92 protein-coding genes and 1 tRNA gene (2 of these 93 cut by a window edge) are annotated in these 115,343 nt (G+C 53.5%); 31 read left to right on the top strand and 62 right to left on the bottom strand.

Annotated features, from left to right (window positions below; translation table 11 throughout):
* The 4 genes in view from ACTJIK_RS21965 to ACTJIK_RS21950 are tightly spaced (at most 28 nt apart) and all read right to left on the bottom strand, a layout consistent with a single transcriptional unit that may run on beyond the window.
* Positions 1-363 carry the 5' end (the start) of a DNA gyrase/topoisomerase IV subunit A gene (locus ACTJIK_RS21965; RefSeq protein ID WP_440649685.1) on the bottom strand. The gene continues 2,178 nt to the left of window position 1, outside the view, so only the first 363 of its 2,541 coding nucleotides appear in the window; the start codon lies at positions 361-363; its stop codon lies beyond the left edge, outside the window.
* 25 nt (positions 364-388) lie between these two features.
* A complete protein-coding gene (locus ACTJIK_RS21960; protein ID WP_440649684.1) occupies positions 389-790 on the bottom strand; it encodes a hypothetical protein in 402 nt (133 codons plus the stop codon).
* A gap of 1 nt (position 791) precedes the next feature.
* Positions 792-1,637: a DUF1835 domain-containing protein gene (locus ACTJIK_RS21955; protein WP_440649683.1), complete on the bottom strand. Its 846-nt coding sequence runs from the start codon at positions 1,635-1,637 to the stop codon at positions 792-794.
* A 28-nt stretch (positions 1,638-1,665) separates the two neighbouring features.
* Positions 1,666-3,570, bottom strand: a complete 1,905-nt coding sequence (locus ACTJIK_RS21950) for a DNA topoisomerase IV subunit B (RefSeq protein ID WP_440649682.1) — start codon at positions 3,568-3,570, stop codon at positions 1,666-1,668.
* A gap of 399 nt (positions 3,571-3,969) precedes the next feature.
* Between ACTJIK_RS21950 and ACTJIK_RS21945 the strand changes: the two genes are divergently transcribed.
* The 5 genes from ACTJIK_RS21945 (at position 3,970) to ACTJIK_RS21925 (ending at position 11,562) form a co-directional block, all read left to right on the top strand.
* Positions 3,970-4,125: a hypothetical protein gene (locus tag ACTJIK_RS21945; RefSeq protein ID WP_162946217.1), complete on the top strand. Its 156-nt coding sequence runs from the start codon at positions 3,970-3,972 to the stop codon at positions 4,123-4,125.
* A gap of 477 nt (positions 4,126-4,602) precedes the next feature.
* Positions 4,603-6,909, top strand: a complete 2,307-nt coding sequence (locus ACTJIK_RS21940; RefSeq protein ID WP_440649681.1) for a PSD1 and planctomycete cytochrome C domain-containing protein — start codon at positions 4,603-4,605, stop codon at positions 6,907-6,909.
* Between the two features lie 39 nt (positions 6,910-6,948).
* Entirely contained in the window at positions 6,949-8,406 is a 1,458-nt protein-coding gene (locus ACTJIK_RS21935; RefSeq protein ID WP_440649680.1) for a DUF1501 domain-containing protein, read from the top strand.
* A gap of 5 nt (positions 8,407-8,411) precedes the next feature.
* Positions 8,412-9,428, top strand: a complete 1,017-nt coding sequence (locus tag ACTJIK_RS21930) for a 6-bladed beta-propeller (protein ID WP_440649679.1) — start codon at positions 8,412-8,414, stop codon at positions 9,426-9,428.
* Between the two features lies 1 nt (position 9,429).
* The gene (locus ACTJIK_RS21925) at positions 9,430-11,562 is read left to right on the top strand and encodes a c-type cytochrome domain-containing protein (protein WP_440649678.1); all 2,133 of its coding nucleotides are present in this window, start codon (positions 9,430-9,432) and stop codon (positions 11,560-11,562) included.
* A gap of 77 nt (positions 11,563-11,639) precedes the next feature.
* Here ACTJIK_RS21925 and ACTJIK_RS21920 read toward each other — a convergent pair whose 3' ends face one another.
* The 4 genes from ACTJIK_RS21920 to ACTJIK_RS21905 all read right to left on the bottom strand — a co-directional run bounded on the left by ACTJIK_RS21920 (position 11,640) and on the right by ACTJIK_RS21905 (position 20,999).
* Positions 11,640-13,346: a RagB/SusD family nutrient uptake outer membrane protein gene (locus tag ACTJIK_RS21920; protein ID WP_440649677.1), complete on the bottom strand. Its 1,707-nt coding sequence runs from the start codon at positions 13,344-13,346 to the stop codon at positions 11,640-11,642.
* Between the two features lie 18 nt (positions 13,347-13,364).
* A complete protein-coding gene (locus tag ACTJIK_RS21915; RefSeq protein WP_440649676.1) occupies positions 13,365-16,487 on the bottom strand; it encodes a SusC/RagA family TonB-linked outer membrane protein in 3,123 nt (1,040 codons plus the stop codon).
* Between the two features lie 669 nt (positions 16,488-17,156).
* Positions 17,157-17,786: a response regulator transcription factor gene (locus ACTJIK_RS21910; RefSeq protein ID WP_346320203.1), complete on the bottom strand. Its 630-nt coding sequence runs from the start codon at positions 17,784-17,786 to the stop codon at positions 17,157-17,159.
* Positions 17,787-17,870: 84 nt separating this feature from the next.
* Complete coding sequence (locus ACTJIK_RS21905) at positions 17,871-20,999, bottom strand: ligand-binding sensor domain-containing protein (RefSeq protein ID WP_440649675.1); 3,129 nt, start codon at positions 20,997-20,999, stop codon at positions 17,871-17,873.
* A gap of 117 nt (positions 21,000-21,116) precedes the next feature.
* Between ACTJIK_RS21905 and ACTJIK_RS21900 the strand changes: the two genes are divergently transcribed.
* The 5 genes from ACTJIK_RS21900 (at position 21,117) to ACTJIK_RS21880 (ending at position 26,923) form a co-directional block, all read left to right on the top strand.
* Positions 21,117-22,160 carry a WD40/YVTN/BNR-like repeat-containing protein gene (locus tag ACTJIK_RS21900; RefSeq protein WP_440649674.1) on the top strand — a complete coding sequence of 348 codons (1,044 nt, stop codon included), beginning with the start codon at positions 21,117-21,119 and terminating at the stop codon, positions 22,158-22,160.
* Positions 22,161-22,502: 342 nt separating this feature from the next.
* Positions 22,503-24,896, top strand: coding sequence for a glycoside hydrolase family 31 protein (locus ACTJIK_RS21895; RefSeq protein WP_440649673.1), 2,394 nt, complete (start codon positions 22,503-22,505; stop codon positions 24,894-24,896).
* 145 nt (positions 24,897-25,041) lie between these two features.
* The gene (locus tag ACTJIK_RS21890) at positions 25,042-26,262 is read left to right on the top strand and encodes a sterol desaturase family protein (RefSeq protein ID WP_440649672.1); all 1,221 of its coding nucleotides are present in this window, start codon (positions 25,042-25,044) and stop codon (positions 26,260-26,262) included.
* An 11-nt stretch (positions 26,263-26,273) separates the two neighbouring features.
* Positions 26,274-26,348: transfer RNA gene (locus ACTJIK_RS21885), tRNA-Cys, on the top strand.
* Between the two features lie 98 nt (positions 26,349-26,446).
* Entirely contained in the window at positions 26,447-26,923 is a 477-nt protein-coding gene (locus ACTJIK_RS21880; RefSeq protein ID WP_440649671.1) for a CinA family protein, read from the top strand.
* Positions 26,924-27,012: 89 nt separating this feature from the next.
* Here ACTJIK_RS21880 and ACTJIK_RS21875 read toward each other — a convergent pair whose 3' ends face one another.
* Both ACTJIK_RS21875 and ACTJIK_RS21870 read right to left on the bottom strand, forming a co-directional pair.
* Complete coding sequence (locus ACTJIK_RS21875; protein WP_440649670.1) at positions 27,013-27,936, bottom strand: SDR family NAD(P)-dependent oxidoreductase; 924 nt, start codon at positions 27,934-27,936, stop codon at positions 27,013-27,015.
* Between the two features lies 1 nt (position 27,937).
* Positions 27,938-28,582, bottom strand: a complete 645-nt coding sequence (locus ACTJIK_RS21870) for a hypothetical protein (protein WP_440649669.1) — start codon at positions 28,580-28,582, stop codon at positions 27,938-27,940.
* Between the two features lie 119 nt (positions 28,583-28,701).
* Between ACTJIK_RS21870 and ACTJIK_RS21865 the strand changes: the two genes are divergently transcribed.
* From ACTJIK_RS21865 to ACTJIK_RS21855, 3 genes are read left to right on the top strand one after another with little or no spacing between them, the layout of a single operon-like run.
* Positions 28,702-30,930 carry a hypothetical protein gene (locus ACTJIK_RS21865; protein WP_440649668.1) on the top strand — a complete coding sequence of 743 codons (2,229 nt, stop codon included), beginning with the start codon at positions 28,702-28,704 and terminating at the stop codon, positions 30,928-30,930.
* Complete coding sequence (locus ACTJIK_RS21860) at positions 30,914-31,672, top strand: SDR family oxidoreductase (protein WP_440649667.1); 759 nt, start codon at positions 30,914-30,916, stop codon at positions 31,670-31,672. The genes ACTJIK_RS21865 and ACTJIK_RS21860 overlap by 17 nt, the downstream gene beginning before the upstream one ends.
* 10 nt (positions 31,673-31,682) lie before the next feature.
* A complete protein-coding gene (locus ACTJIK_RS21855; RefSeq protein WP_440649666.1) occupies positions 31,683-32,342 on the top strand; it encodes a DUF6766 family protein in 660 nt (219 codons plus the stop codon).
* Between the two features lie 16 nt (positions 32,343-32,358).
* Here ACTJIK_RS21855 and ACTJIK_RS21850 read toward each other — a convergent pair whose 3' ends face one another.
* From ACTJIK_RS21850 to ftsY, 8 genes are all read right to left on the bottom strand, one after another.
* Positions 32,359-34,287, bottom strand: coding sequence for an ATP-binding protein (locus tag ACTJIK_RS21850; RefSeq protein WP_440649665.1), 1,929 nt, complete (start codon positions 34,285-34,287; stop codon positions 32,359-32,361).
* A 200-nt stretch (positions 34,288-34,487) separates the two neighbouring features.
* Entirely contained in the window at positions 34,488-35,066 is a 579-nt protein-coding gene (locus tag ACTJIK_RS21845) for a toxin-antitoxin system YwqK family antitoxin (protein ID WP_440649664.1), read from the bottom strand.
* Between the two features lie 102 nt (positions 35,067-35,168).
* Positions 35,169-36,083, bottom strand: coding sequence for a DUF4382 domain-containing protein (locus tag ACTJIK_RS21840; RefSeq protein ID WP_440649663.1), 915 nt, complete (start codon positions 36,081-36,083; stop codon positions 35,169-35,171).
* A gap of 591 nt (positions 36,084-36,674) precedes the next feature.
* Positions 36,675-38,648: a 1,4-alpha-glucan branching protein GlgB gene (glgB, locus tag ACTJIK_RS21835; protein WP_440649662.1), complete on the bottom strand. Its 1,974-nt coding sequence runs from the start codon at positions 38,646-38,648 to the stop codon at positions 36,675-36,677.
* A gap of 85 nt (positions 38,649-38,733) precedes the next feature.
* Positions 38,734-40,500, bottom strand: coding sequence for a DEAD/DEAH box helicase (locus ACTJIK_RS21830; RefSeq protein ID WP_440649661.1), 1,767 nt, complete (start codon positions 40,498-40,500; stop codon positions 38,734-38,736).
* Positions 40,501-40,580: 80 nt separating this feature from the next.
* Complete coding sequence (gene rimO / locus ACTJIK_RS21825; RefSeq protein WP_346320219.1) at positions 40,581-41,888, bottom strand: 30S ribosomal protein S12 methylthiotransferase RimO; 1,308 nt, start codon at positions 41,886-41,888, stop codon at positions 40,581-40,583.
* 185 nt (positions 41,889-42,073) lie between these two features.
* On the bottom strand, positions 42,074-42,952 hold the full coding sequence (locus ACTJIK_RS21820; RefSeq protein WP_440649660.1) for a cupin-like domain-containing protein: 879 nt from the start codon (positions 42,950-42,952) through the stop codon (positions 42,074-42,076).
* Positions 42,953-43,121: 169 nt separating this feature from the next.
* A complete protein-coding gene (gene ftsY, locus ACTJIK_RS21815) occupies positions 43,122-44,084 on the bottom strand; it encodes a signal recognition particle-docking protein FtsY (protein ID WP_440649659.1) in 963 nt (320 codons plus the stop codon).
* Positions 44,085-44,290: 206 nt separating this feature from the next.
* Between ftsY and ACTJIK_RS21810 the strand changes: the two genes are divergently transcribed.
* Both ACTJIK_RS21810 and ACTJIK_RS21805 read left to right on the top strand, forming a co-directional pair.
* A complete protein-coding gene (locus tag ACTJIK_RS21810; protein ID WP_440649658.1) occupies positions 44,291-44,746 on the top strand; it encodes a DUF6934 family protein in 456 nt (151 codons plus the stop codon).
* A gap of 31 nt (positions 44,747-44,777) precedes the next feature.
* The gene (locus ACTJIK_RS21805; protein ID WP_440649657.1) at positions 44,778-44,990 is read left to right on the top strand and encodes a hypothetical protein; all 213 of its coding nucleotides are present in this window, start codon (positions 44,778-44,780) and stop codon (positions 44,988-44,990) included.
* Positions 44,991-45,134: 144 nt separating this feature from the next.
* Here ACTJIK_RS21805 and ACTJIK_RS21800 read toward each other — a convergent pair whose 3' ends face one another.
* The 10 genes from ACTJIK_RS21800 to ACTJIK_RS21755 all read right to left on the bottom strand — a co-directional run bounded on the left by ACTJIK_RS21800 (position 45,135) and on the right by ACTJIK_RS21755 (position 53,488).
* Entirely contained in the window at positions 45,135-45,308 is a 174-nt protein-coding gene (locus ACTJIK_RS21800) for a DUF4295 family protein (protein ID WP_440649656.1), read from the bottom strand.
* Positions 45,309-45,401: 93 nt separating this feature from the next.
* On the bottom strand, positions 45,402-45,584 hold the full coding sequence (rpmG, locus tag ACTJIK_RS21795) for a 50S ribosomal protein L33 (RefSeq protein ID WP_120514459.1): 183 nt from the start codon (positions 45,582-45,584) through the stop codon (positions 45,402-45,404).
* Between the two features lie 32 nt (positions 45,585-45,616).
* The gene (gene rpmB / locus ACTJIK_RS21790) at positions 45,617-45,856 is read right to left on the bottom strand and encodes a 50S ribosomal protein L28 (protein WP_119079658.1); all 240 of its coding nucleotides are present in this window, start codon (positions 45,854-45,856) and stop codon (positions 45,617-45,619) included.
* A gap of 116 nt (positions 45,857-45,972) precedes the next feature.
* Positions 45,973-46,560, bottom strand: coding sequence for a carboxymuconolactone decarboxylase family protein (locus ACTJIK_RS21785; protein WP_440649655.1), 588 nt, complete (start codon positions 46,558-46,560; stop codon positions 45,973-45,975).
* A gap of 71 nt (positions 46,561-46,631) precedes the next feature.
* Positions 46,632-47,186: a peroxiredoxin gene (locus ACTJIK_RS21780; protein WP_440649654.1), complete on the bottom strand. Its 555-nt coding sequence runs from the start codon at positions 47,184-47,186 to the stop codon at positions 46,632-46,634.
* A 762-nt stretch (positions 47,187-47,948) separates the two neighbouring features.
* Complete coding sequence (gene bshB1, locus ACTJIK_RS21775) at positions 47,949-48,680, bottom strand: bacillithiol biosynthesis deacetylase BshB1 (RefSeq protein ID WP_440649653.1); 732 nt, start codon at positions 48,678-48,680, stop codon at positions 47,949-47,951.
* 98 nt (positions 48,681-48,778) lie between these two features.
* Positions 48,779-49,378, bottom strand: a complete 600-nt coding sequence (locus tag ACTJIK_RS21770; RefSeq protein ID WP_440649652.1) for a DUF4294 domain-containing protein — start codon at positions 49,376-49,378, stop codon at positions 48,779-48,781.
* 45 nt (positions 49,379-49,423) lie between these two features.
* Entirely contained in the window at positions 49,424-50,419 is a 996-nt protein-coding gene (locus tag ACTJIK_RS21765) for an alpha/beta hydrolase (RefSeq protein ID WP_440649651.1), read from the bottom strand.
* A gap of 77 nt (positions 50,420-50,496) precedes the next feature.
* Positions 50,497-53,007, bottom strand: coding sequence for a cytochrome c biogenesis protein CcsA (gene ccsA, locus ACTJIK_RS21760; protein ID WP_440649650.1), 2,511 nt, complete (start codon positions 53,005-53,007; stop codon positions 50,497-50,499).
* A 79-nt stretch (positions 53,008-53,086) separates the two neighbouring features.
* Positions 53,087-53,488 (bottom strand): cytochrome c maturation protein CcmE domain-containing protein, encoded by a 402-nt coding sequence (locus ACTJIK_RS21755; protein ID WP_440649649.1) that lies wholly within the window; start codon positions 53,486-53,488, stop codon positions 53,087-53,089.
* A 135-nt stretch (positions 53,489-53,623) separates the two neighbouring features.
* On the opposite strand from ACTJIK_RS21755, the gene ACTJIK_RS21750 reads away from it, so the two are divergent.
* Genes ACTJIK_RS21750 through ACTJIK_RS21740 form a run of 3 tightly spaced genes read left to right on the top strand, consistent with a single transcriptional unit; the run spans position 53,624 to position 56,543 of the window.
* The gene (locus tag ACTJIK_RS21750; protein ID WP_440649648.1) at positions 53,624-54,658 is read left to right on the top strand and encodes an agmatinase family protein; all 1,035 of its coding nucleotides are present in this window, start codon (positions 53,624-53,626) and stop codon (positions 54,656-54,658) included.
* A gap of 2 nt (positions 54,659-54,660) precedes the next feature.
* A complete protein-coding gene (locus tag ACTJIK_RS21745; protein ID WP_440649647.1) occupies positions 54,661-55,251 on the top strand; it encodes a hypothetical protein in 591 nt (196 codons plus the stop codon).
* Positions 55,248-56,543 (top strand): radical SAM protein, encoded by a 1,296-nt coding sequence (locus tag ACTJIK_RS21740; protein ID WP_440649646.1) that lies wholly within the window; start codon positions 55,248-55,250, stop codon positions 56,541-56,543. Before ACTJIK_RS21745 ends, ACTJIK_RS21740 begins: the two co-directional genes overlap by 4 nt.
* A gap of 35 nt (positions 56,544-56,578) precedes the next feature.
* On the opposite strand, the gene ACTJIK_RS21735 is transcribed toward ACTJIK_RS21740, so the two are convergent.
* Complete coding sequence (locus ACTJIK_RS21735; RefSeq protein ID WP_440649645.1) at positions 56,579-57,841, bottom strand: MFS transporter; 1,263 nt, start codon at positions 57,839-57,841, stop codon at positions 56,579-56,581.
* A gap of 160 nt (positions 57,842-58,001) precedes the next feature.
* Between ACTJIK_RS21735 and ACTJIK_RS21730 the strand changes: the two genes are divergently transcribed.
* The 3 genes from ACTJIK_RS21730 to ACTJIK_RS21720 all read left to right on the top strand — a co-directional run bounded on the left by ACTJIK_RS21730 (position 58,002) and on the right by ACTJIK_RS21720 (position 61,769).
* Positions 58,002-58,889: a hypothetical protein gene (locus tag ACTJIK_RS21730; protein ID WP_440649644.1), complete on the top strand. Its 888-nt coding sequence runs from the start codon at positions 58,002-58,004 to the stop codon at positions 58,887-58,889.
* Between the two features lie 74 nt (positions 58,890-58,963).
* The gene (locus ACTJIK_RS21725; protein WP_440649643.1) at positions 58,964-60,454 is read left to right on the top strand and encodes a DUF5723 family protein; all 1,491 of its coding nucleotides are present in this window, start codon (positions 58,964-58,966) and stop codon (positions 60,452-60,454) included.
* 10 nt (positions 60,455-60,464) lie between these two features.
* Positions 60,465-61,769: a bifunctional folylpolyglutamate synthase/dihydrofolate synthase gene (locus ACTJIK_RS21720; RefSeq protein ID WP_440649642.1), complete on the top strand. Its 1,305-nt coding sequence runs from the start codon at positions 60,465-60,467 to the stop codon at positions 61,767-61,769.
* Position 61,770: 1 nt separating this feature from the next.
* On the opposite strand, the gene ACTJIK_RS21715 is transcribed toward ACTJIK_RS21720, so the two are convergent.
* From ACTJIK_RS21715 to fbp, 5 genes are all read right to left on the bottom strand, one after another.
* Entirely contained in the window at positions 61,771-62,322 is a 552-nt protein-coding gene (locus ACTJIK_RS21715; protein ID WP_440649641.1) for an NUDIX hydrolase, read from the bottom strand.
* Positions 62,323-62,351: 29 nt separating this feature from the next.
* Positions 62,352-62,879, bottom strand: a complete 528-nt coding sequence (locus tag ACTJIK_RS21710) for a YfiT family bacillithiol transferase (RefSeq protein ID WP_440649640.1) — start codon at positions 62,877-62,879, stop codon at positions 62,352-62,354.
* Between the two features lie 18 nt (positions 62,880-62,897).
* Entirely contained in the window at positions 62,898-63,662 is a 765-nt protein-coding gene (locus tag ACTJIK_RS21705; RefSeq protein ID WP_440649639.1) for an ABC transporter ATP-binding protein, read from the bottom strand.
* Positions 63,663-63,938: 276 nt separating this feature from the next.
* Entirely contained in the window at positions 63,939-64,466 is a 528-nt protein-coding gene (locus ACTJIK_RS21700; RefSeq protein ID WP_440649638.1) for a CAP domain-containing protein, read from the bottom strand.
* A gap of 125 nt (positions 64,467-64,591) precedes the next feature.
* Entirely contained in the window at positions 64,592-65,593 is a 1,002-nt protein-coding gene (fbp, locus tag ACTJIK_RS21695) for a class 1 fructose-bisphosphatase (protein WP_440649637.1), read from the bottom strand.
* A 153-nt stretch (positions 65,594-65,746) separates the two neighbouring features.
* On the opposite strand from fbp, the gene ACTJIK_RS21690 reads away from it, so the two are divergent.
* From ACTJIK_RS21690 to ACTJIK_RS21675, 4 genes are all read left to right on the top strand, one after another.
* Positions 65,747-67,012 (top strand): aspartate kinase, encoded by a 1,266-nt coding sequence (locus ACTJIK_RS21690; RefSeq protein ID WP_440649636.1) that lies wholly within the window; start codon positions 65,747-65,749, stop codon positions 67,010-67,012.
* Between the two features lie 85 nt (positions 67,013-67,097).
* Complete coding sequence (locus ACTJIK_RS21685) at positions 67,098-68,261, top strand: TlpA family protein disulfide reductase (RefSeq protein WP_440649635.1); 1,164 nt, start codon at positions 67,098-67,100, stop codon at positions 68,259-68,261.
* 522 nt (positions 68,262-68,783) lie between these two features.
* On the top strand, positions 68,784-72,053 hold the full coding sequence (locus ACTJIK_RS21680) for a SusC/RagA family TonB-linked outer membrane protein (RefSeq protein WP_440649634.1): 3,270 nt from the start codon (positions 68,784-68,786) through the stop codon (positions 72,051-72,053).
* Between the two features lie 18 nt (positions 72,054-72,071).
* Entirely contained in the window at positions 72,072-73,841 is a 1,770-nt protein-coding gene (locus tag ACTJIK_RS21675; protein ID WP_440649633.1) for a RagB/SusD family nutrient uptake outer membrane protein, read from the top strand.
* A gap of 77 nt (positions 73,842-73,918) precedes the next feature.
* Here ACTJIK_RS21675 and ACTJIK_RS21670 read toward each other — a convergent pair whose 3' ends face one another.
* The 19 genes from ACTJIK_RS21670 to ACTJIK_RS21580 all read right to left on the bottom strand — a co-directional run bounded on the left by ACTJIK_RS21670 (position 73,919) and on the right by ACTJIK_RS21580 (position 97,435).
* Entirely contained in the window at positions 73,919-77,173 is a 3,255-nt protein-coding gene (locus tag ACTJIK_RS21670) for a S41 family peptidase (protein WP_440649632.1), read from the bottom strand.
* A gap of 261 nt (positions 77,174-77,434) precedes the next feature.
* The gene (locus tag ACTJIK_RS21665) at positions 77,435-78,865 is read right to left on the bottom strand and encodes an NADH-quinone oxidoreductase subunit N (protein WP_440649631.1); all 1,431 of its coding nucleotides are present in this window, start codon (positions 78,863-78,865) and stop codon (positions 77,435-77,437) included.
* A 12-nt stretch (positions 78,866-78,877) separates the two neighbouring features.
* The gene (gene nuoM, locus ACTJIK_RS21660) at positions 78,878-80,356 is read right to left on the bottom strand and encodes an NADH-quinone oxidoreductase subunit M (RefSeq protein ID WP_440649630.1); all 1,479 of its coding nucleotides are present in this window, start codon (positions 80,354-80,356) and stop codon (positions 78,878-78,880) included.
* A gap of 21 nt (positions 80,357-80,377) precedes the next feature.
* A complete protein-coding gene (nuoL, locus tag ACTJIK_RS21655; RefSeq protein ID WP_440649629.1) occupies positions 80,378-82,240 on the bottom strand; it encodes an NADH-quinone oxidoreductase subunit L in 1,863 nt (620 codons plus the stop codon).
* A gap of 24 nt (positions 82,241-82,264) precedes the next feature.
* The gene (gene nuoK / locus ACTJIK_RS21650; RefSeq protein ID WP_440649628.1) at positions 82,265-82,567 is read right to left on the bottom strand and encodes an NADH-quinone oxidoreductase subunit NuoK; all 303 of its coding nucleotides are present in this window, start codon (positions 82,565-82,567) and stop codon (positions 82,265-82,267) included.
* Positions 82,564-83,091, bottom strand: a complete 528-nt coding sequence (nuoJ, locus tag ACTJIK_RS21645; RefSeq protein ID WP_440649627.1) for an NADH-quinone oxidoreductase subunit J — start codon at positions 83,089-83,091, stop codon at positions 82,564-82,566. The genes nuoK and nuoJ overlap by 4 nt, the downstream gene beginning before the upstream one ends.
* A gap of 12 nt (positions 83,092-83,103) precedes the next feature.
* Positions 83,104-83,619, bottom strand: a complete 516-nt coding sequence (gene nuoI / locus ACTJIK_RS21640) for an NADH-quinone oxidoreductase subunit NuoI (RefSeq protein WP_440649626.1) — start codon at positions 83,617-83,619, stop codon at positions 83,104-83,106.
* A 6-nt stretch (positions 83,620-83,625) separates the two neighbouring features.
* Positions 83,626-84,612, bottom strand: a complete 987-nt coding sequence (nuoH, locus tag ACTJIK_RS21635; RefSeq protein ID WP_440649625.1) for an NADH-quinone oxidoreductase subunit NuoH — start codon at positions 84,610-84,612, stop codon at positions 83,626-83,628.
* Between the two features lie 86 nt (positions 84,613-84,698).
* Entirely contained in the window at positions 84,699-87,422 is a 2,724-nt protein-coding gene (gene nuoG, locus ACTJIK_RS21630) for an NADH-quinone oxidoreductase subunit NuoG (RefSeq protein WP_440649624.1), read from the bottom strand.
* Entirely contained in the window at positions 87,406-88,719 is a 1,314-nt protein-coding gene (nuoF, locus tag ACTJIK_RS21625) for an NADH-quinone oxidoreductase subunit NuoF (protein ID WP_440649623.1), read from the bottom strand. Before nuoF ends, nuoG begins: the two co-directional genes overlap by 17 nt.
* 2 nt (positions 88,720-88,721) lie before the next feature.
* A complete protein-coding gene (gene nuoE / locus ACTJIK_RS21620; RefSeq protein ID WP_440649622.1) occupies positions 88,722-89,186 on the bottom strand; it encodes an NADH-quinone oxidoreductase subunit NuoE in 465 nt (154 codons plus the stop codon).
* A gap of 16 nt (positions 89,187-89,202) precedes the next feature.
* Positions 89,203-90,942 (bottom strand): NADH-quinone oxidoreductase subunit C/D, encoded by a 1,740-nt coding sequence (nuoC, locus tag ACTJIK_RS21615; RefSeq protein WP_440649621.1) that lies wholly within the window; start codon positions 90,940-90,942, stop codon positions 89,203-89,205.
* 116 nt (positions 90,943-91,058) lie between these two features.
* Positions 91,059-91,853, bottom strand: coding sequence for an MBL fold metallo-hydrolase (locus ACTJIK_RS21610; protein ID WP_440649620.1), 795 nt, complete (start codon positions 91,851-91,853; stop codon positions 91,059-91,061).
* Between the two features lie 89 nt (positions 91,854-91,942).
* A complete protein-coding gene (locus ACTJIK_RS21605) occupies positions 91,943-92,581 on the bottom strand; it encodes an NADH-quinone oxidoreductase subunit B (RefSeq protein ID WP_440649619.1) in 639 nt (212 codons plus the stop codon).
* Positions 92,562-93,011 (bottom strand): NADH-quinone oxidoreductase subunit A, encoded by a 450-nt coding sequence (locus tag ACTJIK_RS21600; RefSeq protein WP_440649618.1) that lies wholly within the window; start codon positions 93,009-93,011, stop codon positions 92,562-92,564. The genes ACTJIK_RS21605 and ACTJIK_RS21600 overlap by 20 nt, the downstream gene beginning before the upstream one ends.
* A 163-nt stretch (positions 93,012-93,174) precedes the next feature.
* On the bottom strand, positions 93,175-93,615 hold the full coding sequence (locus ACTJIK_RS21595) for a CBS domain-containing protein (RefSeq protein WP_440649617.1): 441 nt from the start codon (positions 93,613-93,615) through the stop codon (positions 93,175-93,177).
* 217 nt (positions 93,616-93,832) lie between these two features.
* Positions 93,833-94,816, bottom strand: coding sequence for a glycosyl hydrolase family 18 protein (locus ACTJIK_RS21590; protein WP_440649616.1), 984 nt, complete (start codon positions 94,814-94,816; stop codon positions 93,833-93,835).
* Between the two features lie 253 nt (positions 94,817-95,069).
* Positions 95,070-96,311 carry a thioredoxin fold domain-containing protein gene (locus ACTJIK_RS21585; RefSeq protein ID WP_440649615.1) on the bottom strand — a complete coding sequence of 414 codons (1,242 nt, stop codon included), beginning with the start codon at positions 96,309-96,311 and terminating at the stop codon, positions 95,070-95,072.
* Positions 96,312-96,568: 257 nt separating this feature from the next.
* On the bottom strand, positions 96,569-97,435 hold the full coding sequence (locus tag ACTJIK_RS21580) for a hypothetical protein (RefSeq protein WP_440649614.1): 867 nt from the start codon (positions 97,433-97,435) through the stop codon (positions 96,569-96,571).
* 160 nt (positions 97,436-97,595) lie between these two features.
* Between ACTJIK_RS21580 and ACTJIK_RS21575 the strand changes: the two genes are divergently transcribed.
* Positions 97,596-98,387, top strand: coding sequence for a DUF4394 domain-containing protein (locus ACTJIK_RS21575; RefSeq protein WP_440649613.1), 792 nt, complete (start codon positions 97,596-97,598; stop codon positions 98,385-98,387).
* Between the two features lie 111 nt (positions 98,388-98,498).
* Positions 98,499-99,617 (top strand): cyclopropane fatty acyl phospholipid synthase, encoded by a 1,119-nt coding sequence (gene cfa / locus ACTJIK_RS21570; RefSeq protein WP_440649612.1) that lies wholly within the window; start codon positions 98,499-98,501, stop codon positions 99,615-99,617.
* A gap of 8 nt (positions 99,618-99,625) precedes the next feature.
* Here cfa and ACTJIK_RS21565 read toward each other — a convergent pair whose 3' ends face one another.
* The 6 genes from ACTJIK_RS21565 to ACTJIK_RS21540 all read right to left on the bottom strand — a co-directional run bounded on the left by ACTJIK_RS21565 (position 99,626) and on the right by ACTJIK_RS21540 (position 105,770).
* The gene (locus ACTJIK_RS21565; RefSeq protein WP_440649611.1) at positions 99,626-100,300 is read right to left on the bottom strand and encodes a M24 family metallopeptidase; all 675 of its coding nucleotides are present in this window, start codon (positions 100,298-100,300) and stop codon (positions 99,626-99,628) included.
* 149 nt (positions 100,301-100,449) lie between these two features.
* Complete coding sequence (locus tag ACTJIK_RS21560) at positions 100,450-102,144, bottom strand: GMC oxidoreductase (protein WP_440649610.1); 1,695 nt, start codon at positions 102,142-102,144, stop codon at positions 100,450-100,452.
* A 134-nt stretch (positions 102,145-102,278) separates the two neighbouring features.
* Complete coding sequence (locus ACTJIK_RS21555) at positions 102,279-103,973, bottom strand: GMC oxidoreductase (protein ID WP_440649609.1); 1,695 nt, start codon at positions 103,971-103,973, stop codon at positions 102,279-102,281.
* Positions 103,974-104,005: 32 nt separating this feature from the next.
* Positions 104,006-104,578, bottom strand: coding sequence for a gluconate 2-dehydrogenase subunit 3 family protein (locus tag ACTJIK_RS21550; protein WP_440649608.1), 573 nt, complete (start codon positions 104,576-104,578; stop codon positions 104,006-104,008).
* A 170-nt stretch (positions 104,579-104,748) separates the two neighbouring features.
* Entirely contained in the window at positions 104,749-105,561 is an 813-nt protein-coding gene (locus tag ACTJIK_RS21545; protein WP_440649607.1) for a L,D-transpeptidase family protein, read from the bottom strand.
* A gap of 20 nt (positions 105,562-105,581) precedes the next feature.
* Positions 105,582-105,770: a hypothetical protein gene (locus ACTJIK_RS21540; protein ID WP_346320272.1), complete on the bottom strand. Its 189-nt coding sequence runs from the start codon at positions 105,768-105,770 to the stop codon at positions 105,582-105,584.
* 147 nt (positions 105,771-105,917) lie between these two features.
* Here ACTJIK_RS21540 and ACTJIK_RS21535 point away from each other — a divergent pair, with 147 nt between their 5' ends.
* Positions 105,918-106,733, top strand: a complete 816-nt coding sequence (locus ACTJIK_RS21535; RefSeq protein ID WP_440649606.1) for a glycoside hydrolase family 16 protein — start codon at positions 105,918-105,920, stop codon at positions 106,731-106,733.
* Between the two features lie 71 nt (positions 106,734-106,804).
* Here ACTJIK_RS21535 and hppD read toward each other — a convergent pair whose 3' ends face one another.
* From hppD to ACTJIK_RS21520, 3 genes are read right to left on the bottom strand one after another with little or no spacing between them, the layout of a single operon-like run.
* Positions 106,805-107,935, bottom strand: coding sequence for a 4-hydroxyphenylpyruvate dioxygenase (gene hppD, locus ACTJIK_RS21530; protein WP_440649605.1), 1,131 nt, complete (start codon positions 107,933-107,935; stop codon positions 106,805-106,807).
* Positions 107,936-107,989: 54 nt separating this feature from the next.
* Positions 107,990-108,982 (bottom strand): aldo/keto reductase, encoded by a 993-nt coding sequence (locus ACTJIK_RS21525; protein ID WP_440649604.1) that lies wholly within the window; start codon positions 108,980-108,982, stop codon positions 107,990-107,992.
* Positions 108,983-109,017: 35 nt separating this feature from the next.
* Complete coding sequence (locus ACTJIK_RS21520) at positions 109,018-110,175, bottom strand: homogentisate 1,2-dioxygenase (RefSeq protein WP_440649603.1); 1,158 nt, start codon at positions 110,173-110,175, stop codon at positions 109,018-109,020.
* Positions 110,176-110,935: 760 nt separating this feature from the next.
* Between ACTJIK_RS21520 and thrA the strand changes: the two genes are divergently transcribed.
* The 3 genes in view from thrA to thrC are tightly spaced (at most 8 nt apart) and all read left to right on the top strand, a layout consistent with a single transcriptional unit that may run on beyond the window.
* Positions 110,936-113,377 (top strand): bifunctional aspartate kinase/homoserine dehydrogenase I, encoded by a 2,442-nt coding sequence (thrA, locus tag ACTJIK_RS21515; protein ID WP_440649602.1) that lies wholly within the window; start codon positions 110,936-110,938, stop codon positions 113,375-113,377.
* 8 nt (positions 113,378-113,385) lie between these two features.
* On the top strand, positions 113,386-114,327 hold the full coding sequence (locus ACTJIK_RS21510; protein ID WP_440649601.1) for a homoserine kinase: 942 nt from the start codon (positions 113,386-113,388) through the stop codon (positions 114,325-114,327).
* A 4-nt stretch (positions 114,328-114,331) separates the two neighbouring features.
* Positions 114,332-115,343: the 5' portion of a threonine synthase gene (thrC, locus tag ACTJIK_RS21505; protein WP_440649600.1), read on the top strand. 284 nt of this gene lie beyond the right edge of the window; 1,012 of the gene's 1,296 nt are visible here — the first part of the coding sequence; its start codon is at positions 114,332-114,334; the stop codon falls past the right edge of the window.

Below are 115,343 nucleotides of genomic sequence, written 5' to 3'. Positions count from 1 at the left end.
GATGTAACGGGCAGCAGCCGCATCGTCGCCGGTACGCACATCGCCCCAGTTACCCTGTGTTTCGATCAGCAGGTCCTTCTGCCCCAGGTTCACGATCGCATCGCTGATGGATGCATCACCATGCGGGTGGTACTGCATGGTTTGACCGATCACGTTCGCCACTTTGTTGAAACGCCCGTCATCCATTTCCTTCATGGCGTGCAGGATGCGGCGCTGTACGGGTTTCAGCCCGTCTTCCACGCCCGGTACCGCACGCTCCAGGATCACGTAGGATGCGTAATCCAGGAACCAGTCTTTATACTTCTCATCTACGTGCGCAAGGCCATGCAGTGATTCGTCCGGTGTTTCGTTGATGTTGCTCATATGCTTAAATAGAAAAAATTAAATTTTACCGTTTCCCCGCCAGGAAATCGTCCCGCCAAACACGCACGGAATCTATCTTCACGTCATCCAGCGTGTTCAGCTCAATGAAAGAGCAATCGGTGACCGCTTCCAGCTCGTGCCAGATGCGCACGGGTATTTCCACTTTGGCCGGGGCTTCGATCAGGTCCGTTCTCAGCTCGCTTTCTTCCAGCGGGCACCAGTGAAGGTATGCTTTTCCGCTCAGCAGGTACATGATCTCGGGGTTCTTGTATTCGCTGTTGCCCTGATGGTAGTGCTGGCCGCTGCTGGAACCGGCGTTGCGGTAACAGAGAATGAAAGTCCCTGTTCTGAACGTTTGCCAGTCGAAGTTCTGCCCCCTGTTGTCTTCCCCCCGCAGTTCCAGCGGCGTAATAGTGATCTTTGGCATGTTATGCATTTTCCGCCGGCGCGGTATCGCTTCCGCCACCCGGCAATTTGATCTCGTAATCACGCATCGTTTTCAGCTCGCCCTTATATTCCAGCTTCTCCTCTTTGATCAGCTCTTTCAGCCGCCAGTTGAGGAACTGGTCCATTACCGGGTATTTGAACTTCCCTACTACCTGCGCGATCACTTTATTGGCTTTCTGAAATTCTTTGGTGGTTTGCTGCAGCAGTTCCTTGTCGAAAAAAGCGCCCGGCTCGCCGCGCAGCTTCTTCCCTCCTTCGAGGATGCGCACGCCCGCGTTCTCGTTCATCAGGCGGCGCCATTCGTCGCCGTCCAGCTCAAATTCCGCGAGCGACACTTCCCTGGCCAGCTTTTTCGCTTTCAGGAATTCCTTTGGCAATATCTGGCTGAGGTGCGTGGGGTAAAACACGCCGTTCTTTTCGTTCAGGAAAGGCAGGTTGTTGAGGTAAATGAGATGGATGCGGCCCGAAAAGCGGTCCAGCTGGCTGATGAGCCAGTAATACCCGCAAACGTCGGTCGCATTCTGCCCGGCCCAGATCCAGATCTCCAGCTCTTCTTCCTCGCGGAGGCGGGCTTTCAGCTCACGCACGGGGTCCGCCGGCGCCTCGGCCACTTCGCCTTCGGCGGGAACGGCCACTGCTACGTCCTGCACGGTGTTCCACCATTCACGTCTTGCCGCGCGCCCGTCCGGCGTATCCAAAATAAAGAGCGGCCCCACGGCGAGGTCGTCCCCGAAACTCATAATTTCTCCTTCCAGCAGCGGGTCCAGTTCCATGGCCGCTTTCAGGTTGGCCTCGGAGCTTTGCCCGAATACAATATGTAATATCATTTCAATGCTCTCAATAAACGGTTATACATTATACCTTTGCTTCTTCGGCCTCTTCCACGAGGTCTTTTTCGTAGCGGAGGTTGCTGATGATGAAATCCTGCCTGTGCTGGGTGTTCTTGCCCATGTAGTATTCCAGCATTTTCGGCACCGGCATGTCCTGTGAAGGAATGATAGGCGATTTACGCATGTCGTCGCCGATGAACTGGCCGAACTCTTCAGGCGAAATTTCACCCAAACCTTTGAATCGCGTGATCTCGGGCTTGCTGCCGAGCTTTCTCACCGCTTTCTGTTTTTCCTCCTCGCTGTAACAGTAAATGGTCTGCTGTTTGTTGCGCACGCGGAACAGCGGCGTTTCCAGGATGTATACATGCCCGTTCTTCACGAGATCGGGGAAGAATTGCAGGAAAAAAGTGAGCATCAGCAGGCGGATATGCATCCCGTCCACGTCCGCATCGGTAGCGATCACGATATTGTTGTACCGCAGCCCTTCCATGCCTTCTTCGATATTGAGGGCGTGTTGCAGCAGGTTGAATTCCTCGTTTTCGTACACGATCTTCTTGGTAAGACCGTAACAGTTCAGCGGCTTACCGCGAAGGCTGAACACAGCCTGCGTTTCCACGTTGCGGCTTTTGGTGATGGAACCGCTCGCGGAGTCGCCCTCGGTAATGAAGATGGTCGTTTCTTTCTGTTTGCTGGCCAGCTCATCCTTCTGTTTGCCCGTGTACTCCTCGTTCATATGCACCCGGCAGTCGCGCAGCTTTTTGTTATGGAGATTGGCCTTTTTGGCGCGTTCGTTCGCCAGCTTTTTGATGCCGGCCAGTTCTTTCCTTTCCCTTTCGCTCTGCTCGATCCTTCTCTTGAGCGCATCCGCCACGGCTGAATTACGGTGCAGGTAATCGTCCAGCTGTTTGCTGAGGAATTCCAGCACAAAAGCCTTCATGCTCTGCCCGCCTTCGGAAACGGCCAGGGAGCCCAGCTTTGTCTTGGTCTGGCTCTCAAACACCGGCTCCTGCACGCGCACGGCAATGGCGGCGCAAATGGAAGCGCGTATATCGGTAGCGTCGTAATCTTTTTTGTAGAAGTCGCGCACGGTTTTCACGAAGGCCTCGCGGAAAGCGGCCAGGTGCGTACCGCCCTGGGTGGTATGCTGGCCGTTTACGAAGGAATAATATTCTTCGCCGTACTGGTTCTCGTGGGTAATGGCCACTTCTATATCCTCGCCCTTCAGGTGGATGACAGGGTAACGCAGGTCGTCAGGGTTGGTCTTGCGTTGCAGCAGGTCCAGCAGCCCGTTCTTCGACAGGAATTTTTGCCCGTTGAAGCTGATGGTGAGCCCCGCGTTCAGGAAACAGTAGTTCCAGATCTGGTTCTCCAGGAAGTCAGGTATATAATGATAGTTCTTGAAAACAGTATCGTCGGGGCTGAAGGTCACCAGGGTGCCGTTAGGCTCGCTGGTGCTGGTTTCCTTATGCTCTTTCGTGAGCACGCCCCTTTCGAACTCCGCGGTTTTGGCCTTGCCTTCGCGGATGGAGGTAACTTTGAAATAGCTGCTCAGCGCGTTGACGGCTTTGGTACCCACGCCGTTCAGGCCCACGGATTTCTGGAAGGCCTTGCTGTCGTATTTCGCGCCGGTGTTGATCTTGCTTACCACATCCACTACCTTGCCCAGGGGAATGCCCCGGCCAAAGTCCCGCACGGTTACGCTATGCTCGGACACCTTAATGTCTATCTGCTTGCCGAAACCCATCATATGCTCGTCTATACAGTTATCCACCACCTCCTTGATGAGGATGTAGATACCATCGTCCATGCTGCTGCCGTCTCCCAGCTTGCCGATATACATACCGGGGCGGAGGCGGATGTGCTCCCGCCAGTCCAGCGAGCGGATGGATTCCTCCGTATAGGCATTGAACATGTCTTTATTTTCTGCCATAGTCTGTCTGTTAATCTCTTGATGTTGAAACCGTTGGGGTGAGGCTGGCCCCGGCCCCTTACTAAATCTTTTAGCAAAACCCGGTCGTTGGCAAAAATAAAGGATTGTCCGAATATCCCAAGTAGATTTTATGCACCATACCTATTTTGTTGGAATTGAAAGATTTGGGGCGATATTCACATTTCTCCTTCTTCCCTCCTCCCAAACCGCGCCCGGAAATCACACGTTCGTAGAATAACGTGTTATCAAAAAAATGCATATTTTTTTCAATAAGTGTTCAATACCGGGCTATCAAATAAATTTCTATTCAAATATTATTTTATATGATTAAATTATCTATATTTACATCCAGCTTCCGAAAGAAAACAGAAAACCTAGTAAAGAAATAAATGTATCCTGATGAAAACTGTCTTTTTTACGTTAGTTATTGCTGTATTGATCGTCGCACTCGTAGTGACATTCCTCGTGAGCCAGGAACAGCGGGATATGCACCGTTTTAAGAACGTGTTCATCCGCATGATGCAAAAGTTCGATTCCTGGCAGATGCTGCGCTGAGGTTATTCTTCCAGATTTCCATTTCCAGACAAGCTTTTTAACTTCTAATTCCTATACCTATGAAAACCGGCTTATTATTTAAACTGGCATGCCTGTGCATTGCCTCCGTGGTCCTGATCGCTCATTTTGCGCGCACCTACATGAGAAAAACGCGCCTGGCAAAGCTGCGCTCCGCCCACTAAGCCAAAACACAAGCCAAACCTGGTATATAAAGGCGTACCAGGCACAGTTGAGAACAAAATTGATCCGTTCCTTCCGGGGCGGGTCTTTTTTTATCTCTTTATGATACGATCCTCGCAAAAGTGCCTTAAAAATTTGCAAACCCCGGCAGGATTGAGTATATTGTCTTCACACACAGGATTATACACTACAGTTACAGCTTGCACTGAGGATACGGAAAACACCGTCTCCCGCTCATTAATTGATATTGCCGCAGGCGATACGCTACCATCGTCTACGGCCCATATTCCACCACCAATGAAAAGAAACCACATAGTGGCCATTGCTGCTGTAGGCTTGTTGTTCTTCCGCGCCTGTACTTCCTCTCCCGGCCCGCGCAACGCTGCTGCCGGAAAACTGCCGGATGAAGTGGATTATAACTTCCACATACGGCCTATCCTTTCCGACAAATGTTTTACCTGCCACGGTCCCGACGCCAACAAACGCGAAGCCGGCCTCCGGCTGGACATTGGCGATTCCGCTTTTAAAGCCCTGAAGGAAACGCCCGGCGCGTTCGCATTTATTCCCGGCAAGCCGCATGAATCCGAAGTGTACAGGCGGCTGGTCACGGAAGACACTTCCCTGCGCATGCCTCCTCCCAATTCCAACCTCCAGCTCACACAATATGAAATAAAGCTCATTGAAAAGTGGATCAAACAGGGCGCGAAATACAAACCGCACTGGGCCTTCGTTCCGCCTAAAGCCGCGAAGCCGCCCAAAGTGGAAGAGGAAGAATGGCCGCGCAACGACATAGACCGTTTTGTGCTCGAAGCCATGGAACGGAACGGCCTGGAACCCAATCCTGAAGCGGACCGTGAACGGCTGCTGAAACGCGCCTGCCTGGACATTACCGGCCTGCCGCCCTCCCTTGAAATGATGGACCGCTTCCTGGCCGACACCCGCCCGGATGCATACGAGCGCTGGGTAGACACCCTGCTGGCCATGCCGCAGTACGGCGAAAAAATGGCCGTTCACTGGATGGACGTAGCGAGGTATGCGGACAGCCATGGTTACCAGGACGATAACTACCGCTCCCAGTGGCCCTGGCGCGATTGGGTGATTCACGCATTCAACGTCAACCTGCCCTACAATACTTTTGTTACCTGGCAGCTGGCCGGCGACCTTTTACCTAATTCCAGCCGCGAACAGCTGCTTGCGTCCGGCTTCAACCGCAATCACAAGATCACCGAAGAAGGCGGCGTGATAGATGAGGAATACCGCGTGGAATATGTGCGGGACAGGACGAATACCCTTGGCAAAGCGTTCCTGGGCGTTACCATCGAATGCGCGCAATGCCACGACCATAAATACGATCCGTTCACACAAAAAGAATATTACCAGCTTTCCGCCTTCTTCAACAACGTACGTGAAGTAGGCCTGGAAGCCACCGTGGGCGGGCCGGAAACGTATGCCAAAACACCTTACATGGAGATATCGAATGCGGAAGTGAAAGACGTGCTTTCTTTCATCAACCGCACCGATACCAACCGCCTGATCGTATCCGTAATGGGCGACCAGGACACCGTAAGAACTACGTATATCCTTAACCGTGGGGTGTACGACGCGCACGGGCTTGAAGTAACTGCCGGCACGCCGCGTTCCATCATGAACTTCAGCGGCCAGCCCAACAGGCTGGGCCTTACGCAATGGCTCTTCAGCCGGCAGAACCCGCTCACTGCAAGGGTTTTCGTGAACCGCATGTGGCAGGAAGTATTCGGCAAAGGCATCGTCAAAACCTCCGGCGACTTCGGCATGCAGGGCGAGCTGCCCTCCCACCCCGAGCTGCTCGACTGGCTGGCGGTGGATTTTATGGACCATAACTGGGACATAAAAAGACTGATGAAACAGATGGTCACTTCCGCCACCTACCGCCAGTCCGCCGTGGTGCCAAAAGAAAAACTGCGGGCGGACCCTGATAACATCTGGCTTTCCCGCGCGCCGCGTTTCCGCCTGCCCGCAGAGGGCGTGCGCGACCTGGTGCTGGGCAGCAGCGGCCTGCTCGTGAAAAAGATCGGCGGGCCCAGCGTGAAACCTTATCAGCCGAAAGGCTTGTGGGAACTGGCCACCTCAGGCAGGGGCATACTGGCCACCTATAAGCAGGACCATGGTGAAAGTCTTTACCGGCGCGGGTTATACACCTTCATTAAAAGAACTGTTCCGCCTCCTTCGCTCATGATATTCGACGGCAGCAACCGCGACCAGTGCGAAGTGAAACGCTCCACCACCAATACACCGCTGCAGGCGCTCGTGATGCTCAACGATCCGCAGGTGCTGGAAGCCTCGCGCGTGCTGGCAGCAAAGCTGCTGCACGAAAAGAAAGAACCGGTGGAAACCGCTTTCAGGATGATCGTATGCCGCAGGCCGCAGGAAAAAGAACTGGCGATATTGCAGGAATACTACAAGGACCAGCAGGCGCATTTCCGCAGCCAGCCCGATATGGCGGACAAAGTGATCCGCGCGGGAGAGTACCCGCTGCCGGATAAAAAGCAAATACCGGAAGTAGCCGCGCTCATGCAGGTGATCACCGCTATTTACAATCTCGAAGAATCGACCAGCAAGAGCTGAGAAACAGCGCAGCATTTTCAACCACTAAACTCCTCACTGATGGATAAAGAACTCTTTGAACACGGGCTGAACATGAACCGCCGCCGCTTCCTGAGCCGCCTGAGCCTCGGGCTGGGCAGCGTTGCGCTCGGTTCGCTCCTCATCCCCGACCTTTTCAGCGGCGCTGCCGGCTCCGAAGAAATGGGCTTCCCGCCCGGCATCCCGCACTTTGCGCCGAAAGCCAAACGCGTGATATACCTCTTCCAGAACGGCGCTCCCTCGCAGCTGGAAACATTCGACTATAAGCCGAAGCTCCGCGAAATGATGGGCCAGGAGCTGCCCGCATCCATCCGCATGGGGCAAAGGCTCACGGGCATGACCTCCGGGCAGTCCTCCTTCCCGCTGGTGGGCTCCTTCTACGACTTCAAACAATACGGCCAGGCCCGCGCATGGATCAGCGACCTGTTCCCGCATACGGCCAAAGTGGTGGACGATATCTGCATCATCCGTTCCATGTTCACCGAAGCCATCAACCACGATCCCGCGCTTACCTTCTTCCAGACCGGCGCGCAGCAGGGCAACCGCCCCAGCATGGGCGCATGGCTCAGTTACGGGCTGGGCAGCGAGAACAAGAACCTTCCCGCGTTCTGTGTATTGCTCTCCCGCGGGAAAGGCAACGGGCAGGGCGTATATTCCAAGCTCTGGACCAACGGCTTCCTGGACAGCATTCACCAGGGCGTACAGTTCAGCAGCGGCGAAAGCCCCGTGCTCTACCTGAACAATCCCGCCGGCATGGATTCCACCGGCCGCCGTAAAATGCTGGACAAGCTCGCCGAGCTGAATCACCTTTCTTACAGCGAGTTTGGCGATCCGGAGATCAGCACCAAGATCCAGCAATACGAAATGGCGTACCGCATGCAAACCGCCGTGCCCGATATTACCGACCTCAGCAAAGAGCCTGACGATATCATCAAACTGTACGGCCCCAACTGCCTGGTGCCGGGCACTTTCGCGTCCAACTGCCTGCTGGCGCGGAAGCTCAGCGAAAACGGCGTGCGCTTCGTGCAGCTCTACCACCAGGGATGGGATGCGCACAGCAACCTGCCGAAAGAAATGGCCGGCCAGGCAATGGATGTGGACCAGGCTTCCGCCGCGCTCATTACAGACCTCAAGCAGCGCGGCATGCTCGATGAAACACTCGTGATCTGGGGCGGAGAATTTGGCCGCACCAATTACAGCCAGGGCAAAATGACCAAGGAAAATTACGGGCGCGATCACCATCCCCGCTGCTTCTCCATCTGGATGGCGGGCGGCGGCGTGAAACCGGGCATGGTGTATGGCGAAACGGACGACTTCGGTTACAACATCACCAAAGACCCCGTGCACGTGCACGACTTCCAGGCCACCGTTATGAACCTGCTGGGCCTCGACCATGAAAAACTCATCTTCAAACATCTCGGCCGCCGTTACCGCCTTACAGACGTGGCAGGCACCGTAATAAAAGACCTGATAGCATAAACCATATGAACAGAAGAAAATTCCTGCAATCCGCAGCCATCGCAGGCGGATCATTTTATATCAGCAACGGGTTATTTGCACGCGACAACGGCGCGGTGTACGGGCATAACAACATGAAGTACCGGCTGGACAACAAATGGGGAAACCTTGACCCCGCGCGCTTTCCCGTGAAGGACTGCCACGAGATGATACAGGACAAAAAAGGCCGCGTGTTCCTGCTCACCAATGAAACAAAGAACAACATCCTGATCTATAACAAAAGCGGAAAGCTGCTCAGCAGCTGGGGGCATGAGTTTCCCGGCGCGCATGGCCTCACGCTGTCGCCCGAAGGCACGCTTTTTATAACGGACACCGACCGTCACCAGGTGTTCAAAACCACGCTGGACGGGAAGATACTGCTCACCATCGATTACCCGGCGGACAGTGGTGTGTATCAGAAGAAAGAAGCCTTTGTGCCCACGGAAACCACCGTGGCGGACAACGGGGATTTTTTCATTGCGGACGGTTACGGTTCCCAATACATCCTTCATTACAACGCTTCCGGCAAACTGCTTGGTTTCTTCGGCGGAAAAGGAAAAGAAGACAAACATCTTGATAACGCGCACGGCATCACGATAGACAGGCGCAACGGCACGCCCACCCTGCTGGTAACGGACCGCACGCGCAACTGCTTCAAACGTTTCAGCATGAACGGCGAGCTGCAGGAAAAGATCATGCTGCCCGGCGCCTGCGTATGCCGCCCCGTGATCAAAGGCGATCACCTGTATGCAGCCGTGCTGCGCTCGCCGGACCTTGGCAGCGAAGGCAGCGGTTTTATAACCATCCTTGACAAAGAGAATAAAGTGGTGTCCAACCTCGGCGGCACTACGCCCGAATACGAAAACGGCCAGCTCAAACCCATGCGGCAGGCGGAAAAGATACTGCATCACCCGCACGATGTGATGGTGGACGATGAAGAGAATATTTACGTAGCACAATGGGCTTCCAACAAAGTATATCCCTATAAATTCAAACGCGTGTAGCATGCTGAAAAAGATTGCGGACAATGCGCTGATCGCGTGTAATATATTTATCCTTTTCCTGCTTGTTTTTTATCAGCAATTGCACATCCCCGCCTGGCTCCAGGTAGCGGGAAGGATGCACCCGCTGCTGCTGCACTTCCCGATCGTGCTGATCATACTCGCTGTGGCGCTGGATTTCATGAAGTTCAAAGACAGGTATCTGCTGAACGGCCTTTGGCTGGCTGGCACCTTAAGCGCTGCCCTTTCCGTGATCATGGGCATCATCCTTTCACGCGAAGAAGGTTACGGCGGCGACATGCTGGCCTGGCACAAATGGGCGGGCATTGCCGTGCTGTGGCTTGCCACGGCACTCTATTGGTATCGCAGCACCAAGGTCAGAACGGAAACGCCGCCTGCACGGAATAAATTCCTGAAACCCGGCGGAGCTTTGCTGCTCGTTGCCATCGCCGTTACGGGCCACTTCGGCGCCAACCTCACGCATGGCGACGATTTCCTTTTGGCGCCGGTAACACCCAAACCCAAAGCCGTACCGATAGACCAGGCCATGGTGTTCGACCACCTCGTGAAGCCGATACTGGAACAGAAATGTTTCAGCTGTCATAATTCCGCCAAAGCAAAAGGCGAACTGCTCATGCAAACCAGGGAACAGTTGCTGAAAGGCGGTAAGAACGGCGCGCTGTTCGTTGCCGGCAATCCAGCCGCCAGCCTGATGATGGAGCGCCTGCACCTGCCGCTGGAAGCAAAGGAGCATATGCCGCCCAAAGGCAAAACGCAGCTCACTCCCGATGAGATCGCCATCCTGCACCAATGGATCAGCCACGGCGCCGACTTTAAAACCAAAGTGGCCGAACTGGCGAAAGAAGATACGCTGTACCAGCTGGCCGCACAATTCCTGGCGCCGCCCGCGGAAGACGAATACACCTTCGCCGCGGCCAGCGAAGCCACCCTCAAAAAGCTGAACAACAACTACCGGGTGATCTATCCCATCGCGCGGAACAGTCCTGCCCTGGTAGCTAATTTTTATAATAAAACACAATACAGCAAAAAGGCGCTGGAAGAGCTGCTGCCACTGAAAGCCCAGCTGGTGGAGCTTCACCTGCAAAAGATGCCTGTGCAGGACGAAGACCTTGCCATCATCAAACAGTTCACGCAGCTGCGCAAGATCAATCTCGACTTCACGGCCATTAAAGGCACAGGGTTGAAAGAACTGGCCTCGCTGCCGAACCTGCGCAGCCTTGCCCTTTCCGGCACAGCCATTACCCTGGCGCATCTGCAGCCGCTGCTGCAAAACAAATCTCTGCGCGAGGTGTACTGCTGGAGCACCCCGCTCACCGCCGCAGACTGGCAGCAGCTGGCGAAACAAAAACAAGTGCGCTTCGAAAAAGGATATGCGGACGACGGCAGCAATCCTCTCAAGCTGAACCCGCCCGTGATCGAGAACGAACAGTCGATTTTCCTGAGCAGTCAAATGCTTGCGTTGCGCCACCCGATCAAAGGCGCCGAGATCAGGTACACGCTGAACGGAACGGAGCCGGACAGCCTGAGCTCGCCCGTGTATACAGACAGTCTCCGGCTGGACAGTTCCTTCACCGTAAAGGCCCGCGCGTTCAAACCCGGCTGGTACGGCAGCGAAACCGTGCAGGCGCGTTTCCTGAAAACCACTTTCCAGCCTGATAGTGCGGTGCTGCTGAAACCCGCCAATGAGAAATATCTTGGCGAAGGCCCCCGCACATTCCTGGACCACCAGACCGGGAATTTCGATTTTGGCAATGGTAAATGGCTGGGCTTCCGGTACAACAACATGGAGCTGCTGCTGCTGTTCCACAAGCCGGTGAATGTGAGCGCCGTTACTGTCAGCACCCTTCAGCGGAAAGACAGTTACATCTTTCCCCCGCAGCGCCTGGAAATATGGGGCGGGGCGGATCCGGAAAAGTTAACGCTGCTGAAAACCATCAACCCCGGCATGCCCGGCAAAGACACGCCGCCGGCCTATAACAGCCTGGTATGCAACTTCCCCGGCAAAGAAGTGACCTGCCTGAAAGTGGTGGCCGTGCCCGTGCCCAAGCTTCCTTCCTGGCACGAAGGCAAAGGACAGAAAGCATGGATATTCGTGGATGAAGTGCTGATCAACTAAAGCTTATTATTTCAATACACAAAAAGAGGCTGTCCCGGGTAGGGACAGCCTCTTTGCATTACGCGTTCGCGCGATGATCATTGCCACAGCGGGTGCTGCGGGTATTTGGCTCCTGTCGTTACAGCGTCTATCTGCGCCTGCGGGATGGGCCGCACAACGTGCCTTCCCTGGATGTTCTTCTGGCCGTCCGTGTTGTGCAGCACCACGCGGTTGATGAGCTGGCCGGTGCGCACCAGGTCGAACCAGCGGGTGAGCTCGCCGCACAGCTCGCGGGAACGTTCGTCCAGGATAAAATCTATGTTCAGGTCAGCCGCTGTAATATCCATCTGCTGCGGATTCGGATTGGGGTAAGCCGCTCTTCGCCGCACTGCGTTGATGTATTCCAGCGCTTCGCCGGGGCGGCCGTCTTTATACAGCGCTTCCGCGGCATTCAGGTAAGTTTCGGCAAGCCTCCATACGATCACGGGGCGGATAGATGGGTAGTTCATATCCGCGCGTTTGGTATCGTAATATTTGATCATGGCGGGAGACATGGACGTGTTGTATTTCCGCGGCGGTATCATCAGGTAAGGTGCGGCTGCGATCTCCGCATCTGTTTTGTTCACGCCGGGCATAAAGATGGCGGTATCTCCCACTTTGTATTTCGGGCCGCCGGCTACAGCGCCGGCGGGGGCTCCGGGAGGCAACGGGCTCGGCCATTTGGGAAGCTTGTCGGGATTATTGCTTAACCAGGCTACCTGGAAGGTCTTTTTGTAACGGGTATCGATCACTCTTTCTTTGAATACCGTATCCGTCAGCCAGCGGGTCGGCACTACGCGGATGTACGGGCGGCCGTATTTCACGTCGCGCTGCATGCCGTCCAGCTCATCGTACTTGGGTACCCAGAGGTGGTTCAGGATATTATCGTGCCCGCTGCTGTTGCCGGGGCCGTTGTAAGGCAGGTTGGAAGTGTGCTGCACGGTCCAGAGCACTTCTGAATTATCTTCGTTGCCTTCGGCGAACACGCGGCCGAAATCGTCCTGCAGGCGCAGGCCGGCGCCGGGCGCTACGTTTTTGATCAGGTCTACGGCCACTGCGGCGGCATTCCTGAAATCGTCCGGCTTGGCGTATTTGCCGCCGGCCCTGAACAGGTATACTTTCGAAAGCAGGTGCATTGCGGCGGCCTTGCTGGTTTTACCGGGCACCACTCCTTCCGTAAAAGGCCCGGCAGGCAGCGCGGGTATGGCTTCGGTAAGGTCTTTGACGATCTGGTCGAAAGCAACACTGCCGGCCTGTTTGTCCGCGGAAGTTTTAGCCTGTGTCTGGAATTCCGTTGAAACGGTGATGTCTTCAAACAGCTGCACCAGCACGAAGTAATAATTGGCGCGAAGAAATTTCACTTCTGCCACCATTCTCGCTTTTTTCTCCGGGTCAAAATCTTTCAGCTTATCAGCGGCGGCTATCACGCCGTTGCAGTTGTTGATGTACAGGTAACAGGGCCGCCATACATTGTTCATGGTGCCGGTAGTAGACGTATAGCCGCTGGCGTACTTGTTCATATCGTTGCTGCCGTCTTTACCGGAAATGAATTCATCGGTGCCGGGCACGGTCATGAAGAAATAATCCATAGTTCCCCATACCGTACGGCCGCCCGCATAAGAAGCGTCGTAGGCCATCTGGAAGCCCTGCGGGGTTTCCAGGAACTCCGGGGTAAGCGTGGAATGCGGATTTTCTTTCAGCTTATCCTGGCAGCCCGCTATCGTAAAAGCAACGGCCGCGCCGAAATAGAGCAATATCTTTTTCATACAAGCATTTTTTTTCAGTTAAAAAGTCACGTTCAAACCAAAGATCAGGGACCATGTCGGCGGGGTATCCACCGCCAGCGCTCCGGCTGATTCAGGGTCGAGGCCGCCAAAGTCGTTCACGTAGGGAGAGAAGAGGATAAAGGGATCTTCCACGGTGGAATAGATCCTTACGTTCTTCACGCCCAGCCTGCGCGTCGTTTCCGGCGCGAGATTGTACCCGAGCCCGATGCTCCTGATCTTCAGGTAAGAGCCGTCGAAATAGCTGAGGGTATTGGAGTTGGGACTGTTGGTATTGGCCGCATTGGGCTTGGGCCAGCGGTTCTCGTGATTGGTCGGCGTCCAGTAATTAACAGCGAGGTTGTTGTAATTGCTCTGGAAAGTATTGGTGAAAGAACCGCCGCTGCGGTGCATGTTGCTGATGAGCGTGCTGCCCATTCTTGCAAAGGCGGCAACGGTGAGGTCGAAGCCGCGGAAGGTGAAACGGTTGGTCATGCCGCCTTCCCAGTCGGGCTGGCCGGAACCGAGTATCACGCGGTCGTCTGACGTACTGAGCTTTTTATTGCCGTCCGCATCGTCGTAGCGGATGTTGCCTATCACGGAACCGGTACCGGTAAGGGTTTGGCCGTAAGCTCTCGCCGCGGCTGAGTCTTCGGGCGTGTTCTGCCAGATGCCGATCCTGCGCAGATCGTAAATGGAACCGATGGGATAACCCACGAACCAGTTGTTGGAAATGTCGCGGGTAATGCCGTCGGAGAGTTCGGTGATCTTGCCGCGGTTGATCATGAAGTTCAGATCGGTGGTCCAGCCGAAATCGTTGCGTGTTTTCGGAACAACGTTCACGGAGCTCAGCTGGAACTCGAAGCCGAAGTTCTCCGTCTTGCCCACGTTCAGCAGGATGGAGTTCTGGATACCGGAGGTGGGCGGAAGGTTCTTCGGCAGCAGCAGGTCGCTGGTAAACGCCTTGTACACCTCGATGGCGCCGGAAATGCGGTTGTTGAAGAGGCCGAAGTCCAGGCCGCCGTTCCAGGTAGCGGTGTATTCCCAGGTCAGGTCCTTGTTGGGAATGCTGGCGAGGAAAGCGCCGATCACCATGTTGTTGTCACCGTAGTTGTATTTCACGTCCTGGAGGCTTCCAAGCGTCTGGTAGGGATTGATGGCGGTGTTGCCGGTTCTGCCGTAGCTGGCGCGCAGGCGGAGGTTGGAGAAAGTGGGATTGTTCTTCAGGAATGTCTCGTTGGTAATATTCCAGGTCAAAGCCATGGACGGGAACATTTTGAAATAGTTGCCGGGCGCGAGGCGCGACGAACCGTCGGAACGCACGGTGAGCGTGAGCAGGTACCGGTCGTCGAACCCGTAATTCAGTCGGCCCATGTAGGAAATGATGGCCCATCTTTCCTGGTTGCCGTCCCCTGTAAGATTCGCGCCGTATTGCGGGCCGAAGTATTGCAGGAAGTCCGCCGGCAGGTTCTGGTTGTTGAAGGTGTTATCCTGGTAATTGGATTGCTGGTAGCTGTACATACCGGTGAGGTTCACGCGGTGTTTTTTCGCGAATATCTTGTCGTACGTGAGCAGGTTCTCCAGCGTGTAGTTGGAAGAGAAACGCGTGCGGTTGCTGGAGCGGGAAAGCGCGCCCAGGTTGTTCGTGGTGTTGCTGGCGTAGAAGTTGCCGTACACATCGGTGCGTATCTCGATACCGGAATTGAAGCGGTATTTCAGCCCGGGCAGGAACTCGTAATCCAGGTACAGGTTGGTGAAGGTGCCGAAACGTTTGCGCGTTTCAACGGCCGCGTCTTTCACGAAGTTGGCCAGCGGGTTCCATACCTGGCTAGCATTGGCTTCCACGAAACCAACGAGGTTGCCTGCGGAATCGTACGGCAGCGAAAGCGGGTTGGCTCTCAGCGCCTGGCCCATCGGGTTGGCGCCTTCCCCTTCGGTTACGCTGTAGGTGTTCAGCGAACTGAGCCCCACTTTTAAGCGTTCGTTGAAAGTCTGATCCACACTGGCTTTTACAGTATACCGCTCAAAGGACTGCCCGGGATAAATGCCCGTTTCCTTGAAATAACCGCCGGAGATCGCATACAGGGTGGATTCCGTACCGCCGGTAACGCTCACCTGGTGATTGGTGTTCATGCCGGTTTTATAGATGAGGTCCTGCCAGTCTGTACTGCGCCCCGTTCTGGCCGATTCGATCTCGGTGGCCGTGAACTCGTCGCCGGCAGTATTCAGGCGCGGATCGTCTATTCCGGTAAAAGGATCGGATGATGCGATCTCGCCCCAGTATTTCGCCCATTTTTTGAACGTGAAAAATTCTTCTCCGTTCATCACGGGGAACTTGCCGCGGTTCTTCACCATACCATAATAACCGGCATAATTCACCTGCGCTTTGCCGATGCGCCCGCGGCGGGTGGAAATGAGTATTACGCCATTGGCGCCGCGCGAGCCGTAAATAGCGGTGGCGGAAGCGTCTTTTAATACTTCCACGGAGGTCACATCATCCAGGTTCAGGTCGTTGATGTTGCCGTTGAAGGGAATACCGTCCACTACGAACAGCGGGTCGTTGGATGCGTTGAGCGAGCGGTTGCCGCGGATAAGGATCCTGGGAGTGGAACCGGGCTTGTTGTTGCCGCCGCTCTTCTGAACGTCCACGCCGGCGGCCTGCCCCTGCAAAGCCGCGCTGATATTGGGAACGGGCGTGTTCTTGAGCGATTGTTCGTTGATGGATACGATGGAGCCGGTAACGTCCGAACGTTTCTGTTTACCGTAGCCCACTACGATCACTTCGTTAAGGTCAGCGTTGTTGGGTGTCAGCTGGATAGTCAGGTTTGCCGGGGCCGTTGCGCCCAGCCTGATCTCTTGCGTTACATAACCGATGAAGGAAATGCGGATGGTGCTGCCGGAAGGCACTTCAATCGAAAAGGCGCCGTTGGCATCGGAAGCTACGCCTTTTGATGTGCCTTTCAGCGCCACTGCCGCGCCGGGCAGCTTTTCTCCTGATGGGCTCACGATCGTTCCTTTTACGGTGATCTGTTGCCCCTGTGCAAACAGGCGCGGCGGCAGCAATAAAGCCAGGAACAATAACAGCAGGGCTAACAACCCGCTGCGGCCCCGCCACAATGCATGGCAAGTAACATAATTCTTCATAACGGAATTTTTAAAAAGTAATAAGTGGGTGGAATGATGATCATGGGATTTCTGCTGAACACCCGCGGGGACGGGGCTCTGCTTCGGCAGGAATGATTCTTTATTTGTATAGTCGGCGTCATACAGTTTAGTTTAAATTGTTACTGCAATAGCAATGAAGCTGCACAAGGCAGGTCATTATCCATTCCAGATAATCAGTTACTGTAAACGCGGTGGGATAGGCCCTCTCAGGGCAGGAATGAAAACGGGAACATACATCGGATGAAGGCTGGTGATCTGGTTGGTGATGGCAATAACATGTACTCCCGGCTTTCAGGATGCCGTTCAACGTACAGGTACGTGCTCATCAGTATTTTTTCCGGATTAGTGCCCGGCGGAATGCGGGCGACAGTTAACTTTTTTCATACTCGTGGATTTAGAATGATGGGTTTCAGTCGCCAAACCAAGCGCAACTCTTCCCGGATGCCTTGCTGTTACTGGACGTACACCATTTTACGCAAACGTTTGCAGCAAAGTGGCAAAAAATAAGCGTGTGACGTACGCTTCAATGAATTCGAATATCGGTAAAAAATGAACAAGTAGGATGTTAGGGGTAATTTAGAGGAAGTATCGGGTAAAAAAAAGGAACCACCTGCGTGATTCCTTCTTCAAATATGTTGTGTTCCGCGCCTAGCGGTTGAAATATTTATTAACGGCGTCCGTACGGCTGCGCACGTGCAGCTTTTCGTAGATGTTGTGCACATGCCGGCGAACGGTCTCGATGCTGATGAACAGGTTGCCTGCGATCTCCTTATACAGGAAACCTTTGCTCAGCTGGTCGAGTATCTCTTTTTCGCGGGACGTAAGCGCCTCCAGGGCCGGGTTGGGTTTGGCCTGCTTCTGGAAATAGGCCACCACCCTCCTTGCGATCTGGCTGCTCATGGGGGAGCCGCCGTCGTGCAGGTCGCGGATAGCGTCCAGCAGTTCGCCGGGTGAGGTCTTTTTCAGGATGTACCCGCTGGCACCCGCTTCCAGGGCCATAAAGATCTTATCATCGTCCTCGTAAACGGTTAGCATCATGAATTGCATATCGGGGAATTCCGCTTTAAGGCGGGCGATGCATTCGATGCCATTCATACCAGGAAGGTTAAAATCCATCAGCACCACATTGGGTAACAACTGGGGTATCTTTTCCAACGCATTTTCTGCATTGTTGAAAGCGCCAATGCAAGCATATCCTTCAGAACCATTAATCAACAACTCCATGGCCGAACGGATATCATGATTGTCCTCAACAATAGCCACAGAGATGATATCCATGCTATTTTGTAGCTTTTTTTTCGAATATACCATCATTTAAGTTTAAAGTCATAACACCAAGATGTTATTAAAAGTAAATTTAGATTAATTTAATGGTATATCTAAGAAAACTGTCGTACCGTTCTGAGATATGATGTCTGCCTGCCCTCCCACCTGCTGCATCCGCTTCTCTATGTTCTTCAGCCCGTTGCCGAACAGGCGTACCTTTTCGGGGTCGAAGCCTTTCCCGTTATCCTTGAGCATGATGGTCATATTTTTGAAAACTTTTACCTCGATGATCACCTCGGAGGCCTGTGAATGTTTCACGACGTTGTGCAGCGACTCCTTTACGGCCAGGTAGATATGCCTGCGCGTGCCGCCGCTCAGCTTCACATTGGGTATGTTCTCGGGTATGATGAAGTGATGCTGGATGTGCGCATGCTCCAGGAAATCGGCCGCAAAGCTGCGCATATAAGCTATCAGGTTGGCCAGTGAGTCGTTGGAGGAGTTCATGGCCCAGATGATCTCGCTCATTTTGTCCACCAGCTCGCCAGCCGCCTCGGAAATTCGTTCTATCTCCTTGGTCTGCCCGGTATCCTTGATCTTGCGCTTGGCGATCTCGCTCAGCAGCCGGATGGTGGAAAGGCCTGAGCCCAGGTCGTCGTGCATGTCGCTGGAGATACGGGCCCGCTCCTGGTCCACCGCCTGCTCTTTCTCCAGCTTCAGCTTCTCATTCCTGATCTTGTAATCCAGGTACAGCGCGGAGAAATAATAAGCGATACCCAGCACCAGCAACAACAATAGGAACCTGAACCAGAGGCTTTGCCAGAACGGTATCCTGATCACGATCTGCAGCGTGGTAGGCTCTGTATTCCACACTTCGTCATTATTACAGGCTTTTACTTTGAATATATAGCTGCCGGGGCGCAGGTTGGTGTAACGGGCCATGCTCTGGTTGCCGGCCATCAGCCAGTCTTCGTCCGCGCCTTCGAGCATGTACTGCACCTTGTTTTTCAAAGGGTTGGTAAATTCGAGCGGCACATATTCTATGGCAATGGTATTCTGGTTGTATGGCAGCTCCACTTTATGCAGCAGCGATATCGCCGTGTCCGACTTAAACGGTTTGTCCAGCACTTCCAGGCGTTTGATGATCACCTTGGGCGTCCAGGGGTTGTTCTTGAAGTTGCGGGGATAAAAGCCGGTAACGCCGCGGATGCCCCCGAAGAACAGCTCGCCGTCCATGCTTTTGAAATACGCGCCGGTATTGAATTCGTTGCTTTGCAGCCCGTCCTCGAAATTGTAGGTCACCAGGTTGTCTCCATTCTGCCTGATCTGCGTAATACCTTTGTTATGACTGATCCAGATGCCGTCCTTATCGTCCAGCAGCACGGCGTACACGTAGTCGCTCACCATGCCCGTATAGTCATAGCTGTTATAGTGCTTCAGCTTCCTGTATTCTTCGTCCAGCACCAGCAGCCCTTTGTTGGTGGCCACCAGCAGGTGTTTATGAGCGTTTTTGTTGATGGATTTGATCTCGGTGTCTTTCAGCCCCAGGTTGATCTGTACCCATTTGCTCTCGTCGGTCTTGCGGCAATAAAGATTGGCCTTTGTGCCCACGTACTGGTTACCCCAGAAGTCTTCGAAGAAGCAGGTCAGCTGCTCGTCTGAAAACCGGTGCACAATGGCCGCAGCGAGCCCTTTATCGGAACTGTTGAATTTCAGCAGGTATTCGCCATAGTTAAAATAGGTTTCCCCGTTCGGCCGCTTGCTCACGAAAGGATAGACGTCATCCTGCTCGGGAAGGCCCAGCGCCTTTACTTTCGGGGTGAGGTCGCGGAAGGTCTCGGACTTGATGTCGAACAGGCCGATGTAGCCCTTCACAAAATGGAACCACAGCGTTTCATAGTCTTCGCGGCAGATAGCATGCAGGTTGTTCGCCGGGAAGGTGCCCGGCTTTTCTTCGTTGGAAATGCGTTTGAGGTATTTGCCGCCTTTCTCGTAAATATCCAGCCCGTCCTGCAGCAGCCCTACGTACAGCCGGCCGTCGTCGTGCTTGTACACGGCCTTCACGATGTTGTGCGAAATGCGCGGGGAGCGGTAAAGGGAGAAAACTTTTTTGTTGGGGGCGTATATTTTCAGCCCGTCCCCGTCTGTGCCCACCCACATATTATCACCGGCGTCGCGGTAAAGGGAAATGATCTTATTGAAGGAATTGGTTTCGAAGCCGTTGAAGCTGGTGATATGGTTCACGATCTCGTGGTTGGCGAAATTGAACACCAGCACACCGTTGTTCCCGCCGATCCAGGCATTGCCGCGGTCGTCCAGCTCGATGGCGGAGGGAAGGAAAGGCTCCTTCAGCTCGTTCACTTCGGTGTAGGGAAGGTCTGTATACTTGTTCCGCCGCGTGTCAAAAATGGTGATATGCCCGTTGCTGGCCAGCAGCAGGGAATCGGGATTCAGCACTTTGATGACGGGTTTGTCTGACAAGGTAGGCAGGCAATACGTGGTGAGCCGGGTGGTATGGATGTCCATCTTCACCAGCTGCTCTTTTTCGAATATCATCCAGATCGCATCGTCCTGCTTGGCCAGCGCCTCCGGGATCATCCTGCGTTTCATAAACGAAGGCGGGTACAGGATGATCTTTTTCAGCTCATAAGTGAGGTTGTCCAGCAGGTAAAGCCCCTTGGAAGGCCGCCACACCCAGAGGGTCTGGGTAGCCTGGTCTTCACCGAGTATCCTGAATTTGGCCACGAAGTCGCGCTCCATTTCGTTCACATACGTCGAATCGACGAACACATCGCGGAAACTGTTCTTATAGCGGTCGTACAGGCTGATGCCGAGGTTATGGGCAATGAGGAGCTGGTTGCGTTTGTCGCGGTAAAAGGAATGGTGCCGGGTGCCGCTGAGGCCGAAACTTTTCACGACTGCCCTGCCCTGCTGCGAAGCGGAGCTGTACACCACGCGTTCGGCGGGCCGCGGGGGGCTTTTCTCGAAAGCGGGATTGTAGCGGTATTCGTTGAACACATACCCGTCGAACCGGTTCACACCATCGAAAGTGGATATCCAGAGGAACCCTTCTTCGTCCTGGATAAGGCTGTAAATACTGCTTTGGGTCAAGCCCCTGTCCACTCCGTAAGAATCGAAGTTATAACTCCGTTCCTGCGCGGAAGCGGATGGAATGAAAGCCAGGAACCAAAATAGGGCAAAGATGCTTATCTGTATTAATGAACGCATCAGGGTGATTAAATGGGTATTAGCATGTTTGCGGTGAATGCAAATATATAATTCTACCTTACACTTTGTAACAAATTTGCATTTTTCTTATTTATTATTGCTGCAAATTGATGTTTTATGAAACTCAGGTGCATTCTTTTCATCCTTTTTACCACGGTATTTGCAGAGGTCCATGCACAGGGTATTTCCCGCCGGGTGGAAGCGCTGGTGAACGCCCCCATTAGCAGTATCCGCGGGCTGAGCGTGGTAACGGACGAGGTGGTATGGGTATCCGGCACGCAGGGAAAGGCCGGCAGGAGCACAAACGGCGGTAAAACCTGGGAATGGTTCACCGTTCCGGGCTGCGACAGCTGCGACTTCCGGGATATCGAGGCTTTTTCCGCCGACCGGGCAGTGATCATGGGCATTGCGGAGCCCGCGCGCATCTTTTTGACCGAAGACGGGGGCCAGAACTGGAAACAGGTATATTTCAACGATACGAAAGGCATTTTCCTGGACGCGATGGATTTCCGGGACGATAAACAGGGGGTGATCGTGGGTGATGCGATGAACGGCCGTTTCAAAGGCCTGCAAACCGGCGATGGCGGGCAAACCTGGCAGGACCTTGAAATGCCCGAAGCTGCTGAAGGCGAGGCTTGTTTTGCCGCCAGCGGCACTACCCTGCGCGTTTTACCGGGGAAACAGGCGTTCGCCATCGCTTCCGGCGGCGTTAAAAGCCGTTTTTTCCGCTATAGCGGCGGCAAATGGGCGGTGATCGGCTGGCCGGCCACGCAGGGCGCAGCTTCCAAAGGCATTTTTTCATTCGCTTTCCATGGCGCGAAAAATGGCGTGGCCGTGGGCGGCGATTATGTGAACCCGAAAGACGAAAACAACAATTGCCTGCTGACCGCAGACGGCGGCAACACCTGGTTTTTGCCCCGGAAGGCGCCCCGCGGCTACCGTTCGGCCGTGGAGTACCTGGACCGTAAACAGCTGATAACCACCGGCCCGGGAGGCACGGACCTCTCCACAGACAGCGGGCAGACCTGGGAAGCGCTCACGGATGAAGGTTTTCATGCCGTAAGAAAGGCTAAAAAAGGATCAAGGGTGTATCTTGCGGGCGCAAAAGGCAGGATCGCCGTGCTGCGGATCAACGATCAGGCGGATGGGCGAAGCAAATAAGCTGTTAACAATGAAAAGAAATCATGCTGAAATAAACAGGAAAGGCACCGGGAGATTGCAGATCAACCGTTAAGGAAAGGCGCCCCTGGAAAGGAGCGCCTGAGTTTAATACGCTTATTGTATCACAACCGGAACAATAGGTTAAAGCAAAAAGTACATATACTACAAGTTACTTTATCTCACTGCAATATTTTGGGAGAAGTTCGTCAAGACAGGGATTTTTTTTGTGAAAGGCTGAATTACCCCGTTTAATGCATGAAAAGAATAATTTTTGTTTAATTTAGATTGACTCCGGCCGCAGGGCCAGGGCTTATTATTAAGAAAAAGAAACAGATTGGCGCGATGCAAGTGGCAACAACATCGGGTAAATACTCGGTAAAACATTATCCGGACACAATTCAAACGTGGAAAAAGGAAGGAAACTACTTTTATTTCTATACCTCCACCACTATCCTCGAACTGCGGGTCATTTCGGACAAGATCGTCCGTTTCCGGTATGCGGCAGACGGGCAGTTCCAGCGGGACTTCTCTTATGCAGTGAGCGAAAAGCTGGAAGAATCCCCCGAATACTTCGAGATCCGCGAATGGGCGGATTCCTTTGAGATCATCACCACCGCTATCCGCGTGTTCGTTGCGCGGGAAAACCTGCGGATCACCATCACCGATATAGAGGGAAGGATCATCAACCAGGACGAGACCGGCTTCCACTGGCAGTATTACCTCCAGAAAGGCGGCAAGATCGTATACTGCACCAAGCTCATCCAGGAAGGAGAATCCTTTTACGGGCTGGGCGACAAGCCCACGGAACTCAACCTGCGCGGCAAACGCGTGGAGAACTTCGGGACCGACGCTTACGGTTACAGCAAAGACACCGATCCGCTGTACCGCAACATCCCCTTCTATTACGGCCTTCACAACGGCATCGGCTACGGCATTTTCTTCGACAATACTTTCCGCACCCTCTTCGATTTCGGCAAAGAAAGAGAAGACGCGAGCAGCTTCTGGGCGCGGGGCGGGGAAATGAATTATTATTTCATCTATGGTCCTGAACTGCTGAAAGTAGCGGAATCGTACGCCCGCATTACCGGAACGGCTGAACTGCCGCCGCTTTGGGCGCTCGGCTATCACCAGTGCCGTTGGAGCTATTTTCCTGAAAGCAAGGTAAGAGAGATCGCCAAAACGTTCCGGGACAAAGGCATCCCCTGCGACGCCCTGTACCTGGACATCGATTATATGGAAGGTTTCCGCTGCTTCACCTGGAGCAAGGAATACTTCCCCGATCCCAAGGGATTGCTGGGCAGCCTGGCCGCGGACGGATTCAAGACCGTCGTGATCATCGACCCCGGCATTAAAGTGGATCCTGATTACCCCATTTACCAGGAGCTTGTACAAAAAGGCTACGCCTGCAAACGCGCGGACGGCGCGCTGATGGAAGGCGACGTATGGCCCGGCAAATGCGTATTCCCGGACTTCACCGATCCCAAAGTGCGGGAATGGTGGAGCGGCCTCTTCCAGGACCTGACGGCCAAAGGCGTGCGCGGCGTGTGGAACGATATGAACGAGCCCGCCGTGTTCGAGCTGGGCACTTTCCCTGAAGACGTGCGCCACGACTACGACGGCGAGAATGTGAGCCACCGCAAGGCCCACAACGTGTACGGCCACCTCATGAGCAAAGCCACCGCAGCCGGTCTTAAAAAACACCTGATGCCCCACCGCCCCTTCGTGATCACGCGCTCCGCCTATTCCGGCACACAGCGCTGGACCTCCGTTTGGACGGGCGACAATATCGCTTCCTGGGAACATCTCTGGCTGGCTTCCGTGCAATGCCAGCGCCTGTCTGTTTCCGGTCTTTCCTTTGCCGGCAGCGACATCGGCGGCTTTATCGGCGAGCCGGACGGTGAGCTGTACACCCGCTGGATCCAGCTGGGCACCTTCCACCCGCTGATGCGCACACACTCCGCCAGCAACGAAACCGGCTTCGACCAGGATCCCTGGAGCTTCGGGCCCGAATATGAAGCGATCGTAAAATCGTTTATCCAGCTCCGTTACAGGCTGCTGCCTTATATCTACACCACTTTCTGGCAATACGCCGCCTACGGCACACCCATGCTGCGGCCCCTGGCTTTCGTGGCGCAGAACGATCCCAACACGCACGATCTCAACCATGAGTGGCTGCTGGGAGACAGCCTGCTGATCAGCCATGTGAGCGAAGCCGGCATGAAATCCAAATCCGTATACCTGCCCGAAGGCACCTGGTATTATTACTTCAACGACGAGCGCTTCACCGGCGGCCAGGCCGTCACCGTTCCCACGCCGCTGGCCGAAATGCCGCTGTTCGTGAAAGGCGGCGCCGTGGTACCGCAATACCCGGATATGGAATACGTGGGCCAGAAAAAGATCATGGAAATGATCCTCCAGGTATACCACGGCGAAGGTACCACCCACAGCATCCTCTACGAAGACGCAGGCGATCATTACGCATATAAGACCGGGCAATACAACCTCGTCCGTTTCAAACAAACTTCCGACGCACAGCAGTTCCGCCTGAAGAAAAAATTTGTGGGCCGCTACGAAGCGGATTACACCCACCACCGCGTGCGCGTGCACGGCCTGCCTTTCACACCGAAAGAATATGTACAGGACGGCGCCGTTCACCCCCTCCTGCCCGAACATTTTGTACAGGGCGTGATAGAGCTGAACCTTGAAAGGAAATTCGAGGAGCTGGTGCTGAGGTGATCAAACTCACTAAAAAACTTTATGCCATACAGAAACGGGATCACTACGATCCCGTTTTTTTGTGCCCGTAAAAAATTGTTTGCATGTTTAATATCATTCTTCTATATTTGTCTACAAAATCGGTAGACTAATACAAACCAACCATATGTATCACCTGAACTGGATTGCACTTTCCATTGGCGGTTTCCTGTTCTTCATCGGGCTGGAATACCTGGTTTCGCGCCGTACCGGGAAGAACTATTTCCAATTTGCGGAATCTGTAGCCAATCTGAACATCGGCATTGCTGAGAGATTGCTGGATATTTTTGTAACAGGGTTATTTTATTTCTTTTTTGATTACATCTACCGGCACTTCGCCATCTGGAATATACAACCCAACTGGCTGACGTGGTTCCTCCTATTCCTTGCAACGGACTTTGTGTGGTATTGGTATCACCGGCTGGCGCATGAGGTGAACATTCTCTGGGCCGCGCACGTGGTGCATCACCAGAGTGAAGATTTCAACTATACGGTATCCGCCCGCATCACCGTGTTCCAGGCGGCCGCACGCTGCCTCTTCTGGTCGGTATTGCCGCTGGCGGGTTTCCCTCCCGGTATGATCACCGCCCTGCTGCTGGTGCACGGCCTCTACCCTTTTTTTATCCATACCCAAACCATCGGCAGGCTCGGCATCTTCGAATATTTTATGGTAACGCCTTCGCATCACCGCGTGCATCATTCTTCCAACGAAAAATACCTGGATAAGAATTACGGCGACGTGCTGATCATCTGGGATAAGCTGTTCGGCACCTTTGTGAAGGAAGACGATAAAGAACCCTGTGTGTACGGGCTTACCACGCCGCTGAAAAGCCACAGCTTCCTCTGGCAGCAGTTCCATTTCATGCTGGAGCTGGCTACGGCCTTCCGCCGTGCCACCAGCTGGAAACAAAGATGGAACGTGATCTTCGGCAAGCCGGACGATATAGACCCCGCTATCCGCGGGCAGCTGGAAACGGTATGGCTGCGCAAAACTGGAAGCCGTAAACAGACAAAGGGACAACGTATCTACATCATTATTCAAACGGTGGTGAGCATCAGCCTGCTGTTTGCCACCAGCCTGCTGGAAGCTTACATTCCGCCAGGGCTGGCCGTTTTCATTGTGCTTTTCATTCTCGTGAGCCTGGTGAACACCGGCGCCATCCTGGAGCAGAAGAAGTGGTTCTTTTACCTGGAATATGCCCGCATGATGCTGCTGGCGGTTACTTGTATGGCGTACTTCCAGCACCTGTACGTGTTTGTAAGCGTGCTGATCTTCGCCGGGTTATTGACGTTCTATTTCTCGAAGATCGAAAGATCTTTCAAACGCTGGCTTTTCCAGCGCGCATAGCGTAAAATAAATGTCGCGTGGCCGAGTGGTTAGGTAAAGGCCTGCAAAGCCTTTCACGGTGGTTCGACTCCACCCGCGGCTATCCAGCCATTAAAATAAAAAGGAGGAGATGTTATACATCTTCCTCCTTTTTTTTGTTCAGCGGATAAAAGTATTTGGCATAATATTTTTAGCTGTTACAGGTATGAATAATATCCAGATCATCCGGGAACATTTACTGAGAGGCAAAAAGACTGTGGCTGTGGCGGAAAGCGTTACGGCCGGGCTGTTACAGTTTGCGCTCGCGGGCGCTGAAGATGCCGCGCAATTTTTCCAGGGCGGCATTACGACGTACAACCTGGGGCAGAAATACCGCCATTTGCGGATAGAACCTATTCACGCGGAGCAGTGCAACTGCGTGGACGAACAGGTGGCGATAGAAATGGCGAAGAATGTATGCAAGCTTTTCTGCAGCCAGTGGGGCCTTAGCATCACCGGGTATGCCACGCCGGTACCGGAGTCCGACAACCAGCTGTATGCCTGGTACGCCATTGCCCATGGCGATGAGATATTGCTTTCGCAACAGCTCCACGCTACTTCCGGAGCGCCTGCCGCCGTACAGAACTGGTATGCGGACATGGCGCTGACCGCCTTTGCGAACGTGCTGCAATTCGGGCATTGACAACGATCTGACGCTTACCTTTCTTAATACACATTGGCAATATGGCTTTCAACCCGGCGGGCAAACGCGATGCTTATACATTCCTTTCATCAAAAAGGTTTTATCTCCTCTTCACGCTGCCCTCCTTTTTCATAATCCCCTTCCGTAGCATGAATGGCTTCCCTTTCCTTCTTCGACGGCCCGTGTGTGATCTCTTCGCGGCCGGCTTTGTCGCTGGGCTCGTTCAGCTTACGCGCGTTCTCCGCTGCCAGCGTATCGCCCAGCAGGTCGGACATAAACACATGCAGCTTAGCCGTTGAGCCGGATATGATCTTGCTCTCCCCTCTCATCAGCGCCTGGTAGCCGTCCCTCGCCACATTGGCGGGATCGTCCAGCTTCTTTTCCTTATAGGTGACAGTGTTCTGCTGGTGCGCTTTGTGGAAGAAGTCTGTATCTGTAGCACCGGGCAGCAACACGGTAATAGTGATGTTCTTATCTTTCATCTCGTTGGCAAGCGCAGCGCTGAAAGAAAGCACGAAAGCCTTGGTGGCTGCATATACTGACAGCAGCGGCATGGGCGTGGCGCCGGCTTCGGAGCCTACCTGCAATATTTTCCCTTCGTTGCGGTTCACCATGTCGTGAAGGAACAGCTTGGTGAGCGAGATCAGCGCAATAATGTTCAGCTGCACGATATCGATGTCCCTTTGCAGATCGGTGGTGATGAAAGGGCCCCATTCGCCCTGTCCTGCATCGTTCACCAGCACGTCTACCGTGATGCCCATGCTTTTTGCGAAATCATATATTTCCTGCGCCGCGCCGGGCACGAACAGGTCTTTCGCATGGGGCGTGATTTCCACACTATATGCATTTTTCAACTCATTGGTCACTTCCTGCAAACGCGCTTCATTCCTCGCCACGAGGATGAGATGATACCCGTCTGCGGCAAAACATTTCGCCAGTTCATAACCGATCCCGCTGGTGGCGCCGGTGATCAGCGCATAACGGTTCCTGTTTTCGAGGTTCTGGTTTTCCATATCATTCAGGTTTTTTTTGCGTGTTCAAGGGTGCTTTCAGGATGCCGTTCACCAGCTTCTTCCACTGGAAATGCGAATACCCGAGCATTGCGCCGATGGCGGTGAAAAAGTTGCGGATCTTGTCCCACAGCAGCCGCGCGCCGGTGTTAGGCACTTCGTTCCTTCCATATACGCCGGCCTTTACTTCACGCCCTTTTAATTCCACCATGAACGAGCTGGTGGCATATCTTTTAAAGAAATGGGAAACGCGCTGCCTGGGCTGCCCTGGCCTGGCGGCGGGCCTTACGCGCATGATGACGGAAAATGAATTGTCGGGCACATAGATCTGTTCCCGGATATCTTCCACCATCACCCAATCGAACCCGTCTCCTTCGGCATTCCCCGGTCCGGGAACATTGATGCGGATGTAGTCGCCGGGGGAAGCCATCCTGTCCACCGGCTGCCCTTTGTTGCTCATCAGCTGGAAAGAAGCGGTGGCGGTGCCGCTGAAGTCCCTCCAGTTATTGACGGACAATAACCGGTTCATCGCTTTTTCGAACAAGAGCCGCGCCTCGTCTGTGCTGGGAAGTATAATGGACTCGCAGTCGTTCGTGCTGTTGCCCATCAGTTGCGGCGGAATGGCATGAGTGATATCAATGGGTTCCATACATCCTTCTTTTATTATCAAAAAAAAGAGAAAACTATGCCATATAAACAGCTGTAAAGTCCTACTGCTGCTGCCTTGGCATCATTTTTTAATTCATAGAGGCATAACAGGAACACGATATGAACGGATATTCACCATGGTATGCAGCTATACATAAAACGCTTTCGGACGCTACGGCGCAAACAATTTACGACCATTCCCTGCATGGATATTCAATACAGGCACAGCTTACAGACCACGCATTATGGCTTGGGGTGAAATGGCCGGATGGCGGCAGCATTGCAGTGAGAACGGCTTACGCGCCTGATGTGGATCTGCAGCTGATCAAATCGGAAACCTTTGCAGGAGGCGTCAGCTTCGAATTTGAATCGCTTATCGGTCAACATTTTGTGCAAATAAAGTACGAACCGGGGAAAATTCCCGTCTTCCATTGCACAGTCAGCCTGGTACCTTCCCAGCCGGTAACTTTTCCTTTCTGGCCGCGGGACCTTGTAATGTTGGGAAAATCCGCCCATCCCAATGGCCGCGTCCATATCTCGCAGAAAGGCCACCGCTCCGGGCTGTTATTTTTCAGTCTTACCAAACCGGCCACCGGTTCCGTATTGTACTTCCAGCATCTGGGCTCTTTAAAAGATTATAATGAAGACACGCATACCGAAGCCAGCGATGCAGTGGGCGGCCAGTGGCCAGAGATAGGATTTGCGCTTCCTTCCGGCGACCAGCCTTTGCAGGAAGGGAAAGCGTATGTGCTGTCTGACGTAACATTGTTGTTCTCCGAAAAGATCCCGAAGGACGAATTTGAAGAAGCGGAGCAATTCCTTGAAATGCTTTCCGAAGTCTATTATCATTTACCCAAACCTGAAACCACCAGCCACGACTGGCCCGAAATACTGCAAAAATCCCTGCATAACCTGCAACACAACCCTGGCTGCTGGCAACAGTTCGGGCAGAAATCATTCCTGAACGCATACGTCAGCGATTACGACACCCCGCCGGAAACCATGGTGCAGCTGGCAGTGCTGCTGCCGATCATGGATTATGCCGAATGGAGCAGGGAACAAATGCCGCTGGTGGATGCGATCAAAGAAAACATTACTGAATTCTATGACCACAACATTGCGTCGGTAGGCCGCTGGCTGCCCTCGCAGGAAGACCGGCTGAACCAGGCTGAAGAGCATAAAAAGAAACGCGTCATGGATTCCTGGTACCTGCATCACCCTATGCTGAACCTCGGACGGCTAGCTGCTAAAGGCGATAAACCGGCGGCGGAGCTTTTTTTCCGTTCATTGGATTTTGTGATCAAGGTAGCGAGGCATTTTAAATACGAATGGCCTGTTTTCTATAACCTGGACACGCTTGAGGTCATTAAAGCGGAAACAGCGCCCGGAGAGGGCGGCGAAAAAGATGTCGCGGGCATCTATGCACACATTCTTTTACAGGCATATGAAATAACCGGGCAGCAAAAGTACCTGACAGAAGCAAAGAGGGCTGCGCGCTCGCTGAACGGCAAGGGCTTCGATTTGTTTTACCAGGCCAACAACACCGCTTTTTCAGCCAAAGCGTTGCTGAAGCTGTACAACCTCACCGGCGAAAAAAATTTCCTCCGGCTCAGCTACATCTGCCTCGCCAACCTGATGCGCAACTGCGCGATCTGGGAATGCGGTTACGGCAACGGGAAACATATCAGCACGTTCTTCACGCTTTTCCCGCTGGACGATGCGCCTTACACAGCGGTATACGAAGAGCTGGAATGCTTCAGCGCATTTCATGAGTATCTCTTCCAGGCAAAAGATGCGGATGTTCTCCCCTCAGTGCGCCTGCTGCTGGCGGAATATATCCGTTACCTGGTGCACCGGTCCGTTTATTATTACCCGCCCATGCTGCCGCCGGAAATGATCAGCGGCGGGCCTAAAACAGGCGAAGTGGATACACGCCTGTGGATACCGCTGGAAGACCTGCAATTCGGCTGGAACCAGTCCGGCACCGTGGGCCAGGAGGTATATGGCTCAGGGCTTGCCTTCGCCGTTGTGCCCCGGCATTATTTCAAATTCCGCGATCACGACGTAATGCTGTTCCTTGATTACCCTACGGCGGACCACCGGCATGGCGCCAATGGCAGCATGCATTTCACCGTACAGGGCGATGAAAGGCTTACCTGCCGCCTGATGCTCTATTCCCTGAACGGCAAGCCGCTGAAACCCGTGAAAGTAACCGGGAAGCGCGGGAAACAGGTCACGGTATATTCACCAGAAGCGGACGGGGACGGAAAACTCATTGTGAACATACACGGCAATCAAAAAATAACTGTTGAACTCAATAAATCTGTACATCATGGAAAACGCAGCTGACATACATGGGAAACTACTGGAAGGCATTTCAGTGCTCATCACCGGCGGCACCACCGGTATCGGGAGAGCCACGGCACTGCTGCTGGCAGAACATGGCGCAAAGATCCTTTTCTTCGGCCGCCACGAAAAAGAACTGAACGAGCTGACGGAAGAATTCTCCAAAAGGGCGCTGGAAGAAAAAGTAATGGGCATTATTGCGGATGTATCCCGCAAGGATGATATCGATTTTATTTTCCAGCAGGCAGACGGCTTCCTGGGGCAGCTGAATGTGCTGGTGAACAACGCGGCGCTCGGCTACCAGGGCATTATGGAGGGCAATTACGATGAATGGCAGTACATCCTGCAGGTGAACCTCCTGGGCTACATGGCCTGCGCGCATGAAGCCATCAAACGCATGAAAGACAAGAACGGCGGGCATATCATCAACATCGGTTCCATGAGCGCCGACGTCCGGGAAAAAGGCAGCTCTGTATACGTAGCCACCAAAGCGGGCATACAGGGCTTCTCCGAAGCATTACGCAAAGAAGTGAACCCGCTGGGCGTTAAAGTAACCTTGATAGAACCAGGCGCCGTGGGTACGGATATGCAACCCTCCAGCCCCGACGAGCAACGCGAAAAAACCAAAGAGATGGAAATGCTGAAAGCCGAAGACATTGCGCAATGCGTGCTCTACGTGATTACACAGCCTAAACGCTGCGATGTGGTGGAAATAAAGATCCGGCCGCATCTGCAACTGATCTAAACCTCCACACATGAAAAAACATTCCTGGCTGTACCTGAACAGCCTTACCATTGCGTTCATGAGCATGCTTGTGATCTGCCTGGCAGCGCAGGCGTATACCGGGCTGGAACAATTCAATGATGAACTGGAGAAGATGGGCATGGAAGAGGTCTCTTTCGCAGCCTATCTTACCAGTCCTCATTTCCTGGAGGCTACGTTCGAGAACTGGGAAAGCGAGTTCCTGCAAATGGCCATGTATGTGGTGCTTACGGTATGGCTCCGGCAGATCGGCTCCGCGGAGTCCAAGGACCCGGAGAAGAAGGAAGATGTGGACCGCGAGCCCAAACCCGGTCCTGATGCGCCCTGGGCAGTGAACAAAGGCGGTTTGTGGCTGAAGCTGTATAAACATTCCTTGTCGCTGGCCTTCCTGTTGTTGTTCCTCATTTCTTTCTGCCTGCATTTCAAGGGCAGCCTGGGACATTACAATATCCAACAGACCGGGGAGAACAGGCCTACGGCAACCGCGGCGGAATATATCCTGAATTCTAAGTTCTGGTTCGAATCATTCCAGAACTGGCAAAGCGAATTCCTGTCTGTGGCCTCTATTGTATTCCTATCTATTTACCTGCGCCAGTGGGGCTCGCCTGAGTCGAAACCGGTGGATGCGCCGCATATGGAAACCGGGAGATAATGTCTATGCCAGGCGGCTAAAGCGTGGGATCGGGCTGCTCAACTGTTAAGCTGTTGAGCGTTGCCTGGATATGCACGGCATTGTAACGCAGCAGTTTTTCCAGGATGGCGTGCAACACCCTGGGTTCTACCGGTTTGCGGAGGTAGCCGTCCATACCCATGCTGATCACTTCCACTTCCTGTTCCTTAAATGCGTCGGACGAAACGGCTACCACGGGGATATGTTTCAGCTGTTCATCCCTGCGGAGATAAAGAAAGGTGTCGCGGCCGCTCATCACGGGCATGTGCAGGTCCATCAGGATCACGTCCGGCTTCAGCCTGCGCGTCATTTCAATACCGTCAGCGCCGTCGTGCGCAAACCATACCTGTGAAACGCCCAGCCGGGCCAGGAAATGTTTCATGATAGTATGGTCGATATCGTTATCGTCCATTACCAGTATCTTGGAATCGGCGGGCAGCTTGGGTAGTTCCGCAGGTTGAACGGGCAGTTCCTGCACTTCTTCGCTTACCAGCAACGGCAGCGTGATAATGAAATTGCTGCCCTGCCCGGGAGTGCTGCTCACCCGCAGGCTGCCGCCCATGGTTTCGGCTTTGCGTTTGGCAATGGCCAGCCCAAGGCCGCTGCCTACAAACTCGCGGTACAGCTCGCGGTCGCCCTGTTCGAGGGGTTCAAAAATGGCGTCTATCTGGTCGTCTGTAATGCCTTTCCCCTCGTCGCACACCTGCAGGAAGAGCGTGGTTTGTTTATGAAAACAACGCACCCTGATATTTTTGCCGGTGGATGAGAATTTCAGCGAATTGGAAAGGATATTGTTCACCACCTGGCCCAGCATCATTTTGTCGCAGAGGATCATTTCCGGGAAACGGCTGTCTATCTCCAGGTGTATGAGAATGGACTCTTTGCTGGCGATGCTTTGGTAGATGCTCACGGTATGGGTAAGCCATTCCTTCAGCGAGAATGGTTCCGGCCTGAGCTCTTCTGTGGTTCCTGCTTCTATCTTTGACAATTCTAAAACACTGTTTATGAGTTCCATAATGTTGTGGCTCACCGCGTTCATGCTCTTTGCCATTTGCCGTGCCTGCGCGCCTGTGGCGGTATTCAGCCTGCTCATTTCGTCGCTCAGCAGCTCGCTCAGCCCGGCCAGGGTGTTCAAAGGCGTCCTGATCTCGTGGCTTAATTCACTGATGAACTGCGTTTTGGCGGTATTGGCTTTCACAAGCGCGAAAGTACGTTCACGCACCAGCTGCTCCAGTTCTTTGTTGTATTTTTCAAGTTCCCTGCGTTGCCGCTCAATTTCCCGGCGGCTGCTGGAAAGGGAGGTATTCCTGCTGCGCAGCGCCCGCAGCAGGTCCATGATATTATCCTGGTACAGGCTGATAGCGAGGTAATTAAGGAACAGCACCACCGGCATCACCATCCAGCGGTATAGGTTCTGGGTGGTTTGACTTAACGGTAAGGGTTCTACAAGGTGAAAGTAATAAATAAACTCAAGGATTACGAGGCAAATAATTGGCATCAAAACACATACGAACCGCTGCACTTTTTCCTGCGGCCGCCAGATCAGCAGCGCAATGCTCATCATGAACACTGCCAGCAGCTGCACCTCCGTCACCCTTCCCAATATGGCGCCGTAATAAAGTATAACGAGGATATATAGAACGTATGCGCCTATACGGGAAAACATGTGCCGCTGCTTCCCGTTCAGCCAGATCATGGCGAAGAAGGCAGGGCAGAAAAAGAACACTGCGGGTATGAGTATAAGCATGGAACGGAGCAGCATGTAGAATGCGATACCATAAATGGCCACCAGGATGCCGGTAGCCAGGCTCACGACATTCACTACTCTGATCCTCCTGGCTTCTTCTTTTTCTGACATTTGCAGGATGCCCGTCCGGTATACCTGCTGCATACGGGCGCGGAATAATTGGGATAATAAACGCGTCATCACGAATAGGTTTTATAAAGGAAACGTCCTGGAAATCCAGGTGCCCGGCCAATTACAACGGTTTTTCATTTCACAGGCCAAGGATATGATTCAGCCGGGTGCTACTTAGTTTTGGTCAATAACTTCTAAAGGGCGCTATTTTAAAAATAAGAATTTCTGTCCTGCCGTGTTATATACGAAAAAAGGTATCATCCGGATTTTTATTCTTTTCCTTTCTTCTTTTTCCCGCCGGTGGCTGCCTCATGGGGCAATGGGGTACCTTGGGGCTTCGGCCTGTTGCCGATCACTGAATTGCTCAGCTCTCCTCTTTCATAAGTTTCGCGCATCATCACGCCGTCTTCATCATACACTTTCCATTCGCCGTGTTTCACGGAATAACCTTTGCGTGTTACCTCCGTCAGCGTTTCCTGTCCGCTCACCGGGTCTACCACCGCGATGGTATCTTTCTGCCCATCGATATCTACGGAAAGCATATTGCCGGTGGCGCTCACTTTGCCGTTGGGGTAATAGTATTTGCAAAGGCCATCCAGCACGCCGTTCTTAAAAGTTTCTTCGGCCATCACGTCGCCGTCTGCCGAATATTTTTTCCATACGCCTTCCTTGCGACCGTTCTTATAAATACCTTCCCAGCTGTAGCCCGGCTCCCCGCGCAACGATGGCACCTGTTCCACCCAGGGCCCTTGTTTACGGTTTTTGGCGTCCGTTTGATTGGCGGCGGTTTGAGCGGAAGCAAACACCGCGAGGCAGCAGCAGATGATCAACAATGATAATTTTTTCACAGGAGGATGGATTTATGATCACAAATTAGTCTTTTTCTTCAAATGTAAAAGGCCCCGGACATACGCGGGGCCTTTTACCTGGAAAATATAGGTTATGAAAGTTTATTTACTGAGTGTGATGGTTGGCAGTTTCGTATCCCTGTTACGTTCTATCGTAACGCCGGTGACCGTGGTATCCTTATACCCGTTGCCTGCGTTCACGAATACGCTGTAGGTGCCGGTTTTAAGACCGCGTACCTTGAACTCGCCCTGCCGTCCCGGGATGGCATAAAGGGAATCGAGGTTGTTGTATACGGTGATCACGGCCTCGGCATCAGTGGGTAACACTTTACCTGAAACAGAGCCGGTCTGGCGTACGGTCCATACGTGGATAACGGGTTTGAGAATGAATTTGCCCCTGCTTACCTGGATAATGGAACGCTGAACATCGAAATCGAGCCAGAGCTGGAGGTTATCGGGGGTAACTTCATCCCATTCTTCATGCCTTACTTTGATCAGTATTTTCACCTGGCCGTTGATGGATTTAAGCGGATAGGTTATGCTGTCTTTAACCAGTGAATTGTTGGGGCCGAGGGTGATGCGGATCTTTTCGATGCGGCCTTTCGGAACATAGCCGTTGGCAAGGCTGGTGTCCACCCCGTTACGGAGCGCCAGCATGTCGTATACGCCGGGGTTGATGCCGAGCGTGTCCCATACTTCGCAGTCTTTATCCCTGTCCCTGTCTTTCCAGTCTTCCCACCAGCCGCAGCGGTCGCGGTCGTCCCAGCGGTCGTCATCGTCGTCGTTGCCCCTGTTGTTGCGGGAGCAGGTATCCACGAGCACTTCAACCCGTTGGATGTCAATTAAAACCTGGTCGAAAAGGCCGGGATCGTCCGTCAGTCTGAGGCTAACCTTTTGCATCCCTTCCGGAACCTTTTCAGGCGCGGCCGAATCGTTTTTTGTACATGCGTAAATAATAATGGAAAGGGCGCCCAGCAACAACAACGGCAGGCCCATTTTACGGAACATGTTTTTCATAATAAAGAATGGTTTAAGAGTGATAGTTTTTCAACCCGGTTAAAGCTCTTATAGTGTCCGGCATCACCGTTCCGGATAATGTTCCGGGTGATGTCCGTGTTGTATTTCAGATAATGGTTACCTTAAAACGCATCCTCACAGCTCCTTATTGCGGCATCCTTTAGATCGCTACACCAGTGAAAGGTTTAACCGTTATTATCAAATTTTCCCAAAAAATAAACTGGGCTGTGTTCGTTTAGGCAATGGGCACAGTGTTTTTTGGGAAAATTTGATAATAACTCCGCCCGTAAAAGAAACAGGAGTAGTGGGCTGGGAATGTATAAGCCTGGGGGTTTTTCGATCAGGTATTTGGTAATAAACGCTTGAAAAGGGATTGAAAAGGATTTGTATTAGGGTTGGATTAGTGCCCGGATTTGTTAATAGAAAAATTCCCGGGAAGGCCACGAGGCTGCCGTCGCCATTGCTTTAAACAAACGTCAGCTTGATACGCCAATTTTCTATTGGTACTGCAAAGGACGAATGGCTGATTTTTTTAAAAAATGCTGTGCCCGCCACCAAGACAGACACAGCCCAGTTTATTTTTTAAAAAAATCAGCCATTCGTCCGCCCCTTTTTGAGGATGGTGGCGCCGAGGGGCGGGAGGCGGAGATGAATGTCGTATGGTTTGCCAAACCTGCCGGGAATGGGTTTGATAACGCCTGTGTTTACGACCCCGCTGCCATGGAATTCCGGGGAATCACTGTTCAGTATCTCCTCGAAAGGTTCGCCCCAGGGAATGCCGACGGGATAGTCTTCCCTGGGAATGGGCGTCATGTTGAGGGCTACGATCAACACTTCGCCTTTTTCGCTTTTGCGGGCAAAAACGATGATGCTGTTCTCCTGGTCCGCCAGGTGTACCCATTCAAAGCTTTTCCCGTCGAATTGTGTCTGGTATAATGCGGGCTCGGAGGTATACAGTTTGTTGAGGGCTTTTACATACTGCTGAAGACCGCTGTGGGTGGGATGTTTCAGCAGATGCCAGCCCAGTTCCGACTTGAAGTTCCATTCCTTCGTGTCGCCAAATTCGTCGCCCATGAAGAGCAGCTTGGTGCCGGGGTGCATGAACATGTAACTGTACAACAGCCGCAGGTTGGCGAACTGCTGCCAGTCGTCGCCGGGCATTTTATAGATCATCGGGCTTTTGCCGTGCACTACTTCATCATGACTGAGCGGGAGCATGAAGTTCTCGCTGAAGGCGTACATGATGCTGAAAGTGATTTGGTTGTGGTACCATTTCCGGAAAAGCGGGTCTTTTTTAAAGTAATCCAGCGTGTCGTTCATCCAGCCCATCATCCACTTCATGCCAAAACCAAGGCCGCCCATGAAAACAGGGCGGGATACGCCGTAGAAGGAAGTGGATTCCTCGGCGATGGTTTGTGTGTCCGGGAAGCGGGAATAGATGACCGAGTTCATTTCTTTCAGGAAGGCGATGGCCTCCAGGTTCTCATTGCCGCCGTGAACATTGGGTTCCCAGGTGCCGGCCTTGCGGGAATAATCCAGGTGGATCATGGAGGCCACTGCATCCACACGCAGGCCGTCTATATGGAATTTATCCAGCCAGAAACAGGCGTTGCTGAGCAGGAACGACTTTACTTCGTTGCGGGCATAATTGAATACATAGCTGTTCCAGTCCGGGTGGAAACCTTTGCGCATGTCCGCATATTCATAGCAGTGGCTGCCGTCGAAGCGGTACAGTCCATGGTCGTCGTACGGGAAGTGAGAGGGCACCCAGTCCAGGATCACGCCGATGCCGGCCTGGTGAAAGGCGTCTACCAGCGCCATAAAATCCTGCGGGGAACCGTACCTGCTGGTGGGCGCGTAAAAACCGGTAAGCTGGTAGCCCCAGGAGCCGTCGAACGGATGCTCCATCACCGGCATGAACTCTACGTGGGTGAAGCCCATTTCTTTTACGTAGGGCACCAGCATGGCGGCTATTTCACGGTAGTTGTAAAATACCTCATGGTTGTCCGGATCGGGCCTGCGCCATGATCCCAGGTGCATTTCGTACACTGAAAAAGGGCTTGTAAGACTGTTCTTGGACGCTCTTTTGTTCATCCATGCAGCGTCTTTCCACTTGTACTGCAGCTGGGTGGTCACCGAAGCCGTTTTGGGCCTTACTTCCCAGAAATTGGCAAAGGGGTCGCCTTTCCGGAGCTCTTCCCCGGAATTGGAGCGGATAAAGTATTTGTAAAGGGTATGATCTTTCAGGTGGGGCACAAACCCTTCCCAGATGCCGGATTTATCCCAGCGGGGGAATAAAGTATGGCTGTAGGTGTTCCAGCTGTTGAAGTCGCCGATCACGGAAACGAAGGCCGCATTGGGCGCCCATACTGCGAAGTAAGTGCCGGCCACGCCTTCGTAGGTAAGGGCGTGTGATCCGAACTTCTCGTACAGCCGGTCGTGTGAGCCTTCCTGGAATAACTGGATGTCCTTCGCGGAGAATAATGTAAAAGGTTCTACGGGTTCCAGCTTCCGGAAGGGTTCTTCATCGCGTGGAATAATATTTTTCTTTTGTTGGGTCGCCATACCTTGCAGTGAGTGCTTTCCTTACAAGGTAAAAAATAACCCGCAAACTATCGCCTGCGGGTTAATTTTTTTATCATGATGGTGATTATGAACGTTTTCCACGGAAACCGCTTCCACCGCTACCGCTCTTGGAGAACTCGCGGCGCGGGCGGAAACCGCCGTCTTCGCTGCCAGACCAGGTTTTGCGGGGCTTGTCGCCATAGGAACGGAAACCGCCGCCGCCAGACTTGCGTTTATCGCCGTCCTGGCTGGTCTCGATCCTTACGGAACGGCCGTTGTATTCCACTTTGGTAAAGCTTTGCTGTACTTTTTCCACTACATCGTTTTCCACTTCAAAGAAGGAGTAAACGCCTTTCAGGTCTATACGGCCGATCTTGTTGCCGCGCAGGCCGGTATTGTCGCAGAGGAAGCGCAGCATGTCGCCGCGGGTGAAATTGTCAACAGAACCGAGGTTGATGAACAGGCGGGTGAACTTGCCGGAGAAGCGGTTGCTCAAGGAGTTCTCGTCCGCGCCACGGCGTTCTTCTTTCACGTTCAGGTCCGGTGCATCCTGGTAGTATTCCAGGAACTCATTGAATTCCAGGGAAGCGAAGCGGCGGATCAGGTCTTCTTTGGACAGGTCAGCGAATTCTTCGTATATACGTCCCAGGTAGGGATCGATTTGTTCTTCGTTTACGGTTACGTTGTGAACTTTGTGCACGAGCGCAAAGAGTTGTTTTTCACACACGGCAAATCCATCGGGCACTTCAGATTTCACGAATTTTTTGCCGAGCACCCGCTCGATCTGGCGGATCTTGCCGATATCCCTGCCGCCTATGATGGCGATGGAAATACCGGTCCGGCCTGCACGGCCGGTACGGCCGCTACGGTGTGTGTAGTTCTCCACGTCGTCGGGCAGGTCGTAGTTGATCACGTGCGTTACGTTATCCACGTCGATGCCGCGGGCGGCTACGTCGGTGGCTACCAGCACCTGGATGGATTTTTCACGGAAGCGTTTCATCACTTTGTCCCTCTGCTGCTGGGTAAGGTCGCCATGCAGTGCGTCTGCATTGTAACCGTCGCGGATGAGGGATTCGGCGATCTCCTGTGATTCTATCTTGGTACGGGTAAAGATAATGCCGAAGATCTCGGGGTTGAAGTCCACGATGCGTTTCAGCGCCGCGTATTTGTCGCGGGGGCGCACTACGTAGTATTCATGCTCAATGTTGACGTTGCCGCTGTTCTTGCTGCCTACGGTCAGTTCGAACGGATTTTCCATATAGTTCTTGGCGATCCGGCGCACTTCTGCGGGCATGGTAGCGGAAAACAGCCAGGTGGTCTTGCTTTCCGGGGTGTTGGACAGGATGCTGTTGATGTCTTCCTGGAAGCCCATGTTCAGCATTTCATCCGCTTCGTCGAGGATCGCGTAGCGAACGTTGTCGAAGTTGATGGCGCCGCGCTCGATGATGTCCAGCAGGCGGCCGGGGGTGGCTACCACGATGTGGGCGCCGCGTTTCAGCTCACGCAACTGCAAACCGATGGCAGTGCCGCCGTATACGGCTACAATGCTCAGGTCGCCGAGATATTTGGAGAAGTTCTTGAGATCGTTGGTGATCTGTAAGCACAGCTCACGGGTAGGGCACAAAATGAGGCCCTGTGGCTGGCGGATCTTAAGATCCAGTTGATGAAGCAGGGGAAGGCCAAAGGCAGCGGTCTTACCGGTACCCGTCTGTGCCAGGCCCACAAAATCCCGGTCGCCGCCCAGCAATACGGGAATGGCTTGTTCCTGGATCGGGGTAGGGCTCACAAACCCGAGGTCGGTTACTGCTTTCAGCAGGTTTTCCTGCAGTCCTAATGATTCGAATGTTGTCATTTAATTTTTTTCGGTGGCCCGCTTGTTTTTTTAACAGGCCGGGTGATCAATACGCCGGTGTCAATCAGTTGTAAACCATTTTAAACCAGCTCTCCTTCCAAGTCATAGTCGAACGCCTTGGTAATTTTAACCTGTACGAAATCTCCGGGTTTCAACTTCTTGTCCGTGTTAATGATCACTTCATTATCCACCTCTACTGAATCGAACTCCGTGCGGCCCAGGTATCGGCCGGATTCTTTTTTATCTACTATTACTTTAAATACTTTTCCTACTTTCTCCTGGTTCTTTTCCAGGGAGATCTCCTGCTGCGTTTCCATAATATCCTGCGCGCGGCGTTCTTTCTCTTCGGCGGGGATATTGTCTTCCAGCTCGTAAGCGGAAGTGTTTTCTTCATGACTGTAGGTGAACACTCCCACCCTGTCGAACCGCACTTCTTCCAGGAAACGTTTCACGTCTTCCACATCTTCTTCCGTTTCGCCGGGGAAGCCAGCTATCAGCGTGGTGCGGAGGCAGATGCCGGGCACTTTTTCGCGGATGGTCTGCACCAGGTCGAATATCTCCTTGCGGGTGATCTGGCGCTTCATGGCTTTCAGCATGGGGTCTGCAATGTGCTGCAGGGGCATATCCAGGTATTTGCAGATGTTGTCCCTTTCACGCATCACGTCCAGTATTTCCAGCGGGAACTTGGTGGGATAGGCATAATGCAGCCTGATCCATTCCAGCCCCTTCACGTCCGCCAGCGCATGCAGCAGCTCGGCCAGGCGGCGTTGTTTGTACAGGTCAAGACCGTAATAGGTCAGTTCCTGCGCGATGAGCATGATCTCCTTCACCCCGCTTTTCACGAGCTTTTCCGCTTCCGCCACCACCTGTTCGATGGGCTTGGATACGTGCTGGCCGCGCATCAGGGGAATGGCGCAAAAAGCGCAGGTGCGGTTGCAGCCTTCGGATATCTTCAGGTAAGCGTAATGAGACGGGGTGCTGAGCAAACGTTCGCCGATCAGCTCCGCTTTATAATCCGCATCAAACTTCTTCAGGATGAGGGGCAGTTCCATGGTGCCAAACCAGGCATCCACGCCGGGTATCTCTTTTTCAAGGTCGCCGCGGTAACGTTCGCTGAGGCAGCCTGTCACAAAAACCTTGTCCAGCTTACCCCTGCTTTTCAATTCCACCTGGTCCAGGATGGTGTTGATGGATTCTTCTTTTGCCTTATCAATAAACCCGCAGGTGTTCACTACCACGATATTATGGTCGCGTTTGGCATTTTCATGCACCACATCGATGTCGTTGGCTTTAAGCTGGCCGCTCAATACCTCGGAATCAACCATATTCTTGGAACAACCCAGCGTTATAATATTAACCTTGTCTTTCTTTAAAGTTCTTGTCTTCAAATAGCAATTTTTAGAATTTGCCACGAAGACACGCAGACACGCTCAGAAAATACAGCAGGCAAGCTGTTTGAGTGACTATGAGCCTAAGTGGAGGTCTAATGAGAAGTTGCAAAGGTAATCAAATAATTTGAATTACACAGGTTTATCGCTCCGGTGCAGGTTAATTTATTGTTATAACATCAATTTCAGGCAAGCATGCGGCGCATCGCGCGTTCAGCCCGTTCGTTGGCTACTTTTCTTTTATAATGGTACCACCATTCCGGCGCCATTTTGATGAGCAGGTTGTTCATACTGCGCAGGCCGGCAATGTGGTAGAGGCCGTTCAGCTTGCCGCTGATACTCTGGTCCAGGGCGCGAAGGCTCATGGCAAAGCCGCCGTCCAGGTATTCCATGTGATGCCAGTAGCCGCTGGGCATAAACATCGTATCCCCGTGTTCCAGCACTGTGGTATAGGCTTTGGCGTAGCGGAGGGCGGGAAACTTATGCTCGTCCAGGCGCTCGCTCCAGTTCACAAAGCTGGCAGCGCTTTCCACGGTCATGGGCATACGGTATATAAGGTCCGACTGGCTGTTTTCCAGCAGCAGCACCCTTTTGCGGCCAATGAACTGGGTATGGAAGATGTGGCTGAGGTCGATATCGTAATGCATGTGGGCAATGGACCCTGCGCCACCTACAAAGAGCATGGGGTATTTTTTGAGGAACCCTTTCATGAGGAAGTCCGGCCAATTAAAGTCCTGCACGAGCTGTGGCGCATGCTGGAAGATATTGAACAGGAAGATGCGGAGCTGCACGGGCCCCTGCTGTATCATATCCAGGTATTTGCCGAAGGTGATATAGTCGTCTGCGCCGTTTACGAGGGTTTTGGCGCCGGCCCGTTCGTTGTTGTAAACACCAACGGTCTTGTCTCCCACCAGCGACTTGAAATAATCCCAGGTCCACTTTTCATAAGCTGGCCAGGATTTGGACAATCCGGTAATGATCAAGGGTTTACGCGCCTCATAATAACGGGTCCTGAATTCTTCTGGTGTGATGTTCTCAACTCGATCTATGGATTGCAATTGCATAAACACGAATTGTTAAAGGGTGAAAAAACAAAATGATACCAAATTTAACAAATAGATGCATTCCGAGCGCAGAGTGTATAAAAGGTTGATAATTTTGAGGTTAGCGGCTATACCAGCCATAAAAAAGCCGGAAGCAAAACTTCCGGCTTTTGATATTCCATGTTAAAGATCAGTCATTTAGATTAAAAAGCGTATCGACGAACGCTTCTTTGTCAAACACCTGCAGATCCTCCATCTTCTCCCCTATGCCAATGTATTTTACGGGTATTTTGAACTGGTTGGCAATGGCCAGCACTACGCCGCCCTTGGCCGTTCCGTCCAGCTTGGTGATGGCAAGAGAGGTAACTTCCGTGGCCGCGGTGAACTGCCTGGCCTGTTCCAGCGCGTTCTGGCCCGTGGAGCCGTCCAGCACCAGCAACACCTCGTGCGGCGCATCGGGGATCACCTTGTTCATTACACGTTTGATCTTGCTGAGTTCGTCCATCAGGTGCAATTTGTTGTGCAGGCGGCCCGCAGTATCGATAATGATCACGTCCACATTGCGGGCGGCTCCGCTCTGCACGGTATCGAACGCTACGGCGGCGGGATCCGAGCCCATTTGCTGTTTTACGATGGGCACGTCCACCCTTTCGCTCCAGATGGTGAGCTGGTCTACGGCGGCGGCGCGGAAAGTATCTGCGGCGCCAAGCAGCACGGATTTACCGGCTTTTTTGAAGTTGTAGGCGAGCTTACCGATGGTCGTGGTTTTGCCAACGCCATTTACGCCGACTACCATGATCACATATGGTTTTTTGCCCTCCGGTACGTCAAAATCCCTGAAGCCGCTGTCCGGCGCATCCACCAGGATTGCTGCCACTTCTTCTTGCAGTATCCTGTTTAGTTCACTGGTATTCAGATATTTATCTTTAGAAACGCGATCCTCTATCCGGCTGATGATGCGGACGGTAGTATCCACGCCAACATCCGCTGCCACGAGCGCTTCTTCGAGGTTATCCAGCACTTCGGCGTCTACGGTGGATTTGCCGGCGATGGCGCGGCCTATTTTGGAGAGGAAACTTTCTTTTGTTTTCTGCAGGCCCTGATCCAGACTTTCTTTCTTTTCGCGGGAAAAGAGTTTATTGAAAAAACCCATAACGAAATCGATTCTGATAAATAATGTAGGCGAAAATACAGAATGTAGCGGAGAAAGGCTGCAAATGTTGCGTTTGAAGTATCGGCTGCGAAAAACGGAGAAAGTATTACCTGGAGGCGAGATAATATCAGGGGTGAAAAATGGGAAGATCGGGAGGGCGTGAATAAATTTGGGAATTGTTTGTTAACCTTAATGGAAGCTGAAAGATGCCATTGGAACGATATGAATTTAACGCGAACAGGGATTTTACGGGGTTTGAGTTCTGGAGCGAGGGGCCGAGGGGGAAGATCAGGAAGGTGGTGCGGTACGCAAGGCTGAATGAGCGGATCAATGGAGAAACATTATATAGCCTGAGTTTCGGAGATCCGCTGGAGTTGGGCGATCAGAATATGTATCACGTGCGGTCGAATAACAGGGACCGGGACAAGGTCCTGGCGACGGTGGCTTTCACAGCCCTCGAATTTGCGCTCCGGCACCCGGAGGGCAAGATATTGATCCGCGGCAGTACCCCGGCCAGAACGCGCCTTTATCAGATGGGTATTAATGCCAATTGGGCCTATGTTGGCGAATTATTCCAACTGGAAGGATTCCGCTGCGGCCGGTATGAGGAATTCATGAGAGGCCGGAATTATCATTATTTCCTGGCGAAAAGGAAAAGCTGACAAGGTTATTAATAACTTATAAACTATTGATATGGAACATCATCGGTCATGTATTGACAACAAAAACGGCAGCAGTCTGCCGAAAAAGACTCCTCCCCGCAAACCCAGACCTGAAACCGACGGGCCACCGCTTACATTGGAAGAATTCCTGGAAATCCAACGCCAGGCGGTTGACTGGGAGCAAACCCGGTTATTGCTAAGCGGCGAATTTCCGTACAACGACCGGAAAGGATGGAAAGATTGAGAGGCTTATATCCGGAATAGGTTCGGAGCAAGCCGCGTTATTGCCGGGCGGTGAATTCCTGTACAATCTCCTCCCGGCGCCCCTAAACACAAAAAGCCGTCCAAAACCGGACAGCTTTTTTGCAGTATGATTAGTAAAGCCGAATTACTTCTGGTTAATGAAGTCCTGTACTTTATCCTTATGCACGATCGCATCTTTAAAAGTATATGCACCGGATTTCGGAGAACGAACCGCCCTGATCACCTTAGTCCACACTTTCGCATCGGCTGCGGCTTTCGTATCTTTTACTTTCGCGTTCTTAGAAGCTTGTTTTGCCATTTTGTTAAAAGTTAAGCGTTAATTGTAAGTCAATCGTCCAGGAGCTAATCGCAAGAACCTTATACGATTAACCGCTAACAATTAAAGTTGACCTTATTTGATTTCTTTGTGTACAGTCACCTTCCTGAGGATAGGGTTGTACTTCTTCAGCTCCAGACGTTCCGGAGTGTTCTTTTTGTTCTTGTTGGAGATGTAGCGGGATGTACCGGGCATACCAGAGTTTTTATGCTCCGTACACTCCAGAATTACCTGCACCCTGTTTCCTTTCTTTGCCATTTTGTATTCTGATTAAGTTGATCCTTAATGAATTAGATGTCTTTGTTACCTTCCGCACGCAGTTCTTTCACTACGGCATACAGGCCACGCTTGTTAATGGTTCTCAGACCATCGGCAGACACTTTCAAAGTGATCCAACGATCTTCTTCCGCCAAAAAGAAACGCTTGGTTTGCAGATTGGGCAGAAACCTTCTTTTTGTCTTAATGTTCGAGAAAGACACATGATGACCTGTAATCGGTTTTTTCCCTGTCACCTGACATACTCTAGCCATGATTCTAAAAAATTTTGGACTGCAAAAGTCGCATTATTTTATGTAAATATCAAATTATGCGAAGTGTTTTTATTCACATAATTATTTGGTGTATATTTTAGTGGACAGTTTTACCCTCACAGCAACACCCCTAAACTCCTCACAACAGCCCCCAGCCTAACGCCATCCAGTATCCGCTGCTGCTCAGTGCCGTGCTTCAGCAAAGCGTCCTCATGCGAAGTCACGCACATCTCACAGCCGTTCAGCGCTGAAATCACCAGGCTCACCAGCTCAAAGAACTCCTTCCCGATCACCGGGTTGGCCATAATGCTCATCCGGATGCCGGCAGGCGCGGTAGTATAAAATTCCTTTCCCACGAAGTGGCGGAAACGGTAAAACACGTTGTTGGCATTCATCAGGGAAGTGCAGCTCACCACTTCGGCCACTTCCTTGTCCGTAGCGCCGGCAGCCGCCGCAAGCTGCTCAAAACCAGCCTGAAGGGCCGGCAGCTTCTCGTTCACGGCCACAGCCAGGCCCAGCAGGTATGCTTCCTTTTTGGAAAGCGTAGCCGCCTCCAGGGCATTGGTCAGATTGATCTTGAGGTCTTTCAGGTAGCGCGCATCCACTGCCGCCAGCGCACCCAGCCTGGCAGGCACTTCAGCGGCCGGCATACCCACAGCCTGTAAGATCTGTTGCGCAGTATCCTGCGTATTAGTAGCAAACATATTATAATTTTGTTTCGGATTAAAAAAATACCGGGCAGCGTACTGCCCGGTAAACATTATACCAGCGTCGGTTAAGCGTTGAGGGTAGCTTCGCCTTTCTGCCAGTTGCAGGGGCACAGCTCATCTGTCTGCAGTGCATCCATCACACGGATCACTTCTTTCACGTTACGGCCTACGGAGAGGTCGTACACGGAAGTCCAGCGTACGATACCCTGGGGATCCACTACGAAAGTAGCGCGGTAAGCGATCTTTTCATTTTCTTCCAGGATGCCCAGCTCGGCGGCGAGGGATTTGGAAGTGTCTGCCAGCATGGGGAACTGGAGGCCGCGCAGATCGTCGTGATCTTTCCTCCAGGCGAGGTGCACAAACTCAGTGTCGGTAGAAGCGCCGATCAGGATAGCATCGCGGTCAGCGAAATCCTGGTAATGTTTGTTGAATTCGGCGATCTCGGTAGGACATACAAACGTAAAGTCCTTGGGCCACCAGAACATCACCATCCATTTGCCGGATGCCTTGATCTCTTCGGAAGAAACGTCGTAAAATTCTTTGCCTTTCTCGATGGAAACAACTGCCTTTTTTGAGAACTCAGGGAATTGTGCCCCTACTGATAAAACTGCATTTTTCATGATATTATCTCGGATTTATTGATTTTATGCTACGCTATTTCGTAAAGCCGCCGCAAAGTTCATCTTCAAAAAGGGTAAAATCAAATAGATTTACACACATATAATATCGATTTCATCTATACTATTTGAAATTTCCATAGATAGCAGTTGAAGCAAACCCTTATCCAGCAACAACTTGCGGATTTACAAGCACTTCAGGGTCAAAATCCATGGTTGTTTTTAACAATCCGGCGTAACCTTTTGGCACGTTATTTAGTTATATATAGAGCAAGATTTAAAACGACTGGTTATGAAATTTAAGAACATACTTTTAGTGATCCTTACGGTTGGCCTTGCTTTGATTCCGTTTATCAAAAACAGCATCAACAAACAAGATGAATTTGACGCTACACAGGATTTATTCATCTAGTTTAGGCAGGTTATGGGTTCAATTATGAAAGATTCCCCCTCTTTCCAGAATGACCATAACAGCAGCGGGTTCCATTGTACCGTATTCTGAAAAATTCCCGCCCCGGTGCGGGAAAAAGACCTTTTTGCCAGACCGGGCATGTCCGGAAGAGCAGAAAAGGAACCTTCACCCCCTAAATTTTAAAGGCTTTCAACGCTATAAATTCAGGGCTGACCAACAGGTAAAAAACCGGTGGTCAGCCCTGAGTGTTTTTAAACCCTGCGAGTAACACCATAACAGGCGGAAGGTATCAGCCAATAAAAAAAGCCGTCCCGCACAACCGGGACGGCTTTTTGTTTTTATCATTTCCCTGATCAGGTAGTCTCATTAATAAAATCCATCATGCTTTTAACTCCCAGCATCTTCGCGGAAGTAAACCCTTCCGCATACCCGACGCCCACCATTTTGCCGAGCATCTTCGCACGGTATACCACGCTGTCAAAAAACTCGGGGGAAGAAATATAGGTTTGCGGCTCATGGTCCTTTTCAGCCAGGAACTGGGTCTTAAAGCATTTGATCGCCTCCAGCTTGAGGTCTATCACCTCGCTGATATCCACCACGAAATCGGGCTTAAAATAACGGTCCTGGATGAAATGATACACCTGCTTGGGCCTCCATGCCGTCTGCGGCTTACCATGCTCGTCGAAAGTTTCCACTTTACGCAGGCCCGCCAGGAAAGCGCTGTCTTTGATCAGTTGCGCTGCCCTGCCATGGTCGGGGTGACGGTCGTCTATGGCATTGGCCAGCACGATGTCCGGCCTGTATTTGCGGATGGCGGCCACCACTTTCAGCTGGTCTTCACGGGTGTTCTGAAAAAAACCGTCCGCCAGGCCAAGGTTTTCCCTCACATCCACTCCCATTACCCTGCAAGCTTCCTGCGCTTCCAGGATGCGGCCCTCGGGCGTACCACGCGTACCCAGCTCGCCGCGCGTAAGGTCTATAATGCCCGTTTTCAGTCCCTGCTTCGCATGTACCATCAGTGTTCCCGCACAGGACAATTCCACATCGTCAGGGTGTGCGGCTATCGCCAGTATATCCAGTTTCATGTTCCTTTAAATTTTGCCGAGCAAAGGTCGGGTATATGGGGAGATGTTCCAAATCGGGAGGACGGGAGGCGGATTTACCTGAGAAAGGGGTTATGCAGTCAGTTATAGCGGTTGTACAGCTGTATCTCCTGCACGATCAGCTCAATGTCTTTATCATCCTGGGTATTGAACTCGCTTTTGAGATTACCGCCGAAGAAGAAAGCCACCGTTTGGTACATCCGCGCATTAAAGCCGCCTTTCAGTTCTTTTACGATGTCGTAGCAGTTCTCTCCCGTTTCGCGGTGGATCAGCTTCATGAGCACCTTGCCCTGGTAAACGGACAGGTTCTCCAGCTTGTCGCCAAACTCAGCCTTGAGCAGCTTTTCCTTGGAGGCCAGGTATTCCTTGCGTTGTTTTTTGGAGGTAAAGGTCTTGAGGTCGCGGTTCACGTCCTTAAGGATGCGGCCGGCGGACACAGCGTAGGGATACGTAACATATACGGCGTTACGCAGTCTCGTCCAGCGCTCGCGCTGCTTGCGCAGGCGTTTGGGCAGCTTATCCGTTACATCAAAAATGGAAAGGGTAATGGAGGGGATCGTGTCGTTGCCATACAGCACAGCTCTCACAGCCACGGTATCCGTAGCGGTACGCTGCTGGGCAGCAGCCCCGCCTGCCAGGCACAGGATGCATATGAAAATGATAATCGAACTGCGAAACACGGATTGACGATTAATGATAAACCCTGATCCTTCCCAAGATACGAATTACTTCCGATTCCTGCTTACTTCCTGCCACCACGTATTGATGGCGGTTTCCACGCCAGGCACATCACCGGATGTAATGCTGGAGCCGATCACATGGGTGCCCGCTTTCGGGATCGCCACGGCGCGCTTCAGGCTGTCCGGCGTGCCAAGCTCCTTATGCATGTCCAGGATGGCGGACACCTTCACGGTCTGGTCCTGCTCGGTTTCGTTCTTGTAATAGTACAGGTTCAGCACCGGCTGATGGATACGCGCGAACGTTTCGGGCTTCATGGTATGCTCCACGAGGTTTTCCAGTTCCACAACGGCTTCCAGCCGGTATTTGGTATACCAGTATTTGGCTTTCTCCGGGTTCTCCGGCTTGTATTCGTTATACTTCCCTCCTTTCACCAAACGCGCCACCATCAAGCCCCATGGCTCGTCCAGCATACCGATCATCTTTTCGTTGATAGCGATGTTCGGGCTCATATTGATCACGGCCGCCACATCGTCCGGGTATTGCGCGGCCAGCAGCAATGCCAGGGTACCGCCGGTGGAGGTGCCCATCAGTATCACTTTGTTTCCCAGCTGTTTGCCGATGGCAAGGGCTTCCTTGGCGTCTTCCCAGAGGCCCTGCGCAGTCATTTTTTCAAGCGCTTCGGAGGTATCTATTCCATGCTGGTCTAAACGGGAGAGATAAAGGTTATAGCCGTTCAGCGCCGCAAAATCGCGGTGAACGGGGTCACCCTCCTTTTCGCTGGCGGAGAAGCCATGCAGGTAAACCACGCTGTAAGGCGTTTTCTGGCCCTCTGCCCCCGCCCATACAATACGGGCCTCATTTCCCGGCCGGAGGCGATACCGGGCCTCCTTTTGATCAATATAGGTCTCCAGCCGCACCGTTTGATCCGGCACACCGGGCAATGCTCCGCCCAACACCGGCGGCGAGGGTTTCGGGCCGAGGAAATAAACGACGGCCAGCGAAGCTATAATGATAAGAGTGGTTTTTATGATGCGGCGCATAGGGTAGGGTTTTGATGCAATATAACAAAAAGGGCGGCCTTCTTCAGCCGCCCTTTTATTATGATGTTGTAAAACAATTATTTATTGGCGCCTTTCATCCGCTGGCGGATGCTCATCACGAAACCGACGATCATAACGACGATGCCGAGCCACAGCACGTTGATATACGGGAATATCAGCGCCTTCAGCACAATGAAGTCCATCGGCTCGCGGGTTTCTTTTACTTCCAGCTCTACCTTATTGTCGTTCGGAAGGATCTTCGTGAAACGCACGGCCAGGCTCAGCGGCGCAAGCGTATCCGGCACATTGCCCTGGAAGCTGCTGTCGCGGATGAAATAAACGGGCCTCAGGTTGAAATCGCCGTTCTCGCGGGTATGCACATAAATGTCAGCACCCACCGCAATATCCCCCGGCTCTGCCTTGTAATTCTTTTGCTGGGGGCCGGTTTTAAGGCCGGTGAGCACCATGAAACCCTTGGAGAAGAAAATGGTATCTCCCTGCGCAATGGTATGTTTTTCATACGGCAGCGTATCGGTTACGGCGCCTTTGATGGGCGCAAGCGTTACGTAAGTAAAGATGTCGCGGGTGAGGTAGTGCTTGGAGTCGGGGTTGGGGGACAATTGCCCCTCCTGCCCTTTCACGTTGAGATACGCATCCGGGTAGAGCGTGAAACGCTCGGTGGGTTCGGCCTCCAGGCTCGGCTTCTTCTCATAGTCCACGATGAAGAAGGTTTTGTCCTTATCGGCCGTTCCTATGGAATCGCCCCTGTATGTCACGAAATAAGGGCCCATCTGCACGGGCAGGCCTTTGGGCAGCAGGGTGTTCTCCTGGCTTTTCTGGCCGCTTTCTTTGGTGAAATACCCTGCCAGCATGTTCATCTTGTCCACGCTCAGCACTTCTTTCTTGGAAGAGGAGATCAGGATGCCTAGCAGCACCAGCCCGAAACCGATATGCGCCACGGAAGCGCCGGCTGCTTTCGCTTTGCCTTTCAGCACGGTGATGATATACCCGAAATTGGCTACTATCCCGTAAACGCTGGCGAACAGCATCAGGTAAATGGCCACCAGGAAACCGGGGCCGAATTCGTTATAGTTGATACCTCCCAGCCAGCCGATCAGCACGGTGAGCCCCACGGCAATAAGGGTGGGCCAGGCCAGCTTTTTCCAGACGGTGCCTTTCGGTGTGTCTTTATACTTAAAATACTGTACGATAGCGGTAAGCCCGCCTACGATAGCCGCCAGCCAGATCTGGATCTGGTTGTAATGGAACACCGGATCGGTGGGTGGCGCAAAGTCCTGGAGGTTGAAAAGTTTTTTCAGGCCAAACAGGTCCAGCAGCTTGTTCCATACGGGGATGGAAGTGGTGAACGTGATCTGGATGGCGGACACCATCAGGATGAGCGCGCCTACGAACAGCCAGAATTCGCGGCTGTAGGTGCTTTCCTCTTTCTTGATCTTCGGTATTTCTTTATTCCGTACGATCAGCATCACAAATGCGGGAATGGTGAAGATGCCCATGAAAATGAGCAGCTGCCCGCTCATGCCCAGGTCTGTAAACGAGTGCACGGAAGTTTGCCCCAGTATGCCGCTCCTGGTAAGGAAAGTGGAATACAGGATGAATACGAAGGATATAATGAAAAAGAAAAAAGTAGAGCGGAGTGCGTGACCGGAGCTGCGGTATGCCAGCATCGTGTGGAAGCCGGCCACCAGCGTAAGCCATGGCACGAGGGAGGCGTTCTCCACCGGGTCCCATGCCCAGTAGCCGCCGAAAGTGAGCGATTCATAAGCCCAGGCAGCGCCCATCATAATACCGGTACCCAGTACCACGGTGGCAAACAGCGCCCATGGTAAAGCGGGCTTTACCCAGCTGCCGTAATCGCGCGTCCAGAGGGCGCCTACGGCGTATGCAAATGGAACGATCACGGAAGCAAAGCCCAGGAACAGCACAGGCGGGTGGATCACCATCCAGTAGTTCTTCAGCAGTACGTTCAGGCCGTTACCGTCCACGAACTGCTTGAACTGCATATAATTGGCGTTCAGGAAGATCGGGGATTCCGGCGCATCCTGGCGCATGAGAATGAAAGGGTTGCTGCCCACTTTGTATTCGAACCAGGGCAGGTCCAGGTAAATGCCGAGCAGCATGGAGCCCAGGCCGATCTGCGCGAAGGCCAGCACGGCCATCACCGGGCCTTCCCATTTTTTGGAGGTCCTGATCAGGATAAGGCCCAATACACTGTGCCACACGCTCCAGAGCAGGAAACTGCCCTCCTGCCCTTCCCAGAAGCAGCTGAGCAGGTACTGCACTTCGAGGTCGCGGCTGGAGTGCTGCCAGGCGTATTTGTATTCGAAATAGTGATTGGAAATAATGTAATAGAGAATGGCGAAAACGGCGAAAACAGAGAACGCCTGGATGATAAACGCCCACCGGCCCATCTTCAGCCAGGAGGTCTTTTTCAGCTCATCCTTTTGCTGAACGCTGCAGAAATACGCAACGGTAGCCACAATTGAAGCCACAAATGCGAGAATGGTAAAGAAATGCCCCAATTGTCCGGGAAGTAAATGCTCCCCTGCATATTTGATTTGTTCCAATTGTATGATCCGTAAAACGTTATTAAATCCCGCCGCGGCCGGGTATAGCAGGCAAAGGCAGACGATATACAGTTACAGTTTAAATGTCTTTGGAGGCGCTGTAGGCCGTTTGCTCATCTTTATATTTGGAAGGGCATTTCATGAGTATTTTACTGCAGTGGAATTCATTCCCGACCATCTTGCCTGTGAGCACCAGTTCCGTGGATTTTTCGAAGTCAGTGGGCCTGGTTCCGTTGAACACCACCTTTACCACGTCCCCGCTTTTGTCTTTCATATGGAAGCTGAAAAAATCAGCATTCGTCACCGGGTCGTACACCAGGCCTTTCGCCTTGTCCAGCGCGCCGATCACGTGGATCTCCTTTCCTTCCTTCTTACGCGCGGTGGCAAAGGTTTCGTATGTGCTGAAATCCCCTACCATCATTACCATACCGGCAACGCATACCGCTATAACAATCAGTAGAATAATACTTGTTTTCTTCATCCTTACCAGATTAATCGTGAGCAAAGGTAGCCAAAAAAACCATGGCAAACGGCTGATATTCGTCAGGTTTACCCGCTGGGGGAACCAATTTTTACCGTTACCTTTGCGCCGAAATAAGCAAAGTACTGATTTATCATGGCTGATCTATCGCAATTTGACCCCAACTCGCCGGGATTGCTGTCCAATAACATATTCGGACTGCCGTTCAGCGAAGAGGATGCGCGGCTGGTATTGCTGCCTGTGCCCTGGGAAGTAACGGTATCCTATAACAACGGTACCGCCCGCGGCCCCGAGCAGATATTCAAAGCCTCCCTGCAGGTGGATATTTATGATGCAGACGTGAAAGACGGCTGGAAACAGGGCTTTTTCATGCGGGAAAGCAACCGGCAATTGCTGCTGAAAAGCGATTACCTCCGCAAAGAAGCCGAACTTTACCTCAAGTTCCTTTCCGAGGGCGGGGATATTTCCGACAACGAGTTCCTCCGCCGTTCCGTGGAAGACGTGAACCGGGGCACCGAGAAAATGAACGAATGGGTATACACCCAAACCAGGGAGCTGCTGGAAAAAGGCAAGCTGGTAGGGCTCGTGGGCGGCGATCACAGCACGCCGCTGGGCTATTTCCGTTCCATCGGCGAATTTAAGGGCGATTACGGCATTTTGCAGATCGATGCGCATGCCGATCTCCGCAACAGCTACGAAGGCTTCAAATACTCCCACGCTTCCATCATGTACAACGCGCTGGCAGAAGTGCCGCAGATCAAAAAGCTAGTACAGGTGGGCGTTCGCGATTACTGCGACGAGGAAGTGAATTATATCAGGAACAGCGAAGGCCGCGTGGTCACGTTCTTCGACCAGGAGATCAAAGAGCGGCAATACGAAGGCGAAGCCTGGAAAAGCATTTGCGACAGCATCATAGATCATCTGCCGCAGCAGGTGTACATCAGTTTTGATATAGACGGGCTGGACCCGAAGCTCTGCCCCCACACCGGCACCCCGGTGGCAGGCGGGCTGGAAGGGCCACAGGTGTTCTATCTTTTCAAAAGGCTGCTGGAAAGCGGCCGCAGGCTGATCGGTTTCGACCTGAACGAAGTGAGCGCCGGGCATGACGAGTGGGACGCCAACGTGGGCGCCCGCATGTTATTTAAATTGTGTAACCTGATGGTGAAATAAGCATGTACAGATTTCGCATATTACATCCCAACGCCATGACGCGCCTGCGTTTACAGCCGGTGATGCATGGCATGATCGGCATCCTTTTCCTGTTCAACGTGATCGGCGTTTACAAGATGGCGAACCCGAACTGGGTGATGGCCGCCCTGTTCATCGTGATGGGTTCCGCCAGCCTGCTGTTCCCCTTCATGCTGCGCCGCGTGCGGAAGATCACCGAAACGAACTCGGTGCTGCGGATGCTGCAGGCCTTCACCCTGCTCAGCGGATGCCTGTTCTTTTTATCGCATATGCAGCCGCTGATAGGGCTTACACTGCTGCTGGCGGGCCTTGGTGTGGCCTATATCGGGTACGCGGAATACCGGATACTGCAGCCCGCTTATGTATCGACAGACACCACCGGCATATCCCTTCCCACCGTGTTCGGCCAGCGCCGCCACGGATGGAACGAGATGAAAAACGTAATTTTGCGGAACGACCTGCTTACGCTGGACTTTAAGAACAATAAAATATTACAGCTCGAAGTGCTGGATGAATTCGGCCCCGTGGAAGCAGCCGAAATGAATGCTTTCTTTCAATCAAGGATCAACTCATGAACATATCGCCTTACATATTATATTCAGACGGGAAGGGGAATATTTTTGAAGACACCTCTCTTTACGTGACCGGCCGCAGCGGCTGGGACGCGCTGCCCATCCCCGACGACGAGTGGATAGAGCTGCCCGAAGGCGGTAACCTTTACGAGCTGCCGGGCCGCCGGGGCATTGGCATAGACGTGGAGACCGGCGAAATGCGCCTCTGCGAGAAAGGATGGGCCGTTGCTGCTTTTATTCCTCCCGCCCACACCGGCTTTTACCTCGCCGCTTACGAAACCGCGCCCGATGCGCCCACGCTTCCGCTCTTCTGTTACACCGCCGCCGGCTGGCACAACGATAAGTTCTATGTGCCCGCAGTACGCATCGAGCAGGACATCAGGCAGGAATGCGGCGGGTTCAGCGACAGCAAAGTGAAAAGCGGCGTGGGCCATATGCTGGAAGCCTACCCGCACAACCGGCTGGTGCAGCACCTGGCCAACAATTGCGCGCTCACCTATCATTGCCCCGCAGCACGGAATTATTTCATGGGCCGCTGGGAATGCCCCATTCCTTCTTCGCCCGCCTGCAACGCCAACTGCATCGGCTGTATTTCTTTCCAGCCTGAAGAAGAGACCATCGTGAGCACGCAGGACCGGTTGACCTTCAAACCTACCGCAGCCGAGATCGTGGAATTCACCGTACCGCACCTGGAAACCGCGCCCTACCCCATCGTGAGCTTCGGCCAGGGCTGCGAAGGGGAACCTTTGCTGATGTGGGAAACCATCCGCGAATCCATTATTGAAATACGCAAGCATACCCCGAAAGGGAGCATCAATATCAACACCAACGGCAGCAAGCCTAACGCCGTGCGCGAGCTCTGCAAAGCAGGACTGAACAGCATCCGCGTGAGCCTGAACTCCGTTCGCGAGCATATCTATACCCCGTATTACCGGCCCAACAACTACACGTTTGCAGACATCATTGAAAGCATCAAAGTAGTGCGGGAACATGGCGGCTGGGCTTCCATCAATTATTTCGTATTCCCGGGCATGACAGACAGTGTGGAAGAATACGAAGCCCTGCGCACCATCATCCAGGAAACGGGCCTGAACATGATCCAGTGGCGGAATTTCAACATCGACCCGGACTGGTACCTCGGCAAAGTGGGCGTAACGGAAACCGGTGATTGTTTAGGCATGAAACAGATGATGGAGCTGCTGCGCGACGAATTCCCCGACCTGAAATTCGGCTACTTCAACCCGCCGATGGAAAGGATCAACGGGAACTATGAAGCGGATTTTGCGCATGCATAAAATTCTTCAGAAAATATACAACGCTGCGGCGGGAACTACGCTTCCACCGCGGCGTTTTTCATTGGGGCCCCGCTCATTTCAGGCCTTGGTGTGGCATTACCTTGCTTCAGCATGATCCTGAAACCAATGCTGGCCAGCACGCAGATGCCGCCAACGATATACCACCAGTTGGCAAACCCGATACGCTCCACCGCAAATGCGCCGAGAGTGGGCGCCGCAATAGTGGCCACACAATATGCAATTGTGTACAAAGCCGCGTATTGCCCGCGGTTATGCTCTTTGCTGCGGTGTATCCAGAAATTGTTCATAAACGGCATGGCCAGCATTTCCCCTGAAGTGAACAGCAGGATATATACGAATGCCACGGCAAATACCGGCGGCAGGAAGTTGAACATCACGTAAGCCAGGCCCAGCAGGATGGAGCCCAGGCTCATGTACAGCATGTCCGGCCGCCTGTTTTCCAGCTTGTACACGAGTATCATTTCTATCAGCGCGATCAGGATGCCGTTTACAGACATCACGATGCCGATAAGCGCTTCGGACATATGGATCTTTTCCTTGAAATACACCGGCACGATATTGAACAGCTGGAACAGGCAGATGCCGAAGAGTGTGACGAGCAGTATAAAAAAGAGGATCACTTTATCGGTATACGCCGAAACACCCTCCCGCACAGGATTTGCAGCCACCGTTCCTTTATCCGCAGCACTGCGTACGGGCTTCAGGAACACGCGCAGCAGCACTGCCGCCGTGATGCAGGTAAGCCCGTCCGTCCAGAACAGGAGATCGTAGCTGAAAGTGGCTAACAGTCCACCGATGGCCGGCCCTACTGAAAACCCCAGGTTGGAGGCCAGCCGTAGGAGGGAATACGACCGCATACGCGTGCCGGCATCGCTGTAATGGGCTATGGCTGCGCTGTTTGCCGGGCGGAAGGATTCCGCGAATATGCCGGTCACAAAAATAGCGGAGATCACCTGCGTAAAGGTGCTCATCTGTCCTAATACCATGAACATCAGCCCGTTCAGCACCAGGCTCCAAAACTGTACCGGCGCAAAACCGATGGTATCCGCCAGCTTGCCCCCCAGCCAGGCACCGGCAATGGCGCCAAGACCGTAAATGGTAACGATCAGGCCGGCCTGTTCCAATGAAAAACGCAGTTCGGACGTTAAATAGATGGTCAGGAAAGGAATTACCATGGCGCCGCTGCGGTTGATCAGCAAGACCGTGGCCAGCAGCCATATGCGCCTTGGAATACCGCCGTAAGCATTTTTGTACAGTGAGAGGGCTTGGTGGAACATGTGCCCGCAAACTACATTGGGTGCGCACAATTTCCAAGGCCGAAATGATGAACCGCATTAGCAGAGGATGAACTCTGCCCGGGGCTGCGCATCCGGCAGGGAATTTGCAGCAAAGGGGCGGGCTACCGCCGTAACAAAAAAATATTAACTTTGGAACAAGATGGCTGATCAAAAACAAGAAAAGAACGTAAAAGCGGCCGGCGTAACCATCGCCGTGCATGCGTTACTGTTAGTGGGGCTGTTCCTCATCAGTTTCTCCGCGCCCCCGCCCCTGCCTGATCAGGACCTTGGCATGGAAGTGAACCTTGGTACTTCTGACGATGGCATGGGCGACGAACAGCCGCTCAATCCCAACCCGCCTGCCGCCGCGCAGCCTGCGCCTTCCACGCCTCCGCCGGCGCCCGCCGAAGCGGAAGAGCAGGGTAATACGCAGGAACTGGCCACGCAGAACGAAGAGGAAGCCCCTGAAGTGAAACAGCCGCCCAAACCCGCTCCCAAACCGAAAGAGATCGCCAAGACGATAGAGACCAAAACAGAAAAGGAAACACGCAAACCTAAAGCCGTGCAGCCCCCCGCACCCACTCCGCCTGCACCGCCCAAACCGAAAGCGGTGTTCACCGGCGGTACATCCACCAGTGCGAACAGCGGCAACGGCGCCAACGGCAGCAACAACTCGACCGGCGAAGGCAATACCGGCAGGCCCGGCGACCGTGGCGTGATCGGCGGCGATCCGAATGCTACCGGCTATACCGGCACACCCGGCGCAGGCAGGGGCGCGTCGGACTTCAGGTTGAACGGCCGTAACCTGGTGAACCGCCCTTCCGTTGAATGGGATGGCAACGAAACAGGTTATGTTTCCGTAAACATTAAAGTGGACCGCAATGGTAATGTGACCAGCGCCACGCATTCGCTGCGCGGCTCTACCATCAACAACCCTGCGGCAGTGCGCATAGCCCGCGATGCGGCTATGCGGATAAAATACAACGCCAGCACCAATGCGCCTGAAGAGCAGTTCGGTACTATCCGCTTCTATTTCAAGGCTCAATAAACGTATACGGTAGAATAATCCGCTTATTTTCCCGTTATTAGAACTGATCTGCGAACTAATCTGCCGACTATTCTATGCTGCATACAAGACTATTAGCCACCTCGCTGCTTCTGTGCGCTGCCATTGCATCGCAGGGGCAGAGTTTTCCGGGGTACCACACCAGCCAGTATGCAGGCATACACGCTGTGCCTTTTAACCCCGCCCTTGCCGCGGGCACCCGCTACCGCTGGGATGTGAACATCGTTGCGGCGGATGTGAAGGCCGGCAATACGTATATCCGTTTCAACAAATCTTCCCTGCTCTCTTCAGATGGCAAGAGCAATAAGCTGGTCAGGAATATTGATTATTTTCCGGACAGCCTGGCCACGCGCAAACAATACGCCTGGGGCAGCGCAGACCTGATGCTGCCGTCTGTACTGTATTCCATAGACGAACGGCAGTCCGTTGCGTTCACCTGGCGGGTACGCGGCTCCGTTTACGGCGGAGACGTTAAAACAACCACCGCCAACTTCTTCGCGCTCGATTATCCTAATCCCCGTTTTATGCAAAAGACCTTTGCAGATGATTACGGTGGCACCTTCGGGCATGCCTGGAACGAGTTTGCGTTCAGCTATGCCCGTGTGATCAAAGACGACGGGGACCACCGCTGGAAAGCGGGCCTCACGCTCAAATATCTCGGCGGGCAGGCGGCGGCTTACGCTGTGGGCAGGGATGCTTCATTTTTCTTTGACGACCCGAACAGGGTAGACATCAACAGCGGCCGGTTCTATTATGGTTATAATGAAGAGATGGATGAAGTGGACGGCAACAACTGGAACACCATCTACAATCCCTTCCAGAACCCCGGGATCGGTGCGGATATTGGCGTCGTGTATGAATGGCGGCCGGACAACGACGGGTTCAATTCTTTCCAGGAAGGCGGGGATTGGAACCAGGACGCCGATACCTGGAAAGCCCGCGTAGGCGTATCCATCGTGGATATTGGCGGTATCAGCTATTCAAAATCGGCCACCAGCGCCAACCTGGATATGCGCGCGCAGGATTTTCCAGCGAGCGAGCTGAGAAAAAAGAAAGGGGAAAGCATGCGGTCGTGGACCAACCGGCTCGCCACCACCTTCGCCCCGCTTGAACGGGAAGATAAATTCTATATGAACCTGCCCACCAGCCTCAACCTGATGGGCGATTACAATATCGACGGGCGCTTTTTCGTGAGCGCCAGCGCCACCGTTGCCCTCACCGGCGGCCGGAAGGACGACAACAAAACCTCGGCCCTCACGCAACTGCAGATTACGCCGCGCTGGGAAACCACGCACATTGGCGCTTACCTGCCCATCCAGGTAAACCGTTACGGGCAGACGGATGCGGGCGTTGTACTTCGCGCGGGACCGCTGGTGATAGGCTCTGCCACCTTGTTCACCACCCTGTTCCGCGAAACGATCAATCATGCGGATGTATTCGTAGCTTTGCGGATAATTCCCATCCGTTTCAATAAATGGAGCTGGGATAAAGGCAACGGCGGTATCTTCCGGAAGAAGCGTAACCAGCTGGGCTGCCCTGACATATAGCAAGGCAATCATGAACTATCAGCAAACCATCGAATTTTTATACAGCCAGTTGCCCATGTTCAGCAAAATAGGGGCTGCTGCATTAAAAAACGACCTGCTCAATATCCGCGAGCTGTGCGGCATACTCGATCACCCTGAACAGAAATTCCCTTCCGTACATATTGCAGGCACCAACGGCAAAGGCTCCACCAGCCATATGCTCAGCGCCATCCTGCAACAGGCGGGGTATAAGACCGGCCTCTACACCTCCCCTCACCTGCACGATTTCAGGGAAAGGATCAAAGTGAACGGCGAGATGATCCCCGAAGAAGAAGTAGTGCGCTTCACCGCGCAAATGAAAGGCCATATTGAAACCATCCAGCCTTCGTTCTTTGAGCTGACCGTGGCTATGGCCTTCGAATATTTCGCGCAGCAGAAGGTGGACATTGCTATCGTAGAAACCGGACTGGGCGGGCGTTTGGACAGCACCAACATCATCTCTCCCCTGCTGTCCCTGATCACCAATATCAGTTACGACCACATGAACATCCTGGGCGATACCCTGCAGCAGATCGCCTTCGAGAAAGCGGGAATCATTAAGCCGGATACGCCGGTAGTGATCAGTGAAACACAGCCCGAATCCATGCGCGTTTTCCAGGAAACGGCGGACAAACGCAATGCGCCCATCCGTTTTGCAGATAAAGAATACCGCATCATTTACAGGCAGCCCGGCGCAGATACGCTGCATCTCAAGGTGGAATACATTCCCACGGCCGATGTGGAACCTTACCTGCTGGACCTTCCCGGCCATTACCAGGAAAAGAATCTCATCGGCGTGCTGGCCGCCATGGAAGTATTGCAGCTCAAAGGTTTCCCCGTGCCGCAGGAAATGATCCGCGCCGCGTTAGCCAATGTTAAACGCCTGACCGGCCTGGGTGGCAGATGGGAAGTGATCGCAACGAAACCTTACACAGTACTGGATGTGGGCCACAATGAAGCCGGCATCCGCGCTATTATGGAACAGCTGGCGCTGGTAAGTTACCGCAGGCTGCATATTATAACAGGTTTTGTGAAAGACAAGGACGTGGCCGCCGCACTCCGGCAGCTGCCGCAGGACGCGACATATTATTTCACCAAGGCGCAGATACCCCGCGCCATGCAAGAAACAGACCTGCTGAAACTAGCCGTGGAACAGGGTTTGAATGGATCTTCCTTTCACGACGTTCCTGCTGCCTATGCCGCCGCGCTGGCCGCCGCAACGGATGAGGATATGATCCTGGTTTGCGGGAGCGTGTTTATTGTTGGCGATATGCCGCTCAGTTCCGGGAGGTTATAATTTATTTCTTTTGTAATTCCTTCAGCTTTTCCAGCCCGTAATACAGGCAGCTTATGTGCAATGCCTGCAGGAACTCGCGCCTTTTCAGCATTGCTTCCAGCTCTTCAATGCTTACTGCCAGCACGTCGATCTCCTCGTTGTCGTCCAGCTGCTGGTCCTGCACTTTTTTGCCGCCCGTGGCCAGGAACATATGCACGAGGTTGGTAGTGGTGGAGGGGTTGGCGGATACTTCGCCCAGGCTATGCATTTCGCTGAACGTATAGCCGGTTTCTTCCAGCAGTTCGCGGCGGATAGCCACTTCAGGGCTTTCATCTTCTTTGTCCATCACACCGCCGGGAATTTCTACCAGCACCCGCCCGATGGCATGACGGTATTGGCGGATAAGCAGCACCTGCCCGTCTTCCGTGAGGGCCATCGCATTTACCCAGTCGGGGTATTCGAGTACATAATAAGCGTCTACATGTTTGCCCAGCGGGGTTTCGCAGATGTCTTTCCGTACGGTGAGCCAGGGTTCCTTAAAAAGGTATTCCGATCCTAAAAGTTTCCAATCCAATGTATGTAATGTTATATGGTTACAATTTATTACCAGCCTTCGCGCTCCTTCAGCTTTTCGATATGCGCGAGATGATGCAGCCCGTGCCAGCTGTAATTTGCCAGGTGTGTGGCCATGTTGTTCACCGCGTTGTTGCCGGGGTGAAAGAAGGTGCGGTCCCAGTGCCGCGCTTCCATATGCTCCAGCACGGCCACCCAGCGCGCATGCAGGGCATGGAGCAGGGTGATGGATATGTTGATGGGCGTGTATTGCACGTCGGGCAGCTCGGCCCAGGCAGTTTCATCGTAAGGTTTAATGGTGGGATTGTCTTCCGTAAGCGCCAGCTTCAGGCGGGTGAATCCGTTCATATGCGAATCCGCGACGTGATGCACTACCTGCGCAACCGTCCAGCCGCCGGGGCGGTAGGGCGTACCCAGCTGGTGCGCGTCGAGGTGCTGAACGGCCAGTTCCAGGAGGGATGGCAGGTGCCGGATGTCGTTGATGTACTTTTTGCGCATGTCTGCGGTAACCAGCGCCGGCGCCTGGAAGCGGCCGATAGGATAGCGTAAGTCTTCCATTATACGAAAAGTTTGGCTTTATTCTTCGCGGAGGTCCTTGCCGGTAAGATGGATGAACACATCTTCCAGGTTGGCCAGCTTCACTTCTTTCTTCCGTTCAAAACCTCCCGCCACCAGCTGGTCTATCAGCGCATCGGGCGAGTCCAGCGCGATGATCTTCCCGCTGTCTACGATCGCGCATCGGTCGCAGAGGAACTCGGCTTCGTCCATGTAATGTGTGGTGATCACGACGGTGGTGCCCTGGTCCCTCACCTGCTGGATAAGCGTCCAGAGGTTGCGGCGGGCCTGGGGGTCCAGGCCGGTGGTGGGCTCGTCCAGGAAAATGATGCGCGGGCGGTTGATGAGCGTGGTGGCAATGGAAAAACGCTGCTTCTGGCCGCCGGAGAGGGATTTGTATTTTTCAGCGGCTTTGTCTTCGAGGTTGAACTGCTTCAGCAGCTCCCGGCCGTCTACCTTGCGGTTGTACAAGCCGCCGAACATCTCTATCAGCTCCAGCAGGTTGAGGCCGGGGTAATAGCCGGATGTTTGCAGCTGCACGCCGATAAGCTGTTTGATGGCGTCAGGATCTTCATCCAGGTTAAAACCGCCTACCATTACGGTGCCGGACGTTTTTTGCCGGAGGGTCTCGATGATCTCCAGCGTCGTGCTTTTACCTGCCCCGTTCGGGCCCAGGAGGCCGAACACTTCGTTCTCATATACGTCAAAGCTGATCCCTTTCACGGCCGTGAAGTCCCCGTACTTTTTCACGAGGTCCCTCACTTCAATGATCTTGCGTTTTTCCATGAGGCCAAATTACGGCAAAAAACATTGCGCAGTACCTCCTATTTGCAGCTTACAGGTGGCCGGTTATTTACTGGGAGCCGTCTTTGCGAGGTGCAGCGGGAGATTCAGTGCAGGAGGAAGCGCGACGAAGCAATCTCCAGACATGGGGCATATCGGTTCAACGCAGGAGATTGCTTCGTCGCCCTCCGCTTTGGCCCTGCTGCTCCTCGCAATGACGAAGGGGCTGACCATTGTTTGGCCAGCCCCTTACATTCAAAATAAACAGTTAGTAAGCAGTTATTTTTTAGCCGTGGCGGCAGGTTTGTTGATGAATATCTGCGTGAAATAAACGATGTTGCCTTTGCCCCTGGCGGTACCGATACCGATCAGGTTGAAGTCGCCCAGCATGTTCTTGCGGTGGCCCGGGCTTTTGATCCATCCATCCACCACTGCCTCGGCGCTGAGGTTGCCGTAAGCCACGTTTTCCGCTGCGGCGCGCACGGTGCCGAGCTTTTTCGAAATATCGTCCACCCGTGATTCAAAACCGTCGTGCCCGAAGTTCCTCCGCCCGGTGGCCATCGATTTGCTGTGATCGCGCGCTTCGATACTGATCACATTGCTGAGCTCCAATGGTTTCAGGCCTTTGGAGCGGCGGAATTTGTTGACGTAGTACAGGATATCTTCATCTACATTGTCCCCGGTTTCCCGTACACCCACGTTCGTGGATGAGGCAGGAGCAACAGGCCTGGAACAGGCTACGGACTGGGAAGCGGCAAACACGGCGGCCGCCAGTACAAGGATCTTACAATAATGCTGGTTAAACATGTTTCTTAAAACGGTTTTTTAATACCAAAAATTGTCTGATCCAATATCAGGCCAAAAGTTTAACGGAAAGCCGTTTCAATGGAAGCGGCGATGCCGTCACTAAGACTGCCGGATCCGCGAAAAGTTTAACGCAGCACTTCTTTTACCGCTTCCACCATCTTGCGCGAACCGATGAAGATGGGGATGCGCTGATGCAGCTCTGTAGGCTTGATGTCCAGCAAACGGCGCTCCCCGTCTGCAATGGCCATGCCCCCTGCTTTTTCCATCAGGAACGACATGGGATTACATTCATAACAAAGCCTCAAGCGGCCCTGGGTATATTTTCCGAAAATGGGATACATGAAAATGCCGCCCTGGATGAGGGTGCGGTGTATCTCAGACACCATGCAGCCCACAAACCGGTGGCGGTATACTTTCTGGTTGCCGTCTTTGGCCATGAAAAGATCTATCGCTTTACGTACATTTTCCTGGTAAAGGTGGTAGTAACCTACGTTCACGGAAAAGATATCGCTGTCTTCAGGCACCTTCAGGTTGGGATGGCTCAGGCAGAACTCGCCGATGGATGGGTCCAGGGTAAAGCCCTGCACACTGCGGCGGGTGGCGTATACGAGCATGGTGGAAGAGCCGTAGATAATATACCCAGCGGCTATCTGCTGGCTGCCGGGCTGGAGAAAATCTTCCAGGGTGCAGCGCGTGCCGTTGGGGGAAAGGCGGCGGTAAACGGAAAAGATGGTGCCGATGGATACATTCACATCGATATTGCCCGAACCGTCCAGCGGGTCCATCAGCACTACGTATTTGGAGTTCATAGACAGCTCGTCGTCGAACGCGATGAATTCTTCATTTTCTTCGGAGGCCACCCCGCAGCAGTAGATGCTGTTGCGCAGAATGTTGATGAGCTGATCGTTGGCAAACTCGTCCAGCTTCTTTACAGATTCGCCCTGCACGTTGGTTTTACCGGCCTCGCCGAGGATATCCGCGATGCCTGCCTTGTTCACTTCCACATTCACTCTTTTGGAAGCCAGCCCGATGTCTCTCAGCAGGCCTGACAGCTGGCCGGTAGCGCCGGGGTAATTGCGCAGCTCCTGGATCGTGAATTCGTCCAGCGTCATCACTAGTTGGTTCATTTTCATACGCGTGTTTTGGTTTGGGTGCGCTAAAATAAGCTAAATCAGGGGGTTTTATGAGATCACGGTCATTCCCCCGGAAAGAGATTTTCAAACAATTCTACAATTGATGTACTTTTGCGGGATATTTTTTAAAAGAAGAGGTTTATCCTTATGAAGGTTTTCAAATTTGGCGGCGCAAGTTTAGAAACTATTGAGCGCATACAACAGGTGGGTAAGATCATCCAGTCATTCCCTGACGATAAGCTGCTTGTCGTGATCTCCGCGATGGGCAAAACGACCAATGAACTGGAGAAGGTAGCCCAGAACTATTTCATGCGAAAGAGGGAGATCGCCGCGCAGCTGCTCTACAACATCGAACAGCAGCATATACAAACCGCCGAAAACCTCCTCGGTACGCGCGAGCACCCGCTGTTCGTGCAATTGCAGCAGTTTTTCACCGAAGCCGAATGGACCCTCGGCGAAAAGCCCCTGCGCAACTACGATTATTATTACGACCAGCTGGTGGGCCTTGGCGAGCTGCTGAGCACCGCCATCGTAAGCGCATATTTCAACGAGGCCGGCATTACCAACACCTGGCTGGACGTGCGCGACGTGTTCCGCACAGACGATAACTTCCGCGACGCGAACATCAACTGGGAAGTGACCGAAATGCAGGTGAACCAAAAGGTACTGCCGCTTTTTAACGCCGTGAACATCGTGATCACACAGGGCTTCATTGGCAGCACCGACCAGAATGAAAGCGTAACCCTGGGCCGCGAAGGCAGCGACTTCTCCGCCGCCGTGTTCGCCAACCTGCTGAATGCGGACAGCCAGACGATCTGGAAAGATGTGGAAGGACTTAAAAATGCAGATCCAAAGTTGTTTGCGGATACCATCAACATTCCCGAGATCGCCTATGGTGAAGTGATTGAAATGGCGTACTACGGCGCGCAGGTGATCCACCCCAAAACCATCAAGCCTTTACAGAACAAACAAATACCGCTGTACGTAAAATGTTTCCTGGATAAAGACCTTCCCGGCACCGTTATCCGGCAGGATGCGGATAACCGCAAGCTTCCGCCGATTATCGTGCTCAAGAAGAACCAGGTGCTGATCTCCATTACTTCCCGCGATTTTTCGTTCATCACCGAAGACAGGATCAGCGATATTTACGAGATCTTCCACGATAAAAAGATCAAGATCAACCTCACGCAGAATGCCGCGATCACTTTCTCCTGCTGTATAGATAACAACCCGGAGAAGATCGAACTGCTCATCAAGGCATTGCACCAGGGGTTCAAGATCTCCTATAACGAAGGGCTTGAGCTGCTCACCGTGCGGCATTACAAAAACGGGTTGCTGGAAGCATTGACGAAAGGAAGGAAAATATTGCTGGAACAGCGCTCCGACAATACGGTGCAGCTGGTGATCAAATAACCGGTCATCCTGGTAGTTTATCGATATTACGAATACTTCGTAACATCTACGAATATTTCGTACATTCGATAAAACTATAGGCAGGATGAAACGATTTCTTCTCTTATACTCCCTTTTACCTTTAGCGATAACCACCGCCGCGCAAAAGCCGGACAGCCTGCAGGCCGTGGCCCTGCTGCAACAGCTGGACGGGGAGCACCGCTCCATCACCGGCCTTTCCTGTCACATACAATACACCTGGCACAACGCGTCTGTAAAGGATTCCGTGCAGGTGATCGCCGGGGATGTATGGCTGCAGCCGCGGGAGACGGACAGTATTTTCGGGCAAATATTCCACCTGCGCGGCATTATCCGGCAAAGGGGCTTTGACAGTTATTACGACGGGCAGCGGTATATGGAAGCGAACCACCAGGACAGTTCGCTGCTGCTGGTGAACCCTTTTCTTTACCCGAACAATTTCAGCAATCCCGCCAAAGCGCGGTCTGTATTGCAGCTGATCCAGCCGCTGTTTTTCAGGAAAGACCTTTCTGATTATTTACTGCATGATTTCCCTTATGGCAAAAATCCCGCGCTGGCTTTGCTGCGGAACGGGAACAAACAGGTGCTCACCGTAGCTTACCCGCCCAATGCCTATAACGCTTCCACTACGTTCACGCTCACGTTACAGGGCGAACCGCTGCGCATTACGCATGTGCGCTCCGTGGTGCTGTTCAACGGCACGGTGCAAACGCAGGACTGGGCTCTTTCGCAGCGGCGGGAGAACCGGCCGGAAACCCTCGCGGAGCTGACGCCGCAACAGGCTTATACAGGATACAGGCTCAACGAGCTGAAGCCGGAAAAACACGTGCCGTATGTATACCCCTTGCTGGGAAAGACCGCGCCGGGCTTTAGCTATAGCGGTACATCACTCGAGGGGCTACGCGGGAAATACATATTGCTCGATTTTTGGGAGACCTGGTGCGGGTATTGTATAATGGCTTTTCCGCGGATGAAGTCGCTGTACGAAAAGTACCATCCGCTGGGCTTGGAGATCGTGGGTATTACCACTGAAAATTCAAAGCAGGTAGAAAAGCTCGTTGAGCTGAACAAACTTCCCTACCGGCATATCAACGGCGACACGCTGCTATTGAACAACTACCTTGTATCCGCGCGCCCGCATTACGTGCTGATAGGCCCGGATGGCCAGGTGCTGGCAGGCACCGGGCTTGAAACCATTGAAAATATCCTGCATGAAAAACTGAACAGGTAGACCAGTCCCGGTTCCCGCAATTCCTTCACCAGGACTACCTCCCAGCCCCTGGTGGAAAGCCGCATGCGCAGTAGTTTAAAGGCGTCTATATCCCAGCGCCCATAATTCCCGGCCACCATACCCCGCTTTTCCAATCCTTTCCTTCTATTATCATTTCTTTCCTTTATGCATTTTATTTTATTATTAAAATGAAGAAATTCTTACTATTTTGTTACGGCAACCATATAAACAAAACCAGGAACAAACAACCAAAATAGGCAGGAGAACACTACAGAGGACAAATATTCCACATTAACAACTTGAAAAACAGTCTGATAAGCATGAAACTTCGATTCCTTAACAATTCTTTAATGGTTACTTAACCTGAAAGGAGATGTAAACCTTTTCTTTTATTCCCAACTTGCGCCCGCTAACATTTGATTTGCCGGCGCCCTTTGTGAAACTGACAGTGCAGGATACTGCCCTGAACGGGCTTGTCATTTCATGACTCTTTGTATTTGTATAACTATAAAACCTTCAAACATGCTCACCACGCTTAGATCACTCAGCGGCTGGTTGCTATTGCTGCTTTGCCTTTTCCCGGCATTGGCCAATGCCCAGCAAAACGGCGCCACCCTATCCGGCGTAATTACAAGCTCTACAGGGGAACAACTCCCGGGCGTTTCAGTAGAAGTCCGAACGGCGGACGGCCAGCGCAAAGGCACTGCGTCGCTCGGCAACGGCAGCTACACGCTCAGTAACCTGCCCGCGGGCGTTCCTTTGCAGATCACCTTCAGCTTTATCGGGTATGAACCGCAAGTGATCAAGGACAAAATCCTCAACAACGGCAACAACACGCTTACCATACAGCTCCAGGAAGGAGACCGGAAGCTGAATGAACTGGTAGTGATTGGTTACGGCACGCAGAAAAAAGTGAACCTTACCGGCGCCGTGTCTGTGGTGGATTCAAAAGTGCTGGAAAACCGCCCGGTTGCCAACGTAACACAGGCGCTGCAAGGCGCGATGCCTGGCCTGAACATCAGCTTTACGGACGGCAGGCCCGGCGCCAACGGCCGCTTTAACGTACGCGGCAACAACCCGCTCAGCTCCGGTGCCAGCCCGCTGGTACTGATAGACGGTGTACCCGGCTCTATGAATAACGTGAACCCGCGCGACATCGAAAGCATCACGATGCTCAAAGACGCATCCGCAGCCGCCATCTACGGTGCCCGCGCTGCTTTCGGCGTGATCCTGGTAACCACCAAAGCCGCCAAAAGAGGCAAGCTGACCGTGAACTACGGCAACAACTTCTCCTCCTCCAGGTCTACCGTAAGCACAGATTTCATTACAGACGGGTATACTTCCGCCGTGCTCAACGACGAAGCCTTTCTCGTTACTACCGGTAACACCTATACGCGTTATACGCCGCAGGACATGGAAGAACTGAAAAAACGCCAGACGGATAAATCACTGCCTACGGTGATTGTAGATAACCGCAATAACAAAGACCAGTATGTGTATTACGGGCATACCGATTGGTGGGATGAATTTTTCCGTCCTACCCAGGATGCAATGGAACATAGCCTCAGCATTTCCGGCGGCACGGAAAAGGTAGACTTCCTGCTGTCTGGCCGCATGTACAACAAAAAAGGCATGATGCGCTACAACCGTGATGAATACAAGTCCTACAACCTGCGCACCAAGCTGACCGTAAGGGCTAACGACTGGCTGACGTTCACCAACAACACACAGTTCATGATCGCTAAATACACCTATCCCGGGTGGAACCCGAACACGAACTTCGTGAACTCAACTGTGCATGCCCTTCCCTCCTATCTTCCGCAGAATCCTGATGGCACGGCCACCTACATCACCGCGCTGAACAACTACCAGATCGGTGACGGGCTGTTTGCAGACCTGCTGTATGGTAAAAACAAGGGCGTGGACCGCTGGAATGAGCTGATGAGCAATTGGGGCGTAATGATAAAACTGAACAAAAACATCAACCTGTTCGCCAACTATACCTTTACGCTCAACCCCGCCAGGGATAATGACGCGCCCACCAATTCCTCTTACAGGCAGGCTTCCGCTCCTTATTCCATCTATCCCGGCGTGATCAGCAAGGTTCCCCGCCCGGACTTCATGCGGGAAGAAACCAACAACGACATGTATCACGTTGCCAATGCCTACGGCGAGTTCAATAAAAGTTACGGCAAGCACAACGTAAAGTTCATGGCCGGTTACAACCAGGAACTCAAACAATTCAAACGCATCACATCCGAAAGGGGCGACCTGCTTTCGCAGGATCTTTATGACATCAGCCTCGGTTCCGGTTATTATACCATCGGCGGCGCGCAAAGCGAGTGGGCCCTGTTAGGTTTCTTTGCACGGGCCAACTACGATTACAAAGGCAAGTACCTGCTGGAACTGAATGGCCGCTACGACGGTACCACCCGCTTTCCGAAAGGCCAGCGCTTCGGCTTCTTCCCGTCTGTATCCGCAGGCTGGAGAGTAAGCGAAGAGCCCTTCTTTGAACCCGTGAAAAATGTGGTAAGCGACCTGAAAATACGCGCCTCTTACGGTCAGCTCGGCAACCAGGTGACCTCCAGCGCATACCCGTACATTCCGCTGCTGAATCGCGGTACGCTCGACTGGATCGCCGGCGGCAAAAAACTCGAATATCTCACTTCGCCCAATGCGATCTCCAAAACGCTGACCTGGGAAAAGACCGCATCGCAGAACATTGGTATCGACCTGGGACTGTTGCAGAACAAGATCCTGGTGAACTTCGACTATTATATCCGCGATACTAAAGACATGCTCACGAAGGGTAAGACCCTGCCCGTGGTATTCGGTACCGGCGAACCGCAGGAAAACGCGGGCGACCTCCGTACCAAAGGCTTCGAGCTGAACATCACCTACAACGACCAGTTCATGCTCGCGGGTAAACCCTTCATGTACAGTATAGGCGCCAATCTGAGCGACTTCTCTTCAGTTATCACCCGCTTCGATAACCGGAACAAGCTGCTCAGCGATTATTATGTAGGCCAGCGCTATGGCGACATGTGGGGTTATGTAACGGATGGATATTTTAATTCAGACGAAGAAGCCGCCGCATGGCAGGCAAAAGTGAACCAGGATCTCGTAGGCTCCAACATCAAAAGCGCTTCCGGCCAATGGAACAGGCTGCGTGCAGGTGACCTGAGATTTAAAGATATTGACGCCAACGGCGTTATCAACAACGGCCTGAATACCCTGGACAACCATGGAGATCTGGTGTACCTCGGCAACAACCAGATCCGCTACCCTTACGGCTTTAACGGCAGCGCGAGCTGGAACGGCATCGACCTGTCCTTCTTCTTCCAGGGCATTGGTAAAAAGAACTGGTACCCCGGCGCCAACGCGGACAAATTCTGGGGTCCCTATAGCCGCCCTTACTATTCATTTCTGCCCACCAATTTCCCGGACCTGATCTGGACGCCCGAAAGAGGCCAGGACAGCTACTTCCCACGCCTGCGTGGTTACATCGCCCTCAACGGCAACAACCCGCTTACCAATACGAACGACAAGTACATGCAGGACCTGGCATACCTGCGCCTGAAAAACCTCACCATCGGTTACTCCCTGCCGGATAACCTGCTGAAACGCGTTAAACTCAGCCGTCTGCGCATATATGTAAGCGGAGACAACCTGGTAACCTGGACGAAACTGGAATCCAAATACATCGATCCGGAGCAGGCCGCTGCTGATGCAAACGGCCGTGTGTATCCGTTCGGTAAAACCTATTCCGCCGGCCTGGACCTGTCTTTCTAACCACAAAAAAGCATTGAAATGAAAAAGTATATCTCAATATTTGCGCTCGCGGGAGCAAGCCTGTTTAGCAGTTGCAGCAAGTTCATGGACCGTGAGCCGCTTTCGCAGGTTGCGCCCGACCAGTACTTCAACAACGACAACGAGCTGAAATTCTACATCAACTCCCTTTACAGCGCTTTCCCTTCCGCAGAAGGTGTTTACAACGAAGATATCGACAACGTCGTGAAACAGTCGCTGAGCGATATGGTGACCGGCAGGCGTACCGTGCCCCTGAATGGCGGCAACTGGACCTGGAACGAACTGCGCAAGATCAATTTCTTCCTCGATAACTATAATCGCGTGATGCCCGAAGCCCAGGCAGCACGGTTTGCAGGCGCAGCGAAATTCTTCCGCGCTTATTTTTATTTCGACAAAGTGCAGCGCTTTGGCGACGTACCCTGGTACTCACATACCATTCAGCAGGAAGATTCTTTGATGCTACAGAAAGCAAGGGATCCCCGCAGGGTGGTTGTAGACTCCATCTTGGCCGATCTCGACTACGCGATCGCCAATATGGACCTCGCCACTTTCCCGGTTTCCGCGGAAATGATCTCTAAATACACGGCACTGGCGCTGAAATCGCGCGTTTGCCTCTTCGAAGGCACTTTCAGGAAATATCATCCTGAAATGGGCTTCACAACAGCCGATTGGCGCCCGCTACTTTCAAAAGCCGCGCAGGCTTCTGATGAACTGATGAAAAGCGGCGTATACCAGCTGTATACCTCCACTCCCGAAAAAGCATACCTCGAGCTGTTCGCTTCCATTGCCCCGGTTAAACAGGAGATCATCCTCGCCAAGACCTTCAGCAATGAATTATCCGTATGGCATAACGTTAACTACTATACGATCACTTCTTCCTACGGCAAACCCGGGCTCGACAAACAACTGGTGAACAGCTACCTGATGAAGGACGGTACCCGTTTTACGGACATCCCACGGTATGACACCATCACCTTTTATGCTGAAACCCAGAACCGCGACCCGCGCCTTTCTCAAACCATCCGCACGCCGGGCTATACCCGCATCGGCGCTACCGCCAGGCTGGTGCCCGACTTCGGCGCAAGCGTGACCGGTTACCAGCTGATAAAGTTCGTAACGGATATGTCTTTCGACTCCTTCAACCGCTCCATCAACTCCATGCCCGTTTTCAGGTATGCCGAAGTGCTGCTGAACTATGCGGAAGCCATGGCAGAACTGGATTCCATCACACAGCCGAACATCGACAGGTCCATCAAGCTGCTGCGCGACCGCGTGGGCATGCCCAACCTGAATATGGCTGCCGCCAATACAAATATTGACCCGTACATGAACAGTCAATATACCGGGATAACCAGCCCCAACAAAGGGTTGATCCTTGAGATCCGCCGCGAAAGAAGGATCGAGCTTGTAATGGAAAGCTACCGCTGGAACGATCTGATGCGCTGGAAATCCGGCTCATCCAATGTACGCCAGTTCAAAGGCATGTATTTCCCCGGTGCGGGCCAGTATGACCTCGACAGGAACGGCACGGTAGACGTATACATTTATACCGGCGCCAAACCTGATCCGCAGATAAAAGGCATCCAGTACTTCAAGCTGGGCACCGACATCGACCTCGAAAACGGCGCTACAGGCGGCAATGTGATCATCAATCGCAGCACCACCAAAACCTTCAACGAAGAGAGAGATTACCTGCAACCAATTCCCATCCAGGAAAGGCAGCTGAACAAGAATCTCACACAGAATCCAAAGTGGGTAGACGGGCTGTAAACAGCCGCATTTACTAATACAGAGAGGCCGTCCTGGATTATTCCGGGACGGCCTCTTTCTTTTTATCAATGTGAATATTACTTCACTCTCACCGGGTCTGCCGGTTTCGGCACCGGTTCATATGATTTTGTTTTCAGTTCGTCCAGCAACACCTGCACGCCTTTTTCCAGCTGCGGGTCACGGCCTGCGATCACGTCGGCCGGGGTCTGCTCCACTTCAATATCCGCGGGCGTTCCGTAATTCTCTATGATCCAGTTGCCTTTGGTGTCGTAGATACCAAAGCTCGGGGAAGTAACAGAACCGCCGTCTATCAGCGAAGGATACCCGCTGATGCCCACCAGGATGCCCATGGTGCGCTTGCCGATAAGCTTGCCGAGCTTCTTCTGGGAAAACATCCAGGGCATCATATCGCCGCCGGAGCCCGCGTATTCGTTGATCAGCATGGCTTTGGGGCCGTAGATGGAATTGCCGGGGGTGGTAAAGCTGCGCCCGTCGCGCACGCCCCAGTAGCTAAGGACCTCACGGTCCAGGATATCGATCACGTAATCCGCCACAGAACCGCCGCCGTTGAAACGTTCGTCCAGCAGCAGCGCCTTCTTGTCGGTTTGCGCGAAGAACATGCGGTTGAAAGAAGTGTAACCCTGCTGGCCCGTATTGAGCATATACACGTATGCTATCTTCCCGTTGCTGAGCTGGTCCACCTTGCGGCGGTTGCCTTCCACCCAGTCCGAATGGCGCAGGGCCATTTCGTCCATAATGGACACGGGCTCAACGGTGATCTCCCGCGCACCGCTTTCACCGGGCTGGCTGTTCACTTTCAGCACCACCTGGCGGCCCACCTGGCCCTCCAGCAGCTGGTCGATGCTCACGTTCTCCGTCAGCTCCCTGCCGTTCACGGCCAGAATGTAATCGCCTTCTTTCACGTTTGTGCCGGGCACACCGAGCGGCGCTTTGTTGGTGGGGTACCAGCGTTCGTTGGTGTATATTTTTTTGATGCGGTATTTGCCGTTGTGTATTTCGTAGTCCGCACCCAGCAAGCCGGTGCTAACGTTCGGGCCTGATGGTATATCGCCGCCGCTTACGTAGTTGTGGCCTACCACCATTTCACTCATCATTTCGTTCACCAGGTAAGAAAGGTCCGCGCGGTTGCTCACGTAAGGCAGCAGCGCGGCATAACGTTTCTTGTTCGCGTCCCAGTCCACACCGTGCATGTTCTTTACATAAAAGAAATCCTTTTCGATCTTGTACACTTCGTCGAATATCTGTTTCCATTCGGCAACGGGATCCACTAACATGCTGACGCTGGAAACTTCCACCTTGCCCTCGCCCGGGCCGGGTTTGCGGCCGGCGTCCACGATCTGGTAATTACCGCCGCTGGCCAGCAATATCTTCTTACCATCGGCGCTGATCATATAACCGAAGCCTTTGGAGAAGGTTTCCGCCTTACGTTCTTTCAGGTCGTAGTAACGGATCTCGTCGTCGGAAATATAGAACAGCTTGTCTTTCACCTGGCCGCTTAGCGAACGGTAGTTGCCCGCAGGCAGCGGGAGCGCGATGATGCGGTCCTGTATACCGTCAAAATCCACATCGGATTCAGGTTTTGCAGCTTTTGAGCTGTCTTTCTTCGTATCCTTTTCTTTCTCTTTATCTGCTTCTTTTATCGCTTCTTCATCGCTTTGAGGGGTGAAGATGGTGGGGGTTGATCTGGACAGCAGTACCGCGTAGATGTTGGACATCACTCTCCTTTCGTAGGTCTGCATGTGCAGCCCGCTGATGGCCATCCCGCTGTTGGTGCTGGCCGGGAAGAAGATGTATTTGCCGTCTGCGCTGAAGGTCGGGGTGCCCGCGTCCGCCATGGCATCGGTTACCTGCACGCTCTTGCCGGATTCCAGGCTGTAGAGGTATACGCCGTCGAAGCCGTTAGGCTGCAGGTTCACGTAGGTAAGGTATTTGGAATCGGGGCTCCAGGAAGGCGCGAACACGTTGGAACCGCCGGATGGAATAGAACCATTGGTATAGGTATCCACCTTCGTGACCTTTTTGGAAGCCACATCGAGGTAGAACAGGTTGAAGTGCGCGTCGCTGAATACGATCTTCTTGCTGTCCGGGCTCCAGGTGGGATCGAAATAATACACGGTTTTGCCCAGCTCAATTTCCACAGGCGCTTTCTGCGCTTTCTGGTCACGGAGGATCAGCTTGTAGTTGCCATCCTTGTCTGACAGGTAAGATATCCATTTGCCATCAGGCGACCAGTCCGGCGCTCTTTCGTGTGTGCCGGGGGAATTGGAAATATTGCGCACATCGCCTTTTTCTTTCGGCACGGAGAATATCTCGCCCCTGCCCTGCACCAGCAGCCGCTGGCCGGTCGGGGAGATCGTTACGCTTTCAAAAGACCTTATGGTTTCGTAACGCGGGCGCTTGTAAGGAATATCCGCGCGGATGGAAACCGGCACGTCGGTCACTTCGTTATTGGCGGGGTTCAGCAGGTGAATGGTGGCATCCTGCTCAAACGCCAGCGTTTTACCGTCGGAAGTGAGGGTCTTTACATCAGCATTGCTGAATTTGGTAACCTGTGTAACCTGCTTGCTGTCTGTATCGTACCGGAAAATGTTCACGGTGTGATTGCGGTCGCTGAGGAAATACACGCTTTTGCCGACCCATACCGGACGTACGTTGTTGGAATTGGCGGCGGGAATTTCTTCGATCTGCGCCGTGGTGTTGTTGAATATCCATATCCTGGGCATCCAGCCGCCGCGGTAGCGCTTAAACGGCCGCCAGCTGCCTACCGAACCTTCGGCGGGATCAGGATTTTTGATATAAGCGGTGAATTTGCCGTCAGGCGATATAGCTCCCTGGCTCGCTTCCGGTATCCTTGCATGTACCTGCGGCAGGCCGCCTTTGATGCTTACGGAGAACAGCTGGGAGGTTCTCATGGTAGGCGAAGTGGCACCGGACGTGAAGAGGATGCGGTCGTTGCCGATCCAGCCACGCACCAGGTCGCGGGCGGGGTGGAAGGTCACGCGCTGCGGGTCGCCCCCTTCAATGGGAACGATGTACACATCGGAGTTACCGTCGTAATTCCCCGTAAACGCGATCCACTTTCCATCAGGGGAAAAGTAGGGGTCCTGCTCGAAGGCGGGGTTTACGGTAAGGCGTACGGGCGATGAGCCGTTGCGGTTAGCGATCCAGATGTCCCCGGCGTACATGAAAGCGATGTGCTTTTCGCTGACTGCCGGGTTTCTTAAGAGTTTGGTTTCAGACTGCGCGTGGGCGGACAGTGTGCCTGCGGTCAGGAGGGCCCACCCGGACAGCTTCAATAGTCGATGCATCATAAGCGGTTCTTGGGTTGTAAAAGGTATAAATCGAATTGGCAATAGTGCAAAATAATGGAAAAAGCGACAAGAAGGGCTGGCGGAATAGTGGTAAATGGACAAATGGCGGGAAAAGCAGGACGAGGGGCGCTGGTGCGGGAAAGTGTCCGGAAGCGGACGCGGAGGGCCGTTTTAAGGCTTTAAATGCGGTCAGCAGGACCTTTCAAAACAAACACGCCTGCTCAAAACGAACAGGCGTGCGGTGTATGATGAGGGAAAGGATCAGCCCATGGTCAGCATCATGTTCCTGATAACGGCGATCAGCGCTGAAGGATATACGCCAAGCCACAACAGCAGCCCCATCAGCGCCGACAGCGCGAATATGCCGAAGAAGGGCATCCGTTTGCGCACAACCGGCCCGGGCAGCGGCTGGAACATAATAGCAACCAGGCGGATGTAATAGAAAAGCCCGATCACGCTGTTGACCACCAGCAGGATAAGCAGCAGCCACAATTCGGCATCCACCCCTGCCGCCACTACGTAGAACTTCCCGATAAAGCCGGCCGTGAGCGGTATGCCTGCCAGGGAGAGCAACATGCCGGTAAAAATGGCCGCCAGCCAGGGCTGCCGCCAGAACAGGCCACCGAAGTCCTGCAGGTTCTCCGCATCGTTTTTTTCGTCAGACATCAGGGCCAGCACGCCGAACGCGCCGATGCTGGTGATCACGTAGGCCACCAGGTAAAAGATCACCGCTTCCTGCCCTGCCTCCTGGCCTGCAAGGAACGCGATTAGAATGTAACCCATATGCGCGATGGACGAATAAGCCAGCAGCCGCTTCACATTCTGCTGCATAAGCGCCAGCCAGTTGCCGGCAAACATGCTGGCCATGGCAATAATGGCGAACACCCACCACAGTATCGTGTATTCGTATCCGTTAATATCCCTGTAGAAGCGCATCAGCAGTACCAGCATGCTGCCTTTGGACACCGTGGCGATGTAGGCTGCCACCGGCAGCGGGGCTCCTTCATAAATATCCGGCGCCCACATATGGAAAGGCACAATGCCCAGCTTGAAGCCCACTCCTATCACCATCAGCCCGAAACCTGCCACTACCGCCACAGGCGCGGTATGTATGCCAGCGAGGTATGCCCCTATGCCGTTAAAGTCCATCCTCCCCGATTCAGCATACACCAGCGCCATGCCGAACAGCAGGAAAGCAGAGGAAAGCGCTGCCAGCAGCAGATATTTGATTCCCGCCTCGTCCGACCGTTCCCGTGCGCGCAGATAGGCAATAAGGCCGTAGAGGCTGATGCTCATGGTTTCAAGGCCGAGGAACAGGGAAATGAAATGCTGGCTGATGACCAGCACCATACCGCCGACCGTGGCCAGCAGCAGGAGGATATAATATTCTTCCTTCCGTTCTTCGCGCTGTTCGAAATAACTGTAAGAGAGGAACAGCACGCTCAAACCCGCCAGGAGTATCAATCCGGTATTAAAAAGCGCAAACGCGTCCACCACGAAAAGCGGCGCTATCACGTAAGGCACGGCATAAGGCTGGAAATATAAAGCTACCAGCGCGCAGATGAATGCAAACACCGTAAAAGCATGCATCACCCGGTGATTGCGCCGGATGGCCACCAGCAATATCGCTACCACGGCGGCCCCGCTGATGATCAGCAAAGGGAGTAAACTGAGAAGGTCTGAAGCGGACATACCCTTTGTTTTTTATTTAGTTGATTGAATCGCCACGGAAGGCATTGCCCTGCCCGCCACGTTGATCACCGGCTGCGGATACACGCCCAGCCAGATGATAGCAATAATAAGCGGCACCATCATCAGCATTTCGCGCAGGCTCAGGTCCGGCAGTTTATATTCACGCTGCGAAGCGCCGAAAAATACTTTCTGCATGATGCGCAGGCTGTATACCGTAGCCACCACCAAACCGATGGTTGCCGCGATCGTGATCCAGGGCGCGGCCTGCCAGCTTCCCGCCAGTATCAGGAATTCTGCAATGAAATTGCCCAGCCCCGGCAAACCCAGCGACGCCATCACGAACACCATGGTGACCACGCCCATTTTCGGCAATGCCGGCCACAACCCGCCCATCTGTTCCAGCTCGCGCGTATGCAGCCTTTCATACAGCGAACCGGCGATCATGAACAGCGCCCCCGTACTGATGCCATGGGTGATCATCTGCATCACCACTCCCTGGTAGGCCAGGGCATTGAATGCAAACGCGCCTACCAGCACAAATCCCATATGGCTCACGCTGGTATAGGCCACCAGCCTCTTAAAATCGGTTTGCGCATACGCCAGCTTGCCCCCGTACAATATGCCGATGGCGCCCAGCAGCATGATCCAGGGCGCAAAGAACTGCGATGCTTCGGGAAACAAGGGTATTACGAAACGCAGGATGCCGTACGCCCCCGTTTTAAGCAACAGCCCGGCCAGTATCACGGAACCCGCGGTGGGCGCTTCCGTATGCGCGTCAGGCAGCCAGGTGTGGAACGGGAATGCAGGCAGCTTCACAAGGAACGCAACGAGGAAGCCCAGCATCAGCCAGCGCCCGGTCTCAACGGCCATCGGGGTATTGAGCAGGGTGAAGTAAGAAAAGGTGAAAGTGCCGGTAGCGGACGCATGAATGAAATACAATCCCAGTATGGCCAGCAACATCAGCAGCCCGCCCGCCTGTGTGAACAGGAAAAATTTGAATGCGGCGTAAACACGGTTGCCATGCCCCCAGATGCCGATCAGGAAATACATGGGAATGAGCATCACTTCCCAGAAAAAATAGAACAGGAAAAGATCCATCGTGAGGAATACGCCGGCAATGCCGCCCAGCACAAATAAGAGATTGAAGTGAAAGAAGCCAACCCGTTCTTTTATTTCATTCCAGGATACCATAACAGACAGTGCGCCGAGGAAAAAGGTGAGCACCAGCATAAGCAGGCTCAGGCCGTCCAGCGCCAGCGAGAAGCTGATGCCGAAACGCGGCATCCACGGTAGCTCGCAGGTTTCCAGCCAGCGGTCGCCGATGAAATACACATCGTCCTGCACCTGCCACCAGAGCCCGGCAGAAAGCACCAGCCCGGCCAGCATTACCAGCAGGGCCACCCAGCGCGGCAGCGATCTGTTCACCGCCGCGGAAAGCCAGGCCACAAATGCGCCCAGGATGGGTAAGAGTATGAAGGCGAGGAGGATCATTGTATCAATATTTTAAAGGGTTCAGACGGCGTATTCCCGCCAGATGATCACAGACAGGATAATGACGGCACCCATCACGATACCCATCACATACCAGCGGAGAATACCGCTTTGCGTGGCGGACATCATACGGTGGAAGCCGCGGGTAACGGACGCAAGACCTGTATATACCTTATCGACAATATCTTTCCTGTTCAGCCTGGCCAGCTGCACAAAAGGCTGCACGAACAACACGCGGTACGCATCGTCGAAGCCCCAGCCGTTTTTGAGGAACTGTTTCAGGCCCGAGGGGAAAGGCGCGGCCAGCAAGCGCCAGGCCAGCCAGATAGCCAGCGCGCACAATGCCACGGTAAGGCCCTGCATCCCCCACTCCAGCGCCAGCCCGCCATGGTCCGTTATTACCGCAGGCAATACCGGCGACAGGAAATCGCTGAGCAGGGTAACATGCCCGAGCGTGTGCGGCAGCTCAATAAATCCGGCCAGCGTAGACAATACCGCCAGTATGTACAACGGTATCATCATCACCGGCCCGGGACGGTGGTGCACATGCGTTTTTTCGTTTCCGAAGAAGACGAGGAATATCATCCGCGCGGTATAGGCCGCCGTAATGAAAGCCCCGAGTATGGCGGCCAGCGAATAAAAAGCGCTTCCGTTCGCGGAAGCTCCCGCCAGCCATACGATCTGGTCTTTGCTATAAAAGCCCGAGGTCACAAACGGCAATGCCGCCAGTGAAGCGGAGCCTACCAGGAACACGAGGAATACGCCCGGCAGCGATTTGCGCAGGCCGCCCATTTTGAACATATCCTGCTCATGATGCAGCGCCACGATAACGGCGCCCGCACCAAGGAATAACAATGCTTTGAAGAAGGCATGGGTCATGAAATGGAAGATGGCCGCGCTCCACGCGCCAACACCCAGTGCGAGGAACATATAGCCGATCTGGCTGATGGTGGAATATGCCAGCACCCGCTTGATGTCCGTTTGTACAAATGCGCTGCAACCGGCCAGCAATAAGGTAACGGCGCCCACGATAGCCACTGCCGCCTGTGCGGAAGGAGAAAGGATAAATAATACATTGGTGCGTGCCACCAGGTAAACGCCGGCCGTTACCATCGTGGCCGCATGAATGAGCGCGCTCACCGGTGTAGGGCCGGCCATGGCATCGGGCAGCCAGGTTTGCAACGGCAATTGCGCGCTTTTGCCCACCGCGCCGCCCAATAAGAGGAAAGCGATCAGCACCACCGTTGGGTCGCCGGCCGACCATAGCTCCTGCGCCTTCGCAAGTACTGTGCTCAGCTGCAGGCTGCCGGTGTGCTGCACCAGCAGGAACAATGCAATGGCCATGGCAGTGTCTCCCACGCGTGTTACAATAAATGCTTTGCGGGCAGCCGCGCCATTGGCGGGGTCTTTATACCAAAACCCGATCAGCAGGTAACTGCAAAGGCCCACGCCTTCCCAGCCGAAGTAAAGCAGCAAAAGATTATCAGCCAGCACCAGCATAAGCATCGCGCCCACAAAGAGGTTCATGCAGGCGAAGAAACGGGCGAAGTCCGGATCGTCTGCCATATAGCCGGTGGAATACACGTGTATGAGGAAACCCACGAAAGTGATCACGAAAGTAAAAACGAGGGAAAGTGCATCCAGCCTGAGGTCTATGCCGATGCGGAAAGTGCCGATGCTCACCCAGTCCCACAAATGCTGCACGAATGCGGGATTGCCCAGCTGCATGAACTGCAGGCCCGCGATGATGGTCACCAGCGCAGCCAGGCCCACGCTGCCGCAGCCGATGAGGGCTACGCCTTTTTTACCGATCCGCCGCGAGGCGAGGATCAGGAGCAGCGCGCCCAGGAAGGGCAAAGCGGGTATCAGGTAGATCCACTGCATATCAGAATGATTTTATTTTCTTCTTTATCCTCTCATCTTGCTGGCCTCATCGCTGTCCAGCGTTTTGAGCTGGTGATAGATCTGTAAAATGAGGGCAAGCCCGACAGATACTTCAGCCGCTGCCATGGCGAGAATGAACATGAACATCACCTGCCCTTCCGGCTGGCCCCAGCGGGCGGCCGCCACAATGAAAGCAAGGCCAGCGGCGTTCAGCATGATCTCCACGCTCACCAGCATAAAGATGATGTTCCGCCTGATCAGCATGCTGATGAGGCCCAGCGTGAATAAGATGCCGGCCAGTATAAGGCCTTCCATGGTTGTATTCATACGTCAGTTCTTTCAAGGAATCGGTGTAATATCTTTTTCTTCTGCCTGCCCAGGTGATAGGCCCCTACGATCCCGGCCATCAGCAACATGCCCGCAAGCTCCACCGCCAGGATGTAAGGACCGAATAAGCTCATGCCTACCGCTTTCGGGTCCACCGTGATGACATCCCCGGCTGTGCCGGCCGGTTGGAGGATGAGGTATACCAGTTCCGCGAGTAAAACAATACAAAGGATGGAGGGCCCGATCCAGATGCGGGGCGTAAGCCATTTGGCCTCGTCCCCGGCGGTTTGCGGCCCCAGGTTCAGCATCATTACGAAAAATATGATCAGCACCATGATGGCGCCCGCATACACGATCACTTCCAGGGCGGCCATAAACGGCGCGCCGTACAGGTAAAATATCACCGCTATGCTCAGCAGCGAAACAATGAAGTACAGCAGCGCATGCATAATATTGTAACGCGTGATCACCATCAGCGTGGATAATATCGCTACCGCCCCGGCTATATAAAATGCAGGTCCCATGGGATGGATGTTTTAAGGTAACAGGCTCTTCACGTTCACCGGCGGCTCTTCTTTGTTCGCTTCGCCTTTTTCTTTGCCGCCGATGGCCATGCCGGCCACACGATAATAGTTGTAACCCGGGTATTTGCCCTGGCTGTTGATCAGCAGGTCTTCCTTTTCATACACCAGGTTCTGCCGGTCATATTCCGCGATCTCGAAATCGGGCAGCAGCTGGATGGCGTAGGTAGGACAGGCTTCTTCACAGAACCCGCAGAAGATGCAGCGGGAGAAGTTTATGCGGAAAAAGCTCGGATACCTTCGTCCATCGGGCATTTCAGCGGCCTGGAGGCTGATGCAGTCCACCGGGCAGGCGGCCGCACAGAGATAACAGCCTACGCAGCGTTCGCCGCCGTCAGGGTCGCGGGTGAGGGCGATGCGGCCGCGCCAGCGCGCGGGCAAAGGGGCTTTTTCTTCCGGGTACTGGTAGGTTTCCCGTTTGTGGAATGCATGCAGGAACACCAGCCACATACTTCTGAGTAAACTGAACATAAGCTATCAATTGTCAGTCATGATTAATTTCACCGCCGCTGTTGCAAGGAGGTTCAGCAAAGAGAGCGGGAACAATACTTTCCAGCCATATTCCATCAGCTGGTCGTACCGCGGCCTGGGCATAGACGCCCGCAGCAGGATGAACAGCGATATAAAAACAAAGGTCTTGATCACGAACCAGATGACACCCGGCAGGAAAGCCGGCCCCAGCCAGCCGCCGAAGTACAGCGTCACGATCATGGACGATACCAGTGTAACGCCCAGGTATTCCCCGATGAAGAACATGCCGAACTTCATACCGGAGTATTCCGAATGGAAACCCGCCACCAGCTCACTTTCCGCTTCGGGTATATCAAACGGCAGCCGGTGCGTTTCCGCAACGCCCGCTATAAGAAAGATGATGAAACCCAGCGCCTGCGGCACCACGTACCACATACCGCGCTGCGCTTCCACTATTTCGCGCAGGTTGAAGCTGCCGCTCAGCAGCACCACGCCCATCAGGGCCAGGCCCATGAACACTTCGTAGCTAATCATCTGCGAAGCCCCGCGCATGGCGCCCAGCAGGGCGTATTTGTTATTCGAGGCCCATCCTCCCAGCACGACGCTGTATACGCCGAGCGACGACATGGCCAGGAAAAAGAGCAGCCCGATATTCCAGTCCGCCACCAGCACATTCGGCCCGAAGGGGATGACGGTAAAGCTCATCAGTACGGAAGCCACCACCACCGCGGGTGCGAACACGAACACGACCTTATCCGAAAACGGTGGTATCCAGTCTTCCTTGAAGAATAGCTTGATGGTATCCGCCAGCACGATGAACAGCCCGAGAGGCCCTGCCCTGTTGGGACCGTAGCGGTCCTGCCAGAGTGCCAGCATCCGCCGTTCCAGCCATATGAGGCCGGCCGCCGTATTGAGCAGTACGAATAGTACGCCGCCTATCACCCACCAGTAATGTGCTTCCATGATCAGTATGTTTGCGCTGCTGTGCAGCATTTCCTAATCTGTTATTTTTCCGGCGGCCACCGCCGTTTGCGATCCTTCTTTATTATGTTTTTCCATTTGCCGTCTGTTCCTCCCGCTTACCGCGCTGCCTCCAGCGTTTCGCTTCCGCTCAGCCTGATGCACTGCGGCAGGTCGATGATCTTTGCGCGTGGCAGTCCCGCGTTCAGCGCGGCAATGCCTCTCGGCAGCCAGTGGTTGGGAACGGCCACCATCTGGTAAGTGTGATGGTCTACATCGAAGCTTACCCAGACGCCCGGGGAAACGCCCCACTGGTGCATATCTTCAGGGTTCATGTACATGCAGAAAAAATCCTGCGCGGCGTGGGCGATGCCTTTGGTGTACATGCTCAGTTCTTCGGAACCAAAAATGCTGTACAAAGGCATCACATGCACATGCCCCGGAATGGGCACGTACCTGTCCGGTGCTTCCCTGAAGTACGGCGGCCGGCCGTTCACATGCGGTTCCAGCAGCCGCAGGCCGGGGTCGCCGCCGTGGAGGTGCCCCCCTATTTCTGTCTGGTATTTGTTCACGGACTGTACAGAGTTCCATCCCGGCGACCAGAAGTAGGGTATCAGCGGGGCGGGCGGCTCTCCGCGGAAGCCCTCCATGGTAAAGGATAAGGCAGTATCAATGTCATCTGCTGGCTTGGGCTCGCTCACGTTCTCGTTGGCCAGCATCGCCGTGCGGCCGCTGTACCGGTGCGATTCGCGGGGGATCTTCTGGCCGTTGATCCTGAAATCCGCATGCGGTGCGATCTGCTGCACCCGCTCCAGGAAAGGCACTGCCACGCACATGGCCCAGATGATGTCATCGAGGTTTTGCAGGCCGCTGAGCCGCGGCACCTGCGCCTTGTCTGCTATCTGCAGGAACCATCGCCAGCTTTCCTGTACGGAACCTTTCGGCACAAACACCTGGAAGAACCGCTGGGCGCGGCCTTCGTTATTCACCACGGTGCCGTCCGCTTCGGCGAAAGTGCCCGCGGGCAGCAGTACGGTGGCTTTCTCGGCGGTCTGGTTGTAGAGATGATCTACCAGGATCACTTCTTTCGCATGCCGGAACAGCTCGTCTATCACATGTTCATCCGCGCGGCGGTACAGGTCGTTCTCCAGGATGATAATGGTATCTGCCTCCCCCTGTTTCACCACGTCTATCGCTGAATCGAGGCGGTGGCCGCCGAGCATTTCCAGGCCAAGACTGTTACACTCGGGCAACGTAAGGCTCAGCATCGGGTTACGGCCTTGCTGCTGCAAAGCCCAGCTGATGTTGGCGGCTGCTTTCATAAAGTGGTCGCAGCCGGCACCGTAACCGCTGATGATAAGCGGTTTCTCCGCGGCGAGCAGCGCATCGGTTATTTGTTTTACCAGAATTTTTTCTTCCTCCTGCAGATCGCTTACGGGCGTTACGTCCGCGCCGAGCTTGGCCGCTATGGCAAATGCAAGGCGGGCAAGATTGTCCGGTGCTCCGCGGTGCACGGCGGTAGCCAGCTCGTCCAGCTTGGTGGGGAATGTGTTGAGGATGAACAGCGGGCCTTTCCTGTCCTGGATGGCTTCGCGCATGGGAGCATCCTGCCATTGCGCTAGGTGCAGCTGCTGCTCCACTTCGTGCATGGGCTGCTGGCGCACGGCCTGGCGCACGGCCAGGGCCATCATGGGCGCGGTATTGGTAAGGTCTTCGCCGAGGATGAGTATAGCGTCCGCATGTTCTGTTTCATGCAGTGAAGGCGTGCGCACGGGGCCTTCTTTCAATATTTTCAGGGCAAGGGAAGTGTGATCGTGATCCGAGTCGGACATGCCGAGATAAAAATGCTCCGCGCCCACCAGCTGCTTCAACGCGAAGTTGCTCTCCAGGCTGGCGCGCGGCGAGCCGATGCCGATCACCTTGTTGTTCTTCAGCCTTGCCGCCACATGTTCTATAATATGTTCCCGGTGGATCGTTCCGTTGGAATGCGGGCGCATGGCGGGCTCGTAAATGCGTTGCGAGCTGTTCACGAACTCGTACCCGTACCGCCCGCGGTCGCAGAGGAAATAACCGTTCACTTCGCCGTTGTAGCGGTTGGCGATCTGCCGCAGGGTGCCGTAGCGTTCCCCGGCGCTAGTGTTGCAGCCGAGCGAGCAGCCCTGGCATATGGATGGAGCGTAGGTCAGGTCCCATTTCCGGGTGTAATGCGATTGCAGGGTCTTATCTGTGAATACGCCTGTGGGGCATACTTCCGCCAGGTTACCGCTGAATTCGCTTTCCAGCTTACCGTCGCTGCAGCGCCCGAAATACACATGGTTGTGCGCAGCAAACACGTCCAGGTCTTTGCCGCCCGCATAATCTTTGTAGTAGCGCACGCAGCGGTAACACTGTATGCAGCGGTTCATCTCATGGTTCAGGAAAGGGCCAAGGTCCTGGTTGTTGTAGGTGCGTTTGGAAAAACGGTAATCGCGGTAATTATGGCCCGTCATCACGGTCATGTCCTGCAAATGGCAGGCGCCGCCTTCGTCGCACACGGCGCAGTCGTGCGGGTGGTTCGTCATCAGCCAGCCTATCACCTGCTCCCTGAAACCTTTTGCATCAGGGTCTTCCAGCGAAATGCGCACGTTATCGCGCACGGGTTCCATACATCCCATTACGATCCTGCCTTTCTGATCATCTTCATCTTTATATAGCTTAATGGCGCATTGCCGGCAGGCGCCCACGGAACCAAGCGAAGGATGCCAGCAGAAATAAGGGAGGTTGAGCCCCAGCTGCAGACAGGCTTCCAGCAGGTTCTTGCCTTCCTTTATCTCATATTTTTTATTATCAATGAATATGTTCATAACCCTTGGAATGAAGGTGATGGTGATGAGGATAGTTGCCGTAGGGGCAGCTTTGTTCGGCTATGTGTCTTTCAAAATCTTCCCTGAAATATTTCAGTGCGCTTTGCAGCGGCTCCATGGCGCCTGGCGCGAGCGCGCAGAACGTATTGCCGGGCCCCAGCAATCGCGTTTGCGAAGCCAGCAGCTCCAGGTCTTCCATCCGCCCGTTTCCTTTCTCTATGGCCAGCAGCAGCTTTTCCGTCCAGGGCAGGCCTTCGCGGCAGGGCGTGCAGAAGCCGCAGCTTTCCTGTGCGAAGAAATGCTCCAGGTTGTGCACGAATCCCACGGGGCAGGTCTTATCGTCCAGCACCACCACGGTGCCGGTGCCCAGGCGGCTGCCGGCTGCGGCTACGCCTGCAAAATCGAGCGGTACCTCCATATGTTCTTCCACTAAAAAATCGGTGGATGCGCCGCCGGGCAATGCGCCTTTAAAACGGTACCCGTCGGCCATGCCGCCCGCATGTTCTTCTATCAGCTCGCGCAAGGTGATGCCCATAGGCAGTTCCCAGGCGCCGGGATTTTTCACGCGGCCGCTTACGCCATATATTTTCGTGCCGCCGTCTGCTGTGAGGCTCAGCTTCTGGAACCAGTCCGCGCCTTTGTTCACGATATGCGGTATGTAGCTCAGCGTTTCCACATTGTTCACGATGGTGGGCCTGCCGAACAGGCCGCTCACCTGCGGGAAAGGCGGCTTGGAGCGCGGTGTGGCGCGCCGGCCTTCGAGCGAATTGAGCAGCGCGGTCTCTTCGCCGCACATATATCTTCCAACGCCGGTATGCAGGTGCATTTCAAGGTTGTAGCCGGTACCAAGGATGTTTTTGCCGAGGTAACCCGCATCGTAGGCTTCCTGTATCGCTTTGCGGATCTCCTGCGCGGCCACTTTGTAAGCCCAGCGCAGGAATACGAACGATTCCGTGGCCTGTATGGCGTAAGCGGATACGATCATGCCTTCTATGAGCTGGTGTGGATTACCTTCCAGCAGCCAGCGGTCTTTGAAGGTACCGGGCTCCATTTCATCGGCGTTGCAGATGAGGTATTTAGGGCCCTGTACGTTCATGGGCACAAAGCTCCATTTCATGCCTGTACTGAAACCCGCGCCGCCCCTGCCTTTCATGTTTGAATCTTTCACCAGCGCGGTCACCTCCTGCGGCTGCATGTGTTTCACCGCTTTGCGGGCTGCCTGGTAACCGCCTACGGCTTCGTACTGGCGGAGGCCGAGCGGCGGAAAGGTGATATGTTGTGTGAGCGGGCGTTCCATGGTCATGTGTATTTTTCAAGGATGTTAGCAATGGCCGCAGGCTGCAGGTCGCGGTAAAGATCATGATCTACCATGAGCGCGGGCGCATGGTCGCAGGTACCGAGGCATGGGTTGGGCAACAGTGTAAAACGGCCATCGCCGGTGGTTTCCCCGTACTGTATCCCCAGCAGGTTCACCAGTTCTTCATGCAGCGCGTTAAGGCCCATTACGTAGCAGCTGATGCTGTCGCAAAGGAGAATGATGTGCCTGCCCACAGGCTGCCTGAAAATGAGGTTGTAAAAAGTAGCCACGCTGTCCACCTCTTCGGCGCTCATTTCCAGGATGGCCGCCACGTCCTGTATGCCTTCGTCGGATACCCAGCGGCGGTGTTCCTGCACGATCTTCAGCGCTTCTATGCAAGCGGCTTTTTTTACCGGCACCTGCCGGATCTCGTGTTCGATCTGTTCCTTTTCTGCGGTACTGAGCATAGCAATTGCTTTTTTGTTACCTGTCAATATCGGCCAGCACGTAATCCATGGCGCCGAGTATGGAGAGTAGGTCCGCCACGGTATACCCGCGGCTGATATACGGTATCATCTGCATATGCGCGAACGATGGCGTGCGCACCCGCACCCGGTAAGGCGAGGTATTGCCGTCGCTCGTGAGATAGTAGCTGTTCCATCCTTTGGTGGCTTCTGTAACCACCATCGCTTCGCCGTTGGGTATCACCGGCCCCCAGCTCACGTGCAGGAAATGATGGATCAGTGTTTCGATATCCTGCATGGTCATTTCCTTGAGCGGCGGCGTGGTGAGCGGATGGTCCGACTTATAAGGCCCTGCGGGCATATTGTTCAGGCATTGCTCGATGATGCGCAGGCTCTGCCACATTTCGTTCACGCGCACCACTGCCCTGTCGTAACAATCGCCGTTGTGTGCAATGGGTATGTCGAATTCATAATTCTCGTAACCGCTGTAAGGCCGCTTTTTACGCATGTCCCACTCCATGCCGCAGGCGCGGAGGTTGGGCCCGGTAGCGCCCCAGTCTATGGCCTCTTCCTGCGTAAACACGCCGATGCCCACGGTGCGCGCTTTGAAGAGCGCATTGCGCATCACCATCTTATCGTATTCCTTCAGTTTTTTCGGGAAATAATTCACGAAGTCGCGAACGAGCTTATCCCAGCCATTGGGCAGGTCCTGCGCCACACCGCCGATGCGGAACCAGTTGGGATGCATGCGCCCGCCGCAAACGGCTTCAATGATGTTGAATATCTTTTCACGGTCTGTGAACATGTAGAACACGGGACTGAGCTGCCCTACGTCCTGCGCGAAGGTGCCGTACCAAACGAGGTGGCTGGCGATGCGGAACAGCTCGCAGAGCATTACGCGGATCACTTCGGCGCGTTCCGGGATGCGGATGCCGGCCAGTTTTTCTACAGACAGTAAATAAGCAAGATTGTTGTTGACGCCGCCGAGGTAGTCGATGCGGTCTGTGTAGGGGATATAGGTATGCCAGCTTTGCCGTTCGCCCATCTTTTCAGCGCCGCGGTGGTGGAATCCGATGTCGGGAACGGCGTCTACAATGTCTTCGCCGTCCAGCTGGAGAATGATGCGGAGAACGCCGTGGGTGCCCGGGTGCTGCGGGCCGATATTGAGAAACATGTAATCTGAATCCTCGCTTTGCCGTTTGAGCCCCCATTCCTCCGGACTGAATTGCAACGCTTCCTGTTCCCTGTCTTCTTTCGCTGCAAACAAACGGAAGGGGCCCATCTCAGTGGCGCGGGCCGGGTGCTCCTTCCGGAGCGGGTGCCCCTCCCAGGTCACAGGCATGAGTATGCGTTTGAGGAGAGGGTGGCCGTCGAAGCGGATACCGAACATATCGTATACTTCTCTTTCGTACCAGTTGGCGGCGGGCCAGATGTGCGTGGCGCTCGGGGTAGATGGGAATTCGCCGCGGAGGGCTACTTTCAGGCGGACGAATGCGTTGCGTTCGAACGAAAAAAGGTGGTAAACGAGTGTGAATTCGCAGGTGCCGTTGTACTTACTTTTACAGGCACGCTCGTCGATGGCCGTGAGGTCATAGAGCATGCGAAAAGGTTGTTCCGCATCGCTGCGGAGGTATTCCAGTACAGCAATAATTTTCCCTTGTGGCGTCCAGATGGTGGGCGTCTCATCCCGGGTGAGCTGTTCGTGGAAAATATTCTCACCGAAACGGGAGCAGAGGGCAGAAAAGATGCTCGCGGGCATGATTACATTTTTGATTGTATCAATGCGCCATGCTGCTTAGCTTTTCCAGGCTTGTGGGTCCCTTGCTTTTAATGAGCTGATGTAAGAATTATCAGTTTTGTATCAGTCGTACATTGTTATAATTTTTTTTCCGGCTCCTGCATACGCAGGGTAGCATCCTGTTCCACCACAAGGTAAGGCTGTGTGGCCTTTGCCTGCGCAACGGCGTGCCTGTGCCCCAGGAACCTGTTCCTGAACTTTTCGGAAGCCCTTCTCATGATCGACTTGCCGTGGCCGAAGCAGGCAATGTCGAAATCGAAGGTAGACAGCCTTTCGAGGCTATGCTCTGCTTCCGGGAAGTTCTCATAGAAGCAGTTGTAACTTAAACCGAACAGGTTGTCCGCGGCATCTGCGGCGAACAGCACATTTTTTCTTCCCGGCAGGAAAAACGCCAGCTGGCCGGCGCTATGGCCCGGGATATGAATGGCATGCAATCCGCCCGCTATAGGCAGCCAGTCTCCATCCTGCAATAACTCATCCACCTTTGTGGAAGGGATGTAACCTGACGCATTTTTCACGAACAGGTTATACATCAGCTTATTGACGAGGCTCGTGAAGTGAGGATCGGGCGGTTTTGGCACGAAACCCTTTTCCACGTTCAGTTTCTCCGCAGGGTGCATATACACCTTTGCGCCGGTGATTATTTTAAGCTGCGCCACGCTCCCCGCATGATCGGGGTGACTGTGGGTCAGCAGGATGTGCTTTAGCTCTTCCGGCTGCCGGCCTATTGCGCGGATCATTTCAATGATCTGGCCGGTACTGTCTGGCACTCCCGTATCTATCAGCGTGAGCTTTTCATCTTCCACCAGGAAGGCGTTCACTTTCCCAAGCTGAAGCTCATACACATTTTCGGTGATCCGTCTGATACTCATCCGTACATGATTTTATATAGGGCCCCGGCGGGAATTCGTCTCCCGTCCGGCATTTTGAATTTACGCTTTTTATAGTGCTCCCGAAGGGATCATATCTCGTCGGGTGTTTTGAATTCTGTCATCTGCTGGCGTTTATCGCGGTTCAGGTCGCGCATGCTCACTTTCTCCGGTTTTATCACGCCCTGGTCCCCTATCGTCCAGCTGAGGGGGCGCTTTTCCTTGCCTACAGATTGCTGGAGCAGCACCAGCCCGTGCATGAACGCGTCCGGCCGGGGCGGGCAGCCGGGAACATAAACGTCTACCGGCAGAAATTTGTCCACGCCCTGCACCACGCTGTAAATATCATACATCCCGCCGGAATTTGCGCACGATCCCATGGAAATTACCCAGCGGGGCTCCATCATTTGTTCATACAACCGTTGAATGATGGGCGCCATTTTAATGAACACCGTGCCGGCAATGATCATCACGTCCGCCTCCCGGGGCGTGCCGCGGATCACTTCCGCGCCGAAACGCGCCAGGTCGTACTTGGGCGTCATCCCGGTGGCCATTTCCACGAAGCAGCAGCTCAGCCCGAAGTGAAAGGGCCACATGGAATTCTTGCGCCCCCATGCTACCAGCCGTTCCACAGAGGTCAGCATCACGGCCTGGCTCACGGATTCTTCCATGGAAAAGTTGCCGGACTTTTGCGCGGCGGCTTCTTTAGGTTCAGTTAACCACCACTTCATGTTTGATCGTTTTTGCGGATTCTTTATCAGTTTCTTTCCGCATTTTGCGGTAAGCCCTGAGTATTTTTTTACCGTCGGGCCCGAAATCGAGCGCGCCGTTGCGCCATTCGTACACGAGCACGGCCAGCAGGATAAAAACGAATACAGATACGCCGATAAAACCCGGCCACCCCAGCTCTCCGAACGCAATGGCCCAGGACACGATGAACACGGTCTCGATGTCGAAGATCACAAACAACATGGCAACAAGGTAAAATTGGGAGGGGAAGCGCAGGCGCGCGGAGCCGGTGGAGAGCACCCCGGACTCATAGGCTTCGCCGGTAGCGCGGTCTTTATGGCGCTGGCCCAGGATGTAGGACAGACCCAGGATAGCCAGTACCAATACAAGCACGATGGCTCCAAATACGAGAAAAGGCCAGGTCGGGTTCATGGTTGTTGTTTTATAGTCGATCTGTATGATCCGTAGTAATGAAATGAGTCCGGGTTGTTGTTTTTGTATGTCCATGCTGCGCTGCACCGCTCAGGGGATGCCGACGATAAAACAAAAAACAACGCTGGGTAACAAAGGCGTGGCTGTGGATTAGATTGCCTGGCTAGTGGTGAGTGCCGTTAATGTAACATTCGAGGTTCTCAATAATATGTTTCTGCTCGTCCATAATATATTTCACAACGTCGCCGATGGAAATTAAGCCGATCAGTCTGCCGCCATCGTCTACTACAGGTAAATGACGGATCCTTTTGTCTGTCATTTTACCCATACAGTTTTCGATGGTCTCATCTTCTGTAACAGTAATAGGATGTTCGGTCATGATCTCGCGGATGGTGGTTTCCTTGGAGGCGCGGCCTTTCAGGATCACCCTGCGGGCGTAATCCCGCTCGGAGAAAATACCTAAGAATTTGTCGTGGTCTAATACTACGAGGGCTCCCACGTTTTTGTCCACCAGCACCTTCAGGGCTTCATATACAGTGCTGTCTGGATGTACGGAGTATACTGCGTGACCTTTGCCCACCAAGATATTCCTGACTCTGCCCATGGTAAGCTGATTTTAACGTGAAACAATACGATGTGCGAAAAACCTACTTTAAGTTAACTGTTTTTTTCTGCAAAATCAAAAAGTAAAAGGAAAAAAGAATCCCGCAATTGCGCATTCGTCTCTTTTCCTTTTATGAGATAATGATCTATACTTGATGTTTTTTCCACGTTTGTTAACCGCCGCTGCAATTGCCGGTACAGCGGTGCAAATTTTTCAACTATTCGCTGATCTTCCCATTCACCGCTTTCAACAGCGATTTCGCATCACGGCTGTCCTGCGTCAGCTCCCAGATCATCACCCCGGCCGCTTTGCTGCTGAGCGCGAAGGCCACTTTCCGGCGAATAGTGCCAGGACCGTTGTAATAGATCTTCCCGCCCCCGTTCACCGTCACTTCGTCGGCATTCTCAGCGCCGGCGTATTGCGCAACCAGGTCTTTATACCAGATGCTGGAAGGCGCGCCCGCCCCGAAACCGTACCCGTAGAAAGGCAGGCCGATCAGTAGTTTCTCTGCGGCCACACCGCGCGCCTGATTGAAATAATTAAAATCGCTCACCGCCATGTCGTAGGGTGAATGCGGGCCGGGTCTGCCTGGGTTCCAGGGGCCGGTTTTATCGTAGCTCATGATGTTGATGAAGTCGTAGTTCCGCATGGTGGCATCGGGTATCTTATCAGCGTTCCAGGAAGCAAGGGCGGCGGTCATGAGTTTGTTCCGCGACGTAAGCGCCACGCGTAGCTCCGCTACAAATGCAGGATAGTCGGCGTTGATCAGCTCATTCTCCAGGTCCACATCTACCCCTGCAAACCCGTGCTGGTCCATCAATGCAACGATGCCCGCCACAAAAGCGCTTCTCTTCGCAGGTTTGATCAGCTCCGCCAGGTGCGTGGGCGCATCGCCACCGCCGATGGACATAAACACACGCACTTCAGCGGCCCTCGCTTTATCCACTACCTGCTTCACAGCGGGATCGATGCTGAAGCTGCCATCTGCCCCGGGGTTCAGGAAAGCAAGGTTCAGGTCGGTAATAGCGTCCAGGTCGATGGAATTGACGGCGTTATGCCAGTTGTTGTCGCTCAGCAGGTAGCCGAGCACGCGGAGTTTTCCCGGTTTTTCATCCTGCGGGCCTGCGCTGGTTTTCTTTTTACAGGCCAGCGAAAGCGCGGCGAAAAAAATAATGTACAGGGGGAGCAATAGTTGCCTCATGATAAAAGGAAGTAATGGTGAACCAATAATCAAACGGCTGCGCATCCGGCAGTGGCGCGGGCGGCGGGCGGTTGACAATTAAAAAAATGATTATTGGTTAATGAGAGCAGGGTGAAGATAGAATATCCATTTTATATCTCCAAACAATAAAGGAGCTTTCAAAAAACGGAATGCCCCCCAAAAGTGTTTAACCTTTGGGGGGCATTTAATACAGTTTAAGCCCGAAGGTAGCCGTAGTTCCACGCGCTACGGATTAATCTTTCCACGTTTTCTCGCCTTTCTTCATTTTGTCGAGCGTTTCGGTGTACGCCTTCTTTTCGCCTCCCTCGGAGACAAGGCTAAGGGCTTTTTCTTCCCAGGTGATGGCTTCGTCCTTTTTGCCCATCCTGTAAAGGATGTTGGCGTAGGTATCCATGAACATCGGGTTGTTATTGCCCTCAAGGGAACGTTTGCTCCACTCCAGCGCTTCCGTCACGCAGGTCATGTCTTTACAGTTTTCAAAAACAGTCCAGGCGAAATCATTGAGCGCTTCCGGAGCAACGCCTGCCCCGTATTTTTTCATGTAGCTCATTACCGCCGGCGCGAAATTTTCCCAATCCTTTGTGTATTGAAAATATACTACCTTACCTTCCGCTGCCACTTCCTCTGCAAACGCCGGGTATTTTTGCTTCAGGTCAGCAGACACTGCATTCCAGTCTGGTTTCTGATCCTTGTTTCTGAATACCTTGCCAAACACTTCTTCCTGCAGAATGATCCCCTTCACGATTTTCTCTGCCTTACCTTCCCCCAATGCAGCATTGGCCTTTTTGGAATTTTTCAGTAAGAGCGCAAAGCCCTCGTCTTTAGAGCTGCGTGTGAATTTGGAGATATATTCAAGGTTGTCTTTGGTGTAAAGGTCCTTTTGAGTGGCAAGATAGGCCTTGGAAAGAGCAGCGGCATTTTTTGCATCATAAGCGCCGATAGCGGCGAGGGATGCTCTTTTCAGGAACTCGGGCGCCTTATTGCCTTTTTCATATTGTTTGATCAGTGTATAATATTGCTGCTCCGGATCAAAAACGGGCGTTACTCTTTTGAGCCATCCCGGCCCGTCTTCGGCTCCGCCCACCACACGGTGCACGGCCTCTCCCTGCGGATTAAAGAACAGGAAAGTGGGGTAAGCGTTCACGGAATATTCTTTGGCGATGCTTTCCCCGGTGGCGTACCAGCTCTTCACTTCATCATTGTCCCCTTCCGTTTTGTCCAGTTGCAGCTTGACGCTGATGAACCTGTCGTTGAAGTAATTCCCTACATCTTCGAGCGGGAAAATGGTGCTGCTCATGAATTTACAGGGGCCGCACCAGGTCGTGAAACAATCTACAAAGATGTATTTGTTCTCTGCTTTGGCTTTTTCTTTCACCTGTTCCCAGGTAAGGCCATGTACGAATTGAATGCCTTTTTCCTGCGAAAAGGCGATAACGGGAGCCAGGAGCAGGAGGAGAAAAGTTAATTTTTTCATTATGGTTGGTTTGGGTTTAGACGGGTTGAATCTTATCACATAGTTGACCAGATTTCAATTAACAATTTAGCAAATATTCCAAAATATTGGGGAAAGTATGGATAAGTGGTCTGGGAAGCCTGTTTTGGATATAAATATTGACGATAAGATGATTGCGAGCACCAGGTACCGGCATAAAAAAGGGGCCGTTATCTATGCCTGTAAAAACAGGAAACGGCCCCTTGTAATCCTTATGGCAATATATGTTACGTACCCTTTCAGGGCGCTGGTGCAAAATATTCCACACGGAAGACCCAGTATGTAGGATTCGGGGCGTATTCCGTGATCGTATAACGCACGGGCAGGTTGCCGGCTGCGTTGTATTCAATATATTTCTGCCATCCCTGCGGCCCGTCGCCCGTCCAGTTGTTGCGTGACAGTACGGGCGGGCTCACGTAGTCCATCGGCAGGCGCCATACCATACCGTGGCTCAGATTGATCAGCCGTTCTATGGCGGGCGTATTGTCGAAAGTATAGTAGATATCTTCTTCGTACCCGGCGGTGGACACGACGCGCCTGAAATTACCGTTGGTGCCTGAATATATGTAGTGCGTTGTATCCAGCGAGCCGTGAGAGTTACGGCCGATGGCCAGCGCGGTATCCGGCCGGTATATAAAGTTCGTGGTACCGCTGAGGTAAAGCGAATCGCGGTTGGGATAGCTGCTGTACCATACTTCCATGGCCGAAGGCAGGGTATCGTTGCCGGGATAGATGAATTTCAGCCGCGCGTTAACGCTCGGATGGATAGCTATATATTCGTCCGCCTGCACAACGCGGTGCCGGGTATCGTAGATCAGTGTGTCTCTTTCAGCCAGTTGCAGGTTCAAAGTATCCCTGCTGGCCTGGTAGACGTACCGGCTCACAGGCTTGTAATAACCGTTGTATTTAAACTCATATACCTGCTTGAGGTAACTGGCTGCCGGTTCTCCCGGCAAGGGGTTTTGCGAGCCGCTTTGCCGCACCAGGGTAATTTTGCTGATAAGCCATTGCGGCTTTACCGGAACGGGCGGCACTTCAGGGCCGGGGTGTTTGATGCAGCCTGCCGCCAGTAACATGCAAAACAGGAGCCAGTAGGAGGTTTTCATGAGGGGTGGTTTTCATATACTTAAAGTTATCCTTTACCCCGCTCAAATCTACTACTTGATCAAGTAGTCCGCAGCCGTTTTCAGGCAAAAGCATTTACTTATTCTCGTATCCGTTCAAACAAAATGATTAAATTGTATACTATAGTAAACCATTTAACCAATGAGATCGATACCCCTGAAAGCGGCTTTTATCCTGGCCCTTACCTTCAGCATTTCCTGCAGTAAAAAGAAAAATGACAACACTCCCAAGGTGCCCGACGCATATGCGCTCGGTACGAACAATAACCTGTTCGCGTTCCATACCAGCAACCCGTCCACCATCACCAGCCACACGATCACGGGCCTTCAGCCTGCGGAACAGCTGCTGGGGATAGACTTTCGCCCGGCGGACGGCCAGCTGTACGGGCTTGGCAGTACTTCCCGCCTGTACAGGATCAATACCTCCACAGGCGCAGCCACCATGGTGGGCACCGGCCCTTTCCCGCAGGCGCTGTCCAATATTTCGCATGGCATTGATTTTAATCCCGTGGCGGACAGGCTTCGTGTGATCAACTATGCAGATCTGAACCTGCGCGTCAATCCCACCAACGGCACGCTGACAGCAAGGGACACCGATATCACTCCCGGCTCCGCCGCCATTTCCGCGGTCGCTTATTCCAACAACTACAGTGGCGCCGCTTCCACCGTGCTGTATGGCCTCGAGGCGTCCACCGGCAACCTGTACCGCCTGGATAATCCCAACGCCGGCCAGCTTACGTTGGTTGCGGACCTTAACCTTAGCACCAGCACTGAAAACGGGTTCGATATCGTGGGGCAGGACAATAAAGCATATGTCCTTTTTTCAGGGCCTACCGCCAAACTTTACCGCATCAACCTTCAGAACAGCACGATCACCGAGGTCGGGGATTTCCCCGTTAATGTGAGAGGATTGGCGCTCGTGCCGGGACAATAACGGCGCCCGCCTGTTATGAGAACGGCCGTCTTGCCCGGGGCCATTGGCCTGCCGTCCGTATAAGCGGATTACGTATTTTTGTACCGGACACCCGCCCGTTAAATTCATGCTATGGGAAAAGAAACGTTCAAGAGTATCCTGACCCGGCTTCTTTCTTCCGCCGGCGTTACTGTAAACGGAAATGAACCATGGGACATCCGTGTGTACCACGAAGACTTCTACCGTAAAACGTTGACCGAAGGCTCGCTGGGACTGGGAGAGGCGTATATGTCGCAGTGGTGGGACTGCCCCTCGCCCGATGAATTCATCACCCGCGTACTGCGCGGCAATCTGGCACAGCAGCTGAAGCCTAACCTGAAACTGAAGATGGACCTTTTCCTCTCCCGCTTCTTCAACCGCCAGAGCCCTGCCGCCGCATACCGCAACGGCAGCAGGCATTACGATATCGGCAACGACCTGTTCGTGCTCATGCTGGATAAACGCATGACCTACACCTGCGCCTTCTGGAACAACGCGCGCACGCTCAATGAAGCGCAGGAAAACAAGCTGGACCTCACCTGCCGCAAGCTCAGGCTCAGGCCCGGCATGCATGTGCTGGACATCGGCTGCGGCTGGGGCAGCTTCGGGAAATTCGCCACGGAGAATTACGGCGTGAAGGTAACCGGCATCACCATCTCCAAAGAACAGGCGGAGCTGGGCCGCCAGATATGCAAAGGCCTCCCGGTAGACATCCGGATCATGGACTACCGCTCGCTCCGCGAGAAATTCGATGCGGTCGTGTCCATCGGAATGTTTGAGCATGTAGGCTACAAGAACTACGCGACGTATATGAAAACAGTGCATGATTGCCTGAAAGACGACGGCCTGTTCCTGCTGCACACCATCGGTTCCAACATCACGACCACCCTTACGGACCCCTGGATCAACAAATACATCTTCCCCAATTCACTGATCCCATCCATCCGCCAGATCGGCGAGGCCATAGATGGTTTGTTCGTGATGGAGCACTGGGAAAATTTCAGCGTAGACTACGATAAAACGCTGATGGCCTGGTATGAGAACATTGTGGCGAACTGGGACCGGCTGAAGGGCAAATACGATCCTACGTTCTTCAGGATGTGGAAATACTACCTGCTTTCGTGCGCAGGCGCGTTCAGGTCGCGGAGCAACCAGCTTTGGCAGGTGGTGCTTTCCAAAAGCGGCGTAGCGGGCGGGTATAGTTTTGCCTGAAGTATTTTTCAGGTAAGCAGCTGTTCAAAAAAACCGCCGATCTTCTTTTCCCTGTCCACAAAATGAATTTCGAGTATCCATTCCCGTGGGTTGCCGCTGGCATCGGGAAGGAACATATCGTTCGGGTTGCCGGGATGTACGTACAGGCCGTAATTGCCCGGTTCCAGGCGCTCATGGGGAAATTCACCGATAAGATGCCCTGCCAGTTCCCCGCCGAATTCCCAGCCGTATTTGCCGGCCAGATCATTCACGTATGCAAAGTATGCAGCCCCTGTGAGCGAGGTATGCCGGTGAAACCATGCTTTCGCTTCGTGCCAGGCGGCTTCGATATCGTTGCGCAGCTTAAGTTTGAGAGGGTCGCTGCCGATCACGTATGTTCTCCCGAAATCCGCTTCCCAGTCCTCCACGACCGGTCCGAAATCGAAAAAGAGGATATCATCCTGCTGCAGTACGAGGTCCGGCGGGTTTTCATCGTAAGGAAGCAGCGTATTTTCACCGCTGCGCACGATGCGTTTGTGCCAGAATTTTTTGATGCAGAACATTTCCTCGGCCAGCTGGAACACTTCAGTGTTAAGGGTCTTCTCGGTTTTACCGGGAACGATCAGGCCGCGGTCCTCTATGGCTTTGAATAGCTGCGATGCGATATTTTCAGCTTCCCGGAGCTTTTGTTTCTGTGCCAGCATAAGTTAAAAGGAAGGTTGAACCTAAAGGTAAGATATCCGATAAAGCTCTCCAAAGGCATGAGAAAAATGCATGCGCCCCGCGAGAAACGCATACAAAAAAAACCGCCGGGAGAAAGCTCTCCCGGCGGCTGCAAATGGCTTATTATTTATCAGATATTGTTCTTCTTCAGTTCGCTCACCGCATGGTCCGCCGCCCGGGCGGTCAATGCCATGTAGGTGATGGACGGGTTCTGGCAGGCGGAGGAGGTCATGCAGGCGCCGTCTGAGATGAATACGTTCTTCACGGCATGCATCTGGTTGAAACCATTCAGCACGCTGGTTTTCGGATCGCGGCCCATACGCGCCGTGCCCATTTCGTGAATGCAATGGCCCGGAGGCGGCATATCATCTCCGCCGCCTACATTCTTCAGCCCGGCTGCTTCCAGCATTTCCTTCGCGCTGTCGAGCATGTCTTTCCGCATCGCCAGTTCATTCTCACGGAAGTTGCAATCTATGTCGAGCGTAGGCATGCCGTACACGTCTTTTTTCTCTTTGTTGAGCCGCACGGTATTGTCCTGGTACGGCAGATGCTCGCCCCAGGCGCCGATCCACATGCCCCACTCTCCCGGTTCTGTCTGCGATTCCTTCAGCTCAACGCCAATGCCCTCAAAGCCTGTACCGCGCCCGCGCGATGCGCCGCCCTGGTAGCCGAAGCCGCGCACATAGTCATTGCGTTTGGTAGCTGCGCTGATGTTGCGGAAACGCGGGATGTAAATACCATTGGCCCTGCGGCCGTACAGGTACTGGTCCTGGAACCCGTCGAAGGAACCGCCTGCGCCCACGCCGAAGTGATGGTCCATCAGGTTGCGGCCCACCTGGTCGCTGTCGTTGCCGAGGCCTGTGGGGAAGCGGTTGGACACGGAGTTGAGCAGGATGGCCGTGGTGCCCAAGGTGGATGCGTTGATGAAGATGATCTTCGCAAAGTATTCCATCACTTCTTTTGTTTCCGCATCCATGATGCGCACTCCTTTGGCTTTCTGCGTGCTGTCGTCGTAGATCACCTCCTGCACGATGGAATAAGGCCTCAGCGTGAGATTGCCTGTTTTCTGCGCTGCGGGCAGCGTTACGCCGTTGCTGCTGAAATACCCGGTGAAGGGGCAGCCCCGTGCGCAGAGATCGCGGTACTGGCAGGGGCCGCGGCCGTTGTGCGCAGTGGTTACATGCGCTACCCGGCCGATGGTTATGATGCGGTCTTTATATTTTTCTTTGATCCTCGCGGCCACATGTTTTTCGAGGCAGTTCATTTCCATGGGAGGAAGGAACTCGCCATCCGGCAGTTGGGGCAACCCTTCGGCCTGGCCGCTGATGCCCGCGAATTTCTCCACGTAGCTGTACCAGGGCGCAATGTCTTTATAGCGCACCGGCCAGTCCACACCATGACCGTCTTTTGCGTTGGCTTCAAAGTCTATGTCGCTCCAGCGGTACACCTGCCGGCCCCACATCAGCGAGCGCCCGCCTACATGGTAGCCGCGCAGCCAGTTGAACGGCTTTACTTCGTTGTAGGGATTCTCTTTATCGTTCACCCAAAAATGCTGCGTGGCCTCATCGAAGGCGTAGCAGCGGCTCTGGATGGGATGGTTCTCCTTCATTTCGTTGGAATGCCAGCCGCGGTATTTGTAGCTCCAGGGATCCCAGTTGGCCGTCGTATAGTCTTTTACGTGCTCTACGTTGCGGCCCCGTTCCAGTACGATGGTCTTCAGCCCTTTTTCGCAGAGTTCTTTCGCCGCCCAGCCGCCGCTGATGCCGGAGCCTACCACGATCGCGTCGTAAGTATGTTCCTGGGTCGCTTTAATGTTCAGATTCATGTAGCGAGGGTTTTAGGTATGCATATTATTATTCACTGTGCCGCCTTATCATATCAAACAAACGGGTATTGTAAGCAGGAAGAGCCGCTCAATGAGGCGGCTCTTCCAAGTTATATGCTGTGCCCTTTCAGGGATCAGATATTGCCTTTCTTCAGTTCTTTCACTGCATAGTCCGCCGCCCTGGCAGTAAGCGCCATATAGGTGAGCGAAGGGTTCACGCAGGATGCGGAGGTCATGGCCGCGCCGTCTGTTACGAACACGTTGGGAACGGAATGCACCTGGTTGAAAGCATTGAGGATGGAAGTTTTCGGATCGCGGCCCATGCGTGCAGTGCCCATCTCGTGGATGGCCATGCCCGGCCAGGAGCCGTTGTCGTAGGTCTTCACATTCTTGATGCCCGCAGCTTCCAGCATTTCAGCCGCATCGTTCATCATATCGATACGCATCTTCGCTTCGTTTTCTTTGAACTCGGCGTTGAAACGCATCACAGGCTGGCCCCATGCGTCTTTCTGGCTGTTGTCCAGCACTACGGTATTGTCTTCGTAGGGCAGGCATTCGCCGAAGCCGCCGATACCCATGCTCCACTGGCCGGGTTCGGTGAGCATTTCCTTGAAGTCTTTACCCACGCCCATTTCCGCGATGCCACGGCTCCAGCCGCTGCGGCTTGCGCCGCCCTGGTAACCGAAACCGCGGATGTAGTCGCGTTTGTCGGAACCGATGTTGCGGTAGCGGGGAATATACAGCCCGTTCGCACGGCGGCCATAGAAGTATTTGTCTTCATATCCTTCCGCCACGCCGGATGCGCCGATCTTGAAGTGGTGGTCCATCAGGTATTTGCCCAGCACGCCGCTGTCGTTCCCTAAACCATTGGGGAAGCGGTTGCTGATGGAATTCAGCAGTACAAATGTGGAACCGAGCGTGGAACCGTTCACGAAAATGATCTTCGCATGGAACTCGATCATTTCCTTGGTATGCTTGTCTATCACTCTTACGCCGGTGGCTTTCTTTTTGCCTTCGTCGTAGATGATGCTGTTTACGATGGAATCAGGGCGCAGCGTCAGGTTGCCGGTGGCCATGGCTGCGGGCAGGGTGGACGACTGGGTGCTGAAATAAGCGCCGAAGGGACAGCCCCTGCTGCAAAGGTTCCTGTACTGGCATTTGGTACGGCCGGGCAGGTCCTGCGTGATGTTGGCCACGCGGCCGATGGTGATGGTGCGGCTTTTGAAAGCTTCTTCCACGCGTTTTTTCACGTCTTTTTCCACGCAGTTCATTTCCATCGCGGGCATAAAGATGCTGTCCGGCAGATGGGGCAGGTTTTCCGCCTGGCCGCTGATGCCTACGAACTTCTCTACGTATTCGTACCAGGGCTTGACGTCTTTATAACGGATCGGCCAGTCCACAGCAATGCCGTCTTTCAGGTTGGCCTCGAAGTCCAGGTCGCTCCAGCGGTAGCTCTGGCGGCCCCACATGATGGATTTGCCGCCTACGATATCGGGGCGGTACCAGTCAAAACGTTTGTCTTCTTTGTAAGGGCTCTGGCTGTCGTTGATCCAGTATTTTTCGTTGTGTTCGCTGTAAGGATAATCGCGCACGAGCTTTTCGTGGCTCTGGCGCTGGTCTTGCGTGATACGGCCGCGGTGCGGGAAGTCCCAGGGATCTTTGGTCGCGGTTTCGTATTTGCCGTGCTCCAGGTTCTTGCCCCGGTCCAGCATTAATACTTTCAGGCCTTTTTCGGTCAGCTCTTTGGCAGCCCATCCGCCGCTCACGCCCGATCCGATTACGATGGCGTCATACGTGTTCTGGTCCTGCGCTTTTATGTTCAGGTTCATTTGTTTCTTGTTTAGTGGTTCGGAGAAAAGGATTACGCCCAGGCTTTGTCACCTTTTTTGTAAGGTACGCAGCCTTCATATTTGCCTGGCACCGCTATATAGCGCAGGGCTTTGGTGGCGCCGGGCTCTGAAGTGAAATACCCGAGGAGGGTCAGTTCCTTCATGTACTGGAAGTAGTGGGCGGGATCGTCCTTTTTCTTGTTCTCCCGTCTGTTGTAGTCCACCCTTTCTTTATCGATCGCCGTGAGCAGTTCGGTACGTTGTTCGGGAGTGATCTCCATGAAGTCTTTACCGGAGAATTTCTTTTTGCTTTCTTCATTGATCTTATTCAGGCCGGATTCAAAAACCTTTTGGGCCTTCTCATCGTAACAATCGTTGATCATGAGCACAATGAAATCCTGCACATTGGCGGCTTTAGCGCCGGGGCTGGTGGTTTCCGGGATGATAGTTTCGGCTATTTCAGCCAAAAGGGCCTTGGTTTCCGGTGTTTGTAGCGTATAAGTAGCAGGCTTGGATTTACAACCCTCCAGAGCCGCTAACGTGGAAGCGGAAAGCGCGGTTCCCATAAGGATCGCGACATTCCTGATGGCATCTCTTCTGTTCATATTGGTAAATTGATTTGACCTTCACGGTAAGTTTCGAAAAAATACTGAGATTTTCAAATAAAAAAGGCATATCGGCGAAATAATATGTAGAAATGACGCAAAGGGGCTTGGCCGGACAAAAAAAAAAAGCACCGCGGCTGCGATGCTCTTTTTCAATGATATTTAAACGATCAGTTGCCGTTGGCTGTTTTCGCTGCGGCGTTTTGTGCAATGGGCGGCGCCTGCTGCGGGGTGGTGTAAACGTATTTGCCCTGGCTGTTCACCAGTACCACCGGCAATTTGCGGTGTTTCTCAAAATAATCGTAAGCGGATTTCAGGTTGATCCAGAATTTCTGCGCTTCGTTATCTGTGAGTGAAATGCTGCCCAGGTAGTCCATGGATCTGGAGTTGCCGAAACGCACCGGGAACACGTGCACGGGGATAAAATCCTGCCCGTTGTTCTTGGCGTGTACGGCCATGATATATACTTCCTCGATGAATTCATCGGTGAGCGGGATGCAGCCGATGGTGAGGCAGTTGCCATGAATATAGATATCCCCGCCGGGCTTCTTCTGGTCGCTCAGTATCTTGTCCGAGAAATTGGGATAGTTGATACCGAGAGACAGGTGGAAGCTGCTGTTCGGGTTAAAATCGTTGATATAATAGAATCCTTCCGGCACCTGGCGGTCGCCTTCCTTGCGTTTGGGCCCCATCTTACCGGAGAGGGTGCAAACGCGGTAGGTTTTCAGCAGCGTGAAAGTATCGGATACATTGTTGCGCACCCATATCTCCAACTCGCTGTCCAGCTTGAAGGAACGGATGTACATCTGTTTGGCAGGATAGGCGATTCCTTTTTTAGCGAATTCCTTTTTAATGGATTCCTCTTTTTCACGGAAAGCTTCACCAACCCGCGGGAACAACTTCTGGTTCTCCAGGAAAGTTTGCTGTGCGTGAACATTCATAGCGCCCATGAGGGATAAAATACCAATTAATAACCGCTTCATATCTTAATGTCTTTCCAAATTCATACCAGGAAATAATATGCCAGGTAGAATAATACAAATGCAAAAATAACATATATTATTGAACCGACCTTCCGGTTGGCAATGCGCAGCACATAATGCCGCTGCCCGGCGAAGATCAGGTAGGCGGTGAGCAACTGGAGCAAACCGGCCAGGATAAACAGGTACCCGAATAAGTCTCTTAAATCCATAAATATTAACGTCAAATATAAAGATTTAGTGGGTAAAAGGGGCTAAAACCGGATGAAATTTCAATAAAACGGCTGTAAAACAGTTGTTTCCCCCGTAAACAACCTTACCGGTTTTTTATTATTTTGTTGGCCAATAAAACATTCCACATGCTGCCCGAAACCCTGTTAATGGCCCTGCTACTGGCCCCATCCCCCGCCCCTGCCGACACTTCAGCTTACAAAATGACCTGGAACGACGAATTTAATGTTGACGGCGCCCCCGATCCCGCGAAATGGGATTACGAAAAAGGGTTTGTGCGCAACAACGAACCCCAATGGTACCAGCCCGATAACGCTGTTTGCCGCAACGGCCTGCTGGTGATAGAAGCACGGAAAGAAAAGGTGAAGAACACCCGGTACGACCCTTCCAGCACAGCGTGGCAGCGCAACCGCGAATACGCAGAATATACGTCCGCCAGTATGATCACCAAAGGCAAATTCGATTTCAAATACGGCAGGGTGGTGATGCGGGCAAAGATAGACGTGCGCAAAGGCATGTGGCCGGCATTCTGGATGCTGGGCAGCAGCCCTGATGCGGGCAGTTGGCCTGGCTGCGGCGAAGTGGACATTATGGAGTTCTACCGCGGCAACCTGCTGGCCAACTGGGTATGGGAAGGCAACAACCAGGAAACCTGGAACACTGGCAAATTCCCTGTAGCCGCCTGGGGCGAACAATGGGGGAAAGAATTCCATGAATGGGCCCTGGAATGGGACGAAAACAAAATGACCATTTTCCTCGATGGGAAAGAGATCAACTCGCAGGACCTCTCCAAAACCATCAACTATAAAAAAGGCAACAATCCTTTCCGTGAGAATTTTTACCTGCTGGTGAACCTGGCACTGGGCCAGGGAGGAGAAGAGATACCAGGCAGCCACATTCCCGCGCAAATGCTGGTGGATTATATCCGGGTATACCAGAAATAAGAAACCGTCCCGATAAGTCGGGACGGTGTGCCGAATTGATGTGTTGTTGTAACCTTCAGCAGGATAAAATCTTATAAATTCCCGCGCAGCGCCTGCTCTCTTTCTATAGATTCGAACAGTGCCTTGAAGTTGCCTTTCCCGAAGGATTTGGCGCCTTTGCGCTGGATGATCTCGAAAAAGAGCGTGGGCCTGTCCTGCAGGGGTTTGGTAAAAATTTGAAGCAGGTAACCTTCGTCGTCGCGGTCAACAAGAATGCCGAGCTCGCGCAGCGGGGCGATATCCTCATCGATATCCCCCACCCTTGCGGTAAGGTCTTCGTAATAGGAAGCCGGCACCGTCAGGAATTCGATGCCGCGGTGCTGCAATTCGCCAACGGTATGCACGATGTCGTTGGTGGCGATGGCAACGTGCTGCACGCCCGGCCCGCCGTAGAAGTCCAGGTACTCCTCGATCTGTGATTTTTTCTTCCCTTCCGCCGGTTCATTGATCGGGAATTTGATTCGGCCATTGCCGTTGCTCATCACCTTGCTCATGAGCGCGGAATATTCGGTGGAAATGTCATTGTCGTCGAACGACACGAGGTTGTGGAAACCCATGGTACGGCTGTAGAAGTCCACCCAGGTATTCATTTCATTCCAGCCTACATTGCCCACGCAATGGTCCACATACTGCAAACCGGTGCTGGTGGGATTGTATTTGCTTTCCCAGGTTTTGTACCCGGGCAGGAAAGGCCCGTTATAGTTCTTCCTTTCCACGAAAATATGCACGGTTTCACCATAAGTGTGAATGCCGCTGCGCACTACCTCGCCGAATTCGTCTTTCTCCACCACCGGCTCCAGGAAAGGCTTTGCGCCTCTTTTTACGGTTTCCTCGAAAGTTTTACGCGCGTCGTCCACCCAGATGGCAAGCACTTTCACACCGTCTCCGTGAGTGTCCACGTGCATGGACAGTTCATTGCCGGGGCGCAGCGGGGTGGTGAGCACAAAGCGGAGCTTGTTCTGCACCAGCACGTACGACGCGCGGTCTTTCACGCCGGTTTCAGGCCCGGCATATGCCAGCGACTGGAACCCGAAAGCTGTTTTGTAAAAGTGTGCGGCCTGTTTGGCATTGCCTACGTAAAACTCGACGTAGTCCGTTCCGAGCAAAGGCAGGAAGTCCTGCTGATCCTGCACCGGTGTTGGTTTTACTGCTGCACTGTTCATAAAAAATGGATTGGTTTTAAAAAAAGATTGTTTTGGTGTATGATGATCGCTGATCTATACTAAGCTCAAAGCATACAGATGCTTATTGATAAAATCGATCTCTTCCGGCGCCAGTTTAATGTCTATCGCCTTTGCGTTCTGGATGGCCTGCCCCGCGTCTCTCGCTCCTACCAATGCCACGGTGATGCCCGGCCTTTCGATGGTCCAGCGGATGACCAGTTGCGCCAGCGTTGCGCTCTTGCTCTCGGCGAGGGGCCTGATGAGGCCCAGGAAGGCGTTGATGCGCGCAATGTTGTCCGGCTGGTAGAACTTCGTGGTGGGGCGGTGATCGCCTGCTTCAAATTTGTGGTCCGCCCTGATCTTCCCGGTGAGAATGCCTCGTTGCAGCGGGCTGTACGCCAGGATGCCTTTGTTGTTCTCCATACAATAAGGCACCAGTTCTTTTTCGATGCTGCGCTCCACCATGCTGAAAGGCACCTGGTTGGAAGCCAGTTTGATCACCGCGTCCGCCCTTTTCATCTGCTCCGCGTTGTAGTTGCAAACACCGGCTGCGCGGATCTTTCCCTGTTCCTGCAAACGCAGCACCGCTTCAAAGGTTTCTTCGATAGGCGTCGTTGCGTCGGGCCAGTGGATCTGGTAGAGGTCGATGTAATCTGTTTTCATGCGGCGGAGGCTTTCCTCGCATTCGCGGATCACGCTTTCCTTACCGGCATATTTGTAAATGTCGATCGCCTTCCCGCTGTTGTCTGTACTGCTGAAGCCGAAAGTGCCTTTGCTGCCTTCCCAGGTCATGCCGAATTTCGTCAGGATCTGCACTTTATCGCGCTGGATGCCTTCCAGCGCTTCACCTACGATCTCTTCGCTGGTGCCCTGCCCGTAGATAGGCGCAGTGTCTATGGACGTAACACCCTGGTCGATAGAGGCCCTGATGGCTTCCCTGGCGTCCTTCCTTTCCGCGCCGCCCCACATCCATCCGCCAATGGCCCATGCGCCGAATGTAATGGCCGATACTTTCAAATTGCTTTCTCCGAGTTGTCTGTATTCCATGCTTTAATTTTTCCCTAAAAATAATACCGGGAATTTTATTCCGCCCAGCTCATTACATATTGCTGGTCTTCTATGTTCAACGCTTCTTTCGTGATCTGCAGGGGATGGAACGTGTCCACCATCACCGCCAGCTCTTTCGTTTCCTTTGCGCCGAGGCTTTTCTCCACCGCCCCGGGATGCGGCCCGTGCGGGATGCCTGCGGGGTGAAGGGTGATCATGCCGCGGGTAACGTGCTTGCGGCTCATGAAGTCGCCATCCACGTAATACAGCACTTCATCGCTGTCTATATTGCTGTGATTGTAAGGCGCGGGCACGGCCAGCGGGTGGTAGTCGAACATGCGCGGGCAGAAGGAGCATACCACGAAATTGTGCCCTTCGAAGGTTTGATGCACGGGTGGCGGCTGGTGCACGCGGCCGGTGATGGGCTCGAAGTCGTGGATAGACAGCGCAAAGGGATATTCGCAGCCATCCCAGCCCACCACATCGAACGGGTGATGGCCGTAATGGATGGGATACATGATGCCTTTCTTTTTCACGAGTATGGTGAAATCTCCCGCCTGGTCGATGGTTTCAAGGTTTTGCGGCTGCCGGATGTCCCGCTCGCAGAAGGGCGAGTTTTCGAGCAGCTGGCCGTAAGGGCTGAGGTACCTTTTCGGGAAACGCAGCGGGCTGAAGGACTCCACGATAAACAGGCGGTTTTCCCGGTTGGAGAATTCCACCTGGTAGATGGTGCCTCTCGGTATTACGATATAGTCGCCGTAGCCGAATTGCAGCTGCCCGTACTGGGTGTGCAGGATGCCGCTGCCTTCGTGTATGAAAAGCAGCTCGTCCGCATCGGCGTTCTTATAGAAATAATCTTTGGTGCTTTGCTGCGGCGCAGCCAGGGAAAGATGGCAGTCAGCGTTTACCAGCACGGGCTTGCGGCTTTTCAGGTAATCCGTTTCCGGCTGGATGTTGAAGCCCTGGAAGCTGCGGTGTTTCAGCATTTTTTCTTCCGCAACGGAAGGCGCCACGCTGTAAGGCTCATCCACTTTGATGATCTCGGTGGGCGGATGGCAATGGTACAGCAGGGAATAGTGGGAAGAAAAACCTTCCGTGGAAAAAAGCTGTTCCGAGTACAACTTACCATCCGGCTTACGGAACTGTGTATGCCGTTTATGCGGAATCTGCCCTAATGTGTGATAATGAGGCATATTTGGGTTTATTAAATAAATAACAAGTATCCGGCCATTCAGATGACAAAATCAGGATCTAGCCTAAAGGCTGGCCGGTAAAGCGGGAGATTATAACGCCGAATCCATGGCGAGCGTGGCCATGAGGAAGCAGTAATTGCACTGGTTTTTGTATGTAAGCGAACTGTGCATGAGATTGATGGGCCTAAATTATGGTATTTTCAGATACGGGGGAAATTAATTTAATGCAGCAGGCATTACCAATTACCACGGGTATTCGCGAATTATTGCGATTTACCTGGTAACGGACTTCGTTATTTCCTTCAACCTTAGCGTTATATTGAGCCTTCTGGCTAACACGCTCAAATAACACTCATTGTCACAAAATTGTAATAGCATTTAAAGCCCACCCACCAGTTCAACCGCCTTTCCCGATCTCATACAACAGCCACAGCAGCGATTATTAAGACAAAACACTAAGGAATTCAGATACCTTTCCGCATTTAAACGTTTTCTAAATTTTCTCCAACCCCTTTGTATTTTCACTTTTAATTCCCAATCTTTGTAATACTAAAGTCATAAAATAATAGTGTATTTATTCAACTCACATATAATCCGTACTGCTCCACTCTCCTCCGGCGTGTACGGCACTATTATTACCATCACAACCACCACAACCCCATCGCGGGGTTAATTTTTCATATCGTCCACCGGCCAGGTAATACTGGCACACCGCAAAGCAGGGAACATCCCTTTTATATCCATTCAACACTTCCTTTTCATGCAAGTTTTAAAATTCGGCGGCACTTCCGTAGGCAGTACCGCAGCCATCGAGCAGGTTTGCAGTATCGTAGCGCAATACAAACGTAAAGGCAACATGGCCATCGTCGTGAGCGCCATGAGCGGCATCACGGATAAGCTCATCCAATGCGGCCAGCTGGCCGGGCAATGCCAGGAACAATACAAATCCGTGCTCCAGGAAATAGAGCTCAAACACCTCGATACCATCCGCGCGTTATTCCCCATCACCGTACAAAGCAGCCTCCTCAGCGAGGTGAAGAAACAGCTCAACCAGCTGGAAGCCCTCTGCGATGGCATCTTCCAGGTAGGCGAGCTTAGCAAACGCTGCCAGGATAAGATCATGAGCTTCGGCGAACTCCTCTCCTCCTGGATGGTAGCGGAAAAACTGAAACATATGGGCTTAAACGCCGCCTGGAAAGACAGCCGCGACCTCATTTTCACCGACGCACAGCACGGCCATGCCCTCGTAGACTTCGACGTGACCGATCACCAGGTCACCGCGTTCTTCCAGCACCAAAGCGCAAATTATATCGTGCTGCCCGGCTTCATCGCCTCCAATGCAGACAAAGATACTACCACCCTGGGCCGCGGCGGCTCCGATTACACCGCCGCCATTATCGCAGCCGCCATGGACGCCAGCGTGCTGGAGATCTGGACGGACGTGAGCGGTATGATGACCGCCGACCCGCGCCTCGTGCCGCAGGCCATCGCCATCCCGCGCATTTCTTATGAAGAAGCCATGGAGCTGTCCCACTTCGGCGCCAAAGTGATCTACCCGCCCACCATCCAGCCGGTGATGAACCGCCGCATTCCCATCTGGATCAAAAATACCTTTGCGCCTGATGATTACGGCACGCTCATACAGGACAACGGCGAAAAACCCTTCCCCGTTACCGGCATTTCCGGTATCCAGAAAATTGCCCTGCTCACCCTCGAAGGCAGCGGTATGGTGGGCATCCCCGGCTTTTCCAAACGCCTGTTCGACGCGCTGCTGCGCGAAAAGGTGAACGTGATACTCATCACCCAAAGCTCCTCGGAACACTCCATTACCGTAGGCATCCTCGAAAACGACATGCTCAGCGCCAAAGCCGCGGTAGACAGTGAGTTTGTCCAGGAAATACACGACAAGCGCATCGAGCCGCTGATCGTTGAAAAAGACCTTTGCATCGTGGCCGTGGTGGGCGACAATATGAAGAACCACCATGGCATGAGCGGCAAGCTGTTCGGCGCGCTGGGGCGCAACGCCATCAACGTGCGGGCTATCGCGCAGGGCTCTACGGAAAAAAATATCTCCGCCGTGATCAACAAAGCGGACGTAAAAAAGGCGCTGAACGTGATACACGAAGCGTTCTTTGAATCGGAGACCAAGCAGGTGAACGTGTTCGTGGCCGGCACCGGCAACGTGGGCGGCAAGCTGCTGGAGCAGCTGCAGCTGCAGCAGGAATACCTGCTTCGCGAGCTGGGCCTGCAGGTGCGCATCATTGCGCTGGGCAACAGCCGCAAAATGCGTTTTTCCGAAAGCGGGCTTTCCCTCGGCAAATGGAAAGATGAACTGGAAGCAGGCCACGAAATGGACCAGGAGCTGTTCGCCAAACATATCCTGGACATGAACCTGCGCAACAGCGTGTTCGTAGACAATACCGCCAGCGATGCCGTTGCAGGCATGTACAGTAATTTCCTGCGCAACGGCATTTCAGTGGTGACCTGTAATAAGATCGCCTGCTCTTCCGCCCATGCGGAGTATAAAAAGCTGAAAGACCTTGCCCGTAAGTTCAACGCTTCTTTCCTTTTCGAAACCAACGTGGGAGCGGGTTTACCGGTAATAAACACGCTGAACGACATGGTGCGCAGCGGCGATAAAGTGCAAACCATCGAAGCGGTGCTGAGCGGCAGCCTCAACTTCATATTCAACAATTTCGTGAACGGCGCCAATTTCAGGCAGGTGGTAAAAGCCGCGCAGGATGAAGGTTACACCGAGCCCGATCCGCGTATAGACCTGAGCGGCAAAGACGTGATGCGGAAAATACTCATACTGGCGCGGGAAAGCGGCGCAGTGCTGGAAATGGAAGACATCGAGAATCATTCCTTCCTGCCCGCGGAATGCCTCCATGCCAAAGACGTGCCCGCATTCTACGAACAGCTCGACGTACACGCCGCGCATTTTCAGCAGCTGCTGAGATCCGCCGCGGACAAAGGTGAGCGCCTCAAGTTCGTGGCCCGTTACCATAACGGCAAAGCGTCGGTCGGCCTGCAGTCCGTGAGCCCGCAGCACCCTTTTTACCAGCTGGAAGGCAAGGACAACATCGTGCTGTTCACCACCAGCCGTTATTCCGCGCAGCCGCTGATCGTGAAGGGAGCAGGCGCGGGGGCGGACGTAACCGCTTCCGGCATATTTGCAGACATCATCAGAACCGTTCGATAATTTAAGATATGAGCCAAGCAAACAATAAAATAAAGATATTTTCCCCCGCCACCGTTGCCAACGTGGCCTGCGGCTTCGACGTGATAGGCCTTGCCCTGGAAGGCACCGGCGACGAAATGGAACTGTGGCTGAGCGATAAGCCCGGCGTGCGCATTACTTCCATCGAAGGAGCCGACCTGCCGCTGGAAGCTTCCCAGAACGTGGCCGGCGTAGCGCTGATGGCCCTTTTGCAGGAATACGGCAAACCGGGCACCGGCATAGAGATTTCCATCAAAAAGAATATCCACCCCGGCAGCGGCATCGGGTCCAGTGCAGCCAGCGCGGCAGGCGCAGTGGTAGGCGGCAATATGTTGCTGGGTAATCCCTTCTCCCCTGAAGCGCTGATCCGTTTTGCCATGGAAGGCGAACGGCTGGCCTGCGGCACGCCGCATGCAGACAATGTGGCGCCCGCCATCCTCGGCGGTTTCACGCTCGTGCGCAGCTACCAGCCGCTGGACGTGATCAGGCTGCATACCCCGCAGGACCTCTGGGTAACCGTGATCCACCCGCAGATCGAAGTAAAGACGGCGGACGCCAGGGGAATCCTCAAACAACAGGTGCTGCTCAAAGACGCCATCCGGCAGTGGGGCAACGTGGGCGCGCTGGTAGCCGGACTTTATACAGAAGACTACGGCCTCATCAGCCGCGCGCTGGAAGACGTTATCGTGGAGCCTATCCGTTCCATCCTCATCCCCGCCTTCCACGACCTGAAAATACGCTGCAAAGAAGCAGGCGCCCTCGGCGGAGGCATTTCCGGCAGCGGCCCGTCCGTGTTCATGCTCAGCAAAGGCGAAGCCAACGCCAGGGCCGTGGCCGCCATGATGGAAACCATTTACGCGCCGCTGGGCGTGGATTACCACATCCACGTGTCCCGCATCGGCCACTCAGGCGTTAAAGCCATAAACATTTAATTCCATGCAATACTATAGCTTACAGAACCACCAGCACCGCGCCTCCTTCAGGGAAGCAGTGATACAGGGCCTGGCGCCGGACAAAGGACTTTATTTCCCTTCGGAAATACCCAGGCTGGACAAGGATTTCATAGAGCGGCTTGACGAATACGACCCGCAATACATTGCCCGTAAAGTGATACAGCCTTTCGTGGGCAACGATATACCCGTGCAGTACCTCACGCAGATCATCCGCGAAACCCTCACCTTTCCCTTCCCGCTGCGCGAAGTGGAAGAAAACGTATATGCGCTGGAGTTATTCCACGGCCCAACCCTTGCGTTCAAGGACGTGGGCGCCAAATTCATGGCCGGCTGCCTGGGTTATTTCAGGCGATCGGCGGAGCAGCCCGTTACCGTGCTGGTAGCCACTTCCGGCGATACCGGCGGGGCCGTGGCCCATGGTTTTTACGATGTGCCGGGCGTGGAAGTGGTCATCCTCTACCCTTCCGGCAAAGTGAGCGACCTCCAGGAAAAACAGCTCACCACCCTGGGCCGCAACATCCGCGCACTGGAGATCAAAGGCACGTTCGACGATTGCCAGCGCATGGTAAAGACCGCCTTCCTCGACGGCGAATTGCAGGCACACCGCCCGCTCACCTCCGCCAACTCCATCAACGTAGCCCGCTGGCTGCCGCAGATGTTCTACTATTTCATGGCCTACCGCAAAACCAAACAATGGAACCGGGAAACCGTGATATCCGTACCCAGCGGCAACTTCGGCAACATCTGCTCCGGTATGATGGCCGCCGCCATGGGCCTGCCCATACAGCATTTTGTGGCTTCCACGAACGTGAACGATACCGTGCCCCGCTTCATGACGAACGGGAAATACGAGCCGCACAACGCCGTTCCCACGCTTTCTAACGCGATGGACGTGGCGGACCCGAGCAATTTTGTGCGCATCCTCCAGCTTTTTTCGCAAAACGAAAGGGCGCTGAAAGCCTCTCTCTCCGCTTACCGTTTCACGGACGAAGAGA

It is taken from the genome of Chitinophaga sp. 22620 (genome assembly GCF_052044405.1).
GTDB lineage: Bacteria > Bacteroidota > Bacteroidia > Chitinophagales > Chitinophagaceae > Chitinophaga.
This window is presented reverse-complemented; position numbering and strand designations above follow the sequence as displayed.

Excerpts from the sequence above, each read along its gene's own strand:
- ACTJIK_RS21960 (WP_440649684.1), bottom strand. The coding sequence starts at position 790 with ATGCCAAAGATCACTATTACGCCGCTGGAACTGCGGGGGGAAGACAAC.
- ACTJIK_RS21955 (WP_440649683.1), bottom strand. The coding sequence starts at position 1,637 with ATGATATTACATATTGTATTCGGGCAAAGCTCCGAGGCCAACCTGAAA.
- ACTJIK_RS21950 (WP_440649682.1), bottom strand. The coding sequence starts at position 3,570 with ATGGCAGAAAATAAAGACATGTTCAATGCCTATACGGAGGAATCCATC.
- ACTJIK_RS21945 (WP_162946217.1), top strand. The coding sequence starts at position 3,970 with ATGAAAACTGTCTTTTTTACGTTAGTTATTGCTGTATTGATCGTCGCA.
- ACTJIK_RS21940 (WP_440649681.1), top strand. The coding sequence starts at position 4,603 with ATGAAAAGAAACCACATAGTGGCCATTGCTGCTGTAGGCTTGTTGTTC.
- ACTJIK_RS21935 (WP_440649680.1), top strand. The coding sequence starts at position 6,949 with ATGGATAAAGAACTCTTTGAACACGGGCTGAACATGAACCGCCGCCGC.
- ACTJIK_RS21930 (WP_440649679.1), top strand. The coding sequence starts at position 8,412 with ATGAACAGAAGAAAATTCCTGCAATCCGCAGCCATCGCAGGCGGATCA.
- ACTJIK_RS21925 (WP_440649678.1), top strand. The coding sequence starts at position 9,430 with ATGCTGAAAAAGATTGCGGACAATGCGCTGATCGCGTGTAATATATTT.
- ACTJIK_RS21920 (WP_440649677.1), bottom strand. The coding sequence starts at position 13,346 with ATGAAAAAGATATTGCTCTATTTCGGCGCGGCCGTTGCTTTTACGATA.
- ACTJIK_RS21915 (WP_440649676.1), bottom strand. The coding sequence starts at position 16,487 with ATGAAGAATTATGTTACTTGCCATGCATTGTGGCGGGGCCGCAGCGGG.
- ACTJIK_RS21910 (WP_346320203.1), bottom strand. The coding sequence starts at position 17,786 with ATGGATATCATCTCTGTGGCTATTGTTGAGGACAATCATGATATCCGT.
- ACTJIK_RS21905 (WP_440649675.1), bottom strand. The coding sequence starts at position 20,999 with ATGCGTTCATTAATACAGATAAGCATCTTTGCCCTATTTTGGTTCCTG.
- ACTJIK_RS21900 (WP_440649674.1), top strand. The coding sequence starts at position 21,117 with ATGAAACTCAGGTGCATTCTTTTCATCCTTTTTACCACGGTATTTGCA.
- ACTJIK_RS21895 (WP_440649673.1), top strand. The coding sequence starts at position 22,503 with ATGCAAGTGGCAACAACATCGGGTAAATACTCGGTAAAACATTATCCG.
- ACTJIK_RS21890 (WP_440649672.1), top strand. The coding sequence starts at position 25,042 with ATGTATCACCTGAACTGGATTGCACTTTCCATTGGCGGTTTCCTGTTC.
- ACTJIK_RS21880 (WP_440649671.1), top strand. The coding sequence starts at position 26,447 with ATGAATAATATCCAGATCATCCGGGAACATTTACTGAGAGGCAAAAAG.
- ACTJIK_RS21875 (WP_440649670.1), bottom strand. The coding sequence starts at position 27,936 with ATGGAAAACCAGAACCTCGAAAACAGGAACCGTTATGCGCTGATCACC.
- ACTJIK_RS21870 (WP_440649669.1), bottom strand. The coding sequence starts at position 28,582 with ATGGAACCCATTGATATCACTCATGCCATTCCGCCGCAACTGATGGGC.
- ACTJIK_RS21865 (WP_440649668.1), top strand. The coding sequence starts at position 28,702 with ATGAACGGATATTCACCATGGTATGCAGCTATACATAAAACGCTTTCG.
- ACTJIK_RS21860 (WP_440649667.1), top strand. The coding sequence starts at position 30,914 with ATGGAAAACGCAGCTGACATACATGGGAAACTACTGGAAGGCATTTCA.
- ACTJIK_RS21855 (WP_440649666.1), top strand. The coding sequence starts at position 31,683 with ATGAAAAAACATTCCTGGCTGTACCTGAACAGCCTTACCATTGCGTTC.
- ACTJIK_RS21850 (WP_440649665.1), bottom strand. The coding sequence starts at position 34,287 with ATGACGCGTTTATTATCCCAATTATTCCGCGCCCGTATGCAGCAGGTA.
- ACTJIK_RS21840 (WP_440649663.1), bottom strand. The coding sequence starts at position 36,083 with ATGAAAAACATGTTCCGTAAAATGGGCCTGCCGTTGTTGTTGCTGGGC.
- glgB (WP_440649662.1), bottom strand. The coding sequence starts at position 38,648 with ATGGCGACCCAACAAAAGAAAAATATTATTCCACGCGATGAAGAACCC.
- ACTJIK_RS21830 (WP_440649661.1), bottom strand. The coding sequence starts at position 40,500 with ATGACAACATTCGAATCATTAGGACTGCAGGAAAACCTGCTGAAAGCA.
- ACTJIK_RS21820 (WP_440649660.1), bottom strand. The coding sequence starts at position 42,952 with ATGCAATTGCAATCCATAGATCGAGTTGAGAACATCACACCAGAAGAA.
- ftsY (WP_440649659.1), bottom strand. The coding sequence starts at position 44,084 with ATGGGTTTTTTCAATAAACTCTTTTCCCGCGAAAAGAAAGAAAGTCTG.
- ACTJIK_RS21810 (WP_440649658.1), top strand. The coding sequence starts at position 44,291 with ATGCCATTGGAACGATATGAATTTAACGCGAACAGGGATTTTACGGGG.
- ACTJIK_RS21805 (WP_440649657.1), top strand. The coding sequence starts at position 44,778 with ATGGAACATCATCGGTCATGTATTGACAACAAAAACGGCAGCAGTCTG.
- ACTJIK_RS21800 (WP_440649656.1), bottom strand. The coding sequence starts at position 45,308 with ATGGCAAAACAAGCTTCTAAGAACGCGAAAGTAAAAGATACGAAAGCC.
- rpmG (WP_120514459.1), bottom strand. The coding sequence starts at position 45,584 with ATGGCAAAGAAAGGAAACAGGGTGCAGGTAATTCTGGAGTGTACGGAG.
- rpmB (WP_119079658.1), bottom strand. The coding sequence starts at position 45,856 with ATGGCTAGAGTATGTCAGGTGACAGGGAAAAAACCGATTACAGGTCAT.
- ACTJIK_RS21785 (WP_440649655.1), bottom strand. The coding sequence starts at position 46,560 with ATGTTTGCTACTAATACGCAGGATACTGCGCAACAGATCTTACAGGCT.
- ACTJIK_RS21780 (WP_440649654.1), bottom strand. The coding sequence starts at position 47,186 with ATGAAAAATGCAGTTTTATCAGTAGGGGCACAATTCCCTGAGTTCTCA.
- bshB1 (WP_440649653.1), bottom strand. The coding sequence starts at position 48,680 with ATGAAACTGGATATACTGGCGATAGCCGCACACCCTGACGATGTGGAA.
- ACTJIK_RS21765 (WP_440649651.1), bottom strand. The coding sequence starts at position 50,419 with ATGCGCCGCATCATAAAAACCACTCTTATCATTATAGCTTCGCTGGCC.
- ACTJIK_RS21755 (WP_440649649.1), bottom strand. The coding sequence starts at position 53,488 with ATGAAGAAAACAAGTATTATTCTACTGATTGTTATAGCGGTATGCGTT.
- ACTJIK_RS21750 (WP_440649648.1), top strand. The coding sequence starts at position 53,624 with ATGGCTGATCTATCGCAATTTGACCCCAACTCGCCGGGATTGCTGTCC.
- ACTJIK_RS21745 (WP_440649647.1), top strand. The coding sequence starts at position 54,661 with ATGTACAGATTTCGCATATTACATCCCAACGCCATGACGCGCCTGCGT.
- ACTJIK_RS21740 (WP_440649646.1), top strand. The coding sequence starts at position 55,248 with ATGAACATATCGCCTTACATATTATATTCAGACGGGAAGGGGAATATT.
- ACTJIK_RS21735 (WP_440649645.1), bottom strand. The coding sequence starts at position 57,841 with ATGTTCCACCAAGCCCTCTCACTGTACAAAAATGCTTACGGCGGTATT.
- ACTJIK_RS21730 (WP_440649644.1), top strand. The coding sequence starts at position 58,002 with ATGGCTGATCAAAAACAAGAAAAGAACGTAAAAGCGGCCGGCGTAACC.
- ACTJIK_RS21725 (WP_440649643.1), top strand. The coding sequence starts at position 58,964 with ATGCTGCATACAAGACTATTAGCCACCTCGCTGCTTCTGTGCGCTGCC.
- ACTJIK_RS21720 (WP_440649642.1), top strand. The coding sequence starts at position 60,465 with ATGAACTATCAGCAAACCATCGAATTTTTATACAGCCAGTTGCCCATG.
- ACTJIK_RS21710 (WP_440649640.1), bottom strand. The coding sequence starts at position 62,879 with ATGGAAGACTTACGCTATCCTATCGGCCGCTTCCAGGCGCCGGCGCTG.
- ACTJIK_RS21705 (WP_440649639.1), bottom strand. The coding sequence starts at position 63,662 with ATGGAAAAACGCAAGATCATTGAAGTGAGGGACCTCGTGAAAAAGTAC.
- ACTJIK_RS21700 (WP_440649638.1), bottom strand. The coding sequence starts at position 64,466 with ATGTTTAACCAGCATTATTGTAAGATCCTTGTACTGGCGGCCGCCGTG.
- fbp (WP_440649637.1), bottom strand. The coding sequence starts at position 65,593 with ATGAACCAACTAGTGATGACGCTGGACGAATTCACGATCCAGGAGCTG.
- ACTJIK_RS21690 (WP_440649636.1), top strand. The coding sequence starts at position 65,747 with ATGAAGGTTTTCAAATTTGGCGGCGCAAGTTTAGAAACTATTGAGCGC.
- ACTJIK_RS21685 (WP_440649635.1), top strand. The coding sequence starts at position 67,098 with ATGAAACGATTTCTTCTCTTATACTCCCTTTTACCTTTAGCGATAACC.
- ACTJIK_RS21680 (WP_440649634.1), top strand. The coding sequence starts at position 68,784 with ATGCTCACCACGCTTAGATCACTCAGCGGCTGGTTGCTATTGCTGCTT.
- ACTJIK_RS21675 (WP_440649633.1), top strand. The coding sequence starts at position 72,072 with ATGAAAAAGTATATCTCAATATTTGCGCTCGCGGGAGCAAGCCTGTTT.
- ACTJIK_RS21670 (WP_440649632.1), bottom strand. The coding sequence starts at position 77,173 with ATGATGCATCGACTATTGAAGCTGTCCGGGTGGGCCCTCCTGACCGCA.
- ACTJIK_RS21665 (WP_440649631.1), bottom strand. The coding sequence starts at position 78,865 with ATGTCCGCTTCAGACCTTCTCAGTTTACTCCCTTTGCTGATCATCAGC.
- nuoM (WP_440649630.1), bottom strand. The coding sequence starts at position 80,356 with ATGATCCTCCTCGCCTTCATACTCTTACCCATCCTGGGCGCATTTGTG.
- nuoL (WP_440649629.1), bottom strand. The coding sequence starts at position 82,240 with ATGCAGTGGATCTACCTGATACCCGCTTTGCCCTTCCTGGGCGCGCTG.
- nuoK (WP_440649628.1), bottom strand. The coding sequence starts at position 82,567 with ATGAATACAACCATGGAAGGCCTTATACTGGCCGGCATCTTATTCACG.
- nuoJ (WP_440649627.1), bottom strand. The coding sequence starts at position 83,091 with ATGGGACCTGCATTTTATATAGCCGGGGCGGTAGCGATATTATCCACG.
- nuoI (WP_440649626.1), bottom strand. The coding sequence starts at position 83,619 with ATGTTCAGTTTACTCAGAAGTATGTGGCTGGTGTTCCTGCATGCATTC.
- nuoH (WP_440649625.1), bottom strand. The coding sequence starts at position 84,612 with ATGCTGCACAGCAGCGCAAACATACTGATCATGGAAGCACATTACTGG.
- nuoG (WP_440649624.1), bottom strand. The coding sequence starts at position 87,422 with ATGAACATATTCATTGATAATAAAAAATATGAGATAAAGGAAGGCAAG.
- nuoF (WP_440649623.1), bottom strand. The coding sequence starts at position 88,719 with ATGGAACGCCCGCTCACACAACATATCACCTTTCCGCCGCTCGGCCTC.
- nuoE (WP_440649622.1), bottom strand. The coding sequence starts at position 89,186 with ATGCTCAGTACCGCAGAAAAGGAACAGATCGAACACGAGATCCGGCAG.
- nuoC (WP_440649621.1), bottom strand. The coding sequence starts at position 90,942 with ATGCCCGCGAGCATCTTTTCTGCCCTCTGCTCCCGTTTCGGTGAGAAT.
- ACTJIK_RS21610 (WP_440649620.1), bottom strand. The coding sequence starts at position 91,853 with ATGAGTATCAGACGGATCACCGAAAATGTGTATGAGCTTCAGCTTGGG.
- ACTJIK_RS21605 (WP_440649619.1), bottom strand. The coding sequence starts at position 92,581 with ATGAAGTGGTGGTTAACTGAACCTAAAGAAGCCGCCGCGCAAAAGTCC.
- ACTJIK_RS21600 (WP_440649618.1), bottom strand. The coding sequence starts at position 93,011 with ATGAACCCGACCTGGCCTTTTCTCGTATTTGGAGCCATCGTGCTTGTA.
- ACTJIK_RS21595 (WP_440649617.1), bottom strand. The coding sequence starts at position 93,615 with ATGGGCAGAGTCAGGAATATCTTGGTGGGCAAAGGTCACGCAGTATAC.
- ACTJIK_RS21590 (WP_440649616.1), bottom strand. The coding sequence starts at position 94,816 with ATGAGGCAACTATTGCTCCCCCTGTACATTATTTTTTTCGCCGCGCTT.
- ACTJIK_RS21585 (WP_440649615.1), bottom strand. The coding sequence starts at position 96,311 with ATGAAAAAATTAACTTTTCTCCTCCTGCTCCTGGCTCCCGTTATCGCC.
- ACTJIK_RS21580 (WP_440649614.1), bottom strand. The coding sequence starts at position 97,435 with ATGAAAACCTCCTACTGGCTCCTGTTTTGCATGTTACTGGCGGCAGGC.
- ACTJIK_RS21575 (WP_440649613.1), top strand. The coding sequence starts at position 97,596 with ATGAGATCGATACCCCTGAAAGCGGCTTTTATCCTGGCCCTTACCTTC.
- cfa (WP_440649612.1), top strand. The coding sequence starts at position 98,499 with ATGGGAAAAGAAACGTTCAAGAGTATCCTGACCCGGCTTCTTTCTTCC.
- ACTJIK_RS21565 (WP_440649611.1), bottom strand. The coding sequence starts at position 100,300 with ATGCTGGCACAGAAACAAAAGCTCCGGGAAGCTGAAAATATCGCATCG.
- ACTJIK_RS21560 (WP_440649610.1), bottom strand. The coding sequence starts at position 102,144 with ATGAATCTGAACATTAAAGCGACCCAGGAACATACTTACGACGCGATC.
- ACTJIK_RS21555 (WP_440649609.1), bottom strand. The coding sequence starts at position 103,973 with ATGAACCTGAACATAAAAGCGCAGGACCAGAACACGTATGACGCCATC.
- ACTJIK_RS21550 (WP_440649608.1), bottom strand. The coding sequence starts at position 104,578 with ATGAACAGAAGAGATGCCATCAGGAATGTCGCGATCCTTATGGGAACC.
- ACTJIK_RS21545 (WP_440649607.1), bottom strand. The coding sequence starts at position 105,561 with ATGAAGCGGTTATTAATTGGTATTTTATCCCTCATGGGCGCTATGAAT.
- ACTJIK_RS21540 (WP_346320272.1), bottom strand. The coding sequence starts at position 105,770 with ATGGATTTAAGAGACTTATTCGGGTACCTGTTTATCCTGGCCGGTTTG.
- ACTJIK_RS21535 (WP_440649606.1), top strand. The coding sequence starts at position 105,918 with ATGCTGCCCGAAACCCTGTTAATGGCCCTGCTACTGGCCCCATCCCCC.
- hppD (WP_440649605.1), bottom strand. The coding sequence starts at position 107,935 with ATGAACAGTGCAGCAGTAAAACCAACACCGGTGCAGGATCAGCAGGAC.
- ACTJIK_RS21525 (WP_440649604.1), bottom strand. The coding sequence starts at position 108,982 with ATGGAATACAGACAACTCGGAGAAAGCAATTTGAAAGTATCGGCCATT.
- ACTJIK_RS21520 (WP_440649603.1), bottom strand. The coding sequence starts at position 110,175 with ATGCCTCATTATCACACATTAGGGCAGATTCCGCATAAACGGCATACA.
- thrA (WP_440649602.1), top strand. The coding sequence starts at position 110,936 with ATGCAAGTTTTAAAATTCGGCGGCACTTCCGTAGGCAGTACCGCAGCC.
- ACTJIK_RS21510 (WP_440649601.1), top strand. The coding sequence starts at position 113,386 with ATGAGCCAAGCAAACAATAAAATAAAGATATTTTCCCCCGCCACCGTT.